This is a genomic window from Terrabacter aeriphilus (genome assembly GCF_039542985.1).
GTDB classification, from domain to species: domain Bacteria; phylum Actinomycetota; class Actinomycetes; order Actinomycetales; family Dermatophilaceae; genus Terrabacter; species Terrabacter aeriphilus.
Genome location: NZ_BAABIW010000026.1, coordinates 55,930 through 148,962, shown reverse-complemented (window position 1 = coordinate 148,962; position 93,033 = coordinate 55,930). Strand labels below are relative to the sequence as shown.

The window sequence follows — 93,033 nt, the reverse complement described above, 5'->3', positions numbered from 1 at the left end:
GCCCTGGAAGACTTCACGCTCCGGAAGCGCCTCGGCCACCCATTGACGACAAAGGGGAGCCGGAAGGACGCGGACCTGGTCGCGGGGTCACACCGAAGCTTGACGGCCATCCCGCTCGCTCGCTCCCGAAGCTCGTCGAGGTAGTTCCTCGGTGCTGCCTTTACTCTCATCCCGCCGTGGAGTGAGAACGTCCATCAGACTCGGAAGGAGACAAACCATTGAGTTTCCGGACGCGCTGGGGCGGTTCACGTTGCCTGGTGCCCGAGAGGAACCGTCCCGCGTGACGGAGGTTGGAGCCCGAAAACGTCGATGATGCGGCCTGCGGTCATGATGAGCTTTCCGCGAGCGACGATGACGTTGTCAGCGCTCGCGGCATACGCCGAAGCCGCGTAGGCGGACTCCCAGAGCAAATCACCAGTTTCCGCCACCACTGGTGGCCATTTCGGCGAGGGATATACCACTCCGGCAGCAATGGCGACCGCAGTCGGCGCCGTGACCCCCGGTGTCTCCCAGAGTCGACGCCCATCAGCGCGTGAGAGGGCGCAGATGGCGGGAGCTTCGGCATTACCGCATGTAACGAAGAGTCGGGCAGCGCCGACTCCCAATACGTCCCCGGTCTCGTTTGCAGCGCGCCACTTAGTCCTGCCAGTGGTGGGGTTCAGGGCAATGATGCGGCCGGAGTAGTCCCGTGCGTACAGATCTTTGCCTGCGTGGGTATCACCGTCTCCACGCGTGAAGGCGAAGCGTGAGTCAACGGTCCGGGTCCACACGATGCGACCCGAGGACAGCGCCATGCCCTTCGCGATCAGGCGCCCGTTAGCCCCCAGATCGCAGTCGGGGATCACCTCAGCGACGACGATCAAGGGTCCGCATGTCACCGTTTCGTCGGCGCGCCATTCCTCTCTGCCCGAGGCTGCGTCGATCACGACGACGCCAGGTGTGCAGCACACCCCTGTTGAGTGACGGTAGGCGACTGTTGAAGCGCTCATCGTGAACGTGTCTGCGGGGACGTCCGCGTTCTGCCACAGCCGCGTTCCGGTTCGGGCGTCGAACGCCACGAGGAAGCCGGTGGGATCGCTGTTGGATAGGCAATCACTGAGGCTGACTAGGACTCGTCCTCCCTTCACAGCCAGACCGGTGGCAGGGTGTTCGCCGGGCCGGGGCCACAGCTGGCTCCGCCAGAGTGCGACCCCAGTGCTGATCTGGTGAGCCTCGACGTAATCCGCGCTGAGGTAGTAGATGACCCCGTCGACTGCGACGGCATCAGACGGCGGAGGTGGGCAGTCGAACGCGGGATTGTAGGGGGCCGTTACGAAGCCGCGCTCGTAAGTCAGGCGGCTCAGCGCACCAGGGGTCAGGGTGGACTCCGCCGGATTGAAGTTGCTGCCTGCAGCGTCGTGTCCCGCCATCGGCCAGGAGCTGGCGGAGTTCCATGAGGCGGTGGAAGCGGTGGAAGCGGTGGAGGCGGTAGAGGCGGTAGGCGCGGACAGCAGTCCTAAGAGCACGGCGGCGACCAACAACAGAGGGGGATAGCGGTGTCTCATGAAACGGCTCCTCGAAGAACGTAGCCCCGACCTTTCCATGCTGCTCCTGGATCCGGCGTTGCGCGCCAGTTCGCAGATGGTCGAACGACACTTGCTGTCAACGGCGGCTGAAAATGGACCCCGTCGCGACGGGTGAAGACGCACCCCTGTCCTTGGTTGGTCATGCTTGGTCCTCGGCTCCTGGGGGTGTGGGGACGCGGCCGAGGTCGCGGTGACGGCCGGGTCGGCAGTGATGAGGCCGTCGATGTGGGCGAAGCGGAAGTAGCCGCGCACCGCGTGCATCATCGTGTTGACGGAGGAGTCCCTCAGCCCGCGGTCACCGAGGCTGCGGATGTAGAGCTCGACGTGGGCGCGCTGGATCCCGGTCAGGGGATCGAGCCCGTTGGCCTCGCACCAGGCGAACCACTCCCGGAGCTGGAAGGCGTAGAGGGCATGGGTGCGCCCGGCGTAACGAGCGAGGAAGGACACCGCCGCGAGCTGGGCGGTCGACATGCTGGCAGGCTGGAACGGGAGAAGGGCCGTGTTGGCGGACATCGAGTCACCTCGCGCGGCGACTGACGTGGGCCGGACCCCGCTCGCCGCCGGCGCGGTCGGGCATCCGGGCGCACCGACGCTAGACCCGTCCTTGGCGCGCCGCCGAGCCCCGTGGACAGGGCAGGGCGCCGCCGCTAGTTTCGGAGGATCGACGTGGGGGAGTTCATCCCCTTCGGGCCGATCGAGAGGGATGTGCCATGTCTCGTCGCGTGCTGACCCACCGCCAATCCATCCCCAGCCAGGAGGTCTGAGATGTCAGGCGCCGGTCCGGAGCTGAAGAAGACCCTCAACCAGCGCCAGCTGACGATGATCGCCATGGGTGGCGTCATCGGAGCCGGCCTGTTCGTCGGGTCGGGAACCGTCATCAAGGCCACCGGCCCGGGCGCGTTCCTCACCTACGCCCTGTGCGGCGTCCTCATCATCATGGTGATGCGGATGCTCGCCGAGATGGCCGTGGCCAACCCGTCGACGGGTTCGTTCGCCGACTACTCCCGCAAGGCGCTCGGCGACTGGGCGGGCTTCTCGGTCGGCTGGCTCTACTGGTACTTCTGGGTCATCGTCGTCGGGTTCGAGGCGGTGGCGGGCGCCAAGGTCATCAACTTCTGGTTGCCGGGCGTGCCGACGTGGGTGCTGAGCCTCGTGCTCATGCTCCTCATGACCGGCACCAACCTCATCTCGGTGTCGTCCTTCGGTGAGTTCGAGTTCTGGTTCGCCGGCATCAAGGTCGGCGCGATCATCATCTTCCTCATCTGTGGCGGCCTCTTCGTCTTCGGCATCTGGCCCAACGCGAACCTCGACTTCAGCAACCTCACGGCCCACGGCGGTTTCTTCCCGAACGGCGGACTCGCCGTCACCGCAGGCGTGGTCACCGTCATCTTCTCGATGGTCGGCGCCGAGATCGCGACCATCGCGGCCGCCGAGTCGAACGACCCCGAGCGGGCCGTGAGCAAGGCCGCCAACTCGGTCATCACGCGCATCGCGATCTTCTTCGTCGGCTCGATCTTCCTGCTCGCCGTCATCCTGCCGTGGAACTCCTCGACGCTCGAGGCCTCGCCCTACGTCGCGGCGTTCCAGGAGATGGGCATCCCGTACGCCGACCACGTCATGAACGCCGTCGTGCTGACGGCCGTGCTCTCGTGCCTCAACTCCGGCCTCTACACCGCCTCGCGCATGCTCTTCGTCCTCGCCGCGCGCCGCGAGGCGCCGGCCGCGATGGTGTCGGTCAACTCCCGCGGCGTGCCGATGGTCGCGATCCTCGCGTCGTCGGTCGTCGGCTTCCTCGCCGTCATCATGGCGGCCATCTCGCCCGACACCGTCTTCTCCTTCCTGCTCAACTCCTCCGGCGCGGTCATCCTCTTCGTCTACCTGCTCATCGCGATCTCGCAGATCATCCTGCGCCGCCGCGCCGACCCGTCGACGCTCAAGGTGAAGATGTGGCTCTTCCCGACGCTGTCGGTCATCACCACGATCGGCATCATCCTCGTGCTGGTCCAGATGGGCCTGACCGCCGACGTCCGCATCCAGCTCGTGCTGAGCCTCGTCTCCTTCGGCATCGTGCTGATCCTCTTCTTCATCAACAAGGCCCGCATCGCGCGCCTGCCTGCCCGCGCCGTGCCCGAGCACACCGGCGAGGCGCGTCGCGTGCTCGTCCTCGCCAACCAGACGCTGGAGTCCGACGAGCTCGTCGACGAGCTGCAGCGCATCGACGCCCAGGGCGCGGCCACCTACTACGTATGCGTGCCGGCCAGTCCCGTCGAGACCGGCACCGCCGCGACCCACGGGGCCGTCTCGGTCAGGGACGCGACCACCGAGGCCGCGCAGCGCCGCCTCGAGCGCACGCTCGAGCTGCTGACCTCCCACCAGCTCGAGGCCACCGGCGCCGTCGGTGACCAACGGCCGCTCCGGGCCCTGCGCGCCGCCGTGCAGGAGTTCGACCCCGACCAGATCGTCATCGTGACGCTCCCTGCGGCGGAGTCGATCTGGCAGCGCTTCGAGGTGGTCGACCGCGCGGCCGAGCTTGGCCTCCCGGTGACGCACGTCGAGGCGGCCTCGCTCGTCGGCGCGGTGTGAGCCATGCCGATCGTCGTCGCCTACACGGCGGGGGACAGCGGCACCTCCGCGCTCGAGCTCGCGAGCGTGCTCTCCCGCTCGACGGGTGAGCCGCTCGTCGTCGCCGTGGTCGTCACCACCCCGCACGCTGCCGGAGCGCCACAGTTCGTCGACGGCGACTACCTCGCGCCGCTGACGCAGTGGGCCAACTCGGTGCTCGACACCGCCCGAGAACGTATGCCGTCCGGTGTCGCCGCGTCGTTCGAGGTGCACCGCTCGTCGTCCATCCCCGGTGGTCTGCTCGAGCTCGCCGCTCGCAGCAAGGCGTCCGCGCTCGTCATCGGCTCGTCGAGCAAGGGCCCGCTCGGCCGCATCTCGCTCGGCAGCGTCACCGACCGGCTCGTGCACTCCGCGCCCCTGCCCGTCGTGCTCGCACCGCTCGGCTTCCGCGCGGGACCCTCCGCACGGATCCGCCGGGTCAGCATCGGCTACGGCGGCTCCAAGGACGGCGGGCACGTCGCCGTGGCTGGGGCCAGGCTGGCCGAGTCGCTCGGCGCGGCCGCGCGCGTCGTCACCTTCGCCGTGCGCCCGCCGAAGCGCTTCTTCGGCGGCGTCGAGGAGTCCGCCGACGAGCTCGTCATCGACCGGTGGGTCACCCGGATGAAGGACGCGCTCGTCCGACAGGTCGGCGAGCTCGCACCGGGCCGGCTCGCGGACCGGCTGGCCCGCTCGCTCGTCGTCGGCGACGGGGTCTCGTGGGCCCACGCGATCTGGGACGTCGAGTGGGCCGACGGCGACCTGCTCGTCGTCGGGCCGAGCTCGTCGGCCCCCGCCGCGCGGATCTTCCTCGGGTCACGCGCCTCGAAGATCGTCCGCTCGGCCCCCGTGCCGGTCTACCTCGTGCCGGCGCCCCGCCGTCACTGACCGCCGTCACCGAGCGGCCGTCACCGAGCGGCCGTCACTGAGCGGCCGTCACTGAGCGGCCGCTCGCGCCTCCAGACGACGGGCCAGGTGCGGTGCCGTGACGCCGTCCTCGGCGGCTGCGACCTGCTCCGGCGTGCCCGCCGCGACGACGCGACCGCCCTGGTCGCCGCCACCCGGGCCGAGGTCGATGACCCAGTCGGCGCTGGCGATGGTGTCGAGGTGGTGCTCGACGAGCACGACGGTGTTTCCGGCGTCCACGAGGGCGTGCAGCTGCGCCAGCAGCAGCGCGACGTCGGCCGCGTGCAGCCCCGAGGTCGGCTCGTCGAGGAGGTAGAGCGCGTGACCGCGCCGGGCCCGCTGCAGCTCGGTCGCGAGCTTGATGCGCTGCGCCTCACCGCCGCTCAGCTCGGTCGCCGGCTGCCCGAGCCGCAAATAGCCGAGGCCGACCTCCCGCAGCGTCACGAGGCTCCGCGCGGCGGCGGGCACGTCGGCGAGGAAGTCGGCTGCCTCGTCGACGGTGAGCCCGAGCACGTCGGCGATGCTCTTGCCGTCGTAGGTGATCTCGAGGGTCTCGGCGTTGTAGCGCGCGCCGTGGCAGGTGGGGCACGGCGCATACGTGCCCGGCAGGAAGAGCAGCTCGACCGACACGAACCCCTCGCCCTGGCACGTCTCGCAGCGACCCTCGGCGACATTGAAGGAGAAGCGGCCCGGCCCGTAGCCGCGCTCACGCGCCTCGGGTGTGCCGGCATACAGCTTGCGCACCGCGTCGAACAGGCCGGTGTAGGTCGCGAGGTTGGAGCGCGGCGTGCGGCCGATCGGGCGCTGGTCGACGCGCACGAGGCGGTCGAACGACTCGAGCCCGGTCGCGTCGTCGACGTCGATCTCGAGCTCGGTCTCGTCGGCGTCGTCGGGCGCCTGGCCGAGGTGGCGGCGCACGAGCTCCGCGAGCACCTGCGTGACGAGCGTCGACTTGCCCGACCCGGAGACGCCGGTGACGGCGGTGAGGACGCAGAGCGGCACGTCGACCGAGAGCCCGTCGAGGTTGTGACGGCTCACCCCACGCAGGTGCAGCCAGCCCTGTGGCGTGCGGCCGTGCGGCTGCATCACCTCGGCGCGGCCGAAGAGGTGCGCGCCCGTCACCGACTCCGCCACCTCCTCGAGGCCGTCGACCGGCCCGGAGTAGAGCACCCGGCCGCCCTGCTCGCCGGCGCCCGGGCCGATGTCGACGACCCAGTCGGCGCGGCGCACGATGTCGAGGTCGTGCTCGACGACGAAGAGCGAGTTGCCCGAGCGCTTGAGCGCGTCGAGGACGTCGAGCAGCGGCTCGGCGTCGGCCGGGTGCAGCCCCGCCGACGGCTCGTCGAGCACGTAGACGACGCCGAAGAGCCCCGAGCGCAGCTGCGTGGCGATCCGCAGGCGCTGCGCCTCGCCGGGGGAGAGGGTCGTCGACCGGCGGCCGAGCGAGAGGTAGCCGAGGCCGAGCTCGAGCAGCACCGCGATGCGCTCGACGAGGTCGGCGCTGAGGCGCACCGCCACCTCGGTCGCCTCGCCCGAGCTGGCCGACGACGTCGCCGCCCCCGCCTCGGTCAGCTCGGCGACCGGCCGCAGGTGCTCCGAGAGGTCGGTGAACGACAGGGCGTTGGCCTCGGCGATGGTCAACCCGCGGAAGGTCACGGTGAGCGCGTCGGCGCGCAGGCCCGTACCGCCGCACGCCGGGCACCGCGCGCTGCGGACGAAGCGGAGCGCCTTGTCGCGCATCATCTGGCTCTTGGTGTCGGCGAGCGTGTGGCGGATGTGCTTGCGGGCGCTCCAGAAGGTGCCGTAGTAGTCGCGCCCCGTCGAGTCGTCGGCCTCACCCTTGCGGTCGATGAGGACCCGCGGCTGCTCGTCGGTGTAGAGCAGCCAGTCTCGGTCCTTCTTCGGCAGGTCGCGCCACGGCACGTCGATGTCGATGCCGACCGTCCGCGTCACGCGCACGAGGTTCTTGCCCTGCCACGCGCCCGGCCACGCCGCGATGGCGCCCTCACGGACGGTGAGCGACGGGTCCGGCACGAGCAGGTCCTCGGCCACGTCGTGCGCCTCGCCGAGGCCGTGGCACTCGGGGCACGCGCCGGCAGCGGTGTTGGGGGAGAAGGCCTCCGCCTCGAGACGCTGCATGCCCTCGGGGTAGCGCCCGGCGCGCGAGTAGAGCATCCGCAGCAGGTTCGACAGGGTGGTCAGCGTGCCGACGGTGGAGCGTGAGCTCGGGGCGCCGCGGCGCTGCTGGAGGGCCACCGCGGGCGGCAGGCCGGTGACCTCCTGCACGTGCGGCGCGCCGACCTGCTGGAGCAGGCGGCGGGCATACGGCGCGACCGACTCGAAGTAGCGCCGCTGCGCCTCGGCGTAGAGCGTGCCGAACGCGAGCGAGGACTTGCCCGACCCCGAGACGCCGGTGAAGGCGACCATGGCGTCGCGCGGCAGGTCGACGTCGACCGTCTTGAGGTTGTGCTCCGCGGCGCCGCGGACGTGGACGAAGTGGTCGATCGGGTCGCTGTGCACCCCTCCTGTCTAGTCGCTCCTGGCCCTACGGGCACCATCGGCGCCGGTGGGGTGCACAACCCAGACGTTCGGCTCGACGTAGACGGCGACGCCGTGCTCGACGTCGCAGTGCACCGGGGTGAGCGCGCGCGGCACGACGACCGGCCCGGTGCGGTCGAACGGCAGCCCCGTCCACTCCCGCCACTCCGCGAGCGTGCCGGGCACGACCATCGAGCGCGGCGCCACCGCGTGGATGCGCCCACCGGCCCGCACGTGCACCCTCAGCCACGGGTCGACGGGCAGGCCGTCGTCACGGACGCGGACGGCATACGTGCTCATCGGCTCGTCGGCGTCGGTCTTGCCGTTGGGGCGCACGGGCGCGACGAGCGTGGCGAACCCGAGCCGGGCGGCGTTCTCGCGCATGGCCGTCAACATCTGCCCGGAGAGGCCGCGCCCCTGGTGGTCGAGCCGGACGGCGATCTCCACCGCGGACACGGTGTCGGGCTCGCCGCCCTGGACGCTGGTGGACAGGCCGTTGCGGATGACGAAGTCCCAGCCGTTGTCGGGCAGCTCGTCGTCACCGAGCACGAAGGGGATCGAGTGGGCCACCGCGACGACCTCGCCCGCGTCGTCCTGCCCGACGAGGACGAACTCGGCGAAGCGGCTCTCGACGTTGCCGTAGTAGAGCCCGCCGATCGGGTCGTGGCGCATGAACTCCGGCCACGAGCTGGGCATCGCCCACATGGCCTCGGCGAGGTCGGGGCGGTCGGCGAGGCGCGAGATCGTGAGCTGCACCCGGCCATCGTGCCCGCCGAGCCGGGCCGCGGTCATGGGCTTTTTCGCGGTGCGCTGCGCGGCCTCGAGCGCGGAGGAGCGGTGACCTTCGGCCCTGACCGGCGTCGCGCGACTCGGCGAGAGTGAGGGCATGGCGCAGGAACGCGGGCCGGCCTCGGTCGACCTCTACTGGCTCCCGCTCGGCGCGGGCGGTCGCGTCGTGCGGTGGTGCGGCCGCCTCTACGAGTCGTGGGCGGCGTGGCGCGAGCACCGTGACCGGGCGGCCCTGTTCCACGCCGGCCTGATGCTGCGGCTGGACGACACGGCATTCGCCGTCGAGATGGGCCCGGTGTGGAACGTCACCGAGCCCGACCGCGGCGTGCTCCTCGAGGGACCGGTCGGCACGCGGTGGCTCGGCCGTTTCCGTGCCTTCCGTTACGAGGTGCGGTGCTGGCCGGGCGGCCACATCCCGGACCTCGCCGAGGCGGTGGCGAGCCCGGTGCGCACGACGCACGAGCCCGGCACGGTCGCGGCCGTCCTGGACGTGCTCCCGCAGCTGCCGCCGCTCACGTGGGGGAGGGATGAGCTGGGCGCCGGCGAGATGTGGAACTCCAACTCGGCGGTCGCCTGGGCACTCGCGTGCACCGGCCACGACATGGACGCCCTCCGACCGCCGCCCGGCGGCAGGGCGCCCGGGTGGTCGGCCGGCCTCGTGCTGGCCGGGCGCCACGGGTGGGACCCGGGTCACCACGGCGCAGGGGCGGCCCTCACGTCTCGCGCTTCTCGAGGCGAGTCCATCCGGTCCAGCCCCGCTCGGCGACGAGGGCCCGCAGGCGTGGCACGACGGGGTGGGAGGCCTCGGCGAACGAGTCGACGAGCCCGATGAAGGCATCGTCCGGCGAGATGACGTCCTGCCGGTCGAGCCCGCCGCTGGCGGAGGCCTGCTCGAGCAGCTCGACCATGAGGTCGGCGGTCTCGCCCAGCAGCTCCTCGTCCTGCCAGTCCTCGGCGATGCGCCCGATGAGCTGGTAGAGCCGGACGACGTTGGGGTCGTCCAGCTGGGCGACCTTGTCGGCCATCATCGCCGGCAGGGCGTCGGGCCAGCGCGCGGCCATGAGGATCCACGCGTCGCGCTCCGGTGCGATGACGGCTTCGGGCGCACCGGTGGCCCGCAGGCGGTCGAGGTAGTCGACGACCTCGGCCGGCAGCGCCAGCGAGTCGCCGGAGCCGAGCTGGGAGATCCGTCGGCGGTGCTCCTCGAGCGCCTTGATCTGCGCGCGCAGCTGGCGGTCGATCGTGGCGGTCGCGTCGGCGAAGGTCGCCGGGTCGGCGTCGAGCAGCTCACGCACGCGGGCCAGCGGGACGCCCGCCTCGGCGAGCGTGCGGATGCGGATGAGCCGCACGACCGCGGCCGCGTCGTAGCTCCGGTAGCCCGAGGCGTCGCGCTGCGGCTCGGGGAGCAGGCCGACCTGGTGGTAGTGCCGGACGGCGCGGACCGTCACCCCTGCGTATGCCGCCAGCCGTCCGATCGTCAGCATGGGGCCAAGCCTGCCCCCTGGCACGGCCGCCCGGCGGCGGACCGCCGCATCCTTCGGCGCCAGGGACCGCACGGACGAGTGCGCGGATTACGGCCCGTTCGCCACGCGCGGGCGCCTACCGTTTCGTCATGACAGGGACCATGACGATGAACCGTGTGATCCACGCAGCGGTGCGTCGCGACCTCGGTCGCCTCGCGTCCGCCCTTGCCGCCGCACCGGACGGCGACCGGGCTCGTGCCCGGCAGCTCGGAGTGGCCTACGCCCACCTGCACGACCAGCTCAAGCACCACCACGAGGGTGAGGACACCCACGTCTTCCCGTTCCTCGCCCGCGTCGAGGGTGCGCGTGAGCTCGTCGAGGTGATGGAGTCGGAGCACGAGGCCATGGCGACGGCGCTGGCCGACGTGCACGCCGCGATGGACACGTACGTCTCGACGGCGTCCACCGGCGACGCGCACGCTGCGAGGGATGCCGTCGAGCGGGCGCGAGCCGTCGTCGAGCGGCACCTGAGCCACGAGGAGGACGACCTCGAGCCGCTGCTGCTGCCGCACCTCGAGACGCCCGCGTGGAAGGCAGTCGAAAAGAAGCTGCGACCCCCGTCGCTCGCCGGGTCGGGACGGTTCATGGCCTGGGTGCAGGACGGGATGACCGACCCCGAACGGGCCTACCTCCGCTCGGCCGTCCCCGTGCCGGTGATCTTCCTGCTCAGTCGGATCGCCGGACGCCGCTATCACCGGGACGTCGCTCCCGTCTGGCAGTCCGCGACGTAGGACGTGGGTCCGCTTGGTTCTGCAGCCGGTTCGATGTGTTCCACGGTCACGGGTGACCGTGGAACACATCGAACCGGGTCAGGCGGTGCGGCGGCCGCGGTCCTCCAGGTCGGCCCGCACCGCCTGGCGGTCCACGCCGAGGCTGCGCACCAGCAGGTCGAGCGCCTCGTCGTCGACGCGCAGCAGCCCGAGCGCGATGTGCTCCGTGCGGATCTCTCGCGCACCGCTGCGCGCCGCCTCGCGCAGGGAGAGCTCGAGCACCTTCTTGGAGGAGCGCCCGAAGCGGAGGTGACCGCCGATGCCGAACCGCCCGCGGCAGTTCGTCGAGCGCGCCCTCGCCGAACTGCCGTTCGACGGCGCTGCGGATGGCGTCGAGGTCGATGCCGAGGGAGCGCAGCGCGGCGGCGTCGTCCTCGCCGAGCGGGGTGGGCTGAGCCGGGGGTGAGATCCCCAACCCGTCGGCGACGGCAGCCGTGGTGATCCCGTGGCGGGCGAGGAGGTCACGCGCGCCGCTGCCCTCCTGCGTGAGCGCGAGGAGGAGGTGGACGGGGCGCACCTCGTCGGCGCCGATGTCGCGACAGACCCGCTGGGTCGAGACCACGACGGCGCGGGCGTCTCGGGTAAAGCGTTCGAACACGGTCTACCTCCGGGCGTGCTTGCGGTGGACGGTCTGCTTGGTGACGCCGAGGGCGTCGGCGATCTCCTGCCACGACCAGCCCTTCGCCCGCGCGTTGCGCACGTGCAGGCTCTCGAGCTGTCCGAGCAGGCGACCCAGCGCGGCGACCGCCCGCAGCCCGACCGTGGGGTCGGTGCTGTCGAGGTCGCCCGCGAGGTCGGTGGCGTCTCGCTCCATGTCTGTCAGCGTATGCTGACGATTCGGTGTCGTCAACACATGCTGACGAGCGTGGGCGACGGCGGTGGGTGACGGCATACGGCACCGGACGGCGCGGGGGACCCGGAGCGGCTGGGGCCGTAGGCTCCCGGTCATGGGTGAAGCACCGCGCGTGACGTACGTCCTCATCGACGGGGAGAACATCGATGCCACCCTCGGCACGTCGATCCTGGGCAGGCGTCCCCGGCCCGAGGAGCGGCCGCGGTGGGAACGCCTGCTGCAGTTCTCCCAGGAGCTGTGGCGCCAGCCCGCCGTCGGGCTCTTCTTCCTCGCCGCCAACAACGAGCTGCCGATGCCGTTCGTCCAGGCGCTCATGGCGATCGGTTACCGACCGGTGCCGCTCTCGGGCGCGCCGGGGGAGAAGGTCGTCGACATCGCCATCCAGCGCACGCTCGTCGAGATCCGCGAGCGCGAGGCGGACGTGCTCCTCGTCAGCAACGACGGCGACTTCGTCGAGCAGGTGGGCGACCTCCTCGACGGCCGTCGGGTGGGCGTCGTCGGGTTCCAGGAGTTCCGCAGCAACTCGTTCCTCGAGCTGACGACCCAGGGCCTGGCCACCTTCGACCTCGAGTACGACGTGCAGGCGTTCCGGGAGTCGCTCCCGCGCATCCGGGTCATCGCCATCGACGACTTCGACCCGGCCGACTTCCTCTAGGCGGTCAAGGGGAGGCAACGCTCCCGCCGCCATGTCACGGTGCCGCCATGTCACGGTGCCGCCATGTCGCGGTGTTGCCATGTCACAGTGTCGGCATGTCACTCATGGCGAGGCTCGAGAAACGCTGGGACGCGCGTCGCACCGGCCTGGAACCGATCAGCTGCGAGGTGTCGACCACGGTTGCCGCGTCACGCGAGCGGGTCTGGACGTTCCTCGTGCACCCGAGGAGCGCGCAGCTGCTCGACCCGACGGTCGTCAAGGCCTTCCGCGTGCCCGGCACGCCGATGGCCGGCGTGGGCGAGCAGCACTGCACCGTCCTGCGCCAGGGCGACATCCTCGCCGCACACCTCACCGAGCTGGTGGCCATCGACGCGCCACGGTCGATCGCGTTCCGGTCCCTCACCGTTCCAGGCGGGTTCCTCTCCAGCTACGGGCTCGAAGAGGTCCACGGCGGGTGCCTGCTGACGTACCGCGTCGAGGGGCAGGTGGCTGCCGGAAGCGGGGCTGCTGCCGAGAGGGCGGCCAGGTCGAACGCGACGGAGGCCCTGACGATGCTCCGGGCCGTCGTCGAGAGTGGGGCGATTCTGCCACCACCGGACTGACGTCACGGTCCGGCATCCTCGGTCCCGGCATCAGGGAGCGAGGAACGCCCGCATCGCGGCGACGACGTCGTCGCGACGGTCGATGAAGACGTAGTGACTGGCCTCGAGCTCCAGCACGCGCGCGTCCGCCGTCTCCGCCATGAAGCGGTCACGACAGGCAGCCCGCCACGTCGCCAGGGGTCCCTGCCACTGCCCACCGAGGGCGTAGACGGCGAGGGCAGGCGCGGCGATGTCGGCGTAGGGGTGTCGGAAGGCCTTGAGGGCATTGACGAACGGTGCGGCAGCCGCGTCGGCGAACCGGTCGACGACCGACCCGTCCGGCTGGGTGTCCACCGAGGCGCGCAGCATCGCGTCGAACGCCGGCCCCCGGACGGTGTCGGGCAGCAGGGAGTGGACGTGGGCGACGTAGTCGTCGTACGAGGCGAAGCGCTCCGGGCTCGGCGTCTCCTCGGGCCACTCCTCAGCCGGCCTGTCGGCCCAGTCGTAGGCGCCGTCGAGGTAGACGACGCTCGCCACCCGTGCCGGGTGACGAGCGGCCAGGGCGGAGGCCTCGCCGCCACCCATCGAGTGCCCGGCCACGTGGGCGCGCTCGATGCCCAGGGCATCGAGCAGCCGCCGCGCGTCCTCGGCGGCGTCGGTGAGCGCGTGCCCGGTGGCGACCCGGTCGGTGGAGCCGTGCCCGCGCCGGGTCAGGGCGACCACCCGGAACCGGTCGCTCAGGGGCGGAGCGAGCTCGGCGAAGACGTGCGCGGTGCAGCCGAGCCCGGTCAGCAGGAGCAGGGGGTCGCCGTCGCCGCCCCAGTCGAGGTAGTGCAAGCGGACGCCGTCGAGCACGACGAACCGGTCGGCGGGGATGTCGATGGGACCCTGCACGTCGCGACCGTACCGCGGTGGCGTCGCTTACGCTGGCCGGAGACGTCAGCGAGCCCGACGAGGAGGCGCCATGGCCCGCTTCACCCCGTCCGACGACCTGCAGGGCGCGGAGTTCGTCGACGTGAACCTGCGCGGGGCGCGGTTCGTCGGCGCCGACCTGGGCGACGTCGTGATGCGTGGCGTCGAGGTCGGTGGCCTCGAGGTCGACGCGCCGTGGCTCTTCGACGGCGACCGGCCCGTGACGGTCAACAGCGTCGACGTGCGGCCCTTCGTCGACGCCGAGCTCGACCGTCGGTTCCCCGGCCGCGCGGAGCGCCGGGCCGCCGACCCGGTCGCCCTGCGTCACGCGTGGGCGGCCCTCGAGCGCGCCTGGGCGCACGTGCTCGAGCGGGTCGCGACCATGCCCAGCGGCAGCGTCGACGTGTCGGTCGACGGCGAGTGGACCTTCGCGCAGACCCTGCGCCACCTCGTGCTCGCCACCGACCTGTGGCTCGGCCAGGCCGTGCTCGGGCTCGAGCAGCCGTTCCACCCCCTCGGTCTGCGCGACACACCGCGCGAGGGGGACGCGAGCACCCCCGCGCCGCAAGCGGGCTCGACCGTCGCGTTCGTCGACGTGCTCGAGGCGCGCGCGACCCGCGTCGCGCTGGTGCGCGACGTCCTCGCGACCGCGACGTCCGAGCTCCTGGCCGAGGCCCGGGCCAACCCGCACGACGACTCGTTCTCCGAGACGGTGCTCTCGTGCCTGCACACGATCCTCGAGGAGGAGTGGGAGCACCTGCGCTACGCCGTGCGCGACCTCGACGCGATCGACGCCGGGCGCGGCTCGTCGACCACGTGAGCGCCCGAGTCCGTATGCCGGGTGCGGCCGAGGGCATCAGGCGCGGGTCGTCGGCGGCGGGGTCTTGCGCGAATCTTGCGGAAACGCTGCGGGAAAGCAGCGGAAACCGGACAATTTCGCATGTCCTCGTCACCCCGTCGGGAGTCAGCACATGCGTCCTCGCACCCCTAGCGGCCGTTCGCGCCGCAGCCGCCTCGCCGGTCTCGCGGCGGCCCTCTCCGCCGTCGCGGCCGCGAGCCTCGTCCTCGCGCCGGGTGCCTCGGCGGCGACGAGGACGGCGACCGTGACGACGACAGCGTCCTCGTCCACCGACTCGCGGGCACTCTGGGTCTGGGACACGAGCACTCCCGTCGCGACCGTCGACCTCGCCGTCAGCAGCGGCATCGACCAGCTCTTCGTCGCCGTGCCGCCGAACGTCGCGACCTCCGCCCAGCTGCCGAACCTGCGCACCCTCTCCGAGCGGGCCCGCGCGGCCGGCATCCGCGTCGACGCCCTCGGCGGCGACCCCGGCTGGGTCGACAACCCGAGCTGGGTCGTCACCTACTGGCTCAAGCCGGCGAGGGCCACTGGCCTGTTCACCGGCATCCACGTCGACGTCGAGCCCTACACGACGCCCGCGTGGACGACGAGCCAGGCGACGGTCGTCGCGAAGTACCTGACGCTGCTCGACACGCTGAGGGCCAACGCGGGCAGCTCGGCCATCGAGGCCGACATCCCCTTCTGGTTCAACGGGATTCCCGCCAAGACGAGCACGGGTGCCGCCTCCAGCCTTGACCGCGAGATCATGCGGCGCACGTCCGGTGTCACGGTGATGGCCTACCGCAACACCGCTGCGGGCGCCGACGGCACGCTCGCGATCGCCGCACCCGCCCTCGCGGCCGGCTCGGCGCTCGGCAAGCCCGTGCGGATCGGGCAGGAGACGACGTACCTCGGTGACACGGCCGTCGACACCAAGCAGACCTACTACGGCTGGACCCGCACCGCGATGGAGGGCCAGCTGGCACAGGTGACGTCGGGTGCGACGTCGAACGCGTCCTTCGCCGGGCTGGCGATCCACGACGCCAGGGGCTACGCCGCGATGGTGCCCTGAGCCTCACCCGTCCGCCGGGTCGTCCTGGCGCACGAACGGGAGAGCGGGACCGGCCGGGCCGGTCCCGCTCTCCTACCTGTCCGCACGAGGCGATGGGACTGCGTGTCAGGAGGCGTCGCGGGCTTCCAGGGCTGCCACGGCGTCGGGGCGGAATCCCTTGAACGTCATCCAGATCCCGACGCTGAGCTCCCACGCGGCGATGGGCAGGGTGAGCAGGAGCGAGGCCGTCGACACCTGCGCGAAGCCACCGAAGAGGTTCGCGACGAACGCGGCGAGGAGCAGCGGGGCGCCGATCAGCCCGACGGTCGGGATGAGGCGGGGCACGAGCCGCGAACGGTGGAGCAGCGTGCCGAAGAGCAGGGCGTTGAAGACGGGCATGAGGCCGGGGCCGAAGAGGAAGGTCCAGTCACGGACGCTGACGAGCGCGTTGGCCGTCACGGTGACCGAGGCCGCGTCGGCGCCCGACCCGGCGAGGTCCTGCCTCATCGTCACGACGGCGAGCAGGGTGACGACGCCGATCATGACGACGGCAGCCTCGATGAGCCTGGAGGTGACGAAGCCCAGCGCCAGCGAGCCGTTCACGCGCTTGACCAGGGGATAGACGGCCACCGCCGAACCGACCGCGGTGAGGGCGTTCACAGTGTCGAGGAGGCATCCCCACAGCACGCGGGTGTCCTGGCCGGCGCCGGTCACGTAGCCGGCGTCGTTGAGCACCGGTGCGAGCAGGGCGAGCGCGGGGATCGACGACGCGAAGGTCAGCAGGTAGAAGATGCCGGCCGCGCGGGAGTACGCCCGCGTCGATCGGCCGGGGGAGGAGGCTCCGGGAACGGCGACGGTGGGTGCGGTGATGGTCATGTCAGGCTCCTTGTCGTGGGTGGTGAGGGGTGGCGAAGCGTGGTCGGGGCGGTGGCACGGCCAGTGGTCGGGGCTGCCTCCGGCTCGGCCTCGAGCTGGCGTACCGAGACCAGGGGCAGGCCGAGGTCGCGCAGCCGGTGCAGGAGGCCGTGCAGCGCCGCCTGGTCGGCGACCGGCCCCTCGAGCACGGTGAGACCGTCACGCGTGGAGAGCGTCATGCCGTCGAGCCGGGCCGACCACCGGGGGTCGAGCCGTCCGCGGAGGCGGATCTCGTAGCGACCGGACCCGTCCGGGTTGCTGGCTGCCGTGTTCATGCTCCGCACGCTAGGCAGCGAGGTGGTGAGACCGGATCACCCGATGTGGTGAGTGCGGTGGTGAACTCGCGCAGGGCCGCGCCTGCCGTTCAGAGCAGTCCGAGCTCGCCCGCTCGCGCGACGGCATCGCGGCGCCGGTTGACGCCGAGCTTCGCGTAGACGTTCTTCGTGTGGGTGCGCAGGGTGTTGACCGAGATGAAGAGCCGGCGCGCGATGTCCGGTCCGTCGAGCGAGGTGGCGAGCAGGCGGAGCACCTCCAGCTCCCGCGTGCTCAGCGGCTCGACGAGCCCGCGGGCTTCGTTGACGTCGCCCACGCCGCCCGCCACGACCGCCTCGCGGTGACAGGCATCGAGGAGGCGACGCGGGTGGCCCCACGCGGGCTCTCGCTCGACGAGGGCCGCCAGCAGCCCGGCCATCGGCGCTCCCTCGCCGACGAACACCCGCACGTGACCGGTGCCCTCGGCCAGCCGCACGGCGCGCTCGAGCGGTTCGAGGGGCGCTCCGACGTCGCCGCTCCCGCTCGCCCGGTCGAGGGCGACGGCCTGCAGCACGAGCATCTCGACGAGGATGCCGGTCCTCCCGCCCGACTCCGCCGCCGCCGCGAGGCGCTCGAGGAGGCGGTGTGCCGTGGGCGACGTGTCGGGGTGGTGCAGGAGCGCACGTGCCAGGGTGACGTGCTCGTACTCGCGCACGTAGGACGGCTCGTCGTCGGGCGTCAGCCCCCGCTCGCGAGCCCATTCCAGGGCCTCGTCCACGCGGCCGAGGGTGAGCAGCACGCGCACCCGTTGCGCCGCGAGGGGGCATACGTCGGGCGAGTAGTCGCCGACGTAGACCCGTTGCGCCTCCTCCAGCAGGGCGAGCGCGCCGGCCCGGTCACCCTCGGCCTCGCGGAGCCGTGCCTGCGCGACCCGCCAGCGGTAGGGGAACTGGGGCAGGCCGAGGTGCTCACCGAGTGCCCCCGCTCGGTCGAGGTGTGCTGCTGCCGCACCGAGATCGCCTGTCTCGAGGGCGATCCCGCTCAGCCCGACCTCCATGTCGGCGACTCCGCGCAGCGGCCCGCCCGGCGTCCCGGAGCTGCTTGTCGCCCCGGAGCCGCCGGAGCCGCCGGTGCCCCCGGTGCCCCCGGTGCCCGGACCGGCGTGCGCTGCCGCCAGCCGCAGCGCCTGCTCGTACGTGCGCCGTGCGTCGTCGAGGCGGCCCTGGGTGGTCCGCAGGTCGCCGAGCGTGATGGAGCAGCCGAGCACGTCGGAGATGTTCCCCGCCCGCTCGAGACCCGCGACCGCCACCGAGTACGCCCGGTGCGCCGACTCGAGGTCCCCGCCCGCCCACGAGGCCAGCCCCGCGAGCGCCGACGCGGCGGCCACCGTCAGGTCGTCGCCGGGGGCGGCCCGCTCCACCGCGAGGTCGGCGTGCATCACCGTGCCGGCGGCGTCGCCCGAGACGAGGGCGAGGGCGGCCCGGTAGGTCTCCATGGCGCCGGGGACGCGCGCCGCCTCGTGCTCGTCCAGCACGACGACGTCGGCGGACGGGTCGGCGAGCAGTGCCTCGAGCCGTGCCAGGCGCTCCGGCACGGTGTCGAACTCGCCCCGCGACATGAGCGCACCGATGAAGCCGATCGCGAGCACGGGCCTCTGTCGGACGAGGGCGTCCGGGATCTCGTCGATCCACGCGCGCACGGTGGACTCCCGGCGCTGGCGCAGCAGGCCGATGGCCGTGCGCTCGACGACGTCGGCGGCCAGCTCGAGGTCGCCGCCCGTGATCGCGTGCCGCACGGCCGGCTCCGGCTCGTCGGCCGCGGCGTACCACTGCGCGGCCCGGCGGTGCAGCGTGGGGACCGAGCTCGGGCGGTCCTCCACGAGGTGCGCGCGCAGCACGTCGGCGAAGAGGTGGTGGTAGCGGTACCACCGGCGGTTGTCGTCGAGCGGGACGACGAAGAGGTTGGCGCGCTCGAGGGACTCGAGCACCGACCTGCTGTCGCTCCCGCCGGTCACCGCGTCGCACAGCGAGCCGCTCAGGCGGTCGAGCACGGAGGTGTCGAGCAGGAACCGCCTGACCTGCTCGGGCTGACGACGCACGACCTCCTCGACGAGGTAGTCGACGACGTAGCGGTCGTCGCCCGCGAACCCGGCGATGAAGCTCGCTGCGTCGTCGCGGCCCCGGAGCGACAGTGCCGCCAGCTGCAGCGCCGCGACCCACCCCTCGGTGCGGTCCTCGAGCGCGGCGACCTCGTCCGCGGTGAGGCCGAGCCCGGCCACGTCGGTGACGTAGGCCGCCACCTCCGCGCGCGTGAGGCGCAGGTCGGCGGCCCGCACCTCGACGAGCGCGCCGCGGGCCCGCATCCGCGCCAGCGGCAGGTCGGGGTCGGCGCGGGTGCCGATCAGCACGCGGACGTCCGCGGGCAGGTGCTCGACGAGGAAGGCGACGTCGCCGGCGATCGCCGCGGTGTCGGCGAGGTGGTAGTCGTCGAGCACGAGGTCGACCCCTCCGGGCACGGCCGCGAGCGCGTTGACGAGGGTGGCGACGACCGCGCCGGGCCGGGCATCGGCACCCTGCAGCAGGGGCAGCACCGTGGCGCCCACCCCCGGCACCGCCGTGTCGAGGGCCGTGACGACGTACGTCCAGAAGGGCGTCGGGTGCTGCTCGGACGCCTCGAGCGAGACCCAGGCCACGGGGCGCTCCGTGGCGCCCGCCCAGGCAGCGAGGAGGGTGGTCTTGCCGAAGCCCGCCGGGCCCGAGACGACGGTCAGCGGTGAGGTGTCCGCAGCCTGCAGGCGCTCGAGGAGACGGGCGCGTGGCACCAGGGCGTGCCGCGCCCGGGGCACGAAGAGCTTGGTCCGCACCAGCGGACTCGACGTGCCCGTGTCGACCCGCAGCGGAGGTGGCGGGTCGAGCGGTGCGGTCGCCGTGCCGTCGGTCACCGGGAGCCGCCGAGGCCCTGCCGGTCGCCGGTCAGCCAGAGCTCGTGGTCCCGGGGGTGCGCAGCCCTCACCTCGTCCGTCAGCCGACGGGTGTGCCGGACGAGCGGGGCGTGGAGCGCGACCGGAAGGTCGGCGATCAGGTCCGCGAGCAGCGCGCTGAGTCGACGGGTCACCTGAGGTTGCGAGATCCCGGCCTCGACGACCTCGAGGAGGGCGAGGTCGACCACGTCGGCCCAGGTCGCCCCGCGCAGCTGCACGCTGCCGCGACCCGCGTCGATGACGGCGGCGCCCAACGGCAGTGCGGCGGCCACCCGGAGCACCCCCTCGACCTCGTCGAGCGATCGCACCGCGGTCGTGGGGTCGTTGATCCCGGGCGACAGCGCCTTGAGCGCGACGTCGGTGAGGAGGCGCAGCGCATACAGCGGATCGTGCGCGAGCGACCGCTCGTGGCGCACGAGCAGGCAGCGGCTGAGCTCACGGTCGGAGGGTCGGGCGTCCGCGGCGGCCACGAGGGCGATCGGGGAGCCGACCGACACGCCGTCGCCGACCCGGACGAGCACGCGGACGTGCACACCGTCCCGGCGCACGAGGCGCCCGAGGTGCCCGACCGAGACGGCGACCAGCTGGCCGGGTCGCCCGGCGTAGCGCACCACGACCCCGCCCTCGATGGCCAGGTCGTCGTCGGGCTCCTCCGGCCGGGCGCCCCGGCCGGTGGCCGCCGCGTGCCGTCGACGCAGCCGGCGGCGGGCCATGGCGCCGATGGAGGTGTGTAGGGCGTCGACCTTGATCCGGGTCGAGACCGACGAGATGAGCACGAGGAAGCCGACGAGGCTGAGGACGAGCAGGAGCACGGCGGTCGCGGTGCCGAAGAACGGGACGAACGACTCCTGCCGACCGGAACCGATGCTGAAGAGCGTGAGGAACGAGAAGGTGACCGTGCCGAGGAAGCAGGCGAGCACCCACTGGGTGCTGCGGGCCCGCATGAAGTAGGTGACGGTGCGGGGGGAGTAGGCCGACGACCCGAACTGGATGACGAGGAGGACGACCGAGAAGACGAACCCGGTGAAGGTCACCATGCCGCCACCGATGGCGGAGAGCAGCGTCTGGGCGGACGACGCCGAGAGCAGCCCGCGCTCCGGGTCGGCCACGTCCTGGTCGAGCTGGACGATGGCCTGCGACAGGGCTGCCGCGCCGACGATGCCGGCGAGGGGGATGACCCAGGACGCGTTCTCCCACCACAGGCGCAGCCGCTGGAGTCCGAGCGTCACCGCCCCAGTCCACCACGGCCGGCCGCCGCTGTCCCGGGAGTGACGCACGTCCCGGCCCGCGGTAGGTCAGGAGATGACGACGGCGTCCGGGGCGGTCGTCGTGAGGCGCATGCGCACCGGCACCTCGTCGCCGACACGCGGTGGCGTGGCACCCTCGGGGAGCACGAGCAGGCTGCACTGCATGTGGGGTGGCTCGGCGAAGCGCGGCGTCGTGCCCGACACTGTGAACGGCGAGCGCACCCGGTGGGCCGCCTCGAGCACCCCCTCCGTCACCGCGATCGCACGTGAGCGCAGCGTCGCCGCCGACGAGGGGCTCTCCATGGCGACGCCGTGCGAGGTGCCGCCGCTGACGACGACGAGGTGGCCGCCGGCGACCGGGCGCTGGCGGTAGCCCACCCGGGTCCCCTTGGCCACGGGCCGGACGTCGAGCACGTGGGCCCGCACCTCGTACGAGCCCTTGTCGGCGTACCAGAGGTCGGTGCCGATGCGGGGCCGGAAGGTGTGGTCGGGGAATCGCTCTGCCAGCGTGGCGAGCTCACGGGTGGAGACGTGCGAGACGAACCACGTCTGCACCCTCGGGACGGCGGCGATGAAGCGCGCGATCTCCTCGACGTGCCCCGTGCCGAGCGGCAGGTGCAGCGTCACGCCGACGGCGTCGGCCGCCGCCGCGAGGTCGCCGACCTCGCCGACCGGCGCGCCGAAGCGGTTCATCGAGGTCAGGCCCTCCACGACGACGCGGGCCTCGGCGAGCACGCCACGCAGGCTCTCCACGTCGACGGACGTCGTCACCGTGTGCACGAGCCGCGTGTTCAGCAGATCGGGCAGCCCGGCGTGGATCGCCGCGCGGTAGGGCTCCATGACGAGCACGTCGCCGCCGAACGCCGCGAGGGCCTCGGGCACCTCGGCGTACGTGCCGACCGCGATCGTCGGCGCGCCGAGGCGTGAGGCCTCTGCGCAGAGCAGGTTGCGCCCGAAGCCGTAGCCGTTGCCCTTGATGACGGGCACGATGCCGGGGCGCTCGGCGACGACCCGGTCGAGACCGGCCCGCCAGCGCTCACCGTCGACGTGGAGGACGAACGACACGACCGGTCACCGCCGCTTCATGTAGAGGTCGAAAGCCTTGTAGAGCAGGCGGTTCAGGGGGAGGTCCCATTCGCCGGCGAGTCGCACGGCCTCGCCGCCCGTGCCGACCTTGAAGCGGATCAGCCCGATGTGCGGGTTCGCCTCGTCGACGGTGTTCGTGATGCCGCGCAGGTCGTAGACGGTGGCGCCGGCCGCGATCGAGTCCTGGATCATCCGCCACTGGATCGCGGTCGAGCCCTGCAGCTCGCGCTTGGCCGAGGTCGACGCGCCGTAGGAGTACCAGGCGTGCTCGCCGACGCGGATGAAGACCGTCGCGGCGAGGACGTCGCCCTCGTGCTCGGCGAGGTAGACGCGGATCCGCTCGGGGTCCTCGGCCGACAGGGCGGCATGCATCTGCTCGAAGTAGGCGAGACCGCGCGGCGTGAAGCGGTCGCGCTCGGCCGTCTCGACGTAGGTGCGGTGGAACGCGGGCAGGTCGGACGCGTCGCCGACGCGCACCGTGACGCCGTTCTTCGCCGTCTTCTTGATGTTGCGCCGCCACAGCTGGTTCATGCCGGCGAGCACGTCGGCCTCCGTGCGGCCCGCGAGCGGCACCTGGAAGACGAACTCGGGCTGCCCCGCGGCGAAGCCGTCGTCGGGGCTGAGGTGCTTGAAGCCGAGCCGCCGCAGCTCGGCGACGACGGCCGTGCCGACCGGCTCGACGACGTCGGGCGTGGCCTCGTCGTAGCGGCGCACGGCCGGGTCGGCGATGGCGGCCTTGATCGTCGCCGTGCCCCAGCGGTGCGTGGCGACCGGCGGGCCGATGCGCAGGGCGAACGCGCCCTTGGCCTTGAGGTGGTCGCGCAGCGCGCGGAGCAGCTCGACGAGGCGCGGCGACGACCAGTCGATGCAGGGCCCCTCGGGCACGTAGGCGAGCGACCGCTTCACCTTGGGCAGCGCTCGGTGGAGTACGAGCGCGGCGCCGATCATCGTGCCGTCCTCGAACCACCCGACCGACTCGGCGCGCCACTCCTTCTTGACGTCGGCCCACGCCGGCGTCTGGAGGAAGCTCGCCGACGGCTGGGTGCGCAGCCACGCAAGGTGCTCGGCGGGGCTGATGTCACGGACGGAGATGGGCGAGGTCACGCTGGCTCACGCTACCGGAGGGCGACCGGCTCGCCGACTCGCCTCGCGCAGCCCTGCCCGGCTCAGGCCCAGCCCATCGTGCGGGGGTCCGGCGGGAGCCGCGGGTTGAGCAGGTGCGCGACGAGCGCGGTCCACCCGGTCTGATGCGTGGCGCCGAGGCCCTCGCCGGTGTCGCCGTCGAAGAACTCCGAGAACGTCGGGTGCGCCGACCACAGCGGGTCGGGGGAGGACTCGATGCGCTTGCCGTCGGAGGGACGTCGGCCGTCGACCGGGCGGAAGAGCGCGGCGAGCCCGCCGTCGACGACGTCGGCCGCCTCGTCGAGCGTGCACCAGTTGCCCGAGCCCGTGGGCACCTCGATGCGGAAGTCGTCACCGAAGAAGCGCCCGTAGGTGCGCAGCTTGTCGGCGAGCAGCACGTTCGTCGGGAACCACACGGGCCCACGCCAGTTCGAGTTGCCGCCGAACATGCCGGTGCGCGACTCGCCGGGCTCGTACTCGATCGACACCGTCTCGTCGCCCAGCGTGGCCGTCACGGCCTGGCGCGTCGCGGCCGAGAGCGACCGGATGCCGTAGGGGGAGAGGAACTCCTCGGTGTCGAACATCCGCTCGAGGATGCGCCGCAGCCGCTTCGGCGGCACGAGCGTCAGCAGCATCTTGCCGTCCTCGCGCGCCAGCATCGGCTTGACGAGCTCGGGCCGGCGCTCCTGCAGCCAGTGGAACCGGCTGGTCACGTCGGGGCACTCGTCGACGACCCACGACGGGATCTCGGTCGCGCCGAGGATCGGCAGCAGGCCCACCATCGAGCGCACCCGCATGTGCGGCGCCCGGCCGTCCGGCTGGACGAGCACGTCGTAGTAGAAGCCGTCCTCCTCGTGCCAGAGGCTCTTGTCGCTCGAGCCGAAGTGCCGCATGGCCTGCGCGATGGAGAGGAAGTGCTCGAGGAACTTCGTCGCGACGTCGTCCCAGGCCTTGTCGGTGCGAGCCAGCTCGAGCGCGATCTTCAGCATCTGCTGGCAGTAGAAGGCCATCCAGCTCGTCGCGTCGCTCTGCTCGAGCCGGAACCCGGGCGGCAGCGGCGCGGAGCGGTTGAACAGGCCGATGTTGTCCATCCCGAGGAACCCACCCTCGAAGAGGTTGCTGCCGTTGGCGTCCTTGCGGTTGACCCACCACGCGAAGTTGAGCAGCAGCTTGGTGAAGACGCGCACGAGGAACTCGCGGTCGCGGTAGCCGTCGATGCGGTAGACGTGCCAGGCCGCCCACGCGTGCACGGGCGGGTTGACGTCGCCGAACTCCCACTCGTATGCCGGCAGCTGGCCGTTCGGGTGCATGGCCCACTCGCGGCACATGAGGAGCAGCTGCTCCTTGGCGAACTCCGGGTCCACGTGCGCGAGCGGGATCGTGTGGAAGGCGAGGTCCCACGCGGCGAACCACGGGTACTCCCACTCGTCGGGCATCGAGATGACGTCCGCGAGGGCGAGGTGCTTCCAGTGCTCGTTGCGGCCCTTCTTGCGGCTCTCGGAGACCGCCGGGCCGACCGGGTCGCCCTCGGCCCACTGGCGCACGTCGTAGCGGTAGAGCTGCTTGCCCCAGAGCAGGCCGGCATACGCCCTGCGCGCGACGTGCCGGTCCTCCTCGTCGAGCGAGGCGTCGATGACGTGGCCGTAGAACTCGTCGGCCTCCTCGCGCCGCGCGCCGAGCACCTCCTCGAACGGCTCCCCGAACCAGTCGAGGTTCGGGTCGCCGGTCGCGAGGCGCAGGTCGACGCTCACGGTCTCGCCGGGGCCGACGGAGTCGAAGTGGTACCAGAACGAGCACTTGCTGCCGTAGCCGCCGGGGTTGACGGCGTGCCGACGGCCGTGCACGACGCGCTGGTTGATCGAGTCCTTGGGGTAGAGCGACTGGTTGGCCAGGGCCTGCTCGCCGAAGAGGTGCTTGGCGTTGGTCTCGTTGTCGCAGAAGAGGGTCGTGGGCGTCCCGGAGGCGGCGAGCACGTAGCGCCCGAGGAAGCCGTGCGTCACCTCGGCGGCCCGGTAGCCGCGGGGAGGCCTGCCGTTGCGGCGGATCTCGCGCAGCTCGGTGACGCGGTCGTCGACGCCCCAGCCCCACGTGTTGCGCAGCCAGATCGTCGGCAGCAGGTGCAGGGGCGCGGCCTCCGGCCCGTGGTTCGTCGCCGAGATGCGGATGCACATGTCGTCGGGCCCGGCCTTGGCATACGTCATCGTCACGTCGAAGAACTCGTGGTCGTCGAGGATGCCGGTGTCGCCGAGCTCGAACTCGCGCTCGTCACGGGTGCGCTCGCGGTTCTCGCGGCGCAGCTGCTCGTAGGGGAACTCGGCCTGCGGATAGCGGTAGAGCCACTGCATCCACGAGTGCGTGGGCGTGCCGTCGAGGGCCCACCAGTATTCCTTGGCGTCCTCGCCGTGGTTGCCCTCCTCGTTCGTCAGGCCGAAGAGGCGCTCCTTGAGGATCGGGTCCTTGCCGTTCCAGAGCGCCACCGAGAAGTTGAGGAAGCCGAAGCGGTCGCTGATGCCGCCGAGGCCGTCCTCGCCCCAGCGGTAGGCGCGCGAGACCGCCTGGTCGAAGGGGAACTCCGACCACGCGTTGCCGCCGGCCGAGTAGTCCTCGCGCACCGTGCCCCACTGCCGGCCGGAGAGGTAGGGGCCCCAGAGGCGCCACGGGGCGTCGTGGCCGGGAGAGTCGACGAGCCGCGCGTGCTCCGCGCTCAGAGGCTCACCGTGAGGGAGGGGGCTGTTCATGGCCCCCATGGTGAGGCATCGATGTGTCCACGTCGTTACGGGTCTTGACCTTCGACCCGGTCGAGGGCCCGGTCTCGCGCCCGTGCCGGCCATCCCGCGCCCCGACGACGACCTCCCCGCCGACGCCTGCTGACGATCGGTGAGGTCCGCGCCGCTGCGCCGAGTCGGTGTGCCGCTCGCGGAGGTCGCGCTCGTGCTCGACGGTCCGCGCCGTCCGCTCGCCGTCCGCGGCGAGGGCGCCGGCTCCTCCGTGCTCATGCCGGTCGGTGCCGACGACGTGCGGCTGTGACGCCTGCCACGAGGCGGCCGCACGCCTGACGCGTCGAGAGCACCCCTCCGCGGCTCCTAGACTGGTGGGGTTGTCCGGCCGCTGACGTAGTGCGGCACCGATAGGAGGAATGCCGTGATCGTCGCCACCGGGATCGAGCTGCGTGCGGGAGCGCGCCTGCTCGTCGAGGACGCCAGCTTCCGCATCGACTCCGGCGACCGCATCGGCCTCGTCGGCCGCAACGGCGCCGGCAAGACCACCCTGACGAAGGTGCTCGCGGGCGAGGGTCAGCCCGCCGGGGGCACCGTGACGCGCACCGGCGCCGTCGGCTACCTGCCCCAGGACCCGCGCACCGGCGACCTCGAGATGCTCGCCCGCGACCGCATCCTCTCGGCCCGCGGCCTCGACGACATCGTGCGACGCCGGTCCGAGACCGAGGTGCGCATGGGCAGCGACGACGACGCGGTGCGCGACAAGGCGATGCGCAAGTACTCGCGCCTCGAGGTCGAGTTCGAGGCCCAGGGCGGCTACGCCGCCGAGTCCGAGGCCGCCTCGATCGCGAGCGCGCTCGGGCTCGACGAGCGCATCCTCGGCCAGCCGCTCGGCACGCTCTCCGGCGGTCAGCGACGCCGGGTCGAGCTGTCGCGGATCCTCTTCTCCGGCAACGAGACCCTGCTGCTCGACGAGCCGACCAACCACCTCGACGCCGACTCGATCACCTGGCTGAGGGAGTACCTCCGCGCCTACAAGGGCGGACTCATCATCATCAGCCACGACGCCGAGATGCTCGACGCCGTCGTCAACAAGGTCTACCACCTCGACGCGAACCGCTCGGCGCTCGACGTCTACAACGTCAACTGGAAGACCTACCTCCAGGCGCGGGAGACGGACGAGAAGCGCCGTCGCCGTGAGCTGCAGAACGCGCAGAAGAAGGCCGGCGCGCTGCTCGCGCAGGCCGACAAGATGCGGGCCAAGGCCACCAAGGCGACCGCTGCGCAGAACATGGCCAAGCGCGCCGAGCGCCTGCTCGCCGGCGTCGAGGGCGAGCGCGTGCAGGACAAGGTGGCCAAGCTGCGCTTCCCGAAGCCGGCCGCGTGCGGCAAGACGCCGCTGCGAGCCTCGGGCCTGTCGCGCACCTACGGCTCGCTCGAGGTCTTCACCGACGTCGACCTCGCCATCGACCGCGGCAGCCGCGTCGTCGTGCTCGGCCTCAACGGTGCCGGCAAGACGACCCTGCTGCGGATGCTCGCCGGCGTCGACACCCCCGACACCGGTGAGGTGGAGCCCGGCCACGGCCTGCGCCTCGGCTACTACGCCCAGGAGCACGAGAACCTCGACGTGTCCCGCACCGTGCTCGAGAACATGAAGTCGGCCGCGCCGGAGCTCGGCGAGACCGACGTGCGCAAGGTGCTCGGCTCGTTCCTCTTCTCCGGCGACGACGTCCAGAAGCCGGCCGGGGTGCTCTCCGGCGGGGAGAAGACGCGTTTGTCGCTCGCCATGCTCGTCGTCAGCTCGGCCAACGTGCTGCTGCTCGACGAGCCCACCAACAACCTCGACCCCGCCTCGCGCGAGGAGATCCTCGGCGCGCTCAAGACGTACGAGGGCGCCGTCGTGCTCGTCACGCACGACGAGGGAGCCGTCGACGCGCTCGAGCCCGAGCGCATCCTGCTCCTGCCCGACGGCGTCGAGGACCTCTGGGGCCCCGACTACATGGACCTCATCTCGCTCGCCTGACGCCCTCCGGCACGTCCGCCGGCTCGTCTCCCGGGCCGTGTCGCACGCCGGCGCTACCGTGGCGTCATGGTTCCTGACGGCCGGGGCGGTGGCGGGCGGCGACGGCGGCGTCGCGAGTCACGCTCCAGCACGGGGGAGAACCGCCTCTGGCCGGCTCTCGCGGTGCTCGTCGCCGCACTGACGTACGCCGTGCTTCCCGAGAGCCTGCTCGTCGGCCCACGCCTCGCGATCCCGGCCGTCGAGCTCGTGCTGCTCGGCGCCCTGCTGCTGACGAACCCCCGGCGGATGGTCCGCCAGACCCGGTGGTCGCGCGCGACCTCGATCGCCCTCGCCTGCGTCGTCATCGCGACCAACCTCGTCGCCCTCGGCATGCTCGTCCGGACCCTGACGTCGGGCGAGCCGGGTGGCATGCCGCTCCTGGTCGCCGGGATGCAGGTGTGGCTGACGAACGTCATCGGCTTCGGCCTGCTCTTCTGGGAGGTGGACCGGGGCGGCCCGGTCGCCCGGCACACGCTCGCCCGCGACCGGCTGCCGCCCGCCGACTGGCGCTTCTCCCAGGACGAGAACCAGGACACGGTCACCGAGGTCGCTGCAACGTCGAGCGCTCGGAGCAATTGGCGGCCGGAGCTCGTCGACTACATCTACGTCTCCCTGACGAACTCCAGCGCCTTCAGTCCGACGGACACCATGCCGCTGACCCCGCGCGCCAAGGCGCTCATGGGTCTCGAGGCGACGGCGGCGCTGCTCACCTCGCTCCTCGTCGTCGCCCGGGCGATCGGCGCGCTCGGGCAGTGAACATCAGGAGGGCCCGGCGGCATGCATAATCGAATGCTCTGGCTTGCATAATGGACGGTTATTGCATCTGGGTGGCCCCGACCGGACACTGGGTGTCATGCCGACCGACCACCACCTGCGCTGCCCGTTCTGCTCGGGCGACGACGTGACGCCCTTCCCCGACCCGACCTCCGCCTGGTCGTGCCTGGGATGCATGCGCGTCTTCCGCGTGGAGCTCGTGCAGCCGGCCGCGGTGAGCGGCTGGGGCGTGCTGCAGGTCGTCGGCGCGAACCGTTCCGTCGGGGTCGCCGCGGCCTGACGGCTTCCGGGAAGGGTGCTGTGGCGCGGGTAGCCTGCGGGCATGACGCATCCGCACCTGGCCGTGGAGACCGACGGGCCCGTCCGCACGCTCACCCTCGACCACCCGGAGAAGCGCAACGCGCAGACGCCGTCGCTGTGGGCCGCGCTCGCACAGGAGGCGCGGTCGGTGCCCGACGACGTGCGCGTCGTCGTGCTGCGCGGCGCCGGCGAGGCGTTCTCGGCCGGCATCGACACCGCGATGTTCACGCCCGAGGGGGTGCCGGGCGAGGAGAGCATCGCCGCGCTCGCGGCCGGGGGCGCCGAGGGGATCCAGCGCGGCATCGCGGCCTACCAGGAGGGTTTCACGGCGTGGGCGCAGTGCCCGGCGGTCGTCGTCGCGCAGGTGCACGGCTACGCCATCGGCGCCGGCTTCCAGCTCGCCCTCGCCGCCGACCTGCGCATCGCGGCCCTCGACTCGTGGTTCGCGATGCGCGAGACGAGTCTCGGGCTCGTGCCCGACCTCGGCGGCACCGGTCCGCTCGTGCACCTGGTCGGCTACGCGCGGGCCCTCGAGATGTGCGCCACCGGCCGCCGGATCACGGCGCCCGAGGCGCACGGCATCGGGCTCGTCGGCTCGCTCGCACCCGCTGCGGACCTCGAGGAGGCCACCGAGTCGCTCGTCGACGCGCTGCTGGCCGCACCGGCCCCGGCGCTGCTCGCGCTCAAGCCGTTGCTGCGCGGCGCGATGGAGGGCGGGCGTGACGCGCAGCTGGCCCGGGAGCGGGAGGCCCAGACGGGTCTGCTGCAGGGTCTGCTCGGGGGCGCGGACGCCTGAGCGACCTTGCCTACGGATGGCCCGGGGAATCGCTGTCGGTGCCGCGCGGTTGGATGAAGGGACGCAAGGAGGTCTGAGCAGTGGGCATGCAGCCGTGGATGGCGATCCGATCGATGTCGCGTGACTCGTCGGTGACCGAGCGGAGCCTCTCGCCGGGCACCCGCCGCCGCGTGCTCACGTATGCCGGCCCCTACCGTCGGGCGATCATCGCCTTCCTCGCGGTCGTGGTGCTCGACTCGGTGCTCGTCGTCACCGTGCCGCTCCTGCTCAAGAGCCTCGTCGACGACGGCGTCATCCCGCAGGACTCCTCGGTCGTCGTGCGGCTCGCGCTCGTCGTGGCCGCCATCGCCGTGCTCGACGCCGTGCTCACCGTCATCTCGCGGTGGTACTCCTCGCGCATCGGTGAAGGTCTCATCAACGACCTGCGCACCCAGGTCTTCGGGCACGTGCTCCGTCAGCCGATCGCCTTCTTCACCCGGGCACAGACCGGCTCGCTCGTCTCGCGCCTCAACAACGACGTCGTCGGCGCCCAGCAGGCGTTCACCTCGGTGCTGTCCAACGTCGTGAGCAACATCGTCTCCGTCGTGCTCGTCGTGGGCGCCATGCTCGCGCTGTCGTGGCAGCTGACGCTCGGCTCGCTGCTGCTCGTGCCGCTCTTCCTCATCCCGGCCAAGGTGATGGGCCGGCGGCTCGCCAGCCTGTCGCACCGCCAGATGAACCTCAACGCCGACATGGGCACCCGGATGACCGAGCGCTTCAACGTCGCCGGTGCCCTGCTCGTGAAGCTCTTCGGCACCCCGGCGCGCGAGGAGGCCGAGTACGCCGACCGCGCCGGACGCGTGCGCGACATCGGCATCCAGATCGCGCTTAACCGCACGATCTTCATGGCCGCGCTGACCCTCGTCGCCGCCCTCGCCACGGCGATGGTCTACGGCTTCGGCGGCATCATGGCCGTCGGTGGCACGCTCTCGGTCGGCACGCTGCTCGCCCTGTCGGCGCTCCTCGGCCGCCTCTACGGCCCGCTGACGTCGCTCTCCAACGTCCGCGTCGACATCATGACGGCGCTCATCTCGTTCGAGCGCGTCTTCGAGGTGCTCGACCTCGAGCCGCTCGTCAAGGAGCGCCCGGGAGCGGTGGCGCTGCCCGTCGGGCCGCTCGGTGTCGAGCTCGACCACGTGGGCTTCCGCTACCCGTCCGCCGACGAGGTGTCGCTCGCCTCGCTCGAGTCGGTCGCCTCGGGCGACCGCCGGGGGAGCGGCGCGGTGCTCCACGACATCACCGTCTCGGCGCCGGCCGGCCACCTCGTCGCGCTCGTCGGCCCGTCGGGGGCCGGCAAGACGACGCTCACCTCGCTCGTCTCGCGGCTCTACGACCCGAGCGAGGGCGTCGTGCGCGTCGGCGGGGTCGACCTGCGCGACGTGACGATGACCTCGTTGCGCGAGCGCGTCGGGGTCGTGACGCAGGAGGCGCACCTGTTCCACGACACGATCCGCGCCAACCTGCTCTACGCACGGGCCGACGCCACCGACGAGCAGATCCACGCCGCGCTGCGCGCTGCGCAGATCAGCGACCTCGTCGACGAGCTGCCCGAGGGCCTCGACACCGTCGTCGGCGACCGCGGTCACCGGCTGAGCGGCGGTGAGAAGCAGCGCCTCGCCATCGCCCGGCTGCTGCTCAAGGCGCCCGACGTCGTCGTGCTCGACGAGGCCACCGCCCACCTCGACTCCGAGTCGGAGGTCGCGGTGCAGCGGGCGCTCGACGCCGCGCTCGAGGGGCGCACCTCGATCGTCATCGCCCACCGCCTGTCGACGATCCGCCAGGCCGACCTCATCGTCGTGCTCGACCACGGCCGCGTCGTCGAGACGGGCCGCCACGCCGAGCTGCTCGCCGCCGGTGGGCTCTACGCGGATCTGCACGCGACGCAGTTCGACGACCAGGCCGTCGAGCGCGCCGAGCACGAGGCGGGCCCTGACGCATCGGACGACGTCCCCGAGGCCGTGGCCCGCGTCTGACCCGCTCTCGAGGGTCGGCCGGGGATCGTCGGGGGTCGTCGGGGTTGTCCGCGCCCCCTCGGGAGCCGGGCCGTGGTGCGCCGCCACGAATCCGGTTGCGCCCCCGACTGCTCCTCGGGTCGGATGGGGCGGTGCTGACGACGCGACGCCTGACGGCCGACGACCCGCTGCTGCGTGACTGGCACGAGGCCGTGCGTGACGCCCACTTGGCCGACCGCGAGCCGGCCTGGTGGGAGTCGTGGGAGGCGACGCGGACCTACCTGGCGCGCCCGGCCGACCGGACGGCATACGTGATCGTGGCGGCGCTCGACGGTGGCGTCGTCGTCGGTGGCGCGGAGGTGTCGCTCCCGCTCGTCGACGACACCGACACGCTCTCGGTGGTGCTCGGGGTGCGGCCGGTGCACCGCCGTCGCGGCGCGGGTGACCTGGTCGCCGCCGAGGTGCGTGCGGTGGCGCGCGAGCACGGCCGCACCGTCGCGCAGACCGAGGTCTACGTGCCGGCAGGGGTGGCCTTCGAGGACTGGTGCGGCGGAGCGTTCGCGCGGCGGCACGGGTTGGGCAGCGTCAGCGCCGAGGACCGGCTGCTCGTCGACCTGCCCTACGACCCGGACCGGCTCGGGCGGCTCACCGATGCGGCCCAGGTGCCCGAGGGGTACCGCGTCGTCTCGTTCACGGGTCCGTGCCCGGACGACCTCGCGCCGGAGTGGGCGCGAATGCGCACGCAGATGAACGAGGACGTGCCGACGGGGGAGCTGACGCGCTCGGCATCGGTCGTCGACGTCGAGCGCATCCGCACCTCAGACGTGCGGATGGCCGAGCAGGGGTGGACGAAGGTGCGGTCGGTCGTGCTGACCGCGGACGGCGGCGGTGCGGGCTACACCGAGCTGTTCGTCTCGGCGCACGACCCCGACTTCGTGCTGCAGGACGACACCCTCGTCGACCGGGCGCACCGGGGGCGCGGGCTCGGCGCGGCGCTCAAGGCGGCCAACCTGCGCCAGCTCGCGTCGCTGGGGGAGCGGGTGGCCGGGCGTCGTTGGCTGCAGACCCACACCGAGCAGGGCAACGTCGCCATGCAGCGCACGAACGAGCGCTTCGGCTTCCGCCGGGTCGACGTGCTGCACGAGTGCGAGGGCGCGGTCTGAGCGCCGCGGTCAGCCGGGCGGGCCCGTCAGAGGTCGCGGTGCCCGCGCGGGCCGCGCCGGCCCGGGCGTCAGTGCAGCAGCTGCTGCAGCGCCCACGTGTTGCCGTCGGGGTCGCTCAGGTGGGCGTACTTGACGCCGCCCATGTCCTGCACGTCGGAGACGTCGACCCCGTTGTCGCGCAACGTCCCCCGCGCCTCGTCGATGTCGTCGACGACCAGATGGAGGTTCTGCACGCGCGGTGCGTCGGGTGCGCTCATGCCGACCCCGATGACGATCGAGCAGCTCGACCCCGGAGGCGTCAGCTGGACGACGCGCATGCCGTTGCCCGGCTCGACGTCGTGGTCGAGCACGAAGCCCATGCCGTCGGTGTAGAAGGCCTTGCTCGCGTCGACGTCCGTCGTCGGCAGTGGCACCAGCTCGAGTCGCATCTGCATCAGGCGTCCTCCTCGTCCCAGATCCGGACCTTCTTGGGCTTGACCGGTGCGTCGGGCCCGGCGGCGAGCGCACGCCCCGCGGCCGCCTCCCGGCGGACCGCGAAGAAGATGAAGGCGACGCCACCGGGCATGAAGAGCCACCACTGGTAGGCGTACGCCTGGTGCGGCCCGAGGTCCTCCTCGGGCTTCGGCAGCAGCCGCAGCGGGTGGGGGCCGGCGACCGCGGCAGGCTGCTGCGCGCCGAGCACGAGGTAGGCGTCTACGTCGCTGAGCGCGGGCACGCGGGCCCGTGCGTCGGTGAGGTTGATGCTCGCGAGCTGCGGCGGGGGCAGGTCGCGCCCGAGGCTGACCTCGCCGGTGCGCAGCCACCCGGTCACCTCGACCTGGCCCGACGGCGGTGGGTCGACGGCCGGGCTCGTCTCGGCGTTCGCGGCGTTGGGCACCCAGCCGCGATCGACGAGCAGCGTCAGCCCGTCGGCCTGCAGCGGCGTCAGCACCTCGAACCCCACCGTCGCGTCGAGCGTGCGGTTGCGCACGAGCAGGTCGGTGCCGACGGCATACGTGCCGGTGAGCGTGACCCGCGTCCACTGGCGCTCCGGGGGGAGCGGGGAGGCCACGAGACCGGGGGAGAAGGCGACGGGCGCGGCGCCGTAGTTGCGCGCGATCGCGTCGACCTTGGTGCGCTGCTCGACGTGGCGGTGCCACTGCCACAGGCCGAGGTAGTAGCAGGCGACCCCGAAGAGCACGGCGACGAGGGTCCACAGCAGCCACCGCCGGGTCAGCCAGAGTCGAAACACGGATTGACGGTACCCCGGCCTAGAGTGGGGCCCATGACCCGCCTACCCGACCCGAGCGTGCGCCCCGGCGGCCTCGTCGACCAGTTCGGCCGGGTGGCGCGTGACCTGCGCGTGTCGGTCACCGACCGCTGCAACCTGCGCTGCACGTACTGCATGCCGGCCGAGGGGCTCCCGTGGATGCCGCGGGCCGAGATGCTGAGCGACGAGGAGCTGCTGCGCGTCATCGGCATCTTCGTGCGCGACGGGGTCACCCAGGTGCGCCTCACCGGCGGCGAGCCGCTGCTGCGCCGGTCGCTCGTCGAGCTCGTGGCGGGCATCGCGGCGCTCGAGCCGCGCCCGAAGATCGCCATGACGACGAACGGCGTGGGGCTCGAGCGGGTCGCCTTCGGGCTCAAGGAGGCGGGGCTCGACCGGGTCAACGTCAGCCTCGACACCATCGACTCCGAGACCTTCACCCAGCTCACGCGGCGCGACCGGCTCGCCGACGTGGAGGCCGGCCTCAAGGCCGCGGCCGACGCGGGGCTCACCCCCGTCAAGGTCAACGCGGTCGCCATGCGCGGCATCAACGACCAGTCGGTCGCCGACGTGCTCGCCTGGTGCCTCGAGCGTGGCTACGAGCTGCGGTTCATCGAGCAGATGCCGCTCGACGCCCAGCACGCGTGGGACCGCACGCAGATGATCTCCGCCGACGAAATCCGCGAACGGCTCTCGGAGCGCTGGGAGCTCACGCCGCTGCCGGCGGCCGACCGCGGCAGCGCCCCGGCCGAGCGCTTCCTCGTCGACGGCGGGCCCGAGACGGTCGGCATCATCGCGAGCGTCAGCTCCCCGTTCTGCGCCGCGTGCGACCGCACCCGCCTCACGGCCGACGGCCAGGTGCGCAACTGCCTCTTCTCGACGACGGAGACCGACCTGCGCGGGCCGCTCCGCGAGGGGGCGACCGACGACGAGCTGCTCGGCCTGGTGCGCGGCGAGATGTGGCGCAAGCGCCGCGGCCACGGCATCGGCGACCCCGACTTCGTCCAGCCCGACCGCCCGATGTCCGCCATCGGCGGCTGAGGCCAACATCGCCCGCGCGCGACGTCCGCGGGCTACGGTGCTCCGATGACGACGCCGCCGAGGACACCACCGAGGACACCACCGACGCGCGCCCCGCGCCGGATGAACCTGCAGATGAAGCCGCGGATGATCCTGCGTTCGGTGTGGTGATCACCCCATCTGGTGCAGGTTCGTCCGCAGCATCATCCGTCCGCTCATCCAGCACGCCTGCCGGGGCCCGTACGCGAGGTCAGTGGCCGGTGGTGCCGAAGCCGTCGCTGAGGCCCGCCATGCCGTCGACGACCTGGACGGCGCCGATGTCGCGGGTGCGGTCGTCCCAGATGAAGGCGATGGCGCCGCTGACGTGGGGCTGCTCGGCGGCGAGCTGCTCGAGCACGCGTGACCGCGTCGTCGCCTCGCGCGCCCCGGGGGCGCCACCCGGGGTGGGCCGCATCAGCTCGACGTTGACCCAGAGCCGCGTGCCGACTGCGGCGCGCATCGCCCTCAGGTAGCTCTCGAGGGGTGCGACGTGCCCCGCCGCCGTCGACGAGTCGGACGCCAGCGCCGTCGTGCCGGTGCCGAGGCCGTCCTGCGGCGCGAGCACGAGCCGCGTGCCGCTGGCCGTCGCGGCGAGCATCGTCGCGCCACGGGCCGCCTGCTCGGGCGTCACGAAGGCCTTGTCACGCCGGGCCTCGAGGTAGGGCGAGAGCACGACGAGCGCCCGCGGCCACGCCCGGCTCACCGCGGCGTTCTGCGAGGCGTAGAGCTGCCGCACCGGGTTCCACGTGCGCGTGTCGGTCACCGGCATCTCGACGTGCTGGTAGAAGCCGTCCGCCCCCTCCGCGCGTGCCTCCACCACGAAACGCTGCGTGAAGGCCGCGAGGGTGGGCAGGTAGCTCGTGTCGGGCAGGTAGGCCACGCCGTCCTGCGACCCGGCCCGCGGCGCCGGCAGGCCGAGGATCGTCTTGGCGCCCAGGGCGTTCCCGGCACGGACGAGCGCGCCCTGGCGGTCGTCGGCGTCCGACGAGACGACGACCGTGCCGCGGCCGGTGTCGGTCACGGTCCACGTGACCCAGCAGATGCGCACCTGCTCGTCACCCGGGCGCAGCGCCGAGGGGCGCCAGCTGAGGCCCCCGGCGTACGCGTACGGCGTGCGGGAGCCGATGAGTCGCTGCACCTCCGACGGGAAGCTCGATCGCGCCGCGGGCTCGACACGGTGGCCGAAGGTGATCGCGTCGGCGCCCATCTCGCGGAGCTGGCGCTCGTTCGCCGCGACCGTCGGTGCGGGGAGGACGAAGAACGCGGAGATGCCGAGCCCGGTGCGCTCCGTCGCGGTCCCGGTGCCGGATGCCGTCGCGACCGTCGGGCGCGCAGGTGCGGGTGCCGCGTGGGTCGCGGAGGCCGTCCACGACGCGGCCACGGCACAGGCCGCCATCAGCAGGGCCGAGAGCACGGCGGCACGCCGACTCGTTCGCACCCCCAGGTCCATGCCATGACGATAGGTCAGGCCGCTGGGTGCTCGGTGCAGGTATCCCCGGACCGGGCTGTGCTCCCACCCCACGGGGTCGGCCGGGGCAACGTCGCGGCAATGGGTATGAGGGCACGGTGACGCCCACCCCTCCCGATGCCCCCGCCCGCCCCGTGTGGCTGGGACTCGACACCGCTCCGGACGGGTCTGTCGCCGAGCTCGCCCACGACCTCACGGCGGACGCTGATCCGCTCGCCGCCCTCGCGCTCGTGCGCCGCCACGCGGACGCCTTCCCGCTGCCGGGACGGGGGTCCACCCTGCAGCTGTGGGAGGCGCTCGCCACCGTCGCGGCCACCAGCCTCACCGCCGCCCGCGCCGTCGAGCCGCACCTCGACGCGCGCGCCATCCTGGCCGAGGCGCGGGACGCCGGTCACGAGGTGGCGGACGGTGACGCCGGGGGAGCGACGTGGGGCGTCTTCGCGGCGGAGGGCCCCGGTGTCCGGCTCGAGGCGCGAGACGACGGCGGCACGGTGCGCCTGCACGGCACCAAGCCGTGGTGCTCGCTCGCAGGTCGCCTCAGCCACGCGCTCGTCACCGCCTGGGACGGCCCCACCCGGCGACTGTATGCCGTCCGCCTCGGGCGCGAGCGCGGCGTGACCGTCGCGCCCGCCGCCTGGCACGCCCGGGGCCTGCCCGACGTGCCGAGTGGTCCCGTGACCTTCGACGGCACCGAGGCGACGCCGGTGGGTGAGCAGGGCTGGTACCTCGAGCGCCCCGGCTTCGCCTGGGGCGGCATGGGCGTGGCGGCGGTGTGGTTCGGCGGTGCGGTCGGCGTGGCCCGGCGACTGCTCCGCCAGGGCCGGGAACCGGACCAGATCGCGCAGCAGCACCTCGGGGCGGTCGACGCGGCGCTCTGGGCCGCGCGCAGCACGCTCGTGACCGCCGCGGCCGAGATCGACGGTGGCCGCGCGTCCGGCGCAGCCGGTGCCGCCCTCGCCCTGCGGGTGCGCCACGTCGTCGCCGAGACCGGCGAGGAGGTGCTGCGGCTGGTCGGGCACGCGACGGGACCGGCGCCGCTGGCCCTCGAGGCCGACCACGCGGCGCGGGTCGCCGACCTCACCCTCTACCTGCGCCAGGAGCACGCCGAGCGCGACGAGGCGGCCCTCGGCAAGCTCCTGCTCGAGACCGGCGACGGGAGCGCCTGGTGACGGCCCCGGTGCGCACCTTCACGCACGACGAGTCGGGCACGCCCGAGGCCCGGTGGAGCTCGGCGCCCGGCTGGAGCCGCGTCGCGAAGACCCCCGGCCTGGCCGACCTCGGCGTCCGGCGACTCGTCGTCGTCGCCGCCCACCCGGACGACGAGACGCTGGCGGCCGGTGGGCTCATCGCCCTGGCGGCCGCGGCGGGGCTCGAGGTGTGCCTCGTGCTGCTCACCGACGGGGAGGGCTCCCACCCGGCCTCACCGACGACGACGTCCGACGAGCTCGCTCGCCTCCGCGTCGAGGAGTCGCGGGAGGCCTTGCGGCTGCTGGCGCCCCACGCCCGGCTCGAGCGCCTGGGCCTGCCGGACGGCTCGGTCGCCGAGCACGTCGACCACGTCGTGACGACGATCGTCGACCTCGTCCGCGAGGACGGGCCCGAGACCCTGCTCGTCGCCCCGTGGCGCGCCGACGGGCACACCGACCACGACGCCGCCGGGCGCGCGGCCGCGGTGGCTGCCTGGCGCACCGACGCGCGGTTGTGGGAGTACCCCGTGTGGCTCTGGCACTGGGGCGAGCCGGACGACGCCCCGTGGGGCGACCTGCACGTGGTCCCGCTTCCCGACGAGGTGCGGACGGCGAAGGCCGGTGCCGTCGCCTGTCACCGCACCCAGGTGGCGCGGCTCTCCGACGAGGCTGGCGACGAGCGCGTCCTGCACGACGGGATGCTCGCCCACTTCGACCGTGGTCACGAGTCGTTCCTCTCGCTCGGCCCGCTGGCGGACGACAGCCTCGACCGGCTGCACGAGGACGTCGACGACCCGTGGAGCGTGCGCACGAGCTGGTACGAGGAGCGCAAGCGTGCGGTGACCCTGGCATCCCTCCCGCACCAACGGTATTCGCGGGCCCTGGAGGTCGGCGGCTCGATCGGACGGCTCGCGGCCGACCTCGCCGGGCGGTGCGACGAGCTCGTCGTCGTCGACGAGAGCGAGGCCGCCGTGCGGGCGGCCGAGGCAGGCCTGGCGGGCGACGCGGGCGTGACGGTGCTGCGCCGCACCGTGCCCGAGCAGTGGCCCGACGGCGCCTTCGACCTCGTCGTCGTCTCCGAGGTCGGCTACTTCCTCAGCCCCGAGCGCCTCCGTCAGCTGGTGCACCGCGTCGACGCCTGCCTGACTGCCGACGGGGTCGTGGTCCTCTGCCACTGGCAGCACCCGATCGAGGGCTGGCCGCTCGACGGGGCTCGCGTCGCCGAGATCTGGCAGCACGAGAGCGAGCTGCCGGTGCTCGCGAGCCACCTCGAGGCCGACTTCGCGCTGCACGTGCTGTCGCGCACCGCCGCCCACCGGGCCACCTGACGTGACCGCGTCGCGGGCGCCCCGGCCCCTGTCCCACGTGCACGTCGTGGTCCCGGCTAAGGACGAGGAGGCCCTCCTGCCGCGGGCGCTTCACTCCCTTGACGTCGCCGTCGCGGAGCTGGCGCTCGCCAGACCGGACCTACTGGCCGTGGTCACCGTCGTCCTCGACGCGTGCACGGACGGCTCGGCACGCGCCGTCGCGGACCACCCCGCGGTGCGGGCGGTGTCGCTCGACGTGCGCTGCGTCGGTGCCGCCCGGGCGCACGGTGTGACGAGGGCGACCGGAGGCGTGGCGGACGAGGTGGCCGACCGTCACTGGCTCGCGACGACCGACGCCGACGGGATCGTGCCCGCCGACTGGCTCGTGCGCCAGGTCGTGCTCGCCGACAGCGGCATCGACCTCGTGGCCGGCACGGTCGAGCCCGACCCGGGCGACCTCGACCCGGTGACCCTCGCCCGGTGGTGGTCCTTGCACCCGCTGAGCGACGGGCACCCGCACGTGTTCGGGGCCAACCTCGGGGTGCGGCTCTCGGCCTACCGCCGGGCGGGTGGCTTCGACGCCGTCGCGCTGCACGAGGACGTCGGCCTCGTCGAGCGCGCGCGGTCGACGGGCGCGACCTTCCTCGCCTCGTCAGCCGTGCACGTGCGCACGTCGGGCCGCACCCGGGGCCGCGCGCCCGGCGGCTTCGCGGACTACCTCGGCGCCCTGGCCACGGGGCCGTCCCTCACGGGCTGACGGCATACGGGCCCGGGGAACGCGCCCGCCGGGGGGTCGCCGGCAGTACGGTGCTCGGGACCGATGGACCGCCGAGGGCAGGGGAGCTCGTGGGTGACGACAGGACGGCCTCGCCGTGGGTGACCGCGTTCGGGTGCGTGCTGGCGGTGGCCGGCGCCGTCGTCGCGGGGTACGGCGCCTGGTACCTGACGGGGGCCCTCTCGGCCGACAACCGGACGAACCCGCTGCGCGAGATCGGCATCGCCATCGGGGCGGGCGCGCTCGTCGTCGGCGCGCTGCCGTGCCTCGCCGGCCTGGGGCTGGTGGTGCGAGGCGTTCGTCGGCGACGCGTGCCGGTGAGCCACCGCCACTGAGCGCGGCCCCGTCTGCCGATAATCGCTGTGCGGCGACGGGCCTCGTGGCGTTGGATGGCGCGCGTGACCATCGCGATCGAGACCCCGACCCTCGCCGAGCTCGACGACGTCGTCGCCGCGCTGGCGTCCTGGCAGCGTGAGGGCGCGCCCGTGCAGCTGCACCCGGGTGACCTCGGCTGGAACTGGAGCCTCGGCGGTGAGCGGACGGCTGCCGCGGTGCGGCTCTGGCGACGAGAGGGCGTGGTCGTCGCGGCCGGGCTGCTCGACGGGCCGACCCTGGTGCGGATGGCGGTGTCCCCGGAGGTCGACACCGACGAGGACGTCGCCGCCCGACTGGTCGCCGACCTGACCGACCCGTCGGCCGGGGTGCTGCCCGAGGGCACTGCCTCGGTCGAGATGCGCGCCGGCTCGGCCGTGCGCCGACGACTCACCGTCGAGGGGTGGACTCCCGACGAGCCGTGGACCCCGTTGCGCCGCAGCCTCTCCGAGCCCGTCCCGGATGCCGCGCTGCAGGTCGAGGTGGTGGACGGTGACAGTGCGCTCGAGCGCGTCGACGTGCACCGGGGGGCCTTCGCCAACTCGACGTTCAGCGTGGAGCGGTGGGAGGCGATGGCGGCCACCCCGGCCTATCGCGACGCCCGCTGCCTCCTCGGCCGCGATGCCGACGGCACTCCCGTCGCGGCTGCCACCGTCTGGTCGGCGGGCCGGGGCCGGCCCGGACTGCTCGAGCCCGTCGGCGTGCACCGCGACCACCAGGGGCACGGCCACGGCACGGCGATCTCGCTGGCGGCAGCCGCCGCGCTGCGCGAGATGGGGGCGTCGAGCGCGACCGTGTGCACGCCGAGCAGCAACGTGGCGGCCGTGGCGACGTATGCCGCAGCCGGCTACACGCGCCTGCCCGACGTCACCGACTTCCGCCGCCCGGAGCGACGAACCCGCCGACGGTCGCCAGGGCCTGGGCGACGGTCGGGGTGGCTTCGCGCCCGCGGATCGTCCGGGTGGGCGCCTAGGTTGTCTCCATGAGCTCTTCCGGTTCGGACTGGCGGGTCATCGACGGTGTCACCACGGCGTGGTTCGACGCGCCCTCCCTCGTCGCCGGGGCGGTGCTGGCCGAACGTGCCCTCGCGTCGTCGCCCGAGGCCCGGATCGAGCTGCGTGACCGTGGGGTGCGCATCCGGGTGGATGCGGCCGACGAGGCGGGCACCGTGTCGGAAGCTGCCCGCGGGCTCGGCCTGACGGCCGAGCCCGGCCGACTGCAGCAGCTGGGCGTCGTCTTCGAGAGCGCGAATCCGACTGGGGTCTCGACGTTCTGGCAGCGGGTGACGGGCTACGACGCCGTGGCTCCAGCGACGCTGACCGACCCGCTCGGACGTGGACCGACCCTGCGCATCCGGCCGTCGCGCGAGCGACGCACGGAGCGGCACCGCATCCACCTCGACGTCGTGCGGCCCGAAGCGGTGGTGGAGGAGGTGCGCCCGGGGGAGCCGTCCGGGCCCTACGGCGTCTGCCACCGGGACCCCGACGGCAACGAGGTCGACCTCGTGCCCGGCGGGTCGCTCGGGGAGCAGCCCGAGACCGACGACTGGCGTGAGGTCTTCGCGGCCGTGGCCTGCTACCGGGTCCGTTCGACGCGCGAGCAGGTCGCCCTGGCGACGGCCGCCGCCCGGCTCGCCGACGACGTCGGCTTCCCGCTGCTCGTCGACCTGCGCCCCGGCCTCGTCGTCCTCGACAGCGGCAAGGACCGGTGGGACCCCGGGGCGCACGGCCTGGACGTCGACTTCGACGCTCTGGCGGTCGTCCTCCAGGCCGCGGCCCGCGGCCTCGGGGCGGTCGCCGACCCGACGGCGCCCCGCTTCGTCCAGCTGTTCCTCGACGCGGCGGACGTCGCCGCGGTGCGCGCCTGCTGGGTCGCCGCGCTGAGCTACGTCGAGGACCGGCGAGCCCACACCACCGACATCGTCGACCCGGACCGGCTCGGGCCCGAGGTGGTGTTCCAGCAGATCGACCTCGCCGAGACCGGTCGCCGCACGCAGCGCAACCGCATCCACGTCGAGCTCGCGGTGCCGTCCGACGCCGCGGCGGCGCGGGTCGAGACGGTGCTCGCGGTGGGTGGCCGACTCCTCGAACAGGCCGGTGCCCGTTGGCGCCTCGCGGACCCCGAGGGCAACGAGATCGTGGTCGTCGCGGGCTGAGGTCGCAGGTCTGCGTCAGCGGGGCGCGGGCGCGTCGAGGGCCCTGAGGTAGCGGCGCGTCATCCACTGCTGGACGGCCCGCGACACCGGTCCGCCGACCCGCGCCAGGAGCGTCGCCGGCCTCGAGACGGCACTCACCGTGAGCCGCACCCGGCCGTCGGGCGTCTGCTCGAGCACGAACCACTCCTCGCCGCACTCCGGGTGCCCCGGCAGCGTGGCGTAGGCGAACCCCCGCCTGCCCGGCTCGTCGACGACCCCGACGACGCGGCACGGGATCCGGAGGGCCAGCGGGCCGACACCGAGCGACATCGACACGACGGTCCCGACCTCGGCGACGGGCTCGGAGGCGGCGACCCGCAGGCCGGCCCGTGACTGCAGCTGCCAGCCGAACAGCTCGCGCACCGCCTCGTCGAAGTCGCGGCGGGCGAGCACGCGCGTCGCGGCGAAGCGATGGAACCCCGGGCCCCCGTCGCCGGGCTGCCCTTCGGTCGGCTGGTCGGAGCGGTAGGTCACCGGTGCGGCACGGAGCGCCTCGGCCGACGCGGGGTCGAGGCGGCATACGGTCATGGCATCCATGGTGGCCCATGCCAGCGCGCGAGGTGCGGGCGAGGTGCGGGCGAGGGAGGGGACGACATGACGCGGGCTCCGACGCTGCTGCTGACGGTCGGGCTCCCGGCCACCGGCAAGACGACGACGGCGCGGAGGCTCGAGGCCGAGCGCGGCGCCCTGCGGCTGACCAAGGACGAGTGGGTCAAGGCACTCTTCGGCGAGGCAAACCCGCCGATGGCCTCGGACGTCATCGAGGGCCGGCTCGTCGACGTGGCGCTGCGAGCCCTCGACCTGGGCGTCGACGTCGTGCTCGACTTCGGGCTGTGGGGCCGCGACGAGCGCACCTGCCTGCGGCACGCGGCCCGCGAGGTCGGAGCCGTCGCCCTGCTGGTCCACCTGCCGCTGCACCCGGCCGAGCAGCGCCGACGGGTCGACGAGCGCCAACGGCTCGCGCCCGGGACGACGTGGCCGATGAGCGACGTCGAGCTCGCGTCGTGGGCCGCGCAGTTCGAGGTGCCCACCCCGGGGGAGCTCGACGGCACCGAACCGCTCGACGAGCCGCCGGCCGGCTTCGCCAGCTGGGCGCACTGGCGTCGGCACCGCTGGCCCGCCGCGGTGGGGTGAGTCACGGGGTTCCGCGGGAGCCTGCACGCGGCCTCGCGCGGCGTGCTGCCGATCATGCTGCAGGTGATGGGGTGATCACCCCAGCGGGCGCAGCACCATCTGCATCACGATGTGCATCGCGCCGCGCGCCAGGTGACCCGGCGCTCGGGACGACGCGGACGGCATACGCGACGAGCGCCTCAGCCGTCGGCGGCGGTGAGCGTCTCGACGGGCACGACCTCGATGAGGAAGCCGCGCAGGCTGATGAAGTCGGTGAGCGACTGCCGGTGCTCCTCACACGCGAGCCACACCTTGCGGCGCTCCGGCTCGTGGAGCTTGGGGTTGTTCCACACGACCGCGTGCACGGCGTCGTTGCGGCAGCCCTTGGCGCTGCAGACCTGCCCGTCCACGCTCGCCCCGCCGGAGCCCGACAGGAACGAGGCGGTCACCGCTCGATCCGCCGCGTGTCGTCACGCGGGACGACCGACTGGATGCTGCCCGCCTGGCGGGGGCTCACGGCGTTGGCCAGCACCACGGCCACGTAGGGGATGAAGACGGCGGCGAGCACGGCCGTCCAGCGCAGCCAGCCGGAGGTGACGAAGACCAGGCCGAAGCACGCGATGCGGATGCCCATCATCGTGAGGTAGCGCTTGACCCGCTGGTCCTGGTCGTCCGTGGTGGACGTGGCAGCCGACGTGACCGAGTGCACGACGGGCTCGTTCTTCGCTCTTGGCACCCATCCACCATAAGCCGGTTCCGACAGGCCCGGGACGTGGCTGTCTACCCTTGGGTAGTCCGTTAGGTTTCGGGCAGACAGCGACACCGGCACCCGCCGGCGGATGGAGGAAACGTGGCAACGACCGAGGCGCGCAACGTGCTCGTGACCGGCGGCAACCGAGGCATCGGCCTCGCGATCGCCCGGGCCTTCCAGGAGGCCGGCGACCGGGTCGTCGTCACGCACCGCTCCGGGCAGCCCCCGGAGGGCCTCGAGGGCGTCATCTGCGAGGTGACCGACACCGCGTCGGTCGACGCCGCGTTCACTGCCGCCGAGGAGATCTTCGGCGGTCCGGTCGAGGTGCTCGTCGCCAACGCCGGCATCACCCGCGACACCCTCCTCATGCGGATGAGCGACGAGGAGTTCGACTCGGTCATCGACACGAACCTCGCCGGCGCCTTCCGCTGCGCGCGTCGCGCCGCCACCGGCATGATCCGCAAGCGCCGCGGCCGGATCGTGCTCATCAGCAGCGTCGTCGGGCTCTACGGCTCGCCGGGGCAGACGAACTATGCCGCCTCCAAGGCCGGCCTCGTCGGCCTCGCCCGCTCGATCTCGCGCGAGCTCGGCGGCCGGGGCATCACCGCGAACGTCGTCGCGCCCGGGTTCATCGACACCGAGATGACGGCCGTGCTGCCCGACGACCAGAAGAAGGCCTACCTCGCGAACATCCCCGCCGGCCGGTTCGCGACGCCCGAGGAGGTCGCCGCCGTCGTGCGCTTCGTCGCGAGCGACGACGCGGCGTACGTGACGGGCGCCGTCATCCCCGTCGACGGCGGACTCGGCATGGGGCACTGAGCCCAGCGGACGGCATACGCCCCCGGATGCCGTCACTACCCTCGTGCGCCACGCGCCCCCACCCACGGAGAGAAAGTCGCAGACATGGGAATCCTCGAAGGCAAGAAGCTCCTCATCACCGGCGTCCTCATGGACAGCTCGATCGCGTTCCACGTCGCGAAGATCGCCCAGCAGGAGGGCGCGACCGTCGTGCTCACCTCGTTCGGGCGCACGATGCGGATCACGCAGACGATCGCCAAGCGCCTGCCGGTGACGCCCGAGGTCATCGAGCTCGACGTCGCGAACCAGGAGCACCTCGACACCCTCGCCGAGCGCCTCGGTGAGCACGTCGACTCCCTCGACGGCGTGCTGCACTCCATCGGCTTCGCGCCGCAGGGCGCCTTCAACTTCCTCGAGGGGACGTGGGAGGACGTGTCGACGGCCGTGCAGATCTCGGCCTACAGCCTCAAGGCGCTCGCCGTCGCGGCCCTGCCGCTCATGACGTCCGGCGGCAGCGTCGTCGGCCTGACCTTCGACGCGAAGTTCGCCTGGCCGGTCTACGACTGGATGGGCGTGGCCAAGGCCGCCTTCGAGTCGACGAACCGCTACCTCGCGCGCGACCTCGGCCCGAAGAACGTGCGGTGCAACCTCGTGGCGGCCGGCCCGATCCGCACGACGGCGGCCAAGTCGATCCCCGGCTTCGAGCAGTTCGAGCAGATCTGGGACGAGCGCGCCCCGCTCGGCTGGGACGTCAACGACCCGGTGCCGGCGGCGCAGGCGTGCGCGGCGCTGCTCTCGGGCTGGTTCCCGGCGACGACGGGCGAGATCGTGCACGTCGACGGCGGCGTGCACGCGATGGGCCAGTGACCGGCCCGGTCTCGGGTCGTCACGCGCGGACGGCTGGCGCGGCTCGATAGAGTCCTGCCCATGCCTCACGCCGGGACCGAGCCCAGCCCCCAGTCGACCGACGTCGAGCCCGCCACCGCCTCGGGCGCGGCCGCACCGGCCGCGCCGCCGGCGGTGCGCGTCGACGAGGTGCGGGTGCTCGACGGGCCCAACCTCTACTTCGCCCGGCCGGCCATCAAGGTGATCCTGCACCTGCCCGGCTACCTCGACCTCCGGCGCACCGAGGCCGAGGCGCTCGCCGCCCGGCTGGGCATGCGGTCGGCGCGGCCCGGGCGACGCGGCACCGCGCTGCGCCAGCGCTTCGTCATGCGCGTCATCCGCACGGTGATGCGCCGCCTCGGCACCGAGATCGGCGCGGGCCGGCTCGGCGTGCGGGTGCGCGCCGGCCAGACCGCCCTCGACGTCGTGCTCGCATTCCCGTGGGTGCACCGCACGCGCGGGCGCGTGGCCGGCGAGCAGGTCGGCGCCGTCATGGCCGGCCTGCTCGACCGCTCGCGCCGGGCCGACGAGGTCATCGAGGCGGCCGCCGCCGAGATCCTCGCCGCGCCGGACGGCCCGGGCCCCAGCGTGCTCACCCCGACCGTGCCCGTCGCCTCGGTGACCGGCACGAACGGCAAGACGACGACGACCCGGCTCATGGCGCACATGTGCATGACGGCCGGGCTCACGACGGCGTGGAGCTCCACCGACGGCGTCGTCGTCATGGGGGAGACGAAGGAGGAGGGCGACTTCTCCGGACCCGCCGGCGCGCGCGGTGTCCTCGAGACGCCGGGGCTCGACATCGGCATCCTCGAGACGGCCCGGGGAGGCATGCTGCTCAAGGGGATGGGCGTCACGGCCAACGACGTCAGCGTCGTGACGAACGTCAGCGCCGACCACCTCGGGATGCAGGGCATCGACACCCTCGACCAGCTCGCCGAGGTCAAGGCCATCGTCACGACGGTGACCAAGCCGCAGGGCTGGGTGGTGCTCAACGGCGACGACCCACGCGTGTGGGCCATGCGCTTCGGCATCAAGGCCAAGCCGTGGGCCTTCAGCCTCGACCCGGCCTCGCCCGCGCTCTGGGAGTCGATCAACTCGGGCGGGCGCGGCATCACCGTGCTCGACGGCGAGATCGTCGTGCTCTCGCCCAACGGCGACCCCGACCGGCTCGTCAAGATCGTCGACGTGCCGATGACGCTGAGCGGACTGTCGCGCAACAACATCGCCAACGCGCTCGCTGGTGCGGCGGCGGCGCTCGGCCTCGGGGTGCCACGCTCGGCCGTCGTCGAGGGGCTGCGCACCTTCGCGCCCGACCCTGAGCACAACTGGGGCCGGCTCAACACGTACTCCGTGCCGCTCGAGGGGGGCGGCAAGGCCACGGTCATCATGGACATGGCGCACAACGAGGCCGGCCTCGAGGCGCTGCTCGAGGTCTCGCGCGGTCTGGCCGCGCCCGGTGGCGCGGTGCGCCTCGGCCTCGGCTGCGCGGGCGACCGCGCCGACGAGGCGATCGTGTCGATGGGCGAGATCGCCGGCCACGGCGCCGAGGAGGTCGCGCTCAAGGTCGCGGCCCACTACCTGCGAGGCCGCACCGAGGACGAGCTGCTCGGGCTGTTCCGCGAGGGGCTGGCCAAGGTCGGCGTGCTCGACGTGCCGAGCCACTACACCGAGCTCGCGGCCCTCGAGACCCTAGTGCAGCACGCCCACGACGGCGACGTCGTGGCGCTCATGTGCCACGCCGAGCGGGCCGAGGTCGACGCGTGGGTGCGCGCGAACGGCGGCAAGGTCGACGACGCCCGCTCGATCCGGCGCAAGGTCGTGGCCGCTCGCGGTGAGCACGAGCTGGAGTCCGAGATCGCGGCGCTCTGGGAGACGACGGACGACGCGGCACGGATCGCGACGGCCCAGCAGCTCGTCGACGACCACCCCGGCGACGCGCGGCTCGTCTTCGAGCTCGCGGGTGCGCACGACACCTCGGGTGACGAGCAGGGCGCGATCGGCCTCTACGAGCAGGCGCTGTCGGCAGGGCTCAAGGAGCCGCACCGGCACCGCGCCCAGCTGCAGCTCGCCTCGAGCCTGCGGGTCGTGGGCCGGCCCGCGGAGGCGTTGCCGCTCCTCCACGACGTGCTCGCCTCGCGGCCGCACAACACCGCGGCCCTGATGTTCCGGGCCCTGGTGCAGGCCGACCTGGGCCAGGAGCGGCAGGGCCTGGCCGACCTGATCCGCGGCACGCTCGAGGCGACGACCGACGTCGACACCCAGGCCTACCGCCGGGCCCTGCGCGCCTACGCCGACGAGCTGTCCCCGGCCGCCGACTGACCCGACCACCCGCGAACGGCGCGGTGCGAGCGGAACCGCGCGACCCGGCATACGCAACCCGCGCCGTGGCGCAGTTCCAGCCGTGATCGGGTATGCCGGCCGGCTGGAACTGCGCCGTGGCGCACTTCCAGCCGTGAATCGGGCCTGGTTGAGGCTGGAACCGCGCCGTGGCGCAGTTCCAGCCGTGATCGGGTATGCCGGTCGGCTGGAACCGCGCCGTGGCGCACTTGCAGCCGTGATCGGGTATGCCGGCCGGCTGGAACCGCGCCGTGGCGCACTTGCAGCCGTGATCGGGTATGCCGGCCGGCTGGAACCGCGCCGTGGCGCAGTTCCAGCCGTGATCGGGTATGCCGGCCGGCTGGAACCGCGCCCTGGCGCAGTTCCAGCCTCGGCGGGACGGGCGCCGCGGCTGCGGACTCCTCAGATGGCGGTGTCGTCGGCCTTGTCGGGCACGGCGCCGAAAGCCTCGGCGTCGGCCTCCTCGCCCTCGGCCTCGGCCGTCTCGGTGAGGGTGCTCGGGTCGAGGTCGGGGTCGCTCGTGGCGGCGGCGGGCGCGCCGATGCGGGCGCCAGCCTGGGCGTGCTTGGTGCGCTCCTCGAGCTCGGCGACGACCATCGAGTGCTGGTCGACGCACATGACGACGAGGTCACCCGGGTTGGTGCGGGCGAGCACGTGCCGGGTGGCCTCGAGCTCGTCGAGCACGATCTCGACCTGGCGGCAGCGCGCACCGGCGGCCATGGCCGTGCGGGCACCCTCGGCCACGAGCTCGGCGGCCTCGCCCGGCTTGCGGCCGCGCAGGCGCTCGTCCTCGCGCACGACGATGACGTCGAAGTGGTGCGCCGCGACCTCGCCGAGCTCGCGGATGTCGTCGTCGCGGCGGTCACCGGCCGCGCCGATCATGCCGATGCGCGAGGTGCGGCCGAGGTCGGACTGGCCCTGCTTCTGCTCGGCGTAGCGGTCGACGAACGCGCCGAGCTCCTTCATGCCGGCAGCGTTGTGGCAGTAGTCGACGAAGACCTCCGCATTGGCCACCTGCACGAGGTTGAGCCGGCCGGGGGAGAGGTAGTACGTCGTCGCGAAGGTCCGCAGGCCCTGCCGGATGTCGTGCAGCGGCGCGCCGGCCGCGAACGCCGCGCCGGCCGCAGCCAGGGCGTTCGCGACGTTGAACCGCGCGGCACCGCCGAAGGTCGACGGCAGCAGGTGGGTCCAGGCGAGCTGCATGCTGCGGCGGCCGTGCTTGATGACGATCATCTCGCCGCGGTCGCTCGGCTCGAGCACGACGGCCCGGCCGCCGCGACGGCAGTAGTCGTCGACGAACTCGCGCACCTCGCTGCCCGGCTCCGACATGGTGAACCAGACGATGCCGCCCGAGCACCGCCGGCGCATGTTGCGCACGTGCGGGTCGTCGGCGTTGAGCACGGCGAAGCCGTCGCGCGGCACGGCCTCGACGATGACGGCCTTGACGTCGGCGAGCTGGCGGAGGGTGTCGATCCCCTTCATCCCCAAGTGATCTGGCGCGATGTTGGTGACGACGGCGATGTCGTTGCGGTCGTAGCCGAGGCCCTCACGCAGGATGCCGCCACGCGCGACCTCCATGACGGCGAAGTCGACGCGCGGGTTCTGCAGCACCATCCGCGCGGACCGCGGGCCCGACGCGTCGGCCTTGATGACGAGCCGCTCGTCGATGACGACGCCGTCGGTCGAGGTCATGCCGACCTTGCGGCCGAGCCCCTTGAAGATGTGCGCGATCATCCGCGACGTCGTCGTCTTGCCGTTGGTGCCCGTCACGGCGACGATCGGCACGCGCGACTGGGCGCCCGGGGGGAAGAGCAGGTCGACGACGGGCTTGGCGATGAACTGCGGCTCGCCGACGGTGGGGTGGGTGTGCATCCGGAAGCCGGGGGCGGCGTTGACCTCGCAGATGGCGCCGCCGGTCTCGCGCACCGGGTAGGTGATGTCGGGGCAGATGAAGTCGATGCCGGCGACGTCGAGGCCGACCATGCGCGCGGCCTCCTCGGCGATCTCGACGTTGTCGGGGTGGGCGTCGAACGTGCGGTCGATGGAGATGCCGCCCGTCGACATGTTGCCCGTCAGTGCGAGCTTGACCATCTCGCCCTCGGGCGGCACCGACTCGAGCGTGTGGCCCTGGCCCTCGAGGATGTCGATCGCGTTCGCGTCGACCTTGATCTTCGTCAGCACCTTCTCGTGGCCGACGCCGCGCCGCGGGTCGGCGTTCGTGATGTCGACGAGCTCGGCGACGGTGTGCGTGCCGTCGCCGACGACGTGCGCCGGCACGCGCTCGGCGATGGCCTGCATGCGACCGCCGACGATGAGGCAGCGGTAGTCGCGGCCGGTGACGAACGACTCGACGACGATGGTGCCCCGACGCGACTCCGCCTTGGCGATCTCGTATGCCTTCTCGACCTCCTCGTCGCTCATCAGGTTGAGGCACACACCGCGGCCGTGGTTGCCGTCGAGCGGCTTGACGACGACGGGGAACCCGATGCGGCGGGCGGCCTCGAGGGTGCCGCGCAGGGTGCGGACGGCCTCCTGCTTGGGCACGGGCAGGCCGGCCGAGCCGAGCAGCTTCGTCGTGAGGTCCTTGTCGCCCGCGATGTCGACGGCGAGGGCGCCGGTCCTCGACGTCATGGTGGCGCGGATGCGCTGGGCATGCACGCCCTGGCCGAGCTGCACGAGGGAGGCCGAGTTGAGCCGGATGTAGGGGATGTCGCGCGAGGCCGCCTCCTCGAGGATGGCGGCCGTCGACGGCCCGAACGCGACCCGCTCGGCCTGCCGGAGGAAGGCGTTGAACTCGGTCTCGAAGTCGAAGCCGTCCTCGGCCTCGACGAGGTGGTTGATGAGCCGGACGGCGAGCTTGCCGGCCGCCACGCCCACGGTCTCGTCGGTGTAGCTGTAGACGACGTTGTAGCAGCCCGGGCGGCCCTTGACGGCGCGGGTCTTGCCGCGGCGCGAGTCGTGGCCGGCGAGGGTCTGCAGCTGGAGCGCGACGTGCTCGGCGACGTGGCCGAGCCAGGTGCCCTCACGGAGGCGCTCGATGAAGCCGCCACGGCGGCCCAGCGAGCAGGTGTGCCGCTCGAGGCCGGGCACGAGCTCGATGAGCTGGTCGGTGAAGCCGTCGAGCGAGACGGTCGGATACTCCTCCAGGCTGCCGAGGTCGACGACGAGGTGGATCGCCTGCTGGTAGGACCAGACGTTCGGCCCGCGGTAGATCCTCGTCTCGAGGATCGTGAGGTCCGGTCGTGCCGGTCCGGTGGGGGTGGGTACCTCGACGGCCATCGCTGTTCTCCTACGGGGTCATTCGGGGTCGCTCGGATCGTGCAGGTCGTGCAGGTCGTGCAGGTCGTGCAGGTGGCGCGGTTCGTGCAGGTGGTGCGGGTCGTGCACGGTGGTTCAGTGGCGTGCGTCGCTCGTGCGGGCCGAGCGGAGCTTGGCCGGGACGACCGCACCCTCGATGTCGGGGTGGCGCTCGACGAAGGCGGTCAGCTCGACGTGGCCCAGGTCGAACGTACTGCCCGTCGGCAGCGAGTGCACCACGGCTCCCGAGACGAGCAGGGGCGCGCCGCGGCGGGCGTCGGCCGCGTCGGTGATGGCGTTGCGGGCGTCGACGAGGAAGATCGAGCCCGCACCGATGACCGACATGACGCCGTCGTCGCGGATCTCGGCCGCCGTGTTCTCGTCGATGCCCATGCCCAGCAGGTTGGGGGAGGCCGCGACCATCGACATGAGCCGGCCGTAGCGGCCGCGCTGGTCGAAGTGCTGGTCGATGATGATGTCCTCGACGAGCCCGAGGCCCGCGGAGATCTGGCTCGCGCGCTGACGCGGGGTGAGCCCCTCCTCGCCGAGCGAGATCATGAAGCGGCTCATGATCGAGGCACCGGCCGAGGTGCCCGCCACGACGGCGCCACGCTCGTGGGCGCGCAGGATGGCGTCGCCCACCGGCATGCCGACGATGCTCTGGGCGAGCTTGACCTGGCTACCACCGGTGAGGAACACCCCGGTGGCGCGGTCGAGCAGCTCGACGAGGTGCGGGTCGGTCGCGTCGCGGCGTGTCTGCGGGTGCACGACGCTGACGTCGCCGCCGCGCAGCCGGGTGAAGACGTCGCGGTAGGCCTCCGAGACCTCTTCGGCGTACGACGAGGCGGTGGGGATGACGACGATGTGGCCACGGTGCCCGCCGGAGAGCTTGACGAAGCGCTTGAGCACGACCGAGCGACCGATGCGGTCCTCGGCCCCACCGATGATGAGCAGCGTGCGACGGGGTCCGCGCGGGCTCGGCGTGGTGGTCGGCGACGGGGTCTGCATCGAGCCAGCCTAGTGACCGGCGTGGGGGACCGGCGGAGCCTGGGTCGGCGTGCCGTCGTCGAGATCGGCCTCCTCGATCTCCTCGCGGCTCAGGCCGAGCAGGTAGAGCACCGAGTCGAGGTAGGGCACGTTGACCGACGTCTGGGCCTGCTCCTGCACGATCGGCTTGGCGTTGAAGGCGACCCCCAGCCCCGCGATGTCGAGCATGTCGAGGTCGTTGGCCCCGTCGCCGATCGCGACGGTGCGGCTGAGCGGCAGGCCCTCCTGCTCGGCGAACTCCCGCAGCGCGCGTGCCTTGCCCGCGCGGTCGACGACCTCGCCGACGACGCGGCCGGTGAGACGGCCGTCCTCGATCTCCAGCCGGTTGGCGCGCGCGTGGTCGATGCCGAGGTCGTCGGCGAGCGCGCCGACGATCTCGATGAAGCCGCCGCTGACGAGCCCGACCGTGAAGCCGAGCCGCTTGAGGGTGCGCACGAGGGTGCGCGCCCCGGGCGTCAACTGGACGGCCTCGCGCACGTCGTCGAGGACGGATGCCGGCAGGCCGGCCAGCGTCGTGACGCGCGCTCTCAGGGACTCCTCGAAGTCGAGCTCGCCCGCCATGGCGCGTGCCGTCACCTCGGCGACCTCGGCCTCGCGGCCCGAGTGCGCGGCCAGCAGCTCGATGACCTCCTGCTGGATCAGGGTGGAGTCCACGTCGAGCACGACGAGCCGTCGGCCGCGACGGGCGAGCCCGCCGGGGGCGACGGCGATGTCGATGCCCTCCGAGGTGGCGACGAGGGCGAGCTCGGTGCGCAGGGAGGCGACGTCGGCGCCGGAGATGTCGAACTCGACGGTCGTCACGGGGTAGCGCGACAGCCGGCGGATGCGGTCGATGTTCGCGCCGTGGTCGGCGATCCGCGAGGTGACGAGCGACACGGCGCTGGCCCTGAGCGGGGCGCCGAGCACCACGACCGCGGCCCGGCCCTGGCGCGATCGCCGGTTGTCGCCCGTGCCCTCGACGACCCGGAGGTCGACCCCGAGCCGGTGCGCGGCGACGGCCGCCGCGTCGCGCAGCTGCTCGACCTTCGCGCCGGGTCGGAGCAGCACCGTCAACGTCAGGTGGCCCTGCACGACGACCTGCTGGATGTCGAGCACCTCGGCCCCGAAGCCGGAGAGGGCTCCGAGCAGCGTGCCGGTGACGCCCGGGCGGTCGTCACCCGTCACCGTGATGCTGAGGGTCTGGAAGTCGGGCTCGTCCGTGCGGGTCGCGTCGGTCACCCGCGTCAGGGTAGTGAGGACGCCCGGCGGGCGGTCACGCCTTCCGGCATCCGGCTGCCCGAGGCCGCGCCCGTCCTCAGCCGACCGCGCTGAGCAGGAACGCGAGGGCGAAGCCGAGCATCGTGACGAGCCCGACGAGCCGACCGGCGTGCTCGGTGGCCTCGGGCATCATCGTGTCCGCGAGCATCGTGATGATGGCGCCCGCGGCGAAGGTCTGGATGACGGCGACCGTCTCGGGTGAGGCCCCTTCCAGCAGAACGTAACCCAGGCCAGCAGCCGCCCCGGACGCGAGCATGACGAGGATCCAGAGCCGCAGCACGTGCGCCGTCGAGCGCCCGGCCCGCTTGAGGCCGGCACTCGCCGACATCGACTCCGGCACGTTGGAGAGGAAGACCGCCGCGACCATGGCGATGCCCACCTCCCCGCCGCCGAGGACGCTGACGCCGATCGCCGCCGACTCCGGTATGCCGTCGAGCAGCGCCCCCAGCACGAGCGCGAGCGCTCCGGCCCCCTGCTGGTGCTCGCCGGTGGGGCTCTTGCGCCGGTGCCCACCGCGCCGGTCGATGAGCCAGTCGCCGACGAAGAAGACGAGCGAGCCGCTGACGAGGCCGACCACGACCGGCGTCGCGCCGCCGCTGCGGTAGGCGTCCTCGGTCAGCTCGAAGGCGACGGCGCTGATGAGGACGCCGGCGCCGAAGGCCATGACGATGCCGATGACCCGGTTGGAGGCCCGGGCGAAGAGGCCGAGGAGGGCACCGACGAGCAGCGCGGCCCCGCCGACGAGTCCCCAGAACGTTGCGGTCCACATGGCCGGTCCCTACCCGGCGGCGTTGACCTCGTCGCGCCACTGGAGCAGGTCGCGCACCCGGCCGAGGTCGGGGTCGGCGGCTGCGACGCTGGCCGTGAAGAGCCGGGTGCCGATGTCGTGGAGCTGCTGGGCGTTGCCGGCGTAGTCGCCGGTCTGGTCGGGGTTGCGACCGGGCACGAAGGCGACGCCGGCCGACCGCTCGATCTCGAGGGGGTCGCGGCCGCGCCTCGCGCACCACTCGTCGAGCACCCGGTGCTTGTGCGCGATCTCGTCGGGCCCGCCGAAGCCGTGCCAGATGTCGGCGTGCTCGGCCACGATGCGCAGCGTCTTCTTCTCGCCGCCTCCGCCGATGAGGATCGGGATGTCGCGCGTCGGGGCGGGGTTGAGCCGCGACCAGCGGTCGCGGATCACCGGCAGGTCGCGGGCGAGGTCGTCGAGTCGCCCACCGGCCGTGCCGAACTCGTAGCCGTACTCGTCGTAGTCGAGCTGCGCCCAGCCCGACCCGATGCCGAGCACGAGCCGGCCGTCGCTGATGTGGTCGACGGTGCGGGCCATGTCGGCGAGCAGGCTCGGGTTGCGGTAGCTGTTGCAGGTGACGAGGGCGCCGATCTCCACCGACTCGGTCGACTCGGCCCAGGCCGCCAGCATCGTCCAGCACTCGAAGTGCAGCCCGCCGCGGTCACCGCTCAGGGGGAAGAAGTGGTCCCAGTTGAGCAGGACGTCGACGCCGAGCTCCTCGAGCGTGGCCGCGGTGCGCCGGATCTGCGCCCACGTGGCGTGCTGCGGCGGCACCTGGATGCCGACGCGGGCGGGTCGGGGGTCGCCCACGCTCACCGGCGCCGGCAGGTCGGCTGCCGCCGGGTCGACCGCGGCGGCGGAGGTCGGGTCGCCGGCGGTCACCGGGTGACCACCTGACCCTTCCCGACGACGACGATGCCGGTCTCGGTGACGTGGAACCCGCGCGCCCGGTCGTGGTCGTGGTCGATCCCGATCTGGCAGCCCTCGGGCACCACGACGTTCTTGTCGATGATGGCGCGGCGGATCTGCGCGTGCCGGTTGACCTCGACGCCGTCGAGCAGCACGGAGCCCTGGATGCTCGCGTACGAGTGCACGTGCACGAGCGGCGAGAGCACCGAGGCGTAGATGTGCGCGCCCGACACCACGACGCCCGGCGACACGGCCGAGTTGAGCGCCTCACCGATGCGGTCGCCGCTGCCGTGGACGAACTTCGCCGGCGGGTAGGGGCTGTGCTGGGTGTAGATCGGCCACTCGTAGTTGTAGAGGTTGAAGACCGGGTGGATCGAGATGAGGTCCATGTGCGCGTCGTAGTACGACTCGATGGTGCCGACGTCGCGCCAGTAGCCGCGGTCGCGGTCGGTGGCGCCGGGCACCTCGTTGTCCTTGAAGTCGTAGACGCCGGCCTCGCCGCGCGCGACGAACCAGGGCACGATGTCGCCGCCCATGTCATGGCTCGACTCGGCGTCGTGGTCGGCCGTCACGGCCTGCTCGAGCGCGGAGGCCGTGAAGACGTAGTTGCCCATCGAGGCGAGCACCTCGTCGGGGTTGTCCGGCAGGCCCTTCGGGTCGCTCGGCTTCTCGAGGAAGGCGGCGATGCGCTTCGGGTCGTCGTCGTCGACCTCGATGACGCCGAACTGGTTGGCGAGCGAGATCGGCTGGCGGATGGCGGCGACCGTGCACGCCGCCCCCGACTCGATGTGCTGCTCGACCATGGCGCTGAAGTCCATGCGGTAGACGTGGTCGGCGCCGACGACGACCACGATGTCGGGCCGCTCGTCGTGCATGAGGTTGAGGCTCTGGTAGATCGCGTCGGCGCTGCCGAGGTACCAGTTCTTGTCGACGCGCTGCTGCGCCGGGACGGTCGTCACGTAGTTGCCGAGCAGCGTCGACATGCGCCACGTCTTCGTCACGTGCGCGTCGAGGCTGTGCGACTTGTACTGCGTCAGCACGACCACCTGGAGGTAGCCGGAGTTGACGACGTTCGACAGCGCGAGGTCGATGAGGCGGTAGATCCCGGCGAACGGCACCGCTGGTTTGGCGCGGTCGGCAGTCAACGGCATCAACCGTTTTCCCTCACCCCCCGCGAGCACGATGGCAAGGACCTTGGGACCAGCGGCTGGGCTTCGTCGGGCCATGAGGGCCACCCTAGGGCAGCGGTGCGGACCGGGGGCAGGTTCGGTCCGCCCATTGGCTGACGGATTCCGCGCCGGGGGGTCCTCGCGGGGCTAGGGTCGGACCGTGCGCGTAGACATCCTCAGCAAGGAGTACCCCCCGGCGGTCTACGGAGGGGCCGGTGTGCACGTGGCCGAGCTGGTGCGGGCCCTCCGCGCCCGCGGCGACGTCGACGTGCGGGTGCGGTGCTTCGGCGCCGACCGCGACGAGGCCGGCACGACGGCCTATCCCGACCTGCCGGAGCTGGCCGGGAGCAACGCGGCCCTGCAGACCCTTGGCGTCGACGTCAGCCTCGCCGGCGACTGCGTCGGGGCCGACCTCGTGCACTCCCACACGTGGTACGCCAACTTCGGCGGCCACCTCGCGTCGCTCCTCGGCGGTATGCCGCACGTCGTGACCGCGCACTCCCTCGAGCCGATGCGGCCCTGGAAGGCCGAGCAGCTCGGCGGCGGCTACCGCGTGTCGTCCTGGGCCGAGCGCACCGCCTACGAGGCGGCCGCCGCGGTCGTCGCCGTGAGCGCCGGCATGCGCGACGACATCCTGCGCAGCTACCCCTCGCTCGATCCCGACCGGGTTCACGTGGTGCACAACGGGATCGACGCCCAGATGTGGTCGGCCGACCGGTCGCCCGAGGCGGCCGACATCGTGCGTCGGCACGGCGTCGACCCCGACCGCCGGTCGGTCGTCTTCGTCGGCCGGATCACCCGCCAGAAGGGCCTTCCCTACCTGCTGCGGGCCTGCGCCGAGCTGCCGCCCGACGTCCAGCTCGTGCTGTGCGCCGGGGCGCCGGACACCCCGGAGATCCTCGCGGAGGTCGAGGGCCTGATGAACGAGCTCAAGGCCCGACGCGAGGGCGTCGTGTGGATCGCCGACATGCTGCCGCGCCACGAGGTCGCGGCGCTGCTCACCCACGGCACCGTCTTCGCCTGCCCCTCGGTCTACGAGCCGCTCGGCATCGTCAACCTCGAGGCCATGGCGTGCGAGCTGGCGGTCGTCGCCACCGCCACCGGCGGCATCCCCGAGGTCGTCGTCGACGGCGAGACGGGCTGGCTCGTGCCCATCGAGCAGGTGCAGGACGGCACCGGCACGCCGGTCGACCCCGACCGCTTCGTCGCCGACCTCGCCGCGGCGCTGAACGAGGCCGTCTCCGACGTCGACCGCGCCCGTGCGTTCGGCCGCGCCGGCCGGCAGCGGGCCGTCGACTCCTTCTCGTGGGACTCGATCGGCGACCGCACCCTCGAGGTCTACCGCACCGTCCTCGGCCCCTGACGCGGCGGACCCGTCGCGGCCGGTGCTCGACGCGGCCGGACGGACACCCGCTCAGCCGATGAGGCGGCCCGTGACGGCATGCGGCACGCCGGTCACCTCGGCCGGCGCACCCAGCACGGACCCGAGCAGCTCCGTCGGCGTCGGGTAGTCGGGCCCGAGCGCCTCGAGGTAGGCGGCGTGGGCCGACAGCGAGGCGATCGCGGCGTCCAGGTGCCCGGAGACGTCGACGAAGTGCGTCGGGGCCGGGTCGGCGACGACGAGCACGCGGGGGACCGCGCAGGGTTCGAGCCCCTCGTCGACGAGGTCGGGGAAGATCCACCGGTTGCCGGCGTCGGCGCGGGCGTCGACGACGGCGAGCCCGACGGCGCGGTGATCGGCCTGGTTGACCATGCCGTTCGGGAAGCGGTCGGCGTACGTCGCGGTGACGACGAGGTCGGGGCGGCGGACCCGGATCTCGCGCGCGACGGCGCGCCGCAGCGGCAGGCCGTACTCGACGACGCCGTCGGAGAAGCCGTCGAGGAACTCGACGACCTCGACCCCCACGCGTGCCGCGCCGTCGCGTTCCTCCTGCTCGCGCAGCGGCCCCGCCTGCGCCGGCGGCACCGTGTCGATGCCGGCCTCGCCCCGGGTGACGAGCAGGTAGGTGACCTGCTTGCCCGCCCTGACCCAGCGGTCGACGGCCGCAGCCGTGCCGTACTCGAGGTCGTCGGGGTGGGCCGCGACGCAGAGGATGCGCTCGATCCCCTCCTCGTCGAGGGCGTCGAGGACGGGCGGCGAGGGCTGCTGCGGCGGCTGCGTCATGGGGCAAATCTAGGGTTGCTTGGCGCCTCGCCGGGTCGATGTGACGATGGTGCCCATGTTGACCATCGAGCTGGCCCGCCGCCTCGCCGACGCGGGGCTCACCTGGCAGCCTGCCTCCGGCGACCGCTTCGTCGTGCCCGTCGACGGCATGGAGCAGGACGTCTTCGTCATCAGCGACCTCACGGTCGACGTCCACCACTTCACGACCGGTGACGTCATCGGCTTCAACGGCACGACCGAGTGGGCGCTCGACAGCGTCGAGCAGGACAAGGTGGTGTGGCTCCCGCGCGAGGAGCAGCTGCGCGACCTGCTCGCAGACGCGTTCGTCTCGCTCGAGAAGCTCGACGGGGGGTATGCCGTCACCGTCGTCACGCCCGCGGGTGGCACCGCGCGCCACGCGGACATCGACGCCGAGCGCGCCTACGCCCGGGCGGTCGTCGCCCGCCTCGAGGGGCAGACACCCGAGGCGCCCGCCGGTTCCGGCGCTGCCGACTAGGCCGGACGCCAGCCGGCGATCGACATGACGGCCACGTTCGTGGCGTCGGCGAGGGCCGCGTCGGCGTCGGCCGCCAGGTCGCGCAGCAGCACCCCCCGGGTGCGCACCGTGCCGGCGTCGAGGCCGCCGGAGCCGAGCGAGGTCAGGCCGAGGGTGCGGTGCGCGAGGCGGGACAGGTTCGCCGCGAGCGACATGATGCGCAGCGCGCGGCCCGACGTCGAGGGTGGGATGCCCCAGAGGGCGGTGTCGAGGTCGGCCTGGGCCTCGGCGCGCGCCTCGTCGCCCCACGGGTGGCCGCCGACCTGCTCGAAGCGCTCGGTGTGCTCGCGCAGTCGCAGCAGCAGGCCGCGCTCGATGTCGCGCAGGTCGAGCATCTCGAGCCGGTGCCGGGGGATCGGGTCGGCCTCGTAGGCGGTCCAGTCCGCCCGCACGCCGACGTCACCCTCGGGCCCGAACTCGCTGAGGGTCGGCACGAGCACCCCGCCGAGGCCGGCCACGAAGACGCACTCGCCCGCCTCCGCGGCGTGCGCGGTCGCGGCGGTCGAGCCCCGCGGCATCCGGCTCGGGTCTCCCGGGCGGGGGAGCGCGACGAAGAGGGCGCGCTCGCCGAGGTCACGCCACACGTCGAGGCGGGCGAGGTCACCCGCGACGTGGTCGAGGTCGGGGAAGGCGCGGCCGAGCGCGGCCGTCGTGTCGAGGTCGCCCCGCCACGATGCCGTCATCCACAGGGCGAGGCGCACGGAGGCGGGCAGCTCGGACACGACGCCATCGTAGGGTGCGCCGCCGCAGCAGCCTCGAGGCCGTGCCATAGGGTCGGGTCATGAGCGACGTCCTCGCCTTCGCCGGAGTCACCGTCCGCCGCGGTGCCTCCACGCTGCTCGACGACGTGACGTGGGAGGTGGAGGAGGGCGAGCGCTGGGTCGTGCTGGGCGCCAACGGTGCCGGCAAGACGACGCTCCTGCAGGTCGCCGCGGCCCGCATGCACCCGACGAGCGGTGTGGCCGGCGTCCTCGGCGAGGTGCTCGGGGCGGTCGACGTCTTCGAGCTGCGCCCGCGGATCGGTCTCGCCAGCTCGTCGATGGCCGAGCGCATCCCGGCCGGCGAGCTCGTCGGCAACGTCGTCGTCACCGCGTCGTACGGCATCATCGGCCGCTGGCGCGAGAGCTACGACCCGGTGGACTACGTGCGCGCGATGGAGCTGCTCCGGGCCCTCGGCGCCGAGCGCCTCGCGGACCGGCCCTACGGCACGCTGAGCGAGGGCGAGCGCAAGCGTGTGCAGATCGCCCGGGCCCTGATGACCGATCCCGAGCTCATGCTCCTCGACGAGCCGGCTGCGGGCCTCGACCTCGGCGGCCGCGAGGACCTCGTGCGCCGCCTCGGGGCGCTCGCCGCCGACACCGAGGCGCCGGCCATGGTGCTCGTGACCCACCACGTGGAGGAGATCCCGCCGTCGTTCACCGACGTGCTGATGATCCGCGACGGGCGGGTCGTGGCCGCCGGGCCGATCCCACTCACCCTGACGGCGGAGAACCTCAGCGAGACGTTCGGGCTGCCGCTCGTGCTCGAGCAGCACGGCGAACGGTGGTCGGCGCGCGCCGCCTCGTGATCGAGACCGTCCCGTTGCCTCGCTCGACCGATCCTCCGAGGGAACTGTTGCAGACTTGAGAACGTCACAGGAGTGACGCACGGGACGTCGGCGTCCCATGCCAACCCGAACGAAGGCAGGGTGTTGCACGTGTTCGAGGGGCACGCATGGATGGTGTGGCTCGGGGTCGCCCTCGTGCTCGTCGCCATCGAGACCCTGACCGTCGACTTCACCTTCCTCATGCTCGCCGGCGGCGCCGCGGGCGCCGCGGTCGCCGCCGCCTTCGGGGCCCCGCCGGCCGTCCAGGCGGTCGTGGCGGCCCTCGTCGCGGTCGCGCTGCTCGCTGTCGTGCGCCCGTGGCTCCGCTCGCGCTTCCAGGCGTCGTCGCCGACGCAGCTGATGGGCACGGCGGCCCACGTCGGGCGCTCGGCGGTCGCCCTCGACCGCGTGACCCCGGAGGGCGGGCAGGTCAAGCTCGCCGGCGAGACGTGGTCGGCCCGCACCCTCGGCGACAGCATCGAGCCCGGCGAGGAGGTCGTCGTCGACTCCATCGACGGCGCCACCGCCATCGTCAGCCGCGCCCACCTCGTCGGGGGCTGAGACACCGACGACACCAGACGAACGACCGAACGGTCCACCCGGGCTGTTCGCACACGCCGCGCCCCTCGGGGGAGCGCGGACCGCACAGGGAGAAGGTCGAGGAACCCGTGGACCCGGTACTCATCATTCCGTTGCTCATCCTGCTGCTCGCGATCGTCGTGGTGCTGCGCACCGTGCGCATCGTGCCGCAGCAGACCGCACAGATCGTCGAGCGGCTCGGTAGCTACAACAAGACGCTGACGGCGGGGATCCACTTCCTCATCCCGTTCGTCGACAAGGTGCGCGCGAACATCGACCTGCGTGAGCAGGTCGTGACGTTCCCGCCGCAGCCCGTCATCACGAGCGACAACCTCGTCGTCAACATCGACACCGTCATCTACTACTCCGTCACCGACGCCAAGGCAGCGGTCTACGAGATCGCCAACTTCATCCAGGGCATCGAGCAGCTCACGGTGACGACGCTGCGCAACGTCATCGGCTCGCTCGACCTCGAGCAGGCCCTGACGAGCCGCGACCAGATCAACGGCCAGCTGCGGGGCGTCCTCGACGAGGCCACCGGCAAGTGGGGCATCCGCGTCAACCGCGTCGAGCTCAAGGCGATCGACCCGCCCCACTCGGTGCAGGAGACGATGGAGAAGCAGATGCGCGCCGAGCGCGACCGTCGCGCCGCGATCCTCACGGCCGAGGGCTTCAAGCAGTCGGCCATCCTCACGGCCGAGGGCGAGAAGCAGAGCCAGATCCTGCGCGCCGAGGGCTCGGCGCAGGCCCGCATCCTCGAGGCACAGGGCCAGGCCCGCGCCATCCAGCAGGTCTTCTCGGCCATCCACCGCGGCAAGCCGACCCAGAAGCTGCTCGCCTACCAGTACCTCCAGGTGCTGCCGCAGCTCGCCCGCGGTGACTCGAACAAGATGTGGATCATCCCGTCCGAACTGACCGACGCCCTCAAGGGCATCGGCAACGCGCTCGGTGGCGCGGAGACCGCGCCGACCGGCGGCGGGGACGACGAGCCCTGGGTCGACCCGGGCGAGTCGGACGACGACGCCTTCGCCGAGACGGTGCTCGAGGACCCGGCCAAGGCGCTCGCCGAGGCCCGGGGTCAGGCGGCGCAGGCGAGCGCCGAGTCGACCGAGCAGGCCGCCCCGCTCTACCGCCCGCAGGCCGCGAGCGTCACCCCGGAGGTCGAGACCCGGCCGGTCACCGCGCCGCCCGCTGTCGCGGCCCCGGCCGCTCCCGAGCTGCCCGAGGCCGCCGAGCCGCCGGCCGTCGCGCCGCCGGCCCCGGCCGACCTGCCCGAGAACCCGACGGAGGCGCCCGGCACGCGCTGAGCACGACCGCGCGGCCGCCCACGCAGGCGACCGGGCAACCGGCACCCGGTCACCCTCTGTAGGGTGACCGGGTGTCGTTCTGGTCCGCCGTCGCCGTCGCACTGGCCGGCACCGGCGCCGGCCTCATCAACACCATCGTCGGGTCCGGCACCCTCATCACCTTCCCGACGCTCCTCTTCTTCGGCGTCAACCCGCTCGTGGCCAACGTGTCGAACAACATTGGCCTCGTGGCCGGCGGGGTCACGGGCGCCTGGGGCTACCGCCACGAGCTGACCGGCCAGGCACCGGCGCTGCGCCGGCTCGTGCCGCTCTCGTTCGTCGGCTCGGTCGTCGGTGCGAGCCTGCTCCTCGTCCTGCCGGCCGCGGCGTTCCGCGCCATCGTCCCGGTGCTCATCCTCATCGCGCTCGTGCTCGTGCTCGCGGGCCCACGGATCCAGGCGCGCGTGCACCCCGAGGGGGCCGACCGGCCGGTGCCGGGGTGGCACGCGCCGGCCATGGGTGCGGGCGTCTTCGTCGCCGGCGTCTACGGCGGCTACTTCGGCGCGGCCCAGGGCGTCCTGCTCATGGGCCTTTTCAGCGCCCTGAGCCTCGAGCCGCTCCAGCGGCTCAACGGCTACAAGAACGTGCTCTCGCTCGTCGTCAACGTCGTCGCCGCCGGTGTCTTCGTGCTCTTCGCCCGCGACCACATCGACTGGCTCGTCGTGCTGCTCGTCGCGGTGGGCGCCTTCGTCGGCGGCATCATCGGGGCGAAGGTGGGCCGGCGCATCCCGCCGGCGGTCCTGCGCGGGCTCATCGTGCTCATCGGCGTCGTCGCCATCGTCAAGCTCGTCTGGTTCCCCTGAGGCGAGCGGCCCCCGCGACGCGCACTACCCTGACGGGCGTGCCGATCGCGATCACCGACCCCACCGACCCCCGCCTCGAGGACTACGTCTCCCTCACCGACGTGGCCCTGCGCCGGCGCACGGAGCCGGAGCGGGGGCTCTACATCGCCGAGAGCCAGAAGGTCATCCGTCGGGCGCTCGCGGCCGGTCACCGGCCACGCTCCTACCTCATGGCCGAGCGGTGGGTCACCGACCTCGCCGACCTCGTCGACGCCGCCGAGGCCGACGGCATCCCCGTCTACGTCGGGGCGCACGACGTCATCGAGGCGCGCACGGGCTTCCACCTGCACCGCGGCGCGCTCGCCTCGATGCAGCGGCCCGAGCTGCCCGCCGTCGCCGACGTCATCGCCGGTGCGCGCCGGGTCGTGGTCGTCGAGGACGTCGTCGACCACACCAACGTCGGGGCGATCTTCCGGAGCGCCGCAGCCCTGGGCGTCGACGCCGTGCTCGTGACGCCGCGCTGCGCCGACCCCCTCTACCGCCGCTCCATCCGGGTGTCGATGGGCACGGTCTTCCAGGTGCCGTGGACGCGGATCGACCCGTGGCCGCAGGGGATCGGGCTGCTGCACGAGGCCGGCCTGCAGGTCGCGGCGATGGCCCTCTCGGACGACTCGGTGTCGCTCGCCGACCTCGAGTCGGACCCGCCGGAGCGCCTCGCACTCGTGCTCGGCGCCGAGGGCGACGGGCTGTCGGCCCGCACCGTCGCGGAGGCCGACCTGACGATCCGCATCCCGATGGCGGGCGGGGTCGACTCGCTCAACGTCGCTGCGGCGAGCGCCGTCGCCATGTGGGCGCTGCGCGGGCGCTGACGGTCCTCGTCAGGGGCGGACGAGCCGGCCCAGCAGGCGGTCGAGCTCGACCGCCGGGTCGTCGCAGAGGCCGCCGTGCACCGGCCCCGGCTGCACGACGGTCGAGCGGGGCGCGATGATCCAGCCGAAGCGCTGGCCCTGCTTCTCGAGCGTCGGCAGCCCGCGCCCGGTCTCGCCCCGGCACACCGCCCGCACGCGGTCGAGCATCGAGCGCACGCCGTCGAGGTCGCACGTCGGGGCGAGCGCCGCAGCGCGCGTCTCGTCGAGCTCCCAGGCCGCGTCGAGGAACCCGGCGTCCTGCGAGTAGAGCACGACGCCGACGTTGATGAACTCCTCGCGGTCGACGCGCGGCACGAGGCGGAGCAGCACGTACTGGTACGCGTTCACGCGGCGACCCCGCTCGGCACCCAGGTGAGCGGCCCGTCGAGCCGGGCGCGCAGCATCCGGCCGTATGCCGTCCGCACCGCGTCGGCGTCCACGAGCTCGTCGGTCGTCTCCAGCCACTCCTCGGGCACCTCGGCGACGACGGCCTCGAGGGCCTCCGGCGTCAGGCGGGCCGCCAGCTCGTCGTGGCGACGGGCCACGTCGCCGGCGACGTCGCGCAGCACGTGCCGGCTCGCGTCGAAGGGCTGCGCCGCGAAGCGTTCCGGCGACGGGGCGCGGCTCGGCCACGAGTGGTGGAAGTAGAGCGCCGCACCGTGGTCGATGGCCCACGTGCGGCCGTGCCAGACGAGCAGGTTGGGGTTGGCCCACGTGCGGTCGACGTTGGCCGTCAGGGCGTCGAGCCAGATGATCCGCTCGGCGAGGTCGGCGTCCGGTGGCCGTGACCCGTCGTAGCCGAGGGAGCCGGGCAGGAAGTCGACGCCGAGGTTCGTGCCCACCGACGCGGTCAGCAGGTCCTGCACCTCCTCGTCGGCCTCGTAGCGGGCGATGCGCGGGTCGAGGCGCACGACGGCGAGCTCGGGCACGGGCACGTCGACGAGGCGGGCGATCCCGGCCACGACGACCTCGGCCACGAGCACCTTGAGGCCCTGCCCGGCGCCGCGGAACTTGAGCACGTAGGTGCCGTCGTCGTCGGCCTCGACGATGCCGGGGAGCGAGCCGCCCTCCTTGAGCGGCGTCACGTATCGGGTGGCGGTCAGCTCCGGAAGCACCGGGTCAGCCTACTGTCCGGCCGAGGTCGAGCCGGCTGGCCCGACCCCAGAGCCGGCCGAGCAGCATGGCGAGCCCGCCGTAGAGGCACGCGAAGGCGAGCAGCGGCCACCACGCCAGGCCGCTCGCCGGCAGCACGAGCGCGCCGAACGCGGCGGCCGCGACCATGCCGGCGTTGTAGACGACGTCGTAGGCCGAGAAGGCCCGGCCGAGGAGGTGGTCGTCGACGTGCGCCTGCAGGAGCGAGTCGACGGTGATCTTGACGCACTGCGACGTGAACGAGACGGCGAAGGAGACGGCGACGATGCTCCACGGCACGAGGAAGGGGCCGAGCAGGGCGCAGACGACGGCGCCGACCGCGAGCATGCGGGCGGCATACGGCACGGCGGTGAGGCGCGGGGCGAGCCACGGGGTGACGAAGGCGGCCGATGCGAAACCGAGGGCCGAGGCGCCGGCCGCGATGCCGAAGCCCATCGCGCCGTGGCCGCCCTCGAAAGGCCCGCGGAAGAGCAGCAACGTCTGCAGCAGCAGGAAGCCGAAGGGGATGCGCGTGAGGAAGACGAGGCCGAGGAGGAGCCAGGCGCGGTGCGGGAACATCCGCACGGCCTCGACGAGGCCGGTCACGACCGAGCGCGTGATCTGGCCGACGGACGGTGCGCCACTCGTGTCGTCGGGACCGATGAAGGGCAGGCGCGAGGCCACCCAGGCCGCGCCGAGCACCCCTGCGGCCGCGAGCAGCACGTCGACGACGTCGCTGCTGCCGAGCGCCCGCACCCCTGTGCCGACGGCTCCGCCGAGCAGGTAGGCGAGTGAACCGCACGTCGGCGCAACGGAGTTCGCGCTGACGAGCTTGTCCCGGGTGACGACGTGCGGCATGCCGGAGGAGAGCCCCGCGAGGATGAAGCGGTTCACCGAGAAGACGAGCAGGACCAGGGCGTAGAACGCGGGCCCCGTGTCGGTGCCGGAGACGAGCGCCGCGACGCCGAGCATCGCCGTCGCCCGCACGAGCTGGCTGACGACGAGCACGCGGCGTCGCGGCCACCGGTCGAGCAGCACGCCGACGAACGGTCCCAGCGCGCTGTAGGGGAGCAGGACGATGGCGAACGCGATGGCGATCCCGCGGGCGTCGGCCGCCTGCTCGGGGTTGAAGAGGACGTGGCTCGCGAGGGCGACCTGGAAGATGCCGTCGCTGAACGACGAGGCGACCCGGCTCGCGAAGAGGCGGCGGAAGCCGCGCCCCCGCAGCAGGGTCGCCAGGGCGCGCAGGAAGGTCACGCGGAGCAGCGTACGTTCAGTCGCGCGCCCGGCCCGCAGGCACGCCCGCGCCGGCGCCCACGGCGGCGTCGTCGGTCAGCGACGCGGCGACCCGCGCGATCGTCGTCAGCGCGGCCGCGAGGTGCTCCCGTTCCGCCGCGTCGAGGGTCGCGAGCGCGGCCGCGGTCGAGGCAGCCCGGCGGTCGCGCCACCGCTCGAGGCCGGCGCGGGCGGTCGCGGTCAGCTCGAGCCGGACGACGCGCCGGTCGGACGTGTCGCGCTCGCGCACGAGCACGTCGACGGTGACGAGCTGACCGACGAGGGTCGAGACGGTGTTGGCCGCGAGGCCGAGGACGCGCGCGGCCTCGGCGACCGTGATGCCGGGGTTGCGGCGCACGACGCGGGCCAGCTCGAGCTGGGCACCCGAGAGCGCGAGGTGGGGCAGGGGCGTGCCGACGAGGCGGCCCGAACGGCGTCGGAGCAGGCCGATGACGTCGTAGAGGTCGTCGGCCAGGCCGAGGTCGTGCTCATCCACGGCCCGAGCGTACCGAAGCCGGCCACCGGCGCCCCGCGATCAGCGAACCCGGTCCTTCGGGCGGAGTGTGAGGGCGACCCGGTCCCGGTCGGCGAGCGCACCGTCCCGGACGAGGGCGACCCAACCGCCCCGGCGCAGGACGGCCTCGATGACCTCGTCGACGGCATCGTCGATGACGTCCGGGTGCTCGACGTCTTCGGCCGGTGTGAGGAAGTCCCCGTCACGGCTCAGCCGAGCGGGGTAGAACAGCCCCTCCTCGACGGCCAGCATCTCCGGCCGTTCCGCCCGGGAGGCGAGCCACACCGCCGGCATGCCGGTCGCCACCGCGCCGGAGCCGGTCCGTTCCTCGAGCAGGGCGAGGGCCTCGTCCTCGCGGGACCGGAGGTAGGCCTCGAGGACGGGTCGGGTCAGCCGGGCGAGCTCGGGCAGGGGCGTCCGCGCGTGGCTGCCGTGGATGCGCCCGGCCAGACGACGCAGGTTGCCCGACGTCGCTACGAAGCGGGCCAGGGTGCGGGTGGCGCCGACGAGGACCAGCGGTGCCGGGTGCACCCTCAGGTAGGTGCCGAGACTCCGGTCGACGGTGCGGAAGAAGGCATCGGTCCGCCGGTCGGCCACCGCGGTGCGTCCCCGCCGCTCACGGCCTGCGACGAGGGGGAACGGCGTGCCGAGCGCCGGCGTCATCGAGTCGCCGACCCCGTCGAAGAGACGGGCCTCGTGCTCGGTCAGCACGAGGACGACGTGACGAGGCGTGCGGTGCAGCGTCCGCACGAGGTCGCGGGTGGCGAAGGTGGGGTCGACGACCGCCCGGTCGACGACGGCCTCGGGCAGGCTCCACGCGGAGGCGTGGAGGCCACCGACGAAGAGCGCCACGGCCGCACGCGTCGGCCGGCGCCGGGCGTCGTCCACCAGGCGGCCCAGCTCGTCGCGGGCGACCCCGGACACCTCGGCGCCGAACTCGTCGTGGACCCGCCGCACGGCGTCCTCGACGAGCGCCTCGAGCCGCTCGAGGTCGGTGGTTCTCATGGTCGGGGCCGCCTCGGTGCTGCACAGGACGGAGACCGCGGGGTAGTCCCGCACGGACTGGAGGGCGAGCACGTCGGTGGGCGTCGGCGACGGCAGCGCCGTGTCGCGCAGCTCGGTGGCGTCAGTGGCTGTCAGGGTCATCGGGTCCTCCTCGGGTGGCGGTCTGGTGACGGGGCGGAGTGGGGGATGGGGTGGGAGATGGGGTGGGGGATGGGGTGCGGGTGCTCCAGAGGCTGCTCGCGATGCTGACCGTGAGCGTGAGCACGATGACGCCGAGGGTGACGGGCACGGGCAGCTTGCCGACGGGCGTCTGGGCGAGGACGAGCTTGACCCCGGCGAAGGCGAGCAGGACGGCCAGGCCGTAGTGCAGGTGAACGAAGCGGACCAGCAGGCCCGCGAGGCAGAAGTAGAGCGCCCGGAGCCCGAGGACGGCGAAGGCGTTGGCCGCCCACACGATGAAGGTCGTGGTCGTGATCGCGAGGACGGCCGCCACGGAGTCGATCGCGAAGACGAGGTCGGTCGCCTCGACGGCGACGAGGGCGACGAAGAGCAGCGTCGCCGTCCGGCGCCCGTCGACGCGGACGAAGAACCGTCCGCCGTGGTACTCGGGGGTCGTCGGGACCACCCGCCGCACGAGGCGGACGACGACGTTGCGCTGCGGGTCGACCTCGGCCGAGTGGTGGAAGGCCATCTTCCAGGCGGTGTAGAGCAGCAGCGCGCCGAGCAGCGCCGCGGTCCACGAGAGTGCCTCGAGGAGGGCGACACCGGCGAAGATGAAGACGAGGCGGAAGACGAGAGCACCGATGACGCCCCAGAAGAGGACCGTGTGCTGGAGGCGTCGCGGCACGGCCAGGGCGGCGAACACCATCGCGAAGACGAAGACGTTGTCGATCGAGAGCGCCTTCTCGATGAGGTAGCCCGCGTAGTAGGTGCCGGCCACCTCGGCGCCCTGCCAGACCCAGAGGACCACGCCGAAGCCGAGCCCCACGGCGATCCAGACGGCGCTCCAGGTGGCTGCCTCCCGCAGGCCGATCTCGTGGTGGTCGCGGTGCAGGAGCAGGTCGACCGCCAACATGGCCACGATCGTCAGGACGAGGGCGGTCCACGCCCACCAGGGAACGGCGAACGTCTGGTCCACGGCGGCTCCTTCGACGGTGTCGAAGGTCTCTCCCACCGGAACGGGCCGCGGTCGAGGCGCCGGGTCGGGGTCGACCGGGGTGACGACGCTCTCGTTTCGGGATACTCCCCTTGCGCGACACAGTATTGGCGAAATACTTGTCGCATGTCAACGTCCAGGTGGACCTTCCTGTCCAACCACACGCACGTCCTCGTGTGCCTCGCCCGCGACCCCGACGCGACGATGAGGGACGTCGCCGAGCAGGTGGGGATCACCGAGCGCGCGGTGCAGCGCATCGTGGGCGACCTCGAGACGGCCGGCTACCTCAGCCGGCGACGGGCGGGCCGGCGCAACGCCTACTCGCTCCGGGCGGACCGGCCCCTGCGGCACCCGCTCGAGGCGGGGACGGACGTGCGGACGCTGCTCTCCGTGCTCGACCCGGGGGTCGGGCCCGACGCGGACTGAGCGGGCGCCGGCCCGCAGCGCGCGTCCGCTCGTGCAGCCCGGGGAACGAGAACGGTCCCGGGTCTTCGACCTGCGAAGACCCGGGACCGGCTGGTGTCGAGGGGGGGACTTGAACCCCCACGCCCGTTAAGGGCACTAGCACCTCAAGCTAGCGCGTCTGCCATTCCGCCACCCCGACAAGGTGATGTGCAAGGGGCTCGTGGAATCCCTTGCGGCGAGACGAAACGTTAGCACGGGGCCTGCGCAAAAGACCAAACCGGGCGGATGCGCCGGCGCCCGGCACCCGGCATACGCTGATCGGCATGAGCCACAGCGACGCCGACCGCACCGTGACGCCCACTGCGACAGGGGCGTCCGCGCCCGAGGACGAGGTCGCGCGCCTCTGCGCCGAGCTGATCCGGATCGACTCGTCGAACTACGGCGACGGCTCGGGCCCGGGGGAGCGCGAGGCCGCCGAGTACGTCATGGGCCAGCTCGCCGACGTCGGTCTCGAGGGCACCCTGCTCGAGAGCGAGCCGGGTCGCGCGACGGTCGTCGTGCGGCTCGAGGGCGAGGACTCCTCGCGCCCCGGCCTGGCCGTGCACGGTCACCTCGACGTCGTGCCGGCGAACGCCGCCGACTGGCAGGTCGACCCCTTCGGCGCCGAGGAGCGCGACGGGTGCATCTGGGGCCGCGGCGCCGTCGACATGAAGGACATGGACGCGATGATCCTCGCGAACATCCGTCACTTCGCGCGCACCGGCACGAAGCCGGCCCGTGACACGACCTTCGTCTTCTTCGCCGACGAGGAGGCCGGGGGCACGCACGGCAGCCACTGGCTCGTCGACCACCACCCGCAGTGGTTCGAGGGCGTCACCGAGGCGATCAGCGAGGTCGGCGGCTACAGCGTCACGGTGCCGACCCCGACGGGCCAGCAGCGGGCCTACCTGCTGCAGACCGCCGAGAAGGGCATCGCCTGGCTGCGGCTGCGCGCGCACGGCCGCGCGGGCCACGGCTCGGTGCCCAACGACGCGAACGCGATCGTGCGGCTCGCAGGGGCCGTCGGGCGCATCGCCGCGCACGAGTGGCCGCGGGAGTACATCGCGTCGGTGCGCGAGCTGCTCGACACCCTGAGCACGATGACCGGGCTCTCGGCCGACGACGCCGACCTCGAGCCCCTGCTCGCCACGCTCGGCGGCGCCCAGGGCTTCGTGCGCGGCACGCTGCGCGACACGGCGAACGTGACGATGCTCGAGTCGGGCTACAAGCACAACGTCATCCCGCAGACGGCGACCGCGGCCGTCGACTGCCGCTTCCTGCCGGGCCACGAGGACGCCCTCATGGCCACGATCCGCGAGCTGGCGGGGGAGCACGTCGAGGTCGAGGTCGTGCACCGCGACGTCGCGCTCGAGGCGCCGTTCTCCGGCGACCTCGTCGAGTCGATGAAGCAGGCGCTGCTGCGCGAGGACCCCGAGGCGGCCGTCCTGCCCTACTGCCTCTCCGGCGGCACCGACAACAAGGCGCTCGGGCGGCTCGGCATCCAGGGCTACGGCTTCGCGCCGCTGCGGCTGCCGGCCGACCTCGACTTCGCGCCGATGTTCCATGGCATCGACGAGCGGGTGCCCGTCGACTCGCTGCGGTTCGGCGCGCGCGTGCTCGGCGACTTCCTGCGCACCTGCTGACCCGCGGCCGTATGCCGGCGGCTGCACCCGCGCGTCGGCGCGGCCCCAGGCCGTGCGTGAGGCTTCAGGCCGTGCGCTCGATGCGCATGATGCGCCGGCGCAGCCACATCCGGCGGACACCGCCTTCGTAGATCACCGTCCGCGACAGCTCCCACCGGCCGTATTCGGCGTGCTCACGCACCGCCTGTCGCGCCTGGGACTTGGACGTGTGGCGGTCGAAGGTGAGGACCCGGTACTCGTACTCCGTCATCGCCGACCATTCTGTCACCCCGGTGCGCGCCCCGTCGCGCCACCGGGGTGATCCCCGAGGTCGACCTCAGGGATCACCCTGGACGCACCCCGGTAGGTGGCGGCGGTGGGTCGGTGCGAGCGCTCGGCGCGATACGGTTCGAGGGTCAGTTGACCGCCCGTGCGGCCCGGAGACGGGTGCGGACGGGCGGCCGTCGGGGGAACCGCCCGGACCCACCCGGCGTCCAGGGCCCAGGAGGTCAGTCATGAAGTGGAACATCCGCCGCACCGCGGCTGCAGTCATCGTCCTTCCCGCCGTGCTCGGCGTCGCCGCGTGTGGCTCGAACGGCAGCCCGGCCCCAGCCGGCCAGAGCCAGAACCAGACCCAGGGCCAGACGTCGGCCGCCAGCAGCTCGGCCGCGCCGAGCACCGACGCGTCCGCGCAGCCCTACCAGGACAAGGCGGCGTTCGTCGCCGCGATGAACGCCGCCGGCCAGGACGCCACGTCGGCGCACGTGAGCATGACGATGGACGCCGCCGGCCAGAAGATCGCCATCGAGGGCGACACGAAGGTCGACGCGTCGAACCCGGCCATGAAGATGAGCATGGACATGGGCAGCTCGATGAAGCTCGACATGATCGTCGTCGACAAGAAGGTCTACATGAAGGGCTTCCCTGGCCTCGCCGCGGGCAAGTGGGCCGTTATCGACAGCAGCTCGACGACGGGCAAGCAGCTCGCCGACGCGCTCAACCAGGCGGACCCGTCGAAGATGTACGACCAGTTCGGCGCGGCGGTCTCGGACGTCAAGTACGTCGGCGAGGACACCGTCGACGGCGCCAAGACGTTCAAGTACGACCTGACCCTCGACACCAAGTCCATGCAGGCCCAGCTCGGCTCCGACGCGACGAAGCTGCCGGCGACGATCACCTACACGGCGTGGCTCGACGAGGAGAACCACCTGCGCAAGGTGACCTTCGACCTGTCCGGCGTCAAGGCGGTCATGACGATGAGCAAGTACGGCGAGCCCGTCGACATCACGGCCCCCGCGGCCGCCGACACGGTCAAGGCCCCGCTCTGACCCGACTCCGGGCTGTCCCGGTCCGGCACCAGCCGGCCACCCGCACGACCGAACGGCCCCGCCACGAGTGCTCCTCGTGGCGGGGCCGTTCGCCGTCCCGTCACGTCGATGCGGTTCTCAGCACCCCATGGGTCGACTACGGTCGACCCATGACCGTGGACCCCCGCGCCGCCCTCGAGCAGCTGATCGCCGCCCTCGAACGCCACCTCGAGGCGGCGAACGCCAGCCGAGACCCCGACCACCCGATGGTCATGGCGGCCGCCCAGGACCTCGCCGAGGCCTTCGACGACTACGACGAGGCGCTCTACGAGGCGACCGAGGTGGCGACCCCGCTCGCGATCTACGGCGACGAGTTCGACGGCCCCGAGGACGAGGACCGCGAGGGCGGTGCCGTCTACGCCGGCCTCGACGCGGACGAGTACGACGACGAGGACGACGAGGACGACGACGACGACGAGGACGACGACCTCGATGACGACGACGAGGACGACGAGGACGACGAGGACGACGAGGACGACGAGGACGACGAGGACGACGACGAGGACGACGACGACGACCCGCGCGTCACCGACGGGGCGCCCGCGCGTTCCTGACCCCGGGAGGCGGCGCTCGGGGTCAGCGACGTCCCGGGGCGCCGGCACCGCCCGACGGCGACGACACGTCGTCGAGGGCCGCCACGATCTCGTCGGGCAGCACGAGCTCGAGGCTCGCGAGGGCCGAGCGCAGCTGGCCGGACGTGCGGGCACCGACGATCGGCGCCGCCACACCGGGCCGGTCGCGCACCCAGGCGAGCGCGACCTCGGCGGGCGTCGTGCCCAGCCCCCGGGCCGCCATCGCCACGGCGTCGGCGATCCGCGACGAGCGTTCGTCGAGGAACCGGCCGGCGAAGTTCGGGAAGTCGGGGGACCCCGCACGCGAGCCCGAGGGGATGCCGTTGCGGTACTTGCCGGTGAGGACGCCACGGGCGAGCGGTGACCACGGGAGCAGCCCGAAGCCGAGCGCCTCGGCGGCCGGCGCGAGCTCGGTCTCGGGCGAGCGGGACGTCAGGGAGTACTCGACCTCGTTGGCCACCAACGGGATCCGAGCTGCCTCGAGCAGGCTGAGGGCGCGCGTCGCCTGCCAGGCGGAGTAGTTCGACACGCCCACGTAGCGAGCACGGCCGGACGTCACCGCCCACTCGAGCGCCGACATCGTCTCGGCCAGCGGCACGTCGTCCGACCACGTGTGCACGAGCCAGAGGTCGACGTGGTCGCTCCGGAGCCGACCGAGCGAGGTGTCGAGCTGGGCCATCAGCCCCCGCCGCGACACGTCGACGCGTCGCGTGCCGTCCGCCCGCGAAATGCCGGCCTTGGTGCAGACGACGACGTCCTCGCGGGAGACCGTGCCCTCGAGCAGCTCGCCGAGGATCGACTCGGCGTCCCCGCCGCCGTAGCCGTAGGCGGTGTCGACGAGGTTGCCGCCCGCGTCGACGAAGGCGCGGAGGTGCTCACCGGCCTCGTGGCGGTCGACGGCGTTGCCCCAGAGCATCGTCCCGAGGGCGAGCGGGGTGACGGGAAGACCGGACGAGCCGAGACGCCTGCGCATGGACCTGACGGTAGTGGGCGGCATCCGGCGGCGGGTGCCCGGCACGTCGAAGTCGGCGCCGATACCCTGCGGGTCATGAGGATCGGTGTGAATCTCGGGTACTGGGGACGCGGCACGACCGGGGCCGACCAGGTGGCCCTGGCCCAGGCAGCGGACCGCCTCGGCTACGACAGCGTCTGGGTGGCGGAGGCCTACGGGTCGGACAGCCCGTCGATGCTCGCGTGGATCGGGGCGCTGACCGAGCACGTCGGGCTGGGGTCGGCCGTCATGCAGATCCCCGGCCGCACCCCGGCCATGACGGCCATGACCGCCACGACGATCGACACCATGTCGGGCGGTCGCTTCCGCCTCGGCCTCGGCGTCTCCGGGCCGCAGGTGAGTGAGGGCTGGCACGGTGTGCCCTTCCGGCACCCGCTCGGACGCACCCGCGACTACGTCGAGATCGTCCGGGCGGCCGTGCGCCGCGACACGGTCAGCCACGACGGCCCGCACTACCCGCTGCCGCTGCCGGGCGGGCCGGGCAAGGCCCTCAAGCTCGGCTCGCGCCCGGTGCGCACCGACATCCCCGTCTACCTCGCGGCGGTCGGTCCGAAGAACCTCGAGCTCACCGGCGAGGTCGCCGAGGGCTGGCTCGCGATCTTCTTCAGCCCCGAGCACGCCGGTGACCTCCTCGCCACGCTCGAGACGGGTCGCCGGCGCGGTGGCCGCGGGCCGCTCGAGCACCCCATGGCGGGTTTCGACGTCGTGGCGACGACACCCGTCGTCCTCGTCGACGACGTCGCGGCCGCCGCCGACCACGTGCGCGACTACTGCGCCCTCTACATCGGTGGGATGGGCTCGCGCGAGCAGAACTTCTACAACCAGCTCGCCTGCCGGATGGGCTTCGAGGACGCCGCCGCGCGGATCCAGGACCTCTACCTGGCCGGCCGGCACCGCGAGGCGGCTGCTGCCGTGCCCCTCGAGTTCATCGACGAGACAGCCCTGCTCGGCTCACCGGCCCGTGTGGCGAGCCGCCTCGGACGCTACGAGGCAGCCGGCGTCACGACGCTCTCGGTCGCCGTCGGCGGCGGCATGACGCGCGACGATGCCCTGACCACGCTCGACGTCGTCGCGCGCATCGCCGGTCTCGAGCCGCCGGGGCCCGCAGCCTGACGCCGCGCCGGGCCGGGCTCCCACCGGAGGCCCGGGATGAAGTGCGACACTGTGCCCGACCGGCTGCCACCCCACGGGGGCGCGGCCACGCCCGTCTCTCCCGCCCGGAAGGCCCACCCTGAACCATGGCTGACCTCAGCTACCTCGACGCCGTCGTCCTCGGCATCGTCGAGGGCCTCACCGAGTACCTCCCCGTGTCGTCCACCGGGCACCTCACCATCACCGAGAAGCTGCTCGGGCTGAAGGTCGACGACGCGGCCGTGACGGCCTACACCGCCGTCATCCAGCTCGGCGCGATCGCGGCCACGCTGCTCTACTTCTTCCGCGACATCGTGCGCTTCGCCGTGGCGTGGTTCCGCGGCCTCGGCTCCGTCGAGGCCCGCAAGGACCCGGACTACGGCCTCGCCTGGGCGGTCGTCATCGGCTCGATCCCCGTCGGCGTCGTGGGCTTCCTCGGCCGTGGCATCGTCTCCGGACCGCTGCGCAGCCTCTGGGTCGTGGCGGCCGCGCTGCTGCTCTGGAGCGTCGTCATGGTCGTGGCCGAGCGGCTGCACAGCCGCTTCGAGGCGCAGGGGGCGCTCCGGGGTGAGCACTCGGTGCGCCCGGTCGACGGGCTCGTCATCGGCCTCGTGCAGTGCTTCTCGCTCGTGCCGGGCGTCTCCCGCTCGGGAGCGACGATCTCGGCGGGCATCGCGCGCGGCATCGACCGCGTGACGGCCACCCGCCTCAGCTTCTTCCTCGCGATCCCCGCGCTGACGGCGGCCGGCCTCTTCCAGGCCGTCGAGGAGAAGAGCGGCCTGGCCGCGCTCGGCATCGGGCCCGTGCTCGTCGGGCTCGTCGTCGCCTTCATCGTCGCCTACGCCTCGATCGCCTGGCTGCTGCGCTTCGTCGCCTCGAACAGCCTGATGGCCTTCGTCTGGTACCGCGTCGTGCTCGGGGTCGTGCTCGTCGTCGTGCTCGCCACGAACGTCATCACGGCGACCTGAGCCGCAGGCCCGCTCAGAGCCAGCCGGAGCGCTTGAAGGCGCGGAACAGCCCGAGGCACGCCGAGGCCATGACGAGCAGCACGACGAAGTAGCCGTACTGGAACTCCCCGTCGCCGACGTGGATGCTCGCGCTGAGCTCCGGCATGTGCTCGAAGTTCATGCCGTAGATGCCGGCGATCATCGTCGGCACCGCGGCGATGGCCACCCAGGCCGAGATGCGGCGCATGTCCTCGTTCTGCTTGACCGAGACGCTCGCGAGGTGCGCCGACAGCACGTCGGTCAGGAGCCGGTCGTAGGACTCGACGTGGTCGTTGACGAGCCGCAGGTGGTCGGCGACGTCGCGGAAGAACGGCATGATCGGGTCAGGCAGCGTGCGGCCGCGGCCCCGCTCCATGAACTGCGTCAGGGTGTCTGCGAGCGGCTGGCTGGCCCGCCGGAACTCGAGCACCTCGCGCTTGAGGCGGTAGATCGTGTTCGCGTCGCCCCCGAGGTGCGAGGCGAAGACCTGCTCCTCGATCTGCTCGAGGTCACGGCGCACCTCGCGGTCGACGACGAGGTAGTTGTCGACCACGGAGTCCATGACCGCGTGCAGCACGGTCATCGCGCCGTGGTGGAGCCGGTCGGGCTCGTTCTCCAGGCGCTGGCGCACGCCGGCGAGCGGGTTGCCCTCACCGTGCCGCACCGTGACGACGAACCGGTCGCCGATGAAGAGCATCACCTCGCCGGTCTCGATGTCGCTCGTCGCCTCGATGTAGCGCAGCGTCTTCAGCACGACGAACGTCGAGGTCTCGTACTGCTCGATCTTCGCGCGCTGGTGCCCGTTGACGGCGTCCTCCACGGCGAGGGGGTGCAGGTGCAGCTCCTCGTTGACGAGGTCGAACTCCTCGTCGGTGGGGTCCTTGAGGCCGATCCACAGGAAGCCGTCCTGGGTGAGGCGCAGCACGTCGAGCTCGTCGCTGAGGTCGCCGCAGCCCTGGCGCCGTCCCTCGCGGTAGATGGCCTTGTCCACGATCACCTCCCTACTTCACCACGTCGCGCCCCCGACCGCGCCCAGGGCGTGCCGAACCCGCCGGAGCGGCCGGGCTAGGGTGGCGGCGTGCCCACCGTCCTGCTCGTGCGCCACGGGCGCTCCACCTCCAACACCGCCGGCACGCTCGCGGGCTGGACCCCCGGCGTGCTGCTCGATCCGACCGGCGAGGCGCAGGCGACGGCGCTCGGTCGGCGACTCGCTGCGGCCGGGCTGACCCTGGCCGAGATCGTCACGTCGCCGCTCGAGCGGTGCGTGCAGACCGCCGACCTGCTCGCGGCCCCGCTGGAGGGCGCCGTACCGCGCAGCGTCCACGACGGGCTGGGGGAGTGCCGCTACGGCGCGTGGACCGGGCGACCGATCACCGAGCTGGCCAAGGAGGAGCTCTGGAAGGTCGTGCAGGACCGCCCGAGCGAGGTGCGCTTCCCGGACTCGGAGGCCTACGAGGCCGAGTCGATGGCGCAGATGCAGGAGCGCGCGCTCGCGGCGGTGCACGAGACCGACGCGCGGCTGCGGGAGTCGCACGGCCCGGATGCCGTGTGGATCGCGGTCTCGCACGGTGACGTCATCAAGTCGATCGTCTCGGACGCGAGCGGGGCCCGCCTCGACGACTTCCAGCGCATCCACGTCGACCCGGCATCCGTCAGCGTCGTGCGCTACACGAGCCGGAAGCCCTTCGTGCTGCGGGTCAACGACGTCGGTGGTGACCTCACCGGCCTGCGCCCGCCCGAGCGGCCGGCCGCGCCGGAGGGCGACGCCGTCGTGGGCGGGGGAGCGGGAGCCGGAGCGGACGAGGCCGTCGGATAGGGTCGGGAGCATGACCTACCAGGACTTCGACCCGGTCGACCGGTTCGTCGCCGGCACCGTCGGCCCGGCCGGTCAGCGCGCCTTCTACCTGCAGGCGAGAACCGGCCCGCTCGTGGTCACCGTCGGCCTCGAGAAGCAGCAGGTCTCGATCCTCGCCGACCGCGTGAACGACGTGCTCGACCAGCTCGCGCCCGGCGCGGCGGTGGAGCCCGGCGAGCCCGGCGGGGCGCCCGAGGACACCGACCCGTTGCAGACGCCGTTCGACGAGGACTGGCACGTGCAGACGCTGTCGCTGGCCTGGGACGAGGACCGTCAGCGGCTCGTCATCGAGTGCCACGACCACGACCCCGACGAGCAGGACGACGCGCCGGCCGAGCCGGTCGCGCCGCTGGCGGGCAACTCGATCCGGGTGAGCCTGACGCCGGCGCAGGCGCGCGCCTTCGCGCGACGCAGCAACGCCCTCGTCGCCGCCGGCCGGCCGCCCTGCCCCTTCTGCGGCAACCCGCTCGACCCCACGGGCCACATCTGCCCGCGGGCCAATGGCTACAAGCGCTGAGACCACCCCGTCGCCCGTCGACCTGACGGGCGATCTCGAGGTGCTGGGGCGGGTGGCCGACTCCTCCAACCTCGCGGTCGTCGCGCGCATCGCGAGCGTGCCCGGTGGCCACGTCATCTACAAGCCGGTCCGCGGCGAGCGGCCCCTCTGGGACTTCCCCGACGGCACCCTCGCGGGGCGTGAGGTCGCCGCGCACGTCGTCTCGCGGCTCGGGGGCTGGCACGTCGTGCCGCCCACCGTCATGCGCGACGGGCCGCTGGGCCCGGGCTCGGTGCAGCTCTGGATCGGCGACCCGTTCGACCCGGTGGCCGACGACGTGGTCGTCGACCTCGTGCCCGAGGGCCGCACCCCCGACGGGTGGCGCGCCGTCCTCGACGGTGAGACGCCGACCGGCTCGGCCGTGACGGTCGTGCACTCCGGCGCCGACGACGTGCGCTCCCTGTCAGTGCTCGACGCCGCCCTCAACAACTCCGACCGCAAGGGCTCGCACTGCTTGCGCGACAAGGCCGGTCGGCTCTGGGCCATCGACCACGGCGTCACCTTCTCGCCGACGCCGAAGCTGCGCACCGTGCTCTGGGGCTGGGCGGGCGAGCCGTTGCCGGAGCGCGACCTCGAGCGGCTCGAGCAGCTGCGTCGCGCGCTCGACGACGACCTGGTGCGCGCCGAGCTGCTGGAGCTGCTGCCGGAGGACGACGTCGACGCGCTCGTGAAGCGCGTGGGCCGCCTCATCGCGCGGGGCGTGCACCCGGAGCCGCGCCGTGACTGGCCCTCGGTGCCCTGGCCGCCGCTCTGACCTGACCGTGACGGGTCCCGGGACGCCACCGGGCGCGGGGCGCCGTGGACGCCGGGATAGAGTCTGCGCGTGAGAAGTTGGCCGATGCCGTTCATCCCAGAGGTTCCCGGCCGCGCACCCGAGGTGCGGGTCCGAGACACGGCATCCGGAGAGCTGGTGCCTGCCGCTCGCGGCGACGTCGTCACGCTCTACGTCTGCGGCATCACGCCGTACGACGCCACCCACATGGGCCACGCGGCGACCTACGTCACCTTCGACCTGCTCGGTCGGGTGCTGCGCGACAGCGGCCACGCGGTGCGCTACGTGCAGAACATCACCGACATCGACGACCCGCTGCTCGAGCGGGCCGAGCGCGACGGGCTCGACTGGCGCCACCTCGCGACGCGCGAGATCGCGCTCTTCCGCGAGGACATGACCGCGCTGGCCGTCATCCCGCCGGACGAGTACCTCGGCGCGGTCGAGAGCATCCCCACCTTCGTGCCCCCGATCGAGCGCCTCGTCGCGCAGGGGTGGGCGTATGCCGTCGCCGCCCCCGACGCGTCGCGCCCGGGTGCGCAGGACTACTACTTCGACGTCGCGAAGGACCCGCGCTTCGGTTCGGTGAGCCACCTCGACGAGGACGGCATGCTCGAGGTCTTCGCGGAGCGCGGGGGAGACCCCGACCGCGAGGGCAAGCGCAACCGGCTCGACGCGCTCCTCTGGCGCGCGCACCGCGAGGGCGAGCCCGAGTGGGACGGTGGCTCGCTCGGGTCCGGCCGGCCCGGGTGGCACATCGAGTGCGCCTGCATCGCCCTCGACCACCTCGGCGTGCCGGTCGACGTGCAGGGTGGCGGCACCGACCTCGTCTTCCCGCACCACGAGATGAGTGCCGCCCACGCGCGCGCCCTCAGCGGGTCGTCCTCCTTCGCCGGGGCGTTCGTGCACCAGGGCATGGTCGGTCTCGACGGCGAGAAGATGAGCAAGAGCCGCGGCAACCTCGTGCTCGTCTCGCAGCTGCGGCGCGACGGGATCGACCCCATGGCGATCCGCCTCGCCCTGCTCGCCCGGCACCACGCCGGCGACTGGATGTGGACCGACTCCCAGCTCGACCAGGCCCAGCAGCGGCTCGACACGTGGCGCAGCGCCCTGTCGGGCAACGGCGGCCCGGTGGCCGACCAGACCGTCGACGACATGCGCGCCGCCCTCGCCGACGACCTCGACAGCCCCCGCGCGCTCGAGGCCGTCGACCGGTGGGCGAGCCAGGCCCTGAGCCGCGGCGGCGACGACCCGGGCGCCCCGGGAGTGCTCGGACGCGCGCTGGACGCCCTGCTGGGCATCCGCATCTGACGAGCGGGGACCGGCTGGGTCGGCGTCCGCGTCAGCGGCCGGTCTGGTCGTCGTCGCGGCCGCGGAGGTAGCGCTCGAACTCGCGGGCGATGGCGTCGCCGCTCGCCTCGGGCAGCTCGGCGGTGTCCTGGGCCTCCTCGAGCGACTGGACGTACTCGGCGACCTCCTCGTCGGACTGCGCGAGCTCGTCGACGCCGCGCTCCCAGGCGCGGGCGTTCTCCTCGAGGTCGCCGTGCGGCACGGTGATGCCGAGCAGCGACTCGATGCGGCGCAGCAAGCTGAGGGTCGCCTTGGGCGACGGCGGGCCACCGGCATAGTGCGGCACGGCCGCCCAGGCCGAGACGGTGGGGATGCCGGAGTCGCTGGCCGTGTGCGAGAGCACCCCGACGATGCCGGTCGGCCCCTCGTAGCGGCTCGCCTCGGCGTCGAAGCGGTGGATGGCCGCCTCGTCCTCGGCCGTCGCGGTCACGGGGATCGGACGGGTGTGCGGCACGTCGGCGAGCAGCGCACCGATCGTGATGATCGTCGTCACGCCCAGCTGCTCGGCGAGCTCGAGCAGCTCCACCGAGAAGGCGCGCCAGCGCATCGAGGGCTCGATGCCCTGGACGAGCACGACGTCGCGGTCGAAGCCGGTCTCGGTGGCGACGAGGATGCGCGTGGTCGGCCAGGTGAGCAGTCGACGGCCGTCCTCCATCGAGACGCGGGGACGGTTGACCTGGAAGTCGTAGTAGTCCTCGGGGTCGAAGGCGGCCACCACCTCGGCGTCCCACACCTCCGCGAGGTGCCGGACGGCGCTCGTGGCGGCCTCCCCGGCATCGTTCCAGCCCTCGAAGGCCGCGATGAGCACCGGGTCGTTGAGCTCCGGCACGTCCTCGAACTCCAGCACGTCGTCTCCTTCACCGCGGACGCCCTTGCGTCCACCCCACCAGCCTAGGACCTGCCGGTGCCGATGGGCCGCAGTCCCGCGGGCGCGCCCCGGCCGCGTGCGACGCCGTCGGGCGGGCCCGGTGACCGCAGACCGGGCGGCGGCGCGCCCGGGTCGGCACGGTCCGTAGAATCGGGCCGGTCCACCATCCGGCGCGAGATCCGCGCCGCCGAGAGGAGCCCCGTTGTCCCAGTCGCCGCAGCAGCGACCCGACGCGACCGAGAGCCTGACCGCCACCCTCGGTCGGCGCATCATGATCCTCGACGGCGCGATGGGCACGGCGATCCAGCGCGACCGGCCCGACGAGGCCGGCTACCGGGGTGAGCGCTTCGCCGACTGGCCGAGCGACGTGCAGGGCAACAACGACCTGCTCACGCTGACGGCGCCGCAGATCATCGCCGGCATCCACCGGGAGTACCTCGAGGCCGGCGCCGACATCATCGAGACGAACACCTTCAACGCCAACGCGATCTCGCTCTCCGACTACGGCATGGCCGACCTCGCCTACGAGCTGAACTACGAGGCTGCCGCACTGGCTCGGCGCGAGGCCGACGCCGTGGGCGCGACGACCCCCGACCGGCCCCGCTACGTCGCCGGGGCCCTCGGGCCGACGACGCGGACGGCCTCGATCTCGCCGGACGTCAACGACCCTGGGGCGCGCAACGTGTCCTACGACGATCTCGTCGCCGCCTACCTCGACGCCGCCCGCGGGCTCGTCGACGGCGGCAGCGACCTCATCTTCATCGAGACGATCTTCGACACCCTCAACGCCAAGGCGGCGATCTTCGCCGTCGAGACCCTCTTCGAGGAGCAGGGACGACGCTGGCCCGTCGTCGTGTCGGGCACCATCACGGATGCGTCCGGTCGCACCCTCTCGGGCCAGGTGACCGAGGCGTTCTGGGACTCGATCCGGCACGTCTCCCCGCTCGCCGTCGGCCTCAACTGTGCCTTGGGCGCCAAGGAGATGCGTCCCTACATCGCCGAGATGGCCCGTCTCGCAGACTCGTTCGTGTCGTGCTACCCGAATGCCGGTCTGCCCAATGCCTTCGGCGAGTACGACGAGGCGCCCGAGGAGACCGCCGAGATCCTCCGCGAGTTCGCCGAGGCCGGCCTCGTCAACCTCGTCGGGGGCTGCTGCGGCACCACGCCCGAGCACGTGGCCGCGATCGCCCGCGCCGTCGAGGGCCAGCCGGTCCGGGTCGCCGAGCCGCTCGTCCCGGCGATGCGACTCTCGGGGCTCGAGCCGTTCACGGTCACCGACGACAGCCTCTTCGTCAACGTCGGGGAGCGCACCAACATCACCGGCTCGGCCCGGTTCCGCACCCTCATCAAGGACGGCGACTACGACACCGCCCTCTCGGTCGCCGCGCAGCAGGTCGAGAACGGCGCGCAGGTCATCGACGTCAACATGGACGAGGGGATGATCGACGGCGTCGCCGCGATGGACCGTTTCCTCAAGCTGGTCGCGAGCGAGCCCGACATCAGCCGCGTGCCCGTCATGGTCGACTCCTCGAAGTGGGAGGTCATCGAGGCGGGCCTGAAGTGCGTGCAGGGCAAGGCGATCGTCAACTCGATCTCCCTCAAGGAGGGCGAGGAGGCGTTCGTCGAGCACGCCCGGCTCGTGCGCAAGTACGGCGCCGCCGCGGTCGTCATGGCCTTCGACGAGGACGGCCAGGCCGACTCGCTCGAGCGCCGCCAGCAGATCTGCGCGCGCGCCTACCGCATCCTCACCGAGGAGGTCGGGTTCCCGGCGGAGGACATCATCTTCGACCCCAACGTCTTCGCGGTGGCGACGGGCATCGAGGAGCACGCGTCCTACGGGCTCGACTTCATCGAGGCGACGCGCTGGATCAAGGCGAACCTGCCGGGCGCCAAGGTGTCGGGCGGCATCTCCAACGTCTCGTTCAGCTTCCGCGGCAACAACCCGGTGCGCGAGGCGATCCACGCCGTCTTCCTCTACCACGCGATCCGGGCGGGCCTCGACATGGGCATCGTCAACGCGGGCGCCCTCGCCGTCTACGACGAGGTCGACCCCGAGCTGCGTGAGCGGATCGAGGACGTCGTGCTCAACCGCCGGCCTGACGCCGCCGAGCGGCTGCTCGAGATCGCGGAGGAGTACAACAAGGTCGGCCAGGCCGCCGAGGTGACCGAGGAGGAGTGGCGCGCGCTGCCGCTCGGCGAGCGGATCACGCACTCGCTCGTCAAGGGCGTCGACGCGCACATCGAGTCCGACACCGAGCTGCTGCGCGCCGAGATCGCCGAGCGCGGCGGGCGGCCCATCGAGGTCATCGAGGGCCCGCTCATGGACGGCATGAACGTCGTCGGCGACCTCTTCGGCTCGGGCAAGATGTTCCTCCCGCAGGTCGTCAAGAGCGCGCGCGTCATGAAGAAGGCCGTCGCCTACCTCATCCCCTTCATCGAGAAGGAGAAGGCCGACGACCCCGAGCTGGCGAAGGCGAAGGACACCAACGGCACGATCGTCATGGCGACGGTCAAGGGCGACGTCCACGACATCGGCAAGAACATCGTCGGCGTCGTGCTCCAGTGCAACAACTACGAGGTCATCGACCTCGGCGTCATGGTGCCCGCGAAGAAGATCCTCGACGCCGCGAAGGAGCACGACGCCGACATCATCGGCCTGTCGGGCCTCATCACGCCCTCGCTCGACGAGATGGTGTCCTTCGCGGCCGAGATGCAGCGCCAGGGCCTGACGCTGCCGCTCCTCATCGGCGGTGCGACGACCTCTCGGGCCCACACGGCGGTCAAGGTCGACCAGCGCTACGACGGCCCGGTCGTCTGGGTCAAGGACGCGTCGCGCTCGGTGCCGACCGCCGCCGCCCTGCTGAGCGACGAGCTGCGCCCGAAGCTGCTCGCCAAGGTCAAGGACGACTACGACGCGCTGCGCGCCCGGCACGCGAACAAGCACGAGCGCAAGCTGCTGACGCTCGCCGAGGCGCGTGAGCGGCGTACGCCCGTCGACTGGTCGGGCTACCGCCCGCCGCACCCGCACCTGCTGCTCCAGCAGGACCGCGACGTCTCGACGATCACCCGCTCGCGTGCGAGCGCCCAGCACGTCAAGGTCCTGCGCGACTACCCGCTCGGCGAGCTGCGCCGCTACATCGACTGGCAGCCGTTCTTCAACGCGTGGGAGATGAAGGGCAGCTTCCCCGACATCCTCAACAACCCGGCGAGCGGGCCGACGGCGCGCAAGCTCTACGACGACGCGCAGGCGATGCTCGACCGCATCGTCGAGGAGAAGTGGCTGCGCGCCAACGGCGTCGTCGGGTTCTTCCCGGCCAACGCCGTCGGCGACGACGTCGAGGTCTACCTCGACGAGCGTCGCACCGAGCCGGTCGAGGTGCTCCACCACCTGCGCCAGCAGGGCGACCACCGCCAGGGCGTGCCGAACCGCTCGCTCGCCGACTACGTGGCGCCCAAGGGCACGGCCAAGGACTGGGTCGGCGGCTTCGCCGTGACGGCCGGCCTCGGCGGTGCCGAGCGCGTCGCCGCGTTCAAGGAGGCGCTCGACGACTACGACGCGATCCTGCTCGAGTCGCTCGCCGACCGGCTCGCCGAGGCGTTCGCCGAGCGCCTCCACGAGCGGGTGCGCAAGGAGCTCTGGGGCTACGCGCCCGACGAGCACCTCGACAACGCCGCGCTCGTCAAGGAGCAGTACGCCGGCATCCGGCCCGCGCCCGGCTACCCCGCCTGCCCCGAGCACACCGAGAAGGACACCCTGTGGCGCCTGCTCGACGTCGAGGCGACCACGGGGATCACGCTCACCGAGAGCCGCGCCATGGCGCCCGGCGCCTCGGTGTCGGGGTGGTACTTCTCCCACCCCCAGTCGCAGTACTTCGTCGTCGGCCGGCTCGGCCGCGACCAGGTGCAGGACTATGCCGACCGCAAAGGCTGGACGCTCGCCGAGGCCGAGCGCTGGCTGTCCGCGAACCTCGCCTACGACCCGGAGGACTGACCCGGTGACCGCTTCCCCCAGCACCCACCCCGAGGGTGGGGCGTCCCTGCTGCCCGCCGCCGTCCTCTGGGACATGGACGGCACGCTCGTCGACACGGAGCCGTACTGGATCCAGGCCGAGCACGAGCTCGTCGCGGCCCACGGCGGCGTGTGGAACGACGAGTTCGCCCACCAGCTCGTCGGCAACGCGCTCGAGGTGTCGGCGCAGCTGATCATCGACCGGTCGGGCATCGCGCTCTCGGTGCCCGAGATCATCGACGCCCTGCTCGAGCGGGTCATCGCCCAGGTGCAGGTCCGTGTGCCGTGGCGGCCGGGCGCGCGTGAGCTGCTGCTCGAGCTCGGGGCGCTCGGGGTGCCCTCGCTGCTCGTCACCATGTCGTGGCGCTCGCTCGCCGACACGGTGGTGGGCAACCTCCCCGAGGGCGCCTTCACGGCGCTCGTCACCGGCGACGAGGTGAGCCACGGCAAGCCGCACCCGGAGCCCTACCTCGCGGCCGCACGCCTCGTCGACGTCGATCCCGCGCGCTGCGTCGCCATCGAGGACTCGCCCACGGGGGTGCGCTCGGCGACCGCCGCCGGGGTGCCGACGATCGCGATCCCGCACGTCGTGCCGGTGCCCGCCATCGAGGGAGCCGTGCGCATCGACACCCTCGCGGGCGTGCACGCCGTCGACCTGCTGCCGATCGTCAGCCGGGCCCGGGCCGGCCTCTAGCGCCGGCCCCTGCGGCGCGAGCCGCCCTTGCCGCCACCGCCGGAGCCACTGCCGCCCGAGCCGCTGCGGCGACGTGGTGCGCCGCCCCGCTGGGGGAGGGTGCGGCCGCGGTCCTGCGTGGCCCCCGGCTTCCGCGTGCCTTTGTTCTTCGCGTCCGTATGCCGGCCGCCCGCCTTCGCGTCGCTGCCCGCCTTCGCGTCGCCGTCCGCGCCCGCGCCGCGGCTCGAGCGCTCGGTGCGGCCCCGCACGATGCCGATGAACTCCTCGAGGCGCGGGTCGTCGTCGTCGACGCGCCACGCGAGGCCGACCCGCGAGGGCGCCACCCCCGTGACCGGGCGGTGCACGACGTCCTTGCGGTGGTGCAGCCGGGCGACCGACATCGGCACGACGACGACGCCCGAGCCGCTCGCGACGACGGAGACGGCCTGCTTCGCCGTCATCGGCGGCATCGCCGTGGACCGTTCACGGGCATCGGCGGTGGCCACAGCGGCCCACTCCGGCACCTCCTCGGGGCCCTGCACGAGCACCTCGCCCGCGAGGTCGGCGACGTCGACCTCCTCGAAGGCGGCGACGACGTGCTCCTTGGCCACGACGACGACCGGCACCTCCTCGTAGAGCGGGATGACGTGGAGGCCGTCGCGGTCGACGGGCAGGCGCACGAGCGCCATCGAGGCGCTGCCGTCGCGCAGGTGCGCCACCGCCTCGGCCTGATCGACGGGCGCCAGGTCGAGGGCGAGGTCGGGCAGCCGCTGCAGCCAGGTGCGTCGCCACTTGTCCGGCGTCACCCCCGGCACGAACTCGACCCGGAAGGCGTCACCGTCGGGGGCGGCCTCGTCGGGCAGGTCGTCCAGCACGGGGTCGTCCACCACTGCGTCGTCCGTCACCGTCCGAGCGTAGAGGACGCCGCGGGAGTGGCCGGCGGCCGTGACGGGCCGCCGTGCCCGCCGACGGGTGGCGCGCGGAGGTCCGGGCGCGCCCTAGGCTTGGCCCCATGCCGAAGTCGCAGACCATGAAGCCCCAGACGGCCGCGAAGAAGCTCGGCGTCCTGCTCGCCGAGACCCCCGCCGAGTTCCAGGAGGGCGTCGTCAGCCGCGACGAGCTCAACGCCCTGCAGGCCGAGCCGCCGGAGTGGCTGGCCAACCTGCGCCGCAACGGTCCGCACACCCGCCAGGAGACCGCGCGCCGCCTCGGCATCTCGAACTCGGGCCTGACCCGCAGCGGCGTCGGCGAGCACCTGACGACCGACGAGATCAAGGCCGTGCTCGACGAGATGCCAGCCTGGCTCGTCGCCGAGCGCGACATCCTCGCGCAGGTGCGGGCCGAGGAGGCGCGCCTGCGGGCGCGCGACGCCGAACGCTCCTGAACCACACCCGTCAGCGGTGCTGCGCGGTCCACGCCCCCGCAGCCGCAGCCTCGGCGATGAGGTCCGCCACCTCCGCATGGTTCTCGCGGAGCAGCCCGGTGGTGACCCGGACGTGACCTGCCGGGGCGGTGGGGCCGCCCGGAGCGGGCGAGCCCGTCGAGCCGGCCGACCCACGCGTCCCCGTCGGGTGGTCGACGGCGAACGGCGAGCCGGGCGTCACGGCGATGCCCTGGCTGGCCAGCCGGAGCACCGCGGCCGCCTCGTCGCGCACCGGGACCCAGATGTTGAGCCCGTCGCTGCCCGGAACGTCGATGCCGTGCGTGGCGAGACGGTCCACGACGAGCTCGCGGCGGCGGGCGTACTCGGCCCGGGCGACCGCGGTGCTCCGGGCGCACTCGTCGTCGCGCAGGAGGCCGGCGAGCACGCGTTGGAGCAGCCGGCTCGTCCAGCCCTGCCCGACGGCCCGGGCGTGACGCACGGGTGCGAGCAGCGCTGCGGGGCCGCTCATCGCCGCGATGCGCAGGTCGGGGCCGTGCGACTTGCTGAAGCTGCGGATGTGCAGCACCTGGTCGGGGATCCAGGCACCGAGGCTGATCGCCGCGGACGTCGAGATGGGTCCGCTCGAGTCGTCCTCGACGACGAGGCAGTCGTGCCCGCGCAGCAGCGCGGCGAGGCGGCGCGCCCGGGTCGGTGACATCGACACCCCGGTCGGGTTCTGGCCGCGGGGCTGGAGCACCACCGCCGCCGGGCGGCGGGGGAGCAGCTCCTCGACGCGGTCGAGGTCGAGGCCGGTCTCGTCGAGCGGCACGCCGACGACGTCGACCCCGCGGTCCTCGAGCAGGTCGAGCAGCGGCGGGAAGCCGGGATTCTCGACGAGCACGAGGTCGCCGGGCCGCAGCAGGGTGCGCGAGACCAGGTCGAGCGCGTCCATCGCGCCGTCGACGACGAGCAGCTCCTCGGCGGCATACGGCCAGTCCTCCACGAGCACGGCGCGCAGCTCGTCGAGCACCGGGTCGTCGAGGTAGCTGCTCGGCGTCGCCGGCTCGGACAAGCCGGCGAGCACGGGCCCGAGCGCGGGCAGGAGGGCGCCGTCGGGGATCCCGGTCGAGAGGTCGAGGCGCACGGGCGACTCGTGCCGCAACGCCCGGGTGTAGCGCTCCCCGCCGCGCGCGGTGGGCGCGATGGTCGTGCCGCGGCGCCCGTCCGAGCGGATCGTGCCGGACCGTGCGAGCAGCGACCACGCCGCGCTCACCGTGGTCGGCGACATCATCAGCTCCTCGGCCACGCGGCGGATCGGCGGCAGCTGGTCGCCGGGCTGCAGGGTCGCGTCGCGGATGGCCCGGGTCACCGCCTGGGCCAGGCCCTTGGCGGTCGGGGCGTCGAGGCGCTCCTCGAGGGCTGAGATGACGACGCGCACCTTCGTAACATAGCAATCGATGCTTTGTATGGGGTGGGAGTGGCACGTAGCGTTGGCGGCATGACGACGCAGCCTGTGCCCATCGACCACTGGATCTCGGGCGCGCGCGTGCCCGGCGCCTCGGGCCGCACCGCCCCGGTGCACGACCCCGCGACGGGCCGCGTGACGGGGGAGGTGGCGCTCGCCTCGGTCGGCGAGGTCGACGCCGCGGTCAAGACCGCCACCGCGGCCGCCCGCGACTGGCGCACGAGCTCGCTCTCGCGGCGGGCCGCCGTGCTCTTCGCGTTCCGCGAGCTGCTGCACGCGCGCACCGACGAGCTGGCCACCATCGTCACGGCCGAGCACGGCAAGGTGCTCTCCGACGCGGTCGGCGAGATCGCCCGAGGCCTGGAGAACGTCGAGTTCGCGACCGGCGTGCCGCAGCTGCTCAAGGGCGGCTTCTCCGAGCAGGCCGCGAGCGGCGTCGACGTCTACAGCATCCGTCAGCCGCTCGGCGTGGTCGCCGGCATCACGCCGTTCAACTTCCCCGTGATGGTGCCGCTGTGGATGTGCGCCAACGCCATCGCGTGCGGCAACGCGTTCGTGCTCAAGCCGAGCGAGAAGGACCCGTCCGCGTCGCTCTTCCTCGCCGAGCTGTGGAAGGAGGCCGGTCTGCCCGACGGCGTCTTCACCGTCGTGCACGGCGACAAGGAGGCCGTCGACGCCCTCCTCGACCACGAGGACGTCGCGGCCCTCAGCTTCGTCGGCTCGACCCCCATCGCGAAGTACATCTACGAGCGCGGCACCGCGAACGGCAAGCGCGTGCAGGCCCTCGGTGGCGCGAAGAACCACGCCCTCGTGCTGCCCGACGCCGACGTCGACATGGCGGCCGACGCGATCGTCTCGGCCGCGTACGGCGCGGCCGGCGAGCGTTGCATGGCGCTCTCGGTCGCGGTGGCGGTGGGCGGGGTCGGCGACGAGCTCGTGACGGCCATCTCCTCGCGCCTGCCCAAGCTGACGGTCGGCCCCGGCGCGGCCGAGGGCACCGACATGGGGCCGCTCATCACGCGCGAGCACCGCGACAAGGTCGCCGGCTACGTCGCGGCCGGCGCGGAGGCCGGGGCGACCGTCGTCGTCGACGGACGCGAGCAGGAGGTTCCCGCCGACGGGTTCTTCCTCGGCATGACGCTGCTCGACGACGTGACGCCCGACATGACGGTCTACCGCGACGAGATCTTCGGACCCGTGCTCTCGGTCGTGCGCGTCGACACCTACGACGAGGGGCTCGCCCTCATCAACCGCAACCAGTACGCCAACGGCACCGCGATCTTCACCCGCGACGGGGGCGCGGCCCGCCGCTTCCAGAACGAGGTCGAGGTCGGCATGGTCGGCATCAACGTGCCGATCCCCGTGCCGGTCGCCTACTACTCCTTCGGCGGCTGGAAGGACTCGCTGTTCGGCGACACGCACATGTACGGCCCCGAGGGCATCAACTTCTTCACGCGCGGCAAGGTCGTGACGCAGCGGTGGCCCGACCCGGCCACCTCGAGCGTCGACCTCGGCTTCCCGCGCACCCGCTGACGTCAGGAGCACCCACCATGACCGACCTCGACCAGCGCACCGTCGTCTCCGAGCTCCTCGACGCGATGACGGAGCAGCAGGTGCGCACCCTCGACCGCGACCACGTCTTCCACTCGTGGTCCGCCCAGGGGCTCATCGACCCGCTGCCCATCGCCCGGGCCCAGGGATCGCACTTCTGGGACTACGACGGCAAGCGCTACCTCGACTTCAGCAGCCAGCTCGTCAACGTCAACATCGGCTACAACCACCCGAAGGTCGTCGCCGCGATCCAGGAGCAGGCCGCCCGGCTCGCGACGATCGCGCCCTCGTTCGCCAACGACGCCCGCAGCGAAGCGGCCCGGCTCATCACCGAGGTCGCGCCCGACGGGCTCTCCGCCGTCTTCTTCACGAACGGTGGCGCCGAGGCGAACGAGAACGCGATCCGCATGGCGCGCCTGCACACCGGCCGGCACAAGGTGCTCGCGACCTACCGCAGCTACCACGGCGCCACGGCCGGCTCGATCACCCTGACGGGCGACCCGCGCCGGTGGCCGTCCGAGCCCGGCATCGCCGGGGTCGTGCACTTCTGGGGCCCGTACACCTATCGCTCGGCGTTCCACTCCGAGACCGAGGAGCAGGAGGCCGACCGGGCGCTGGCCCACCTGCGCGACACGATCATGGTCGAGGGTGCGCACACGATCGCCGCGATCATCCTCGAGACGGTCGTCGGCACGAACGGCATCCTCGTGCCGCCGGACGGCTACCTCCAGGGCGTGCGCGACCTCTGCGACGAGCACGGCATCATCCTCATCGCCGACGAGGTCATGGCCGGCTTCGGCCGGTGCGGCGAGTGGTTCGCGGTGGACCGCTGGGGCGTCACCCCCGACCTCATCACCTTCGCCAAGGGCGTCAACTCCGGCTACGTGCCGCTCGGCGGCGTCGTCATCTCCGACGAGATCCGGGCGACCTTCGACCAGCGGGCCTTCCCCGGCGGGCTCACCTACTCGGGCCACCCCCTGGCGTGCGCCTCGGCGGTCGCGTCGATCACGGCCTTCCGCGAGGAGGGCATCATCGAGAACGCCCGGATGCTCGGCACCGACGTCATCGGGCCGCGACTGCGCGAGATCGCGGCGAAGCACCCCAGCGTCGGCGACGTGCGCGGCCTCGGTGTCTTCTGGGCCGTCGAGCTCGTGCGCGACCGCGAGACGCGCGAGCCGCTCGTGCCCTACAACGCGGCCGGCCCGGCCGCCGCGCCGATGACGGCCTTCGCGGCCGCCTGCAAGGAGCGCGGGCTGTGGCCGTTCACCCACTTCAACCGCACCCACGTCGTGCCGCCGTGCACGACGACCGCGGCCGAGGCCGAGGAGGGGCTGGCGATCCTCGACGAGGCGCTGTCGGTCGCCGACGAGCACACCGTCTGAGGCGGTGACCGCGACGACGACCTGACGGTCGGGTGTCGCCGGGCCGCGCCCGGGGGCACCCGACGACGGTCCATGCGTGGCGTCAGTCGGGGCGTGGCGTCAGTCGTCGACCTCGACGTCCCCGGTGACGGTG

90 protein-coding genes, 1 tRNA gene and 1 pseudogene (1 of these 92 only partly in view) are annotated in these 93,033 nt (G+C 72.8%); 49 read left to right on the top strand and 43 right to left on the bottom strand.

What is annotated here, in order from left to right; translation table 11 throughout:
* Positions 1–245: 245 nt before the first annotated feature.
* A complete protein-coding gene (locus tag ABD979_RS18375) occupies positions 246–2,036 on the bottom strand; it encodes an outer membrane protein assembly factor BamB family protein (protein ID WP_345508963.1) in 1,791 nt (596 codons plus the stop codon).
* Positions 2,037–2,330: 294 nt separating this feature from the next.
* Between ABD979_RS18375 and ABD979_RS18370 the strand changes: the two genes are divergently transcribed.
* Complete coding sequence (locus tag ABD979_RS18370) at positions 2,331–4,148, top strand: amino acid permease (RefSeq protein WP_345508962.1); 1,818 nt, start codon at positions 2,331–2,333, stop codon at positions 4,146–4,148.
* Between the two features lie 3 nt (positions 4,149–4,151).
* A complete protein-coding gene (locus ABD979_RS18365; protein WP_345508961.1) occupies positions 4,152–5,051 on the top strand; it encodes a universal stress protein in 900 nt (299 codons plus the stop codon).
* A gap of 48 nt (positions 5,052–5,099) precedes the next feature.
* Here ABD979_RS18365 and uvrA read toward each other — a convergent pair whose 3' ends face one another.
* Both uvrA and ABD979_RS18355 read right to left on the bottom strand, forming a co-directional pair.
* Positions 5,100–7,589 carry an excinuclease ABC subunit UvrA gene (gene uvrA, locus ABD979_RS18360; RefSeq protein ID WP_345508960.1) on the bottom strand — a complete coding sequence of 830 codons (2,490 nt, stop codon included), beginning with the start codon at positions 7,587–7,589 and terminating at the stop codon, positions 5,100–5,102.
* 9 nt (positions 7,590–7,598) lie between these two features.
* Positions 7,599–8,363 (bottom strand): N-acetyltransferase, encoded by a 765-nt coding sequence (locus tag ABD979_RS18355; RefSeq protein WP_345508959.1) that lies wholly within the window; start codon positions 8,361–8,363, stop codon positions 7,599–7,601.
* Between the two features lie 130 nt (positions 8,364–8,493).
* On the opposite strand from ABD979_RS18355, the gene ABD979_RS18350 reads away from it, so the two are divergent.
* Positions 8,494–9,228, top strand: a complete 735-nt coding sequence (locus tag ABD979_RS18350; protein WP_345508958.1) for a hypothetical protein — start codon at positions 8,494–8,496, stop codon at positions 9,226–9,228.
* Here ABD979_RS18350 and ABD979_RS18345 read toward each other — a convergent pair.
* Positions 9,110–9,880, bottom strand: coding sequence for a MerR family transcriptional regulator (locus ABD979_RS18345; RefSeq protein ID WP_345508957.1), 771 nt, complete (start codon positions 9,878–9,880; stop codon positions 9,110–9,112). The two genes, ABD979_RS18350 and ABD979_RS18345, sit on opposite strands and share 119 nt — an antisense overlap.
* A 128-nt stretch (positions 9,881–10,008) precedes the next feature.
* On the opposite strand from ABD979_RS18345, the gene ABD979_RS18340 reads away from it, so the two are divergent.
* Positions 10,009–10,650 (top strand): hemerythrin domain-containing protein, encoded by a 642-nt coding sequence (locus tag ABD979_RS18340; protein ID WP_345508956.1) that lies wholly within the window; start codon positions 10,009–10,011, stop codon positions 10,648–10,650.
* Positions 10,651–10,728: 78 nt separating this feature from the next.
* Here ABD979_RS18340 and ABD979_RS18335 read toward each other — a convergent pair whose 3' ends face one another.
* On the bottom strand, positions 10,729–10,950 hold the full coding sequence (locus ABD979_RS18335) for a Clp protease N-terminal domain-containing protein (protein WP_486389411.1): 222 nt from the start codon (positions 10,948–10,950) through the stop codon (positions 10,729–10,731).
* Here ABD979_RS18335 and ABD979_RS18330 point away from each other — a divergent pair.
* Positions 10,949–11,095 carry a hypothetical protein gene (locus ABD979_RS18330; protein WP_345508954.1) on the top strand — a complete coding sequence of 49 codons (147 nt, stop codon included), beginning with the start codon at positions 10,949–10,951 and terminating at the stop codon, positions 11,093–11,095. The two genes, ABD979_RS18335 and ABD979_RS18330, sit on opposite strands and share 2 nt — an antisense overlap.
* 18 nt (positions 11,096–11,113) lie before the next feature.
* On the opposite strand, the pseudogene ABD979_RS20140 reads toward ABD979_RS18330, so the two are convergent.
* Positions 11,114–11,287, bottom strand: a pseudogene (locus tag ABD979_RS20140) (Clp protease N-terminal domain-containing protein); the annotation flags it as partial.
* 3 nt (positions 11,288–11,290) lie between these two features.
* Positions 11,291–11,503 carry a helix-turn-helix domain-containing protein gene (locus tag ABD979_RS18325; protein WP_345508953.1) on the bottom strand — a complete coding sequence of 71 codons (213 nt, stop codon included), beginning with the start codon at positions 11,501–11,503 and terminating at the stop codon, positions 11,291–11,293.
* Between the two features lie 133 nt (positions 11,504–11,636).
* Between ABD979_RS18325 and ABD979_RS18320 the strand changes: the two genes are divergently transcribed.
* Together ABD979_RS18320 and ABD979_RS18315 are read left to right on the top strand one after the other, a co-directional pair.
* Positions 11,637–12,197 carry an NYN domain-containing protein gene (locus ABD979_RS18320; RefSeq protein ID WP_345508952.1) on the top strand — a complete coding sequence of 187 codons (561 nt, stop codon included), beginning with the start codon at positions 11,637–11,639 and terminating at the stop codon, positions 12,195–12,197.
* A gap of 95 nt (positions 12,198–12,292) precedes the next feature.
* Entirely contained in the window at positions 12,293–12,799 is a 507-nt protein-coding gene (locus ABD979_RS18315; RefSeq protein ID WP_345508951.1) for an SRPBCC family protein, read from the top strand.
* A 30-nt stretch (positions 12,800–12,829) separates the two neighbouring features.
* Here ABD979_RS18315 and ABD979_RS18310 read toward each other — a convergent pair whose 3' ends face one another.
* Positions 12,830–13,672 (bottom strand): alpha/beta fold hydrolase, encoded by an 843-nt coding sequence (locus ABD979_RS18310; RefSeq protein ID WP_345508950.1) that lies wholly within the window; start codon positions 13,670–13,672, stop codon positions 12,830–12,832.
* A 70-nt stretch (positions 13,673–13,742) separates the two neighbouring features.
* Here ABD979_RS18310 and ABD979_RS18305 point away from each other — a divergent pair, with 70 nt between their 5' ends.
* A complete protein-coding gene (locus tag ABD979_RS18305; protein ID WP_345508949.1) occupies positions 13,743–14,510 on the top strand; it encodes a DinB family protein in 768 nt (255 codons plus the stop codon).
* Between the two features lie 151 nt (positions 14,511–14,661).
* Positions 14,662–15,600 carry a hypothetical protein gene (locus ABD979_RS18300; protein ID WP_345508948.1) on the top strand — a complete coding sequence of 313 codons (939 nt, stop codon included), beginning with the start codon at positions 14,662–14,664 and terminating at the stop codon, positions 15,598–15,600.
* Positions 15,601–15,705: 105 nt separating this feature from the next.
* Here the strand turns inward: ABD979_RS18300 and ABD979_RS18295 are convergent, their stop codons facing one another.
* The 7 genes from ABD979_RS18295 to ABD979_RS18265 all read right to left on the bottom strand — a co-directional run bounded on the left by ABD979_RS18295 (position 15,706) and on the right by ABD979_RS18265 (position 25,919).
* The gene (locus ABD979_RS18295; protein WP_345508947.1) at positions 15,706–16,455 is read right to left on the bottom strand and encodes a DUF4386 domain-containing protein; all 750 of its coding nucleotides are present in this window, start codon (positions 16,453–16,455) and stop codon (positions 15,706–15,708) included.
* On the bottom strand, positions 16,452–16,769 hold the full coding sequence (locus tag ABD979_RS18290) for a hypothetical protein (RefSeq protein WP_345508946.1): 318 nt from the start codon (positions 16,767–16,769) through the stop codon (positions 16,452–16,454). The genes ABD979_RS18295 and ABD979_RS18290 overlap by 4 nt, the downstream gene beginning before the upstream one ends.
* Positions 16,770–16,858: 89 nt before the next feature.
* Positions 16,859–19,609 (bottom strand): winged helix-turn-helix domain-containing protein, encoded by a 2,751-nt coding sequence (locus ABD979_RS18285; RefSeq protein ID WP_345508945.1) that lies wholly within the window; start codon positions 19,607–19,609, stop codon positions 16,859–16,861.
* A 74-nt stretch (positions 19,610–19,683) separates the two neighbouring features.
* On the bottom strand, positions 19,684–20,955 hold the full coding sequence (locus ABD979_RS18280; RefSeq protein WP_345508944.1) for a DUF2254 domain-containing protein: 1,272 nt from the start codon (positions 20,953–20,955) through the stop codon (positions 19,684–19,686).
* Between the two features lie 66 nt (positions 20,956–21,021).
* Entirely contained in the window at positions 21,022–22,038 is a 1,017-nt protein-coding gene (locus ABD979_RS18275; protein WP_345508943.1) for an alanine racemase, read from the bottom strand.
* 6 nt (positions 22,039–22,044) lie between these two features.
* A complete protein-coding gene (locus ABD979_RS18270; RefSeq protein ID WP_345508942.1) occupies positions 22,045–23,163 on the bottom strand; it encodes a lipid II:glycine glycyltransferase FemX in 1,119 nt (372 codons plus the stop codon).
* 62 nt (positions 23,164–23,225) lie between these two features.
* A complete protein-coding gene (locus ABD979_RS18265; protein WP_345508941.1) occupies positions 23,226–25,919 on the bottom strand; it encodes an MGH1-like glycoside hydrolase domain-containing protein in 2,694 nt (897 codons plus the stop codon).
* A gap of 139 nt (positions 25,920–26,058) precedes the next feature.
* On the opposite strand from ABD979_RS18265, the gene ABD979_RS18260 reads away from it, so the two are divergent.
* The 7 genes from ABD979_RS18260 (at position 26,059) to ABD979_RS18230 (ending at position 32,984) form a co-directional block, all read left to right on the top strand.
* A complete protein-coding gene (locus ABD979_RS18260) occupies positions 26,059–26,208 on the top strand; it encodes a hypothetical protein (RefSeq protein ID WP_345508940.1) in 150 nt (49 codons plus the stop codon).
* A 114-nt stretch (positions 26,209–26,322) separates the two neighbouring features.
* A complete protein-coding gene (locus ABD979_RS18255; protein ID WP_345508939.1) occupies positions 26,323–27,921 on the top strand; it encodes an ABC-F family ATP-binding cassette domain-containing protein in 1,599 nt (532 codons plus the stop codon).
* A 66-nt stretch (positions 27,922–27,987) separates the two neighbouring features.
* Complete coding sequence (locus tag ABD979_RS18250) at positions 27,988–28,716, top strand: hypothetical protein (RefSeq protein ID WP_345508938.1); 729 nt, start codon at positions 27,988–27,990, stop codon at positions 28,714–28,716.
* Between the two features lie 97 nt (positions 28,717–28,813).
* Positions 28,814–29,014, top strand: a complete 201-nt coding sequence (locus ABD979_RS18245) for a hypothetical protein (protein ID WP_345508937.1) — start codon at positions 28,814–28,816, stop codon at positions 29,012–29,014.
* A gap of 42 nt (positions 29,015–29,056) precedes the next feature.
* Positions 29,057–29,830 carry an enoyl-CoA hydratase/isomerase family protein gene (locus ABD979_RS18240; protein WP_345508936.1) on the top strand — a complete coding sequence of 258 codons (774 nt, stop codon included), beginning with the start codon at positions 29,057–29,059 and terminating at the stop codon, positions 29,828–29,830.
* An 86-nt stretch (positions 29,831–29,916) separates the two neighbouring features.
* Positions 29,917–31,842 carry an ABC transporter ATP-binding protein gene (locus tag ABD979_RS18235; RefSeq protein ID WP_345508935.1) on the top strand — a complete coding sequence of 642 codons (1,926 nt, stop codon included), beginning with the start codon at positions 29,917–29,919 and terminating at the stop codon, positions 31,840–31,842.
* A 131-nt stretch (positions 31,843–31,973) separates the two neighbouring features.
* On the top strand, positions 31,974–32,984 hold the full coding sequence (locus tag ABD979_RS18230) for a GNAT family N-acetyltransferase (protein ID WP_345508934.1): 1,011 nt from the start codon (positions 31,974–31,976) through the stop codon (positions 32,982–32,984).
* A gap of 68 nt (positions 32,985–33,052) precedes the next feature.
* Here the strand turns inward: ABD979_RS18230 and ABD979_RS18225 are convergent, their stop codons facing one another.
* Together ABD979_RS18225 and ABD979_RS18220 are read right to left on the bottom strand one after the other, a co-directional pair.
* Positions 33,053–33,418, bottom strand: a complete 366-nt coding sequence (locus ABD979_RS18225; protein WP_345508933.1) for a VOC family protein — start codon at positions 33,416–33,418, stop codon at positions 33,053–33,055.
* Complete coding sequence (locus tag ABD979_RS18220) at positions 33,418–34,215, bottom strand: SURF1 family cytochrome oxidase biogenesis protein (RefSeq protein ID WP_345508932.1); 798 nt, start codon at positions 34,213–34,215, stop codon at positions 33,418–33,420. Before ABD979_RS18220 ends, ABD979_RS18225 begins: the two co-directional genes overlap by 1 nt.
* Positions 34,216–34,248: 33 nt before the next feature.
* Here ABD979_RS18220 and moaA point away from each other — a divergent pair, with 33 nt between their 5' ends.
* The gene (gene moaA / locus ABD979_RS18215) at positions 34,249–35,271 is read left to right on the top strand and encodes a GTP 3',8-cyclase MoaA (RefSeq protein WP_345508931.1); all 1,023 of its coding nucleotides are present in this window, start codon (positions 34,249–34,251) and stop codon (positions 35,269–35,271) included.
* Between the two features lie 229 nt (positions 35,272–35,500).
* On the opposite strand, the gene ABD979_RS18210 is transcribed toward moaA, so the two are convergent.
* Complete coding sequence (locus ABD979_RS18210; RefSeq protein WP_345508930.1) at positions 35,501–36,739, bottom strand: hypothetical protein; 1,239 nt, start codon at positions 36,737–36,739, stop codon at positions 35,501–35,503.
* A gap of 116 nt (positions 36,740–36,855) precedes the next feature.
* Here ABD979_RS18210 and ABD979_RS18205 point away from each other — a divergent pair, with 116 nt between their 5' ends.
* The 6 genes from ABD979_RS18205 (at position 36,856) to ABD979_RS18180 (ending at position 42,553) form a co-directional block, all read left to right on the top strand.
* Positions 36,856–37,926, top strand: coding sequence for an acyl-CoA dehydrogenase family protein (locus ABD979_RS18205; protein WP_345508929.1), 1,071 nt, complete (start codon positions 36,856–36,858; stop codon positions 37,924–37,926).
* On the top strand, positions 37,923–39,272 hold the full coding sequence (locus tag ABD979_RS18200; RefSeq protein ID WP_345508928.1) for a PIG-L family deacetylase: 1,350 nt from the start codon (positions 37,923–37,925) through the stop codon (positions 39,270–39,272). Before ABD979_RS18205 ends, ABD979_RS18200 begins: the two co-directional genes overlap by 4 nt.
* Positions 39,273–39,318: 46 nt before the next feature.
* A complete protein-coding gene (locus ABD979_RS18195) occupies positions 39,319–40,008 on the top strand; it encodes a glycosyltransferase family 2 protein (protein ID WP_345508927.1) in 690 nt (229 codons plus the stop codon).
* Between the two features lie 89 nt (positions 40,009–40,097).
* Positions 40,098–40,361, top strand: a complete 264-nt coding sequence (locus tag ABD979_RS18190; protein ID WP_345508926.1) for a hypothetical protein — start codon at positions 40,098–40,100, stop codon at positions 40,359–40,361.
* A 63-nt stretch (positions 40,362–40,424) separates the two neighbouring features.
* Positions 40,425–41,384 carry a GNAT family N-acetyltransferase gene (locus ABD979_RS18185; protein WP_345508925.1) on the top strand — a complete coding sequence of 320 codons (960 nt, stop codon included), beginning with the start codon at positions 40,425–40,427 and terminating at the stop codon, positions 41,382–41,384.
* On the top strand, positions 41,381–42,553 hold the full coding sequence (locus tag ABD979_RS18180; protein ID WP_345508924.1) for a VOC family protein: 1,173 nt from the start codon (positions 41,381–41,383) through the stop codon (positions 42,551–42,553). The genes ABD979_RS18185 and ABD979_RS18180 overlap by 4 nt, the downstream gene beginning before the upstream one ends.
* Before the next feature lie 15 nt (positions 42,554–42,568).
* Here ABD979_RS18180 and ABD979_RS18175 read toward each other — a convergent pair whose 3' ends face one another.
* Positions 42,569–43,129, bottom strand: coding sequence for a DUF1990 domain-containing protein (locus ABD979_RS18175; protein WP_345508923.1), 561 nt, complete (start codon positions 43,127–43,129; stop codon positions 42,569–42,571).
* 57 nt (positions 43,130–43,186) lie between these two features.
* Here ABD979_RS18175 and ABD979_RS18170 point away from each other — a divergent pair, with 57 nt between their 5' ends.
* The gene (locus tag ABD979_RS18170) at positions 43,187–43,726 is read left to right on the top strand and encodes a P-loop nucleotide/nucleoside kinase family protein (protein WP_345508922.1); all 540 of its coding nucleotides are present in this window, start codon (positions 43,187–43,189) and stop codon (positions 43,724–43,726) included.
* Between the two features lie 179 nt (positions 43,727–43,905).
* On the opposite strand, the gene ABD979_RS18165 is transcribed toward ABD979_RS18170, so the two are convergent.
* Both ABD979_RS18165 and ABD979_RS18160 read right to left on the bottom strand, forming a co-directional pair.
* Positions 43,906–44,154 carry a hypothetical protein gene (locus ABD979_RS18165; protein WP_345508921.1) on the bottom strand — a complete coding sequence of 83 codons (249 nt, stop codon included), beginning with the start codon at positions 44,152–44,154 and terminating at the stop codon, positions 43,906–43,908.
* Entirely contained in the window at positions 44,151–44,441 is a 291-nt protein-coding gene (locus tag ABD979_RS18160) for a DUF3099 domain-containing protein (protein ID WP_345508920.1), read from the bottom strand. Before ABD979_RS18160 ends, ABD979_RS18165 begins: the two co-directional genes overlap by 4 nt.
* Positions 44,442–44,555: 114 nt before the next feature.
* Here ABD979_RS18160 and fabG point away from each other — a divergent pair, with 114 nt between their 5' ends.
* The 3 genes from fabG to ABD979_RS18145 all read left to right on the top strand — a co-directional run bounded on the left by fabG (position 44,556) and on the right by ABD979_RS18145 (position 48,461).
* The gene (fabG, locus tag ABD979_RS18155) at positions 44,556–45,275 is read left to right on the top strand and encodes a beta-ketoacyl-ACP reductase (protein WP_345508919.1); all 720 of its coding nucleotides are present in this window, start codon (positions 44,556–44,558) and stop codon (positions 45,273–45,275) included.
* 84 nt (positions 45,276–45,359) lie between these two features.
* Positions 45,360–46,121 carry an enoyl-ACP reductase FabI gene (gene fabI / locus ABD979_RS18150; protein WP_345508918.1) on the top strand — a complete coding sequence of 254 codons (762 nt, stop codon included), beginning with the start codon at positions 45,360–45,362 and terminating at the stop codon, positions 46,119–46,121.
* 60 nt (positions 46,122–46,181) lie between these two features.
* Positions 46,182–48,461: a tetratricopeptide repeat protein gene (locus ABD979_RS18145; protein WP_345508917.1), complete on the top strand. Its 2,280-nt coding sequence runs from the start codon at positions 46,182–46,184 to the stop codon at positions 48,459–48,461.
* 420 nt (positions 48,462–48,881) lie between these two features.
* On the opposite strand, the gene cphA is transcribed toward ABD979_RS18145, so the two are convergent.
* The 6 genes from cphA to glgC all read right to left on the bottom strand — a co-directional run bounded on the left by cphA (position 48,882) and on the right by glgC (position 57,002).
* Entirely contained in the window at positions 48,882–51,758 is a 2,877-nt protein-coding gene (cphA, locus tag ABD979_RS18140; RefSeq protein ID WP_345508916.1) for a cyanophycin synthetase, read from the bottom strand.
* Between the two features lie 114 nt (positions 51,759–51,872).
* Positions 51,873–52,784, bottom strand: coding sequence for a cyanophycinase (locus ABD979_RS18135; RefSeq protein WP_345508915.1), 912 nt, complete (start codon positions 52,782–52,784; stop codon positions 51,873–51,875).
* 9 nt (positions 52,785–52,793) lie between these two features.
* Positions 52,794–54,041, bottom strand: a complete 1,248-nt coding sequence (serB, locus tag ABD979_RS18130; protein ID WP_345508914.1) for a phosphoserine phosphatase SerB — start codon at positions 54,039–54,041, stop codon at positions 52,794–52,796.
* A 76-nt stretch (positions 54,042–54,117) separates the two neighbouring features.
* A complete protein-coding gene (locus ABD979_RS18125) occupies positions 54,118–54,849 on the bottom strand; it encodes a ZIP family metal transporter (RefSeq protein WP_345508913.1) in 732 nt (243 codons plus the stop codon).
* Positions 54,850–54,858: 9 nt separating this feature from the next.
* On the bottom strand, positions 54,859–55,683 hold the full coding sequence (locus ABD979_RS18120; RefSeq protein WP_425584007.1) for an LLM class F420-dependent oxidoreductase: 825 nt from the start codon (positions 55,681–55,683) through the stop codon (positions 54,859–54,861).
* A 62-nt stretch (positions 55,684–55,745) separates the two neighbouring features.
* Entirely contained in the window at positions 55,746–57,002 is a 1,257-nt protein-coding gene (glgC, locus tag ABD979_RS18115) for a glucose-1-phosphate adenylyltransferase (RefSeq protein ID WP_345508912.1), read from the bottom strand.
* A gap of 103 nt (positions 57,003–57,105) precedes the next feature.
* On the opposite strand from glgC, the gene glgA reads away from it, so the two are divergent.
* Positions 57,106–58,308 carry a glycogen synthase gene (gene glgA, locus ABD979_RS18110; RefSeq protein ID WP_345508911.1) on the top strand — a complete coding sequence of 401 codons (1,203 nt, stop codon included), beginning with the start codon at positions 57,106–57,108 and terminating at the stop codon, positions 58,306–58,308.
* A 51-nt stretch (positions 58,309–58,359) separates the two neighbouring features.
* Here glgA and ABD979_RS18105 read toward each other — a convergent pair whose 3' ends face one another.
* Positions 58,360–59,109 (bottom strand): PIG-L deacetylase family protein, encoded by a 750-nt coding sequence (locus ABD979_RS18105; protein ID WP_345508910.1) that lies wholly within the window; start codon positions 59,107–59,109, stop codon positions 58,360–58,362.
* A 55-nt stretch (positions 59,110–59,164) separates the two neighbouring features.
* Between ABD979_RS18105 and ABD979_RS18100 the strand changes: the two genes are divergently transcribed.
* Complete coding sequence (locus tag ABD979_RS18100) at positions 59,165–59,605, top strand: pilus assembly protein CpaE (RefSeq protein ID WP_345508909.1); 441 nt, start codon at positions 59,165–59,167, stop codon at positions 59,603–59,605.
* Here the strand turns inward: ABD979_RS18100 and ABD979_RS18095 are convergent.
* The gene (locus tag ABD979_RS18095) at positions 59,602–60,366 is read right to left on the bottom strand and encodes a hypothetical protein (RefSeq protein ID WP_345508908.1); all 765 of its coding nucleotides are present in this window, start codon (positions 60,364–60,366) and stop codon (positions 59,602–59,604) included. The two genes, ABD979_RS18100 and ABD979_RS18095, sit on opposite strands and share 4 nt — an antisense overlap.
* Positions 60,367–60,425: 59 nt before the next feature.
* Here ABD979_RS18095 and ABD979_RS18090 point away from each other — a divergent pair, with 59 nt between their 5' ends.
* The 5 genes from ABD979_RS18090 (at position 60,426) to ABD979_RS18070 (ending at position 64,805) form a co-directional block, all read left to right on the top strand.
* Positions 60,426–61,211 (top strand): ABC transporter ATP-binding protein, encoded by a 786-nt coding sequence (locus ABD979_RS18090; protein WP_345508907.1) that lies wholly within the window; start codon positions 60,426–60,428, stop codon positions 61,209–61,211.
* A gap of 129 nt (positions 61,212–61,340) precedes the next feature.
* Positions 61,341–61,790 (top strand): NfeD family protein, encoded by a 450-nt coding sequence (locus ABD979_RS18085; protein WP_345508906.1) that lies wholly within the window; start codon positions 61,341–61,343, stop codon positions 61,788–61,790.
* Positions 61,791–61,897: 107 nt separating this feature from the next.
* Positions 61,898–63,115 carry an SPFH domain-containing protein gene (locus ABD979_RS18080; RefSeq protein WP_345508905.1) on the top strand — a complete coding sequence of 406 codons (1,218 nt, stop codon included), beginning with the start codon at positions 61,898–61,900 and terminating at the stop codon, positions 63,113–63,115.
* Positions 63,116–63,186: 71 nt separating this feature from the next.
* Positions 63,187–63,957 (top strand): sulfite exporter TauE/SafE family protein, encoded by a 771-nt coding sequence (locus ABD979_RS18075; protein ID WP_345508904.1) that lies wholly within the window; start codon positions 63,187–63,189, stop codon positions 63,955–63,957.
* Between the two features lie 38 nt (positions 63,958–63,995).
* Positions 63,996–64,805 carry a TrmH family RNA methyltransferase gene (locus ABD979_RS18070; RefSeq protein WP_345508903.1) on the top strand — a complete coding sequence of 270 codons (810 nt, stop codon included), beginning with the start codon at positions 63,996–63,998 and terminating at the stop codon, positions 64,803–64,805.
* Between the two features lie 9 nt (positions 64,806–64,814).
* Here ABD979_RS18070 and ABD979_RS18065 read toward each other — a convergent pair whose 3' ends face one another.
* Genes ABD979_RS18065 through ABD979_RS18040 form a run of 6 tightly spaced genes read right to left on the bottom strand, consistent with a single transcriptional unit; the run spans position 64,815 to position 69,907 of the window.
* Positions 64,815–65,192, bottom strand: coding sequence for a DUF3037 domain-containing protein (locus tag ABD979_RS18065; RefSeq protein ID WP_345508902.1), 378 nt, complete (start codon positions 65,190–65,192; stop codon positions 64,815–64,817).
* Positions 65,189–65,959, bottom strand: coding sequence for a HipA family kinase (locus tag ABD979_RS18060; RefSeq protein ID WP_345508901.1), 771 nt, complete (start codon positions 65,957–65,959; stop codon positions 65,189–65,191). Before ABD979_RS18060 ends, ABD979_RS18065 begins: the two co-directional genes overlap by 4 nt.
* A gap of 4 nt (positions 65,960–65,963) precedes the next feature.
* The gene (locus ABD979_RS18055; protein ID WP_345508900.1) at positions 65,964–67,232 is read right to left on the bottom strand and encodes an MFS transporter; all 1,269 of its coding nucleotides are present in this window, start codon (positions 67,230–67,232) and stop codon (positions 65,964–65,966) included.
* A gap of 16 nt (positions 67,233–67,248) precedes the next feature.
* Positions 67,249–67,746, bottom strand: coding sequence for a MarR family winged helix-turn-helix transcriptional regulator (locus ABD979_RS18050; protein ID WP_345508899.1), 498 nt, complete (start codon positions 67,744–67,746; stop codon positions 67,249–67,251).
* Positions 67,747–67,785: 39 nt separating this feature from the next.
* Positions 67,786–68,910: a baeRF3 domain-containing protein gene (locus tag ABD979_RS18045; protein ID WP_345508898.1), complete on the bottom strand. Its 1,125-nt coding sequence runs from the start codon at positions 68,908–68,910 to the stop codon at positions 67,786–67,788.
* Complete coding sequence (locus tag ABD979_RS18040) at positions 68,891–69,907, bottom strand: TerC family protein (protein WP_345508897.1); 1,017 nt, start codon at positions 69,905–69,907, stop codon at positions 68,891–68,893. Before ABD979_RS18040 ends, ABD979_RS18045 begins: the two co-directional genes overlap by 20 nt.
* A gap of 144 nt (positions 69,908–70,051) precedes the next feature.
* On the opposite strand from ABD979_RS18040, the gene ABD979_RS18035 reads away from it, so the two are divergent.
* The gene (locus ABD979_RS18035) at positions 70,052–70,351 is read left to right on the top strand and encodes a helix-turn-helix transcriptional regulator (protein ID WP_345508896.1); all 300 of its coding nucleotides are present in this window, start codon (positions 70,052–70,054) and stop codon (positions 70,349–70,351) included.
* 91 nt (positions 70,352–70,442) lie between these two features.
* Here ABD979_RS18035 and ABD979_RS18030 read toward each other — a convergent pair.
* Positions 70,443–70,529 (bottom strand) — tRNA-Leu (locus ABD979_RS18030).
* Positions 70,530–70,653: 124 nt separating this feature from the next.
* On the opposite strand from ABD979_RS18030, the gene ABD979_RS18025 reads away from it, so the two are divergent.
* The gene (locus ABD979_RS18025) at positions 70,654–72,012 is read left to right on the top strand and encodes a M20/M25/M40 family metallo-hydrolase (RefSeq protein ID WP_345508895.1); all 1,359 of its coding nucleotides are present in this window, start codon (positions 70,654–70,656) and stop codon (positions 72,010–72,012) included.
* Positions 72,013–72,076: 64 nt separating this feature from the next.
* Here ABD979_RS18025 and ABD979_RS18020 read toward each other — a convergent pair whose 3' ends face one another.
* Positions 72,077–72,262, bottom strand: a complete 186-nt coding sequence (locus ABD979_RS18020; RefSeq protein WP_345508894.1) for a DUF5703 family protein — start codon at positions 72,260–72,262, stop codon at positions 72,077–72,079.
* 244 nt (positions 72,263–72,506) lie between these two features.
* Here ABD979_RS18020 and ABD979_RS18015 point away from each other — a divergent pair, with 244 nt between their 5' ends.
* Positions 72,507–73,319 (top strand): SCO4651 family lipoprotein, encoded by an 813-nt coding sequence (locus ABD979_RS18015; RefSeq protein ID WP_345508893.1) that lies wholly within the window; start codon positions 72,507–72,509, stop codon positions 73,317–73,319.
* 149 nt (positions 73,320–73,468) lie between these two features.
* Positions 73,469–73,912 carry a hypothetical protein gene (locus ABD979_RS18010; protein WP_345508892.1) on the top strand — a complete coding sequence of 148 codons (444 nt, stop codon included), beginning with the start codon at positions 73,469–73,471 and terminating at the stop codon, positions 73,910–73,912.
* Between the two features lie 22 nt (positions 73,913–73,934).
* Here ABD979_RS18010 and ABD979_RS18005 read toward each other — a convergent pair whose 3' ends face one another.
* Complete coding sequence (locus tag ABD979_RS18005; RefSeq protein WP_345508891.1) at positions 73,935–74,903, bottom strand: aldo/keto reductase; 969 nt, start codon at positions 74,901–74,903, stop codon at positions 73,935–73,937.
* A gap of 75 nt (positions 74,904–74,978) precedes the next feature.
* Here ABD979_RS18005 and ABD979_RS18000 point away from each other — a divergent pair, with 75 nt between their 5' ends.
* Positions 74,979–76,055 (top strand): LLM class F420-dependent oxidoreductase, encoded by a 1,077-nt coding sequence (locus ABD979_RS18000; protein WP_345508890.1) that lies wholly within the window; start codon positions 74,979–74,981, stop codon positions 76,053–76,055.
* 125 nt (positions 76,056–76,180) lie between these two features.
* Entirely contained in the window at positions 76,181–77,041 is an 861-nt protein-coding gene (locus ABD979_RS17995; protein ID WP_345508889.1) for an undecaprenyl-diphosphate phosphatase, read from the top strand.
* 13 nt (positions 77,042–77,054) lie between these two features.
* Here ABD979_RS17995 and corA read toward each other — a convergent pair whose 3' ends face one another.
* A complete protein-coding gene (gene corA / locus ABD979_RS17990) occupies positions 77,055–78,056 on the bottom strand; it encodes a magnesium/cobalt transporter CorA (protein ID WP_345508888.1) in 1,002 nt (333 codons plus the stop codon).
* A gap of 81 nt (positions 78,057–78,137) precedes the next feature.
* On the opposite strand from corA, the gene ABD979_RS17985 reads away from it, so the two are divergent.
* The 4 genes from ABD979_RS17985 to mshC all read left to right on the top strand — a co-directional run bounded on the left by ABD979_RS17985 (position 78,138) and on the right by mshC (position 81,550).
* Positions 78,138–78,875 (top strand): MSMEG_4193 family putative phosphomutase, encoded by a 738-nt coding sequence (locus tag ABD979_RS17985; RefSeq protein WP_345508887.1) that lies wholly within the window; start codon positions 78,138–78,140, stop codon positions 78,873–78,875.
* Positions 78,876–78,885: 10 nt separating this feature from the next.
* Positions 78,886–79,431 (top strand): DUF3090 domain-containing protein, encoded by a 546-nt coding sequence (locus ABD979_RS17980; protein WP_345508886.1) that lies wholly within the window; start codon positions 78,886–78,888, stop codon positions 79,429–79,431.
* Entirely contained in the window at positions 79,415–80,224 is an 810-nt protein-coding gene (locus ABD979_RS17975) for an SCO1664 family protein (RefSeq protein WP_345508885.1), read from the top strand. Before ABD979_RS17980 ends, ABD979_RS17975 begins: the two co-directional genes overlap by 17 nt.
* Before the next feature lie 69 nt (positions 80,225–80,293).
* Positions 80,294–81,550, top strand: coding sequence for a cysteine--1-D-myo-inosityl 2-amino-2-deoxy-alpha-D-glucopyranoside ligase (gene mshC / locus ABD979_RS17970; protein WP_345508884.1), 1,257 nt, complete (start codon positions 80,294–80,296; stop codon positions 81,548–81,550).
* Between the two features lie 31 nt (positions 81,551–81,581).
* Here mshC and ABD979_RS17965 read toward each other — a convergent pair whose 3' ends face one another.
* Entirely contained in the window at positions 81,582–82,436 is an 855-nt protein-coding gene (locus tag ABD979_RS17965; protein WP_345508883.1) for a PAC2 family protein, read from the bottom strand.
* Positions 82,437–82,659: 223 nt separating this feature from the next.
* Here ABD979_RS17965 and metH point away from each other — a divergent pair, with 223 nt between their 5' ends.
* Both metH and ABD979_RS17955 read left to right on the top strand, forming a co-directional pair.
* The gene (metH, locus tag ABD979_RS17960) at positions 82,660–86,448 is read left to right on the top strand and encodes a methionine synthase (protein WP_425584004.1); all 3,789 of its coding nucleotides are present in this window, start codon (positions 82,660–82,662) and stop codon (positions 86,446–86,448) included.
* Between the two features lie 73 nt (positions 86,449–86,521).
* On the top strand, positions 86,522–87,160 hold the full coding sequence (locus ABD979_RS17955; RefSeq protein ID WP_425584006.1) for an HAD family hydrolase: 639 nt from the start codon (positions 86,522–86,524) through the stop codon (positions 87,158–87,160).
* Here ABD979_RS17955 and ABD979_RS17950 read toward each other — a convergent pair.
* Positions 87,157–88,044, bottom strand: a complete 888-nt coding sequence (locus ABD979_RS17950) for a LysR substrate-binding domain-containing protein (RefSeq protein ID WP_345508881.1) — start codon at positions 88,042–88,044, stop codon at positions 87,157–87,159. The two genes, ABD979_RS17955 and ABD979_RS17950, sit on opposite strands and share 4 nt — an antisense overlap.
* Positions 88,045–88,151: 107 nt before the next feature.
* Here ABD979_RS17950 and ABD979_RS17945 point away from each other — a divergent pair, with 107 nt between their 5' ends.
* On the top strand, positions 88,152–88,523 hold the full coding sequence (locus ABD979_RS17945; protein WP_345508880.1) for a DUF5997 family protein: 372 nt from the start codon (positions 88,152–88,154) through the stop codon (positions 88,521–88,523).
* A 10-nt stretch (positions 88,524–88,533) separates the two neighbouring features.
* Here the strand turns inward: ABD979_RS17945 and ABD979_RS17940 are convergent, their stop codons facing one another.
* A complete protein-coding gene (locus ABD979_RS17940) occupies positions 88,534–89,940 on the bottom strand; it encodes an aminotransferase-like domain-containing protein (RefSeq protein ID WP_345508879.1) in 1,407 nt (468 codons plus the stop codon).
* 60 nt (positions 89,941–90,000) lie between these two features.
* Between ABD979_RS17940 and ABD979_RS17935 the strand changes: the two genes are divergently transcribed.
* Complete coding sequence (locus tag ABD979_RS17935) at positions 90,001–91,500, top strand: CoA-acylating methylmalonate-semialdehyde dehydrogenase (RefSeq protein WP_345508878.1); 1,500 nt, start codon at positions 90,001–90,003, stop codon at positions 91,498–91,500.
* Between the two features lie 17 nt (positions 91,501–91,517).
* Entirely contained in the window at positions 91,518–92,900 is a 1,383-nt protein-coding gene (locus ABD979_RS17930; RefSeq protein WP_345508877.1) for an aspartate aminotransferase family protein, read from the top strand.
* A gap of 99 nt (positions 92,901–92,999) precedes the next feature.
* Here the strand turns inward: ABD979_RS17930 and ABD979_RS17925 are convergent, their stop codons facing one another.
* Positions 93,000–93,033 carry the 3' portion of a RecB family exonuclease gene (locus ABD979_RS17925; RefSeq protein ID WP_345508876.1) on the bottom strand. Its footprint extends 806 nt past the window's final position, so the window shows 34 of its 840 coding nt (coding positions 807–840); its start codon lies off the right edge, out of view; the stop codon is at positions 93,000–93,002.

Bases quoted from the DNA above. Each gene is read 5' to 3' on its own strand.
- ABD979_RS18180 (WP_345508924.1), top strand. From the start codon at position 41,381: ATGAGCTCTTCCGGTTCGGACTGGCGGGTCATCGACGGTGTCACCACG.
- ABD979_RS17955 (WP_425584006.1), top strand. From the start codon at position 86,522: ATGGACGGCACGCTCGTCGACACGGAGCCGTACTGGATCCAGGCCGAG.
- ABD979_RS18145 (WP_345508917.1), top strand. From the start codon at position 46,182: ATGCCTCACGCCGGGACCGAGCCCAGCCCCCAGTCGACCGACGTCGAG.
- ABD979_RS18105 (WP_345508910.1), bottom strand. From the start codon at position 59,109: ATGACGCAGCCGCCGCAGCAGCCCTCGCCGCCCGTCCTCGACGCCCTC.
- ABD979_RS18305 (WP_345508949.1), top strand. From the start codon at position 13,743: ATGGCCCGCTTCACCCCGTCCGACGACCTGCAGGGCGCGGAGTTCGTC.
- ABD979_RS18375 (WP_345508963.1), bottom strand. From the start codon at position 2,036: ATGTCGACCGCCCAGCTCGCGGCGGTGTCCTTCCTCGCTCGTTACGCC.
- ABD979_RS18090 (WP_345508907.1), top strand. From the start codon at position 60,426: ATGAGCGACGTCCTCGCCTTCGCCGGAGTCACCGTCCGCCGCGGTGCC.
- ABD979_RS18170 (WP_345508922.1), top strand. From the start codon at position 43,187: ATGACGCGGGCTCCGACGCTGCTGCTGACGGTCGGGCTCCCGGCCACC.
- ABD979_RS18245 (WP_345508937.1), top strand. From the start codon at position 28,814: ATGCCGACCGACCACCACCTGCGCTGCCCGTTCTGCTCGGGCGACGAC.
- ABD979_RS18345 (WP_345508957.1), bottom strand. From the start codon at position 9,880: ATGCTGACGATCGGACGGCTGGCGGCATACGCAGGGGTGACGGTCCGC.
- ABD979_RS17995 (WP_345508889.1), top strand. From the start codon at position 76,181: ATGGCTGACCTCAGCTACCTCGACGCCGTCGTCCTCGGCATCGTCGAG.
- ABD979_RS18250 (WP_345508938.1), top strand. From the start codon at position 27,988: ATGGTTCCTGACGGCCGGGGCGGTGGCGGGCGGCGACGGCGGCGTCGC.
- ABD979_RS18225 (WP_345508933.1), bottom strand. From the start codon at position 33,418: ATGCAGATGCGACTCGAGCTGGTGCCACTGCCGACGACGGACGTCGAC.
- ABD979_RS18005 (WP_345508891.1), bottom strand. From the start codon at position 74,903: ATGCGCAGGCGTCTCGGCTCGTCCGGTCTTCCCGTCACCCCGCTCGCC.
- ABD979_RS18010 (WP_345508892.1), top strand. From the start codon at position 73,469: ATGACCGTGGACCCCCGCGCCGCCCTCGAGCAGCTGATCGCCGCCCTC.
- ABD979_RS18240 (WP_345508936.1), top strand. From the start codon at position 29,057: ATGACGCATCCGCACCTGGCCGTGGAGACCGACGGGCCCGTCCGCACG.
- ABD979_RS18020 (WP_345508894.1), bottom strand. From the start codon at position 72,262: ATGACGGAGTACGAGTACCGGGTCCTCACCTTCGACCGCCACACGTCC.
- ABD979_RS18340 (WP_345508956.1), top strand. From the start codon at position 10,009: ATGACAGGGACCATGACGATGAACCGTGTGATCCACGCAGCGGTGCGT.
- ABD979_RS18320 (WP_345508952.1), top strand. From the start codon at position 11,637: ATGGGTGAAGCACCGCGCGTGACGTACGTCCTCATCGACGGGGAGAAC.
- moaA (WP_345508931.1), top strand. From the start codon at position 34,249: ATGACCCGCCTACCCGACCCGAGCGTGCGCCCCGGCGGCCTCGTCGAC.
- ABD979_RS17930 (WP_345508877.1), top strand. From the start codon at position 91,518: ATGACCGACCTCGACCAGCGCACCGTCGTCTCCGAGCTCCTCGACGCG.
- cphA (WP_345508916.1), bottom strand. From the start codon at position 51,758: ATGGCCGTCGAGGTACCCACCCCCACCGGACCGGCACGACCGGACCTC.
- ABD979_RS18290 (WP_345508946.1), bottom strand. From the start codon at position 16,769: ATGAACACGGCAGCCAGCAACCCGGACGGGTCCGGTCGCTACGAGATC.
- ABD979_RS17935 (WP_345508878.1), top strand. From the start codon at position 90,001: ATGACGACGCAGCCTGTGCCCATCGACCACTGGATCTCGGGCGCGCGC.
- ABD979_RS18025 (WP_345508895.1), top strand. From the start codon at position 70,654: ATGAGCCACAGCGACGCCGACCGCACCGTGACGCCCACTGCGACAGGG.
- ABD979_RS18295 (WP_345508947.1), bottom strand. From the start codon at position 16,455: ATGACCATCACCGCACCCACCGTCGCCGTTCCCGGAGCCTCCTCCCCC.
- ABD979_RS18350 (WP_345508958.1), top strand. From the start codon at position 8,494: ATGGCGCAGGAACGCGGGCCGGCCTCGGTCGACCTCTACTGGCTCCCG.
- ABD979_RS18175 (WP_345508923.1), bottom strand. From the start codon at position 43,129: ATGGATGCCATGACCGTATGCCGCCTCGACCCCGCGTCGGCCGAGGCG.
- ABD979_RS18035 (WP_345508896.1), top strand. From the start codon at position 70,052: ATGTCAACGTCCAGGTGGACCTTCCTGTCCAACCACACGCACGTCCTC.
- ABD979_RS18300 (WP_345508948.1), top strand. From the start codon at position 14,662: ATGCGTCCTCGCACCCCTAGCGGCCGTTCGCGCCGCAGCCGCCTCGCC.
- ABD979_RS17945 (WP_345508880.1), top strand. From the start codon at position 88,152: ATGCCGAAGTCGCAGACCATGAAGCCCCAGACGGCCGCGAAGAAGCTC.
- ABD979_RS17980 (WP_345508886.1), top strand. From the start codon at position 78,886: ATGACCTACCAGGACTTCGACCCGGTCGACCGGTTCGTCGCCGGCACC.
- glgC (WP_345508912.1), bottom strand. From the start codon at position 57,002: ATGGCCCGACGAAGCCCAGCCGCTGGTCCCAAGGTCCTTGCCATCGTG.
- ABD979_RS18325 (WP_345508953.1), bottom strand. From the start codon at position 11,503: ATGGAGCGAGACGCCACCGACCTCGCGGGCGACCTCGACAGCACCGAC.
- ABD979_RS18365 (WP_345508961.1), top strand. From the start codon at position 4,152: ATGCCGATCGTCGTCGCCTACACGGCGGGGGACAGCGGCACCTCCGCG.
- fabI (WP_345508918.1), top strand. From the start codon at position 45,360: ATGGGAATCCTCGAAGGCAAGAAGCTCCTCATCACCGGCGTCCTCATG.
- ABD979_RS18330 (WP_345508954.1), top strand. From the start codon at position 10,949: ATGCCGAACCGCCCGCGGCAGTTCGTCGAGCGCGCCCTCGCCGAACTG.
- ABD979_RS18135 (WP_345508915.1), bottom strand. From the start codon at position 52,784: ATGCAGACCCCGTCGCCGACCACCACGCCGAGCCCGCGCGGACCCCGT.
- ABD979_RS18100 (WP_345508909.1), top strand. From the start codon at position 59,165: ATGTTGACCATCGAGCTGGCCCGCCGCCTCGCCGACGCGGGGCTCACC.
- ABD979_RS18125 (WP_345508913.1), bottom strand. From the start codon at position 54,849: ATGTGGACCGCAACGTTCTGGGGACTCGTCGGCGGGGCCGCGCTGCTC.
- ABD979_RS18210 (WP_345508930.1), bottom strand. From the start codon at position 36,739: ATGGACCTGGGGGTGCGAACGAGTCGGCGTGCCGCCGTGCTCTCGGCC.
- ABD979_RS18045 (WP_345508898.1), bottom strand. From the start codon at position 68,910: ATGACCCTGACAGCCACTGACGCCACCGAGCTGCGCGACACGGCGCTG.
- ABD979_RS18235 (WP_345508935.1), top strand. From the start codon at position 29,917: ATGCAGCCGTGGATGGCGATCCGATCGATGTCGCGTGACTCGTCGGTG.
- ABD979_RS18315 (WP_345508951.1), top strand. From the start codon at position 12,293: ATGTCACTCATGGCGAGGCTCGAGAAACGCTGGGACGCGCGTCGCACC.
- ABD979_RS18265 (WP_345508941.1), bottom strand. From the start codon at position 25,919: ATGAACAGCCCCCTCCCTCACGGTGAGCCTCTGAGCGCGGAGCACGCG.
- ABD979_RS18000 (WP_345508890.1), top strand. From the start codon at position 74,979: ATGAGGATCGGTGTGAATCTCGGGTACTGGGGACGCGGCACGACCGGG.
- ABD979_RS17975 (WP_345508885.1), top strand. From the start codon at position 79,415: ATGGCTACAAGCGCTGAGACCACCCCGTCGCCCGTCGACCTGACGGGC.
- ABD979_RS18370 (WP_345508962.1), top strand. From the start codon at position 2,331: ATGTCAGGCGCCGGTCCGGAGCTGAAGAAGACCCTCAACCAGCGCCAG.
- ABD979_RS18015 (WP_345508893.1), top strand. From the start codon at position 72,507: ATGAAGTGGAACATCCGCCGCACCGCGGCTGCAGTCATCGTCCTTCCC.